The following is a 115343-nucleotide window of genomic DNA, read 5'->3' on the forward strand; positions in this document are numbered from 1 at the left end:
AGATGGATATGATCTGGCATCATATGACCTTCAATAATTTTTACACCTTTCCATTTACACAAATCTTTAATTATTTTTTGAATATCCGCTCTCAATTCATAATAAATTATTTTTCTTCTACACTTTGGTGTAAATACGATATGATACTTGCATACCCATTTTGTGCGTGCTAAACTGTTTGCCATAAAAGCATCGTCCTTTCTTATGTAAAATATTTAGGCTTGAACACCCTTATTTTACAACAAGGACGATGCTTTTTGCTTAAGCTTTAATCTCACCCGCAGAGCGGGCGGTTGTTAAAGGCTGCTTTGCAGCCTTCAGCACTAAAGTAATAATATAAAGAAAGAACCTGTATGCAAATGAACACAGGTTCTTTCTTTTTTTCGGAATCATAATCAGTTTTCAAATCAATTCTCATAAGCCAGTGTCTGGAAGGCGCGGGATACTGCTACCCCTGCTTCCGCTGTTTTGTTCCGACGCAGCAGGCAGAAGGAAGTCTGCCGTTCCGCCGCCAGGAACATCCAGTAACCGATCAGGGCGCCCAATGTGTTCATGAGCAGGTCGTCCACGTCTGTGGTTCTGCCGCAGAACATCTGCAATACCTCAATGGCAAAAGATGTGCCGAAGCCAAAGAGCAGCACATGATTTTCTGTGCGGTACTGCTTCCACAGCAGCGGCACCAGAAAGCCCATGGGTACAAAGAGGAAAAAGTTCAGCAAATACTGCATGGGGCATGCGAAAATATCAATAAACAATTCAAAATTGAAGTACGGCGCAAACACCGGTTTCATAAACAGCAGCTGGAACACGCCTGTCACTGCCACAAGACCTGCCACATAAAAGGCAAAGAGCCATAAACCAATCCGATGGGTCTTGGGAGTATATTTTCCCGCGAATACCGTCTGCCACATCCACAGCACCGGTACCATAAACGAAAAAATCCAGATACTTTCCCAAACCATACGATACATCCAACTGACCACGGGTACTCCCCCTTTCTATTTTTTCAATCTGCATCTAGGATACACCATAAATATTAAGTTTTTTTGTAGAAAACCTTCCAAATTCCTAACAAAACGTATAAAAACATCTTAAATCCTATACAAATTCCTTTGTTTCTCCCATTTTTCCGCCATTGCTGTATTGACAAACGTTCATTCTTCTTGGTAAAATAACTTGTCGGTGATTGAAAAAATCAAGATTCACCCACTTTATGCATCAAATTTGCCATTCAATCCCGTCAAAGGGATTGCTGTAAGCAAAATTTGATGTTTTTTTATTGCCAAATTACAGGTTCACCTGTTTTTGATTGCAAATCATTTTAAATTAATTGAAAGTAAGTAGGAGGTATTTCATTATGGCAGGTACTATTTCCAGAGGTATTAAAGCCCCTATCATCAGACAGGGCGATGATATCGTAAAAATCGTTGCAGATTCCGTTCTGACAGCTGCACAGGAAGACGGCTTCCAGCTGCATGAAAAAGACGTTATCTGTGTTACAGAAGCAGTTGTTGCAAGAGCTGACGGCAACTACGCTTCCACAACAGACATCGCGGAAGACGTAAAAGCAAAACTGGGCGGCGAAACCATCGGTGTGGTATTCCCCATCCTGAGCAGAAACCGTTTCGCAATCTGCCTGCGCGGTATCGCAAAAGGCGCGAAAAAAGTTGTTCTGATGCTGAGCTATCCTTCCGACGAAGTTGGCAACCACCTGTTTGACATGGATCTGCTGGATGACAGCGGCGTAAATCCTTACACAGACGTGCTGACACTGGAAGACTACCGCCGTATTTTCGGTTATATCAAACACCCCTTCACAGGCGTGGACTACGTTGAATACTATGCTGACCTGATCAAAGAAGAAGGCGCAGAAGCTGAAATCGTATTCGCAAACCATCCCGAAGCAATCGTGAAATTCACAAAGAACGTACTGTGCTGCGATATCCACACAAGAGCACGTTCCAAACGTCGTATTCTGGCAGCAGGCGGCGAAAAAGTCCTGACACTGGACGAAATCCTGAACGCTCCCGTAAACGGCAGCGGCTTCAACCCTCAGTATGGTCTGCTGGGCTCCAACAAAGCTACAGAAGATACCGTAAAACTGTTCCCTAAAAACGCACAGGAAGTTGCGGAAAACATCCAGAAAGAAATCATCGCTCGTACTGGCGTAAAAGTAGAAGCGATGATCTACGGCGACGGCGCATTCAAAGATCCCGTTGGCAAAATCTGGGAACTGGCTGACCCCGTTGTTGGCGCTGGCTTCACAGAAGGTCTGAACGGTCTGCCCAACGAAGTAAAACTGAAATATCTGGCAGACAATGACTTTGCTGATCTGTCCGGCGAAGAACTGGCAGACGCGATCCGTCAGCGCATCAAAGAAAAAGACGCTGACCTGAAAGGCAGCATGGTTTCCGAAGGTACCACACCTCGTCGTCTGACAGACCTGATCGGTTCCCTGTGCGACCTGACCAGCGGCAGCGGTGACAAAGGTACACCTATCGTTCTGGTTCAGAACTACTTCAACAACTACGCAAACTAATCAACTGCGCACATACAAAAAGCCTGATTTTGCGAAAAATCAGGCTTTTTTTGCAGGCATACAAGAAAGGAGTTTTTCCATGTCTTATCCCTCCATTACACTGAAAAAAGGCGAAGGCCGTACCCTCAAGTCCGGCGGGCTGTGGGTGTTCGACAACGAAATCGCCGCTGTTTCTCCCGACGTGGTCAACGGGGAAATGGTTTCTGTGCTGGACTTCGACGGCTACCCCATGGGCGTTGGTTTTTACAACCATCATTCCAAAATCACCGTCCGCATGATGAGCCGCCACGCTGATACTGTCATTGACGAGGCATTCCTCCGCCGCCGGGTAGAGGACGCATGGTATTACCGCAAAAAAACCGTTGACACTTCTTCCTGCCGTGTCATTTTCGGGGAAGCGGACTACCTGCCCGGTCTGGTAGTAGATAAATTCTCTGACGTACTGGTGGTACAGTCTTTGGCACTGGGCATCGACCGTCTGAAAGAAACCATCGTCCGCCTGCTGCTGGAAACACTGGCAAAAGACGGCATTCACATCCGCGGCGTCTACGAACGCAGTGACGCGAAAGTGCGTTTGCAGGAAGGCATGGAACGGGAAAAAGGATTCCTTTCCGCACCTTTTGACACCAAAGTGGAAATCGTGGAAAACGGCGTACATTATATGGTTGACGTGGAAGATGGTCAGAAAACAGGCTTCTTCTTAGACCAGAAATACAACCGCCTTGCCATCCAGAAACTGTGTAAAGGCGCAAAGGTGCTGGACTGCTTCACCCACACAGGCTCTTTTGCCCTAAACGCAGGTATCGCCGGTGCCGAAAGCGTACTGGGTGTAGACGCATCCCAGCTGGCAGTGGATCAGGCAACAGAAAACGCCAAACTGAACGGACTGGAAAACACCGTGCGCTTCCAGTGCTGTGACGTATTCTCTCTCCTGCCGGAACTGGAAGAAAAAGGCGAGAAATTCGACGTCATCATTTTGGACCCTCCCGCTTTCACCAAGTCCAGAAGCTCCGTGAAAAATGCCACCAAAGGCTATCGGGAAATCAACCTGCGTGCCATGAAACTGCTGAAAGACGGCGGTTTTCTGGCAACATGCTCCTGCTCTCACTTCATGACATACGAGCTGTTCACCCAGACCATTGGGCAGGCAGCAAAGAATGTCCATAAACGCCTGCGTCAGGTGGAATACCGTACTCAGTCCCCTGACCATCCTATTTTGTGGGCAGCGGATGAGTCTTATTATTTGAAATTCTATATCTTTCAAGTAACTAATCAATATTGATTTATACGTTATCATAAACCCCGATTTTTCGGGGTTTTTTCATTTCACTTTTGCATATCTTTTCATAAATTATCATGGACAAAAATAAAAATAATGGACAAATAATGGACAGATAATGGACAAGAGATATTATGACAAGCTGCCTATATTTCCGCTTCCTTCGCCGCTTCTTTTGCAGCCATTTCTGAACACAATACACCTTTATTTCCTGTATACCTTCACCCATATATAGGTGTCTTTTCTGCTCATTAAGCTACCCCATAGATGCTATTTTTCCACACCATATCCCCTATGTTTTTTATAGGTATCTTCTGCAAATTCTGAACATATAACGGCTCATATCTTGCTATCATTTTCCCCTTTTGTCTGTATACGACTTGACGTATAAGCGCCCTTTTTTATATGTCAAAACATCCTTTTTGGCGTGCCAAAACGCCTTACCCCCATTTGGCACGCCTTTGGCATTTTTTGATAGGCTGAAAATCTTGATAACTCAATGTTTTTACGGAAAATTTGTGTTTTCCAAAAATCCACCTATAAAAAAGTGGGGTTCTAAGTCAAATTTTTTTACTGATTATTTTATATGGCTATATCATAATTTTTCTTTGCCGTGTCCGTGCTATATTCTCTGCACACTTTTTCTTTCATCGAAATGAATTTTGGAAGCAGTATCAGCCCCTAAACACCAAGCATCATTTCTTTTGCCGGATCAGATTTCTTTTTCAAAAGCAGCGGCTTCCTTTTCCATTCTCTTTTCTTTCTTCAGAACAGATTTCTTTTTCCCCGTCAGATTTCTTACCGCAAAACTCCCCCTCTGCTTCCCATGACCTTTTCTTTCTTCCCAACAGATTTCTTTTCCCCGGTCAGATTCCCTTTTGCAAATTGGCGCCTCTCTTTTCCATGACCTTTTCTTTCTTCCCATCAGATTTCTTTTCCCAGGTCAGATTCCCTTTTGCAAATTGGCGGCTCTCTTTTACAGTATGATTTCTTTTCCCCATTCAGATTTCTTTTCCCAGATCAGATTCCTTTTTGCAAATTGGCGGCTCTTTTTTGCAGTATGATTTCTTTTCCCCCGTCAGATTTCTTACCGTAAAACTCCCCCTCCGCATCCCATGACCTTTTCTTTTTCCCGATCAGGTTTCTTTTCCGCAATCGGTTGCGGTTTTGCCCTCTGGGCAATCTTCGCCGCTTCGTCTGACCTGCTGCCGGAAGCGGCACCGGCAGGCAGACAGGCGGCGGCATAGCCCCTTTATGTTTTCCAGACAAACAAAAAGCCCCCTACACTTTCTCAACAAGTTGGGAAAAGCGGAAGTGGCTTCTTTTCATTGATAAAAAATGATGGAAAATAATGTTGTATCGTGTTAATATAGAGCAAGGGTTACCGTTTGGCGGTTCAGTCACTTTCCCACGAGGGGAGGTGATACGATGGTTACATATAATGAATTGTTTCAATTTTGTTTAGTAATCATTGGCGTTATCACCTTATGCCATCTGCATAAGAGATAATAAAAATCGACCGCCTAACCTGCGAAGTTAGACGGTCTAACACCAAATTATTTGGGACTGACCGCCCTTCCAAAAGCGGTAACCCTCTTTCTAAGATTATATTACAGCCTTTGCAAATAAATTGCAAGGGCTTTTTTATTGGCTAGCTTATTCTTGATTCCCCATACAGCCCCGTACAAGCCCATACAAAGCCGTATATCCTACCGCCTATCATTCCCCCTCCCGCTTCCGCTGCTCTCTGGCAGACGGGCTTGAAGCGGCACAGCATACCTTGCCATGGTGCAAGAATAGCCGCCGAAATTGGTACCGGTTTGGGGCGGTCTTGGTGTTGTAACTTCTTGCAACGTCCCCACTTATGGGGATGCAGTCACGTTTCTCCGAACGGCTCCCTGTAAAAGGGGGTAACGTTTAGTTCCACCCCTTGGCATCCAAACCCAACTTAACCGCCTTCCTCGTCCCGCTTCATGGCTTCTTCTATGGCTCTATTGATAAATGCGTTCATGCTTTCTCCCTGCGCTTCTGCATGGGCTCTTATCTCGCCCTTTTTGCCTTTGATAACAATCAAATTGATACGATCATATGCTTTCGCTATATATTTATTTTGCGCTCGTGTTGATGCTTTTCCCATGATTTCCCCCTCCTTATCGAAAAATATGTAAAAAGTGTTATATTTACAATGTAATCATATAACACTTTCGTCATATTACGCAACTATATATATTATACAATATCGTTGCGTAACATTTGTTTATGTTGCCTATTTCCCATCGTTGCATAATTATATATACTATCGGTAACGGTCAAGGATAACTTTCTTATATTGGCAGGAATAAAAAGCCGCCGGAAGCGGCACGGGCAGACGATCAGGCGGCACAGCCCCCACAATGCCCAGGCAAATAAATAGCCACTCTCACTTTCCCCAACAAGTTGGGGAAAAGTGGAAGCGGCTGGAAGCGGGTTTCATGGGTCTTAATAATTTCCATAAACCTATTGACAAGTTGCTAGCAATAGTTTATTATATAGCTAGCAACAAAGGAGGTGTTTTTGTTGCAAGGAAATAGCCGGTCTGATTACTTCAAAAAGCGTCGTGAAACCATTGGACAATTTAGCGTATCTGTTCCTCGAGAAAAGCTGATAGCCCTAGACGAAAAGTTAAAGGCAAAGGGGCAGACTAAAACCGCTTGGCTAAACGAAAAGATAGACGAAGAAATCGGCAAATAAAAAAACAGGGTGTTCTCGCCGTCCAAAGTTTGAACACACCTGTTTTGCAAGTGAAGTTTCCTTCAGTAAATATTATACCATGCTGAAGGGACTTCTTTCAACTACTTAATTTGAAAGGGGTTTTATCGTATGAAAAACAACATGGAATACATCACCAAAAGTATCACTGACATTGATATTGCTGTCGAACAGCTAGATGCACGTGCAGAGCAATTAAAGGATCTGGCTTTTACATTATGGCATAGTATGCAGAGTACCGATTTTGGCTCCCCTGTTTCTCCCCAGCATATCAATACAGCCTTCCTTTTGTATTCACTGTTAGAGGAATTTTCCGAGACTATGTTCGAGCCTGTGACAGAACTGAATAACTTATATACTTTTCTTAATGCAAAGCAGGTAGGAGGTGAAGCGAATGTATAAAGGCATGGCAAACTTTGTCCAGCGGCGGCGGCTGGCTCTTGCGCATCATTTAGAGAGTGCCAAAGAGTACACCATGGAAGGGTTGTTTTATGAGCAGATGGAAACATCTTCTAACATTGGTATGTTATTTAACCTATTAGACGAATTGGATTCCGAAGATATTTGCGTTTTTGGCACGTCTGAAGGCGAGGTGAAATTATGAGCAAACACAGAAATCCTTGTAGGGGTTCTATCACATGTATATGCCCCTATGCGGCATCCTGTCCCGCTTCCTTCCGCTTCCCTGCCGTCACTATGTCGATCATGCAAGACCTTGCAAAGATTGACAATCAAAATTATTTATATTTGATCTGGACTTTTGTTCGTGGCTTAGCTTATCCAAAGCAAAAGCAACAATAAATCTATAAAGGGTGTCCGCTTCTGCGGCACTCTTTTTCTTTGCCCTTATACGCCCCTCTGTGCGCCCGTATGCCCTGCCCTATTGCTTCCCCTTGCCGTTCCTCTTGCCCTTGTCAGCTTACCTCCTGCCGCTTCCTGCTGGCTATCTGTGACCGTATCCAAATTACGCCCACCACCCGCCGCCGTTTGGCTGCCGTTTGCCTGTGTGTCCTCCGCCTTTTCCGTTCTACCTAGCTTTTATGTATACACCATATTGTATTCATATAAGCTAGGAAAGAGCGTTTTTCCTGCCAACGCAGACCACAATATCTAGGGTGTCAATCAATACAGCACCCCCTAAATTTAGGGGGTATCCCTGTCCCTTTTACCACTTGCCCTATATATCCAACGCCATTTCTAAAAAATTTTTTACGTTTACATGCAACAGTTCCGTGTGGGAAACGCCTTCTCAATTTCCAAAACGAAGTATGGGGGGATACTTTTTTTCTTCCAGACAGCCAGCACAGGCAAAGCCCTTGCCCTCCTACACTGCCGGGCTTTGCACCACTGATACATCTTGCCGCCTTGCGTTCTGGTTTCCGCTGATCTACTGCCGTCTCACTTCCCCATTGGACAGCCTTTCCCCCTTGGTCTGGGGTTCTTTTTTTATTGTGCAGTCATACAAAAATTATATGTTTCCCCCGTCAAAACAACGAAAAACAATATTAAAACGACTTATTTTTATATGTTTTTTCGTCACTTTTTTATTACACTGATTTCTCCACAATATCCCCATGTCAGTATTTGCCGCCTTGCGTTGCCTTGTCCCGCTTCCTGCCGCTTCTCTCCGGCTCTCACAGGCTGTCTAAAGCCCTTTCAAGTTCTTATGCTCTATATACTGTGACAACCGTTTTCCCCTCTCTGTCCTGCTCATAGACCGCACAGCATTGTTTACAATCCCCCTTCCCTTCGCAGGCTTACAGCCTAGCACAGCCGCCATCTGGGCATAGTTATAGCCCTGATAGAAATAATAGTTTACTGCCATCCGTTCCCCCTCTGGCAATTCCTCTACACACGCCCGCACATCTGCCCGTAACTGTTCCATATACAGGCGTTCTTCCGCTTCTTCTATGCTGTTATGCTTATCAGGTATCAGCTCGTATAAAGTGCCTTTTTCGTCCTCACTGTCCTTTATCTGCCGATCTAGGGAAGCGGCTTCATTCAGAATTACCCGTCTTGATGTCCGCACACCACAAGCCCCCCGAAAAGCGTTGTGTAAATGATATTTGATATAGGTATTGAACATATAGCCCTTTGTTTCATCATAGGCGCTGACCGCTTCCAGCATGGCAAAATAGCCTTCCTGTATTAAGTCCTCTAGCGTTACGCCTGCCCTTGCACATAAGACTGCCTTTGCCCTACACCACCGATAGGCATATATCCGGATAATGCCAAGCACGTTTTGCCATAGGGTCACTTCTGCCGCCTTGTCCCCCTGCTTTATACGCTTTGCCGCTTCCTCATTCGTCATACATTCCACCACACTTTCTTATATGCCTTTCCAGAGCCGCCCTTATGCCGTCTGGCGTTTCCTCTTGCCCTAAGTGCTGTGCTACATCTCGCCAACTCATATCGAGCAAATAACGACAGATAGCCGCCGTCCTTATCCGTAGGTCTGGTATCCTGTCTATGGCTGCTTTGATTGTCCGTAATTTGTAATTACATATTCTCATATCGTGGTAAAGCCTTTCTACTTCCGCTAAATCCCCCGCCGCTTCGGCTTTGTCCTTCTCGTCTAACAGTTTAATAATATCTCTGCTGATCTTCTGGGCTTCTCTCAATTCTTCCAGTGTCACTTCTCATTCACTCCTAACCACAATACTTAGGGTGTCAGCCACACTTACACCCTCTAAATTTAGTATGTCAGGACATAAGCGGCAAGGAAGCGGCATTGTCAGGATGCTTTTTTTCTCGGTCTGCCCCTCGTATCATTTCCATGTATCTTGATAGCAAGTACATAATGCCGATAAATGCCCATCTGCGGATAATTAGATACACTGATTCTCACCTCTTTGTACCCATTTGGAATCTTGATATATCCATGTCGCTTTGCATCCTCATACTCTACGACCTCCACTTTGGGCTGTTCTAAGTTTCGGCTACCTATCCATATTTGCTTATATGCTTCCAGTCCTTCTTCGTCCTCATCCGCTTCCTTTGTCATATACTCCGCAAGCCTGCTATACCCTTCTTCGCCTGCCTGATCTTCCAGAGGTGTGATATTTACACGACCATTCCCCCATACCGCCTTGATTTCATTCGGTGTCATGTCCTGTATATTGAGTATGACATGGTGGTGTATCTTGTTTTGCTTCCTATGCGTGCAGTATATGTATTTGACTGGCTCCGCTCCCGCCTTTTTCCGCTGCCGTTTCAACCTGCGAAAAAAGTTCCTGATCTCCCTTTGTGCCGTTTCCTCTGTCACTTTGTCCTTATATGTCAGTCCTAGCCACATATCCCCCTCTCTGAAATTGGTATGTATCATATATTTCAACTTTTCCCGCTTCCGCTTTAGGTTTATTTTTTTCTGAAGTTCAGACGTTGGATTCTCCAATGCTCCACGGCTTACCTTTTTCCCTCTTGCTTTCAGACTAAAGTATTCCCTGCAAACATATAAGTCCCCCGCCCATATTCTTTCTACGTATCTTGGCATGGTTTATCCTCTTTTCCTGTTATATGGTCGTTATGTTAATCTTCATATCAAGGTACAAAAGGGGCTTGTACCCCTTTATTTTCCCTTGCTTTTTTCGATTGTTTATGATATGATAACAGTACGTATTTTGGCAGGCGGTTGGTCACCGCCATTCCCCCATCTTTTCGATGGGGTTTTTTTATGCCCTCAATTATTTACAATGCGTTTCATATACGCACCATCCATATACCTTCTAATAGGTCTGATCTTTCCCGCTTCTGGCTGTGCCGCTTTGGAAGCGGTTCCCATTTCAAGAAACGTGTATACATTATCCATATCAACTAAAGTTTTATTGCCCACCTTTACACTGGGTATCTTTCCCTCATTGACAAGCCTTCTAAGCCCTGTCTGGGTTACTGCCGTGTGTTCGTCCGCTTGTTTTAACTCTATGTACGCTTCTTTGATTGTCCGCATCTTTGCCATACCTTAACACCCGCTTCCTGTCAGTCCTCTAACAACAATTCTCTGATACTGCATCCAAAAAAAACCGCGATTTTTGCCGCTGTTTCTATCCCGATCTTTTTTTCACCTAATGCCTTTGCTATTGTTGGTACGCTTATATTTAACTCCTTTGCTAATCCTCTACCATTAAGCCCATTTTTCGCCAATAATTCATACATTTTCATTCTGTCAAAAATAATTTCCATCGGCTTTCTGCCTCTTTTTTCGCTCATATCTTACCCGCCTTTCAGTATTACGACTATTTAATATTTTTTCTCTGCTCTATTAGTAGATATATTATCACTTAAAACAAAATATATCAATATATTTTTAATTTAGTCGCTTTTCTTTACCAAATTCAAAAGATGTGATTTAATGTATATGTGAGTATTGATATTTTTTTTATGAAGGAGGTTATCAGATGGGACTAGGTCAAAATATCAAAACCATCTTAGATGCAAAACAAAGGACTGTTCCTTGGCTCGCCAAAGCCTCTGGCGTTCCCGCTTCAACAATTTATTCCATGATACGCAATAGCAGCAAAAGCACCGATGATACCACCCTATCTAGGTTGTCTACTGCTCTAAGGGTTCCACCTGATGTTCTTACAAGTTCTACTATTGAATACCCGCTTACCTCTGATCACATAGCGGCGTATGATAAGTATTACAAAATGCCCGAATATAAAAGAGCTCTTGAATTTGCCACACCTGATACAGGTAAGGGATTTTATTTGGATGACGTTATTAAAATAGCTGTTTACAATGTGGCATTGAGTATCCCAGATAACGAAATCAAAAAAGCCTTACTTTATGAAGTAGAACACGCTGAAACATTGGGGAACGATGATTTTTCTTTAGCACTACTCCTTAGTTACTACTATCAGTTTAATTCCTTCGGACGCAATGCCTTATTGCAAAGAGCAAAAGAACTTTCCCTTATTCCAGATTGTATTGCAAAGAATGATAATACCGACAAGAACCAAGAGGACAAATAAAGGGGTGTTATATCATGGCAAGCATACGAAAACGTGGCAACTCATACCAAATACGTGCCTCTGCTGGATATGATATAGACGGTAAGCAAATTGTTAAGGTTAAAACCTTTCGCCCGCCTTCTGGATGGAGTGAAAAGCGGATAGAAAAGGAAGTGCAGCGGCTCGCCGTAGAATTTGAAAACGAGATTTCCGCTGGTCACTACGTCAACAAGTCAATCAAATTTGCCGACTTTTCCGCTTTTTGGATGAAAGAACACGCAGAAAAAACCCTGCGCTTGAATACTGTACGCTATTACAAACGCCTTCTGTCCCGTATCAATGCCGCAATCGGGCATATTCGCATAGACCAATTACAACCGCTCCACCTTATGTCGTTTTATAACAACCTTGCAGAGGACGGTATAAAGGACAAACATACCAGTACGCCCATTGATGACATTAACCGCATTCGAAAAGAAGCAGGCTTCACTATGGCAAAGCTGGCTGCCGCTTCCGATCTATCAATCAATACCGTTGCTAATGCCTGCAAAGGGCAAAATCTATATACAGCAAATGCTTTGAAGATATGCAGCGGGCTTAATATGCCTTATGAAATGCTTTATAAAGACACGGATCCGCTTCTAAGGCTGTCTACTGCCACCATTAAAAACTATCATGTATTGATTTCCTCCATCATGTCTACCGCTGTTCAATGGGGTTACGTTGTAGACAATCCATGTAAGCGGGTAAGCCCTCCAAAGGTTACACATAAACCAGGCGTTACCCTTACCAGCGAGGAAACCAATATACTATTCCAGTGCTTAGATAATGAGCCGATCAAGTATAAAGCGGCTATTATTACGCTTGTGTGCAGCGGCTTACGCCGTAGTGAACTATGCGGCTTAAAATGGTCTGACCTTGACTTTGACAGCGGTGTTATTGTCATATCCCGCAAGCTGGCTTATACTTCCGGCATAGGGTTATACGAGGACGAGCCAAAGACAGAAAGCGGTAAACGGGCGTTAAAATTGCCGTCCTTTGCCGTTTCCATTTTAAGAGAATACAGGAAAGCCCAAGCACAAAACCGCCTTTTATGCGGTGACAGATATGAAACCAATGACTATATTTTCGTAGGAGAAGAAGGGCACGTTATGCACCCAGACGCACTTCATAAATGGTTCACGGACTTTCTGAAAAAATACGACTTACCCCCTATCACACTGCATAGTTTGCGCCATACTAACGCAAGTTTGCTTATTGCCAACGGGGTAGACCTTGCCACTGTATCCAAACGCCTTGGACACGCAAGCACAGCCATTACAGCCCAGATATACACCCACGCTATACAGGAAGCAGACGCCCACGCAGCGGAAGCAATAGACAATATTCTTTTACGTAGCAGTCAAACGAAAGCGGCAAAATAAATTCCATAATGGACAAATAATGGACAAAACCCCTATTTGAATAAAAATAAACGAAAGCCCGATACTCAATAAAACATTGATATATCAGGCTTTTGTATATGTTCAACATTTGAAATTGTATGTCTTTATTTGAAATTCTATATCTTCCAAGTAACTAATCAGTTCTAATAACAAAACCCCCTGTTGTTTCCACGACAGGGGGTTTCAGATTTTTTACTTTTTTCAAGAATGCGGAAGGGTTTGGGGAACAAAGAGTTCCCCAACTAGAATCCGTAGTCGGAATTCATTTCCGACGAGGAAAAGCCGAAGTTTCAAGGCTTTTTAGCCGATGGAACTTTGACTTTATACATCTGTCAACTCGTCAAAGGCTTGAATGAAATGAGCCTTTGACGACAGGGGGTCGACTTTTTCGACACCCTGAACCCCCTGTCCTTCCACGACAGGGGGTTTTCTTTATCTGCCCAACACATTTTCTGTTGTATCTTCTCCCGTAAGGGACTTGGAAAATTTATAATGGAAGTTCTGCATGCCTTCCCGCAGATAAAACCGATGGGTATTTTTCCGCAGCTGGTTGCAGGCAACTTCTATCTGCACACAGCCCGCTTCCTTTGCCAAATCACTGGCGTATGTGAGCATTTCGCCGCCGATACCGTTGCTTCTGGCGTTTTTATCTACAGCAAATTCCATGATTTCCGCCACAAGAGCGGCATGGTGGAGCTGTCTTTCCATGCGAAGATGGAGGACGCCTTTCACCTGCGTTTCTTCTTCCCATACCAAAAAGACATGGCGGCTGTCTGCCAGCATTTCCCCATACATCTGGGAAAAAGCGTCCCATGGCAGCTCCTTTTCCTCCATATCACAAATCAGTTCATAAATGCCACGGCAGTCCTCTGCCTTTCCTTTTCTGACCATGAACCCCTCCATTTCTGCCAAAAACCCATAGAAAACCCTACCAAATCATGATAGAATAAAGTAAGGGTTGCCGTTTGGCGGTTCAGTCACTTTCCCACGAGGGGAGGTGATACGATGGTTACCTATAACGAATTGTTTCAATTCTGTTTAGTGATCATTGGTGTTATCACCTTATGTCATTTACATAAGAGATCATAAAAAGCGACCGCCTAACCTGCGAAGTTAGACGGTCTTATCCACATATTCGGGACTGACCGCCTCGCGAAAAACGGCAACCCTCTTTCTAAGATTATATTACAGCCTTTGCAAATAAATTGCAAGGGCTTTTTCATTGCTCTCCTGCCTTTTTCCGTTCTTTCTCCCCTTTGAGCAGTCTGGAGAATTTCCGGGAGCGAATCACTTCAAATAGGATAGTCGGCACAAACAACAACAGAAGAAGCCCTATCCGTTTTCCAAAAGAAACCATACACTGCCCAGACGAAAAATAAAACGAATACACCAGCAACGGCAGCGCCGTCAAAATCCATGACACCGCCTGCCAGCGAGTATAGGACTTTGTCCATGGTCTATCCCGATGAGCTTCTGGAATTTTCTGAAAACCAAAAAGTCCCACAATGCCATACAGCAAATAACCAAAGGCCAGCAGCCGCAGAAAATCCATAAACTCCCCCCCTTTCCTGTTAAAAAAACGCACGAAATCTCTGTTTCCAGTCATTTCGTGCGACTGTTTTCAAAGAACCGAATAGGGGCATCTTCATCAGAAAACAAAGAAATCTGTTTGGTATGTTTTCTTACGAAGACAGCCCATCGCAATTCCTCTTAAGGATTCAAGAAAAACCAATGTTTTCTTAATGAGAATTTGCTTTATTTATCTGTTTCTTCTTTCTTTTCTTCTGTTGTTTCTTCTTCCTCATCGTCTTCCCATTCGGAAGGGTCTACATCACCGAAGGCGGATTTCAGGAAATCTTCGCATTCGTCGATCTGTTCCATCTGGAACTGTACGGAATCCAGCACGGTTTCCACATTCTTTGCGTATTTTTCCATAACGGGATCTACTTCTTCTTCGGTCAGATCTTCTTCAGAAGTCACTTCTTCCGCAGCTGCCGCTGTCACGTCTGCTGCCGCTTCTGCCACAGGTGCTTCTTCTGCGGGAGCTTCGTCTGCAACTGCTGCTTTTTCTACTGCTGCTTCGTCTGCATCCAATTCGTCCAGATCCAGATCGTCCCAGTCTTCTTCTTCATTGCGGCGTTTTGCCTGCAATTTTTCTTTATATGTTCTTGCGTCTTCTTTCAGTTCCTGTGCTTTTTCTGTCATGCGGAATGCGGCGCTTCTTACTTTGGGCTGCATTTCGTCCGCTTTATCTGCAACCTTTGTTGCCACTTCACGGACACGGGGCTGAAGCTGTTCCGCTTTTTCCCCAACAGTTCTTGCTACACTGCCCAATACAGCGCTTGCTTTTTCCAGTGCGCTGCCTACAGCCTTGCCCAGACCGTCTTTTTCCAGACCTGCGCCGTTCTGCAGCACGGTCAGCAGTCTTTCCGCTTCATCCACATTGATGAGCCCTTTTTCCAGCATGCTCAAAATTGCCATACGTTCTTCTTTCATAGGTTTTTCCTCCTTGCCGCTGCTTTTTGCCTCGGTTATGATGGTATAATCTTCGGGGCGCGCATCCTGTTTGCCGAAAGCATAGAGGATGGCTGCCGCAATACGCTTGGAAGCGTTGCCGTCCCCGAAGGGATTTTTTGCCTGTGCCATGGATTCATAAACTTCTGCATCTGTCAGCAGTTCTTTTGCCATAGCGTAAATGGTTTCTTCGTCAGTGCCTGCCAGTTTCAGTGTGCCGGCTTCCACCCCTTCGGGGCGTTCTGTCACGTTACGCAGCACCAGTACGGGTTTGCCCATGGAAGGCACTTCTTCCTGCAAACCGCCGCTGTCTGTCATAACAAAGAAAGAACGGCACATCAGGTTATGCATATCTTTCAGATCCAGAGGGTCTGTCAGGTGGATACGAGGGTTATTCCCAAGGATACGGTGTACCGGCTCCACAACGGCAGGGTTTTTATGGACAGCGTAAACCACTTCCACATCCTCGAAGTCTTCCACAATGCGTTTTACCGCATGGCAGATATTTTCCAAGGGCTGTCCCAGATTTTCCCGGCGGTGTGCGGTCATGGCAATGACACGTTTGCCCTTGAAGTCGATGGTGTTCAGTTCTTCTTCATGGAAGGTATAATTTTCTTCGATGGTATGTGCCAAAGCGTCGATAACTGTATTGCCGGTGATGAAAATGCCGTCAGCGTCGATGTTTTCTTTCAGCAGATGTTCCTTTGCCAGTTTGGTAGGCGCAAAGTGCAGGTCTGTGAGGGCACCTGTCAGGCGGCGGTTCATTTCTTCGGGGAAAGGCTGATACTTATCATAGGTACGCAGACCAGCTTCCACATGACCCACTTTCACCTGATTATAATATGCAGCCAATGCACCTGCGAATGTGGTGGATGTGTCCCCATGGACCAGTACGATGTCAGGTTTTTCTTCCGCCATGACTTCTTCCAGCCCTGTGAGAGCACGGGTGGTGATGCCTGCCAATGTCTGGCGGCTCTGCATGATATTCAGATCGTATTTGGGATGCAGATCGAAAATCTCCAGAACCTGATCCAGCATTTCTCTATGCTGGGCGGTGACGCAGACGATGCTTTCGATGCCTTCCGTCTGTTCCAGCACTTTCACCAGAGGCGCCATTTTGATGGCTTCGGGACGGGTGCCGAATACACTCATTACCTTAATCATATCTTTTTGCATAATATTCTCCTTTTATGTTACCAATGTTACCCAACGAAACAGACAGAGGAACACCGCCAGAAGTGTCAGAAAGGTCTTCCTTATTTCACTTCGTTGGTCAGTTTGCCGATGCCTTCGATTTCACAGGTGACCACATCGCCGGCTTTCAGGAATTTGGGGGGTTCAAAGCCCATGCCTACCCCAGCGGGGGTACCCATGGCAATGATGGTGCCTGCCTGCAACGTCATGCCCTGAGAAAGCTGGCTGATGACTTTTGCCACGCCGTTGATCATCAGGGATGTATTGCTGTCCTGACGCAGTTCTCCATTCACATAGGAACGGATGGACAATGCAGGAGGATTTTCAAACTCATTTTTTGTCACGATCCAAGGACCGATGGGGGTAAAATCATCCAGACTCTTGCCGAAATACCACTGTTTATGGGATGTCTGCAAGTTTCTTGCGCTGACATCATTCAGTACAGAATAGCCGAATACATAGTCAAAAGCATCTGCTTCCGCCACGTTTTTGGCGTCCTTACCAATGATAACAGCCAATTCCGCTTCATAATCCAGACTGTCTACAATATCAAAATGTCCGTCGATGGGTTCTCCATCCCCAACGGCACGGTTCACCCGTTTAGAGAAATAAATGGGCTGGGGGCGTTCGCCGCCGAAAGCCTCATCGTGGAATCTTGCCGCTTCTTCCGCATGGGCATAGTAATTGATGCCCAGACAGATGACGTCCTGTTTGGGGTGCACAATGGGAGAAAGCAGACGCACTTCTTCCATAGGAATGCCGTCCATAAGTTCCGCGTTTTTCTCCAGCTTCTGCATTTTGTCTTCGGTCATGGAAGCGATGAATTCTGTCATATTCACCAGACCGCAGCCCAGATAGTTCACGGGAACCACTTCCTGTCCGTTTTTCTTCAAAATGCCTACTGCTTTGTGTCCACCCTGCATATATGTCAATACCTTCATACCATATGCCTCCTTCTTCTTTCACTCTTTTTTCTTTTGTAAAAACAAATGATTTCTATCCCTAATCATATCACAAAAGGGGCTTTTCGCAAAGTAAAATGTGTCTGTCTGCCCAAAGACGGTACAAAAAACCATGCATACATAATATACATTCACCATACATATTCAACTATGCATCAAAAATTGTATATTATTTGTATACACGCCTTGAAATATCCATAAAACAAAACGATATTTGCATAATTATTTAATAAATACTACCAAAATACATATAATTTTGCATTTTACTCTTGCAATTCCAAAAAATGCTATGTATAATAGGCTCATAAATATTCAAGAGCATACACGATGACACATCGTTCGATTACAAGGAGGAAAAATATCATGAGCAAAGAAAAAATCGTATTGGCATATTCCGGCGGCTTAGACACATCTGTTATCATTCCCTGGCTGAAAGAAAATTATGACGCAGAAGTTATCGCAGTTTGCGGCGACGTTGGTCAGGGCAAAGAAACAGAAGGTCTGGAAGAAAAAGCACTGAAAACAGGCGCAAGCAAACTTTACATCGCTGACCTGACAGAAGAATTCATCACAGACGCGATTTACCCTTGCATCAAAGCAAACGCAGTTTACGAAGGCAAATACCTCTTAGGTACTTCCATGGCTCGTCCCATCATCGCAAAGAAACTGGTTGAAATCGCCAAAAAAGAAGGCGCAACAGCTATCTGCCACGGCGCAACAGGCAAAGGCAATGACCAGGTACGTTTTGAACTGACCATCAAAGCACTGGCACCTGAACTGAAAATCATCGCTCCCTGGCGTCTGGATACATGGGGCATGCAGAGCCGTGACGACGAACTGGCTTATCTGGAAGCACATGGCATTCCTTTCGAAGCAAGCCACGACAACTCTTACAGCCGTGACCGCAACATCTGGCATCTGAGCCACGAAGGTCTGGAACTGGAAGACCCCGCAAACGAACCGAACTACAAACATCTCCTGCAGCTGGGTGTATCCCCTGAAGATGCTCCCGATGTACCCGAATACATCACACTGGACTTTGAAGCAGGTATCCCCGTTGCAGTCAACGGCGAAAAACTGGGTCCCGTGGAAATGCTGAAAAAACTGAACGAAATCGGCGGCAAAAACGGTATCGGTATCGCTGACATCTGCGAAAACCGTGTGGTAGGTATGAAATCCCGTGGCGTATATGAAACACCCGGCGGCACCATCCTTTACTACGCACACCGCGAACTGGAATACCTGTGCACAGACAAGAAAACACAGGCTTTCAACGAAGTGGCAAGCAACAAATTCACAGAACTGGTTTACAGCGGCGAATGGTATACACCTCTGCGCGAAGCGTTAAGCGCTTACTTCGACAAAGTAAACGAAACTGTAACAGGCACCGTAAAACTGAAACTGTACAAAGGCAACATCATCCCTGCCGGCAGCACTTCTCCTTACAGCCTGTACAACGAATCCATGGCAAGCTTCACAACAGGCGAACTGTACAACCACAAAGACGCTGACGGTTTCATCAACCTGTTCGGTCTGCCTCTGAAAGTACGCGCGATGATGATGGCAAACCACGAAAACAAATAATTTACGAAAACAAATGCGGGGGCAGCTCACCTCTCCCCCCATTTGTTCATACATTACAAAAGATAAAAACATGGAAACTGCCCTGAGCGGTTTCCATGAATCAAAAACCAAACGGAAACATGGACGCACTGGTTCATCTACAGTCAAACAAAACTACCTTCACTGCCTATACATGACCCATGAATCAGCAGGCTTCCAGAAAACCATGGTCAACAAAAACCGGCATGGATACTCTATGCCACAGGTTTTTCGGGGCTGTCCCAAGGGAACAGTCCATTTTTTCTTTATCACTAAAAATTGCGGGCTTTCGCCCCATGACATAGAAAGGAAGATTTTTATGCAGAAACTTTGGGGCGGACGCTTCACCAAATCCACAGACAGCTTCACAGACCATTTCCATTCCTCCATCGGCTTTGACAGCCGCATGTATCACGAGGACATCACCGGCAGTATGGCACACGCTGCCATGCTGGGCAAACAGGGCATTATTCCCCAGGAAGACGCAGACCTCATTGTGAAAACACTGGGTGAAATTTTAGAAGACATCGAAGCAGGCAAAGTGACTTTCGACGAAAAGGCGGAAGATATTCACATGAATATGGAAACCATCCTCATCAGCCGCATTGGCGACGTGGGCAAAAAACTCCACACCGGCAGAAGCCGGAACGACCAGGTGGCACTGGATACCCGTATGTATACCAAAAAAGAAATCACCGAAATCAAAGCTCTGGTGAAAAATCTGCTGGTGGAACTGAACACACTGGCAGAAGCCCACACAGAAACCATCCTGCCCGGTTATACCCATCTCCAGCGTGCACAGCCTGTGACACTGGCACATCATCTGCTGGCTTATGTGGAAATGTTCAAACGGGACTATGACCGCCTCTGTGACGCTTACAAACGGACAGACGTACTGCCTCTGGGCAGCGGCGCACTGGCTACCACCACCTATCCTTTAGACCGTTATTTCGTAGCGGAACAGCTGGGCTTCGCAGCCATTTCCGCCAACAGCATGGACGGGGTTTCCGACCGTGATTTCTGCGTGGAACTGGTTTCCGACCTTTCCATGCTCATGATGCACCTGAGCCGTTTCTGTGAAGAAATCATTCTCTGGAGCAGCCACGAATTCCGCTTCATCGAACTGGACGACGCTTACGCTACCGGTTCCAGCATCATGCCCCAGAAAAAGAACCCCGATATGGCAGAACTCATCCGTGGTAAGACCGGTCGTGTATACGGTCACCTCATGGGACTCTTGACCACACTGAAAGGTCTGCCTCTGGCTTACAATAAAGACATGCAGGAAGACAAAGAAGCCCTCTTTGACGCCATCGACACCGTAAAAATGTGCCTGCCTGTATTCACAAACATGATTGCGACCATGACTGTGAAGAAAGACAACATGCTCCAGGCGGCAAAAGGCGGCTTCACCAACGCCACCGACGCCGCAGACTGGCTGGTAAAACAGGGCGTGCCTTTCCGTGACGCTCACAGCATCATCGGCCATCTGGTGCTTTACTGCATCGAACACAACACCAATCTGGACGACCTTTCTCTGGAAGAATATCAGGCAATCTCTCCTGTATTCAACGAAAGCGTATACGACGCCATCAGCGTGAAACAGTGCGTGGAAGCAAGAAACGTCATCGGCGGCCCTTCCAAAGCCATGACCACAAAGGCCATTGCAGATAACAAAGCATATCTGGAAAAATTGTAATCGTAGGATTAAAAAAGCTGGAATCCTAGGATTCCAGCTCAGGGTGTCGAAAAAGTCGACACCCTGTCGTCAAAGGCTCATTTCATTCAAGCCTTTGACGAGTAGACAGAAGTATAAAGCCGAAGTTCCATCAACTAAAAGCCTTGAAACTTCGGCTTTTCCTCGTCGGAAGTGAATTCCGACTGCGGATTGAATTTGGGGAAACCACACCGCAAGAGATGCGGGCAGCCATTTATGGCTGACATTTGCGGAGCAAATGTGTTGACCCTTTGTTTCCCAAACCCTTCCGCGTTCTTGAAAATATGTAAAACATAGTTTTTCTACAGGCTGAAGCTGGAATCCTAGAATTCCAGCTTTCTTTGCTTTCTCATAAAACAGTTTATTTCTCTGCTTCCTCTTTGGTCAAAACCCCCTGTGTCACCACGATTTCCTCGCTGTTTTCCAGCTTTTGTCTGCTTTCTTCGTCCATCTCCTCCAAAGCATCGGAAAGCTGCGGGTCTGTGGTCAGTTCTTCATAGGATACCTTTTTCTGGGTTTCTTCCACCTGTTCTTTCTCGCCGCAGCCAGCCGCGGAGAAAGAAAGAAGCAACAGAATGGGTATGATTTTCATTATAGATTTCATAAGCCCTCCTAACACCACATTATTTATCTTATAGCATTATGAAAGCAGTATTTATTTTGTTTTTTTATTATCCAAAGTAACCAATGGACCACTGCTAATATACCCTTCAGGGGGAGTTACCGTACCCACTGCCTGAACTGTATACTCTGTCTTACTTTTAAGCCCATCAAAAGTATCATCTAAAGTAAATATTTTTACGTTATCATCATAGCCTCTATTAAATCCAACATACTTCCCATCTTTAACATCGTAAATACTCATGCTAATAGCCAATCTAGGGCATGTTATCGTTGATGCAAATGCTGTCGTATATTCTATAGAATCCTTGGTAGATGCTAATCCCATAACCAAAGATAACAGGCCATTGATATTGATTGCCCGATTTGTATTATCATTTGAATACAAATATCCTGATAAAGAAACTACATTTTCGAAATCTTTATTTCCCAATATGTCAACACCTGACTCAGTCATTACCGTATTCATATTTTCTTCAGAAGTTTCAGCAATTTCTTTTAACAATATTGAATGATATAATCGTTTTTCTGAATCTGTTAATGCGTCATACCCTTGTGGATCAAAATGTTGATACAAATCACCCCAAGTAGAATCAACAGAAGGTGTAAATGCATCTACTTCTACTTTATCCGTAGTTTCAGCAGCTTGTGCAATATAATTAGGGAAGACACAAATACTCATACATACTAATGACAACACCATACCAATACCTTTTGACAGCAACTTTTTCATGTTTACTCCTCCTTCTATAAATGTTATAATAGGGTAACTAAAGTTGCCCTATTATAACATTTATAGAAGGTATATGTCAACATATGTCATTTACAAAGATTTGAAACTCTCTCACATAATTACAAAAGAAAATATACAAAACATACCCGCCTTCTCAAAAACTCTTTTCCAGATGGTTAGATATATCGCTAAACCTATTATTATAGAACACTATATGAAAAAATAGACAGACACCGCTGTGACCTTTATCTGCCTACCATCAAAACACAGAGAAGGCTAGAACCCTTTCTATGACAAGGATTCCAGCCATATTTTTTCTATTTCCTTCCAAATGGCGCCCAAAGGAGCACCCCTGTCAGCAAGATGTATACCAGATAAACGCCATAAGTGACGCTGCTGCTCCAAGGAAAACTACCTGTGGGATGTCCCAGTGCATACACCACAAAACACACTGCCAGCACCAAAAGCAAAAGCCCCAGTTTCCGGCTTGTTTTTTTCGTCATCAAAATCCCTCCTATGCTTCAACTTGCAGTTTCCGCCAGGAAAACCACTGAGGAATGCCATCGACCTTATCATAATTTCCGTTCAGATTTTTATAAATGGCAACACAGTCCCAATTCCGTCCCGGATGTTTTTCATAAACGGAAATCTCTTTTGACAAATAGCCCTCATCAAAGGTATATGCTGTTTTTCTATGGTCTGCATCCCGAAAACGCACATAGACCCCATCAGAAACGGAAAATTCCTCCAAATGCATTCCTTCTGTCAAATATTCCGCCAAAAGGGCTGCCCCTTCTTCTTTGGTGAATATGGTTTCTTTCTCCGCCGCCAAAGCCGCCTGCACCTCCGGCAATGCCATCACATCTGCATGGAGGGTATGGTCTTTCTCAGAAAAAGCGATTTCTGGAAATTCCTCTTTGATTTCTGCTGCTGTCATGTCTGAGGGCTGAAACTGCACCACGCTGTAACGGCTGCTCATACGAAAGTCATAGGCAAGGCTCCCCACCAAAACAAATGACAGTATCACCATCAAGCAAATGCCAATCTTCTTCATACCACATTCCCCTTTCTATCGGAACAGACCGCCTACCCAAGAGAACCATGCATGTTTCCCAGTCCGCTTCACATAGGAATCCCCCCATGCTTCATAAGCGGCTGTATTGCGCCATCCATCCCAACGCTGTTCATACACCCAGATGATCTTCTGCATAGGCTGGGTTCCTGCGCCGTCAAAGGTATAGGAAATCCGTTTTTCCTCTCCCTGTTTGATGTCCAGATACACCTCATGATCCACTACATTAAATCCCGCAAGCAAATCGCCTTCTGCCAGAAAATCCGAAAGGAGGGCTTCCTCTTTTTCATTGGGTATACTTCCCCCGTCAGGCTGTGACAGGAGTTCCTGCACCTCCGGCAACCCCATCACATAATCCTCCAACTTTTCATCCTGCTCAGTGACAGCAATTTCCGGCATTTCCGCCAGAATTTCTTCTTTTGTCATGTCCTCTTTGACAAATATGGTCAGGCTCTCTGTTTTCTCCATATAAAACCAGCCTGCCGCCAGTGCCGCAATGACAAGAATTTCAATCCATATCTGCTTTTTCATGAGATTCCCCCTTAACCATGCCTTTCATCTATGCCCTTCTCCCCCGATGTCTTATTTTCAGCATAGCACAGCGGATGTATCTTTGACAAGCACATTTGTCCTTTTTACAGGCATAAAAAAAGAAGGGGAAATCCCTTCTTCTTTACCGAAACAGTTCCACCAGTTCCGCTGGTGTTTCTACCACAGCATCTGCGCCGCAGGCGGCAAATTCTTCCCGACTGCCATAGCCATAAAGGACGCCGATGGCTTCCACGCCCAAAGCGTGTGCCCCTTCGATATCATATTTTCGGTCGCCTACCATGGCAACGTCGCTTTTTTCTGCGTTCATCCGTTCCAGCACATAAGCCACGACTTTGGTCTTATTATCCCGCTGGGATGCAGGGTCATCACCGCCGATGACTTCAAAATAATCTGCCAGACCAAAATGAGTCAGGATGCGCACAGCGGTGCTTTCATGCTTAGATGTAGCAACGGCAAGGCGTTTGCCCATTTTCTTCAGTTCTTCCAGCATTTCTTTGACGCCCGGATAGACTGCGTTTTCAAAAAGCCCTACGGAGAAATATCTCTCACGGAACACAGCTACAGCGTTGTCGATTTCTTCTTCTGTTTTCATGCCGAAAGCGTCACGGAAGCTGTCCCTGAGGGGAGGTCCTACGATGAAGCCCAGTTTCTCCGCTTCCCAAACTTCTCTGCCTGTTTTTTCCTGCATATGCTGTACGGAGCGGATGATGCCCTCCGCGGAATCTGTCAATGTGCCGTCCAAATCGAACAGGACGATGTTCTGCTGCCATTTTTTCATGGTTCCCAATCCTTTCTCTTTTGCTTTCGTACTATTTTACACCCAGCTTCCCACCCTGTAAAGCTTCCCTTTTTCCTCATTTTTGGCTACACTGAAAAAAAGAAAAATTTTTTCAAAAAACTTTCGCAACTTTTTTGGCATCTCGTGCATCTAACAATCAGAAACACAAAATACTTCATCTTTTTCGGAGGAGATCCTATGAAAACCAAACGGGAAAAACAGACAGAAGACCTTCTCCTCAGTCAGTACAGCAGGTACTACCGATTGGCTTACAGCTACGTCCACAACGAGCAGGACGCCCTGGACATCGTGCAGGAAAGCGCCTACAAAGCCATGCGGGACTGCCGCAGCGTCCAGAACGACGCTTACCTCGGCACCTGGCTGTATCGCATCGTCATCAACACCGCTTTGGAATTTCTGCGGAAAAACAAGCGTGAAGATACGGTAGAGGAGGTGACAGAACCGCTGACAGCAGCCGTGGGGGATTACACCAATGAGCTTGCCCAGCTCCACAGCAAATGGGAACTGGAGGAAATGCTGGAACACCTCAATGACAGAGAGAAAAGCGTCATTATACTACGATTTTTTGAGGACTGTAAACTGGAGGACATCGCCCAAATCACAGGCGAAAACCTAAACACCGTCAAGGCACGGCTGTACCGGGCACTGCGAAAACTGCGGCCCGAAGCGGAGCAGAACAGAATTTAGAAAGGAGCGTCGGGGGTTATGAAAAAACAGGACGATCATAGAAGGGAGCCCATGGAAATGTGGAAAGAAGAGTATGACCAGATTCCCGTACCCCAGGAAGCAAGAGATAGAATAGAAGCAGGCATTATGAGAGCGAGATTAGAAAAGAAGAGGAGCGATCGTATGAAAAACATGAAACGTACCGGCGTGACCGCCGCAGCACTTGTACTCACATTCGGCATTGCCGTAAACGCCAGCCCCGTTGTGGCACAGGCCATGGACGGCATCCCCGTTATCGGCAGCATTGCAAGAGTGGTGACCATCCGCAACTACAACGAAAGTACAGACAACGGCATGATGGCTGACATCAGCGTGCCTCAGATCGACGGCAACGTGGCAGCCAACGCGGAAATGGACGCTTACGCAAAAGAACTGATTGCACGTTATGAAAAAGAAGTCGTTGCCCAGCTGGGTCAGGAAGAAGGCCACTATGCACTGGAATCCAGTTATGAAGTGGTTTCCGACAACGACAAATATGTGAGCATCCGCATCAACACTGTGGAAACCATGGCAAGCGGCGCTGAATTCGTTAAAATCTTTACTGTAGACAAAGCTACAGGTCAAACCGTATCTTTGAAAGACTATCTGAACAGCCCTGAAAAACTGGAAGCTGTGAGCCAGAACATCAAAGACCAGATGGCAGCACAGATGGCAGAAGATGAAGGCAAGGTTTACTTCACAGAAGGCGAAGTAGGCGGCTTCACAGGTCTGACAGGGGATGAAAACTTCTATCTGAACGAAGCTGGTGAACTGGTCATCGTATTCGGTGAATACGAAGTAGCACCTGGTTACATGGGTACTGTATCCTTCACCATTCCCGCAGATGTAACAAAATAACCACTTTCGAGGATATCCTTAGGGTGTCGAAGAAATCGACACCCTTTCGTCAAAGCCTCATTCCATTCAAGGCTTTGACGAGCAGACAGAAGATAAAAGCCAGAGTTCCATCAGCGAAACGCCTTGAAACTCTGGCTTTTTCCTCGTCGGAAATAAATTCCGACTGCGGATTCCAGTTGGGAAACCCCACACCGCAAAGAGATGCGGTCAACCATTTATGGCTGACATTTGCAGCGCAAATGTGTTAACCCTTGGTTTTCCAAACCTTTCCGCGTCCTTGGAATTATGATAATTATTCCACTCAAAATCAAAAGGCACGGCATTTCCTTTCTGGAAATGTCGTGCCTTTTTCTTTATTCCCCGCCCAGCAATACCGCCGCCAGAATTTCCGCCAACAGTTCCATGGCGTTATGTACTTCCTCTTTGGTATTGGTCTGAGCTCCCACTTCAATAAGGGTAGACCGGGGCAGCATATGCAGGCTGAAGCGATAAGCATTGAGATAGATTTTCCGGTTAAAGTCAGGAAATCTTGCCGCTGACTGGGTCTGCATCTGCAAACTGAACGCCAGATTATCGGAAACATAAGGATTATCCAGCCCGGGTGTGGGCACTGCCTGCCCGTTCTGGTTCAAACGGCACAGACCGTTGAAAAACATGATTTTCGCCGTCGGTTTCCCATTGACTTCCGTCACCAGATGGGTACCTTCGGGCACACCATCCCGATGCATATCGATGCAGACCTGAATGGAGGGATTTTCCTCCAAAATCTGCCGGATAGGCGGTTCCATACGTTCATAAGCCCCTGTGACCTGTCCTTTGCCATTGACCTGGTCGTACACCCCATCATGGTGGAGGACTTCAATGCCGTACTTTTCTTCCAGCAACTCCTTCAGATATTCCCCTGCCCCCCAGATGCCTTCTTCTTTCCCCTTAGACATGTCACTATCGGCAAAGCCTTCGGAAATATGGGTATGGAAAATGAGCACCTGTGGACCGTCCACGTCTGTATCTATGGTGAAATCCTTCGCCAGCGCGTCATTGACGTTGATGTCCGTAGGCAGCAGCATGGTACGGGAATCGGTGGTGTAATAAGTTTTCTGGAGATAGGAAAAATCCTGCATCCGCTCCACTTCCTCCCGGGGCAGATAGGCCGCTGCCACCTGTTCCTCCTCCTTGAATTTCAGGTCATCAATGCCGAAAAGCCCCGTTTCTTTGGCAGGCTCCTCCTCCACTTCTTCCGTTTCTCCTGTGGTGTCTGCGCCTTCCTCCCCTGTGGGTTCCGCCGCCGATACTTGTCCCGGCAAAATCTCCCGCATGGCAAAAGCCGCGCCGCCCATGGGCCAGAGCACAGGCAGCGCCAGCAAAAACACACAAACGCCCAGCAGATTCCGGCGCAGGAGCCGTTGATCCTTTTCTTTCTTCCCCATGGGCGTAACCTCCTTTCGGTCTGCAAATAGTTTATGCAGACAAAAAAGAGGTTAGAACGAAAAAAGCGGAAATACCTAAAGCAGATTCCCCTTAAGAAAACATTGATTTTCGTTTTCCTTCATTTCTTAAGGGGAACTGCAAAGGCCATCTTCAGAAGAAAACATACCTGATAAAATCCTGTATAAACAAGAAAGCTGAAATCCTCTATATAACAAGGATTTCAGCTTTTTGTTTTCTTATGAAGATGCTCCTAAAGGTACTTCCGCCTTTTTTAAAAACTCATTTCTTTTTTATTGACGATGCTGAGATATTCCCCCATGCAGCAGCCCATAACCACCACATTGCAGGTGAAACATTCCCAGTTTCCGTCTTTGTATTCCACAACCGCCCCGGAGAGGAAGCCATTCACTTTCCGCTTGCTGTCCTCGGCGTTTGTCTTGGGAAAGAGGGAAACAAATTCCTCCAGCGTACCGGAAAAAGCGATTTCCTTGGGCAATGTAGCGCCGCCGGTCATAAGCCAGCTTTCCACCTGACGGGCTGAGAGCATATGCCCCGCTTCCCCACCGGCTGCCAGCCACGCTTTCTGGGCTTCGTCGCTGCCGGAAAGGCAGACCAGAATCTCTTTTCCTTCTTTACGCAGGATGTCCAAAGTGTTCTGCAACATCCATTTCCCTCCTTATCTTTTCTCTATTACTTTGTTGCTTTTACTTTGATCCACAGTTCAGCCAGTTCTTTTTTCAGCACCTGGTTGTCTACGAAAACTTCGTCTTTTTCATAGCCGGCACGAGGCAGGTATGCTTCGTTATCCGCGAACAGACCGCCTTCGCCGCTCAGTTCATCCAGAACTTCCTGGTTGGAAGAAGCGTAGCCAACGTATTCGCTGTTGCCCAGAGATGCTTCATATGTCAGCACATAGTTGATGAATTCGTGTGCCAGTTTGGGGTTTTCTGCGTTTGCAGGGATAACCATCGCATCGCTCCACAGGTTTGTGCCTTCTGTAGGCATCCAGAAGCTCATGTCGGGGTTTTCTTCCAGAATGGTTGTTGCGTCGCCGCTGTAAACAACTGCGATGTCTTTTGTGCCGTTGATCATGCCGTCGATCACTTCATCAGTTACATAAACGGGTTCCATGGTGTTGTTCATATCCAGCAGCCACTGATAAGCTTCCTGAATTTCGTCCTGATTGTCTGTGTTCATGGAGTAGCCCAGTGCTTTAAAGGCCATCATGAAGGAGTCACGTTCGGAGTCATACACATAGATTTTGCCTTTGTAATCTGTGTTGTGCAGGATGCTGTAGCCCTGTTCTTCCACAACAGCAGGGTCTACGTTATTATGGTTGTAAACGATACCTACACTGCCCCAGAAGTAAGGTACAGAGTATGTGTTTTCAGGGTCATAAGGCAGATTTTTTACGCCTTCTGCCAGGTTAGAGATGTTGGGGATCAGGGACAGATCCAGTTCCTGGAGCATGCCTTCGTTGATCAGTCTTTCGATCATGTAATCGGAAGGAACCAGCACGTCATAGGAATCCCCAGCCTGCAGTTTGGTGTACATGGTTTCGTTGGAATCGAAGTATTCCACGATAACCTTTACGCCGAATTCTTTTTCAAAATTGGAAATCAGGTCTTCGCCCATGTATTCGCCCCAGTTGTAGAGCTTCAGGGTATCGGAACCATATTTTGCAACTGCGTCTTCCGCAGATGCACCTTCGCTGCTGCCGCCGCCGCAGCCTGCCAGCAGCATTACGCTTGCAAGAGCCATAGCAATCAATTTTTTCATACCTTTTTTCTCCTTTTCTCTTTAATGATGGGTACTACGTTGACAACGATCAACACAACCGTGATGATGGCAATGACCAAAGTGGACAATGCGTTGATGGAAGGGTTGACACGCTTACTCATGGTATACACCAAAATAGAAATATTGTTCACACCATTGCCGGTGACGAAATAAGAAATGATGAAATCGTCAAAGCTCATGGTGAAAGCAATCAGAGCACCGGAAACGATACCGGGCATGATCTGGGGCACAATGACTTTTGTCAATGCCTGCAAAGGTGTTGCGCCCAAATCCAGTGCCGCATCCGCCAGGTTCGGGTCCAAAGACCGCAGTTTGGGGGATACGGACAAAATCACATAAGGCGTACAGAACATAATGTGCGCCAACAGCAGTGTGGTAAAGCCTTTATTGATGCCCAATGCGCTGAAGAACATCAAAAGACCGATGGCTGTTACGATTTCCGGGTTCATGATGGGCAGGTTATTCACCTGTTCCACCACGTTGCGGAGGGCTTTCCGGGAACGGGAAAGACCGATGGCAGCCAATGTGCCTGCCACTGTGGAAATGATGGTTGCCAGAATGGCAATGACGATGGTATAAACCACCGACTGCATCATGGCGCTGTCAGAAAACATCTTTTCATACCACCGCAGTGAAAAACCGCTGAACTTTGTCAGGGAGCGGGAGTCGTTAAAGGAAAAGACGATGATATACAGTATGGGCAGATAGAAGAATAACGCCGTGATGCCCAAAATAAGTTTGGCGCCGATTCTGTGTCTTTTTTCTTCCACGGCTTATTCCCCCCTTCCGTTTGCTGCCGGGTCTGTGTCTACTTTTCTGGTCAGATACATGGAAATCATGATGATGACTGCCATGATCAGAGAGATGGCACTGCCGAAGTTCCAGTCGCCGCTGGTGAGGAACTGGGTTTCGATGACATTACCGATGAGGACATACTGTCCGCCGCCCAGCAGTTTGGGAATGAAGAAGCTGGACACCGCCGGCAGGAATACCAGTGTGATGCCGCTGAGAACGCCGGGCAGACTCAAAGGCAGTGTCACACGCAGGAAGCACTGCATGCGGTTTGCGCCCAGGTCGCTGGCTGCTTCCAGCAGGCTCTTATCCATTTTCGCCAGAGAGGTATGAATCTGCAAAATCATGAAAGGAATGAAGTTATAGACCATACCAAGTACCACGGCGAATGTGGTATACATCATTTTGAAAGGCCCGATGCCGAACAGTCCCAAAAAGCTGTTCAAAAGACCATCGTCCTGCAAAATGCCCACCCATGCGTAAGTACGCACCAGCATATTGATCCATGTGGGCAGTGTAATCATGAGAATCCAGAACATCTTGCTTTTTTCCGGTCCTGTCGCAATGGCATAAGCAATGGGATAGCCCAGAAGGACGCAGATGATAGTGGTGAATATTGCAATAATCAGGGAGCGCTTCAATACATCCAGGAATACGGCGTCACTGAAGAATCTGCCGAAGTTTTCCAGTGTGAAGCGGAAGGTGGTCACATCGTTGCCCTCTCCTGTGAATGCGTAAAGCAAAATCATCAGCATGGGCACAACGATCATAATGGCAATCCAGACCACGTAAGGATATACCATACTGCGAAACTGTCGCATTTTGCCGCCTCCTTTCCTTACTGCTCTCTGGACATGATATGAATGTCTTCGGGTTCAAAAATCAGACCAACTTCTTCCCCTACTTCATGTTTGTCCGTGGTATCTACCTTATATTCATACCCCTTAGTGGCAAAGGTTACATCGTAAATGCCGGGGGTGATGTTTTCGGGATCGAAGTCATATTTGACATCGGTGATTTCCACAGGCATATCGTCTTCCAGAGAGTATGCGGAAGCGTTTGCCCATGTTTTCAGGTCTGTATCCAAAGCGATGGATTCCTGAATTTCGTCTGCCTTTTTGAAGAAGTTCACAGCGAAGATATATTCTTCGTTTTCTTCACTGGTGACACGGTTTTCATCCTTCACGATCATGTTCACCGTTACGGATGTACCAGCCGCTGTGGAGAAGGTTACGGGGTAAGTGCCGTTTTCCTTTTTGATGTTGTACTTCACTTCTTTGATGGAAATAAGCTCGTCCTCATCGGGGTTCCACGCCTGGGCGTCGGCACGGGCGATGATGGTTGCTTCATCCAGTTCTTCTACGTCGTCCACATCCAGATAGAAGTCGTTGGCAGACATTTTTTCGTTTGCCCCTTCGTTGAATACAGGCTGGTCATTGGATACCTGCATTTTTACGGTGATTTCTGTACCCACTTTGGTTTCCACCATGGTTTCATAGTGTACGCCTTTGAACAGTACGGATTTGACAACGCCTTTCAGCTTGCCCTGTTCTCTGGGTACGATATCCAGGTCTTCGGGACGGATGACAACGTCAACCACTTCATTTTTCTCAAAGCCGTCGTCCACGCAGTCGAATTTTCTGCCTTCAAACATAACTTTGTAATCATCCAGCATGACACCTTCGATGATGTTACTTTCGCCGATGAAGTTTGCAACAAATTCATTGACAGGTTCGTTGTAAATATCTGTGGGGCTGCCGATCTGCTGGATTTCCCCGTCTTTCATAACAACGATCTTGTCGGACATTGTCAGAGCTTCTTCCTGGTCGTGGGTAACGAAAATGAATGTAATGCCTACTTCCTGCTGGATTTTTTTCAGTTCGTGCTGCATTTCCTGACGCAGCTTCAGGTCCAGTGCCCCCAGAGGTTCGTCCAGAAGCAGTACGCTGGGTTCGTTTACCAATGCTCTGGCGATGGCAACACGCTGCTGCTGACCGCCGGACATTTCTGTCACGTTCTTGTCAGCGAAATCTTCCAGATTCACCAGCTTCAGCATACGTTTTACTTTCTGTTCGATGATGTCCTTGGGTTCTTTTTTGATTTTCAGACCAAAAGCGATATTGTTATATACGTTCATGTGGGGGAACAGCGCGTACTTCTGGAATACGGTGTTGATTTCCCGTTTATAAGGAGGGATTTTGCTGATGTCCTCTCCGTCAAAGAGAACTGTTCCCTCGTTTGGTGTCAGGAAACCACCCAGAATACGCAGCAGAGTGGTTTTCCCGCAGCCGCTGGGTCCCAGCAGTGTCACAAACTCATTTTCATAGATGTCCAGATTGACACCTTTCAGTACCAGTTTGCCGTCAAATTCCTTGACGATATTTTTAAACTGAATCAGTTTCTTTTTCATCGGCGGCTACTCCTTTTTCTTGTCACTTTTTCAGAACAGCGGCGGTGTGGAAACCCAGATGACCTTTGCCGTTGTTTTTTTCTCATTTTTCAGATAATGGCGGTTTTTGCCGGAGAGATAGAATGTTTCCCCCTTGTGGATCACATGGCTCTCCTCGCCGCAGACCAGCGTCACGCAGCCCTCCGCCACATAGCCGAATTCCTCACCGCTGTGGGGGTCCATCACAAAGGATTCCCCACCCTGAGGCAATTCCACCATGATCGGTTCCATTTCGTTTTTCTGTGTATTGGGTACGATCCAATGCACCGTATAATTTTCCCGCTCATCCACAAAAAAGTCCTTTTTGTGGAAAACGATCTGCTCCTCCTTGTCCTCCCGGAAAAATTCCGAAAGACTGCTGCCCAAAGCCTCTACGATGTCGTTGAGGGTGGCAATGGAAGGAGAGGTCAGATTTCGCTCCATCTGGGAGAGAAATCCCTTTGTCAGCTCACTGCGGCTGGCCAGTTCTTCCAGCGTCAGACCCTTCTGAATCCTAAGCTGTTTGATCTTGTGGCCGATATCCATAAATAACACCTCGTTGTGTAGAAATACTAAACTTTCTGATTATTTTTACGAAACCTCAATCATTATACATCTTTTGTCATGAAAAGCAAGAGAAAATAAACAAAAAATTTCATTTATTAAACTTTTTGACATTTTGCGGCAAAAAGCCCTTCCAAAAGAAACCAAAATTGTACGGTTCCACGACAGCCGGAAAACCCAGACTTTACGCAGATTTTACAGAAACCAAGTGCAGGCGGAAGTTTTCCAATACCAAACGAAAATATCAGAATTTCTAAACTGCATTTTCCCCAAAAAACTGTCTTTGCACTGTCCCTTCTGGCACGCTGGACAGCCAAAAGAAAAATACTCATGAAAAAAAATCAGCAAATCCACTGTTTTTTTCTGTATTGATGAAAATACAATCTGTTTTTATATGCAAATTCACATGTTTTTTTATACATACAATTTATTTTGCGTGAATTTCGCACAAAAAATTCGCCTTTTCCCATGTACAAAAAGCCATACAATCCATGTCCGCCACCCATTGACAAACAAGCGTCTGATGTGGTTTCATAAGTATCAAATCTATTCCACAGATTGATACAAAAGAGAATGTTTATGATGAATGTAAGACACAAAGGAGGAAACAAGTATGGTGCGTTATGCGAAAAGAATGGAACAACTGACGAATTCCGATATCGGCGATCTGCTGAAACTGATTGCAAGACCCGATATTATTTCCTTCGCAGGCGGTCTGCCCGCAGCAGAACTGTTTCCCGTAGACCAGCTCCGTCAGGCGTGCGACGCTGTCATGGAGGAAATGGGGAAAGTAGCCTGTCAGTATTCTTCTACAGAAGGCTTCCCTGCACTGCGGGAAAAAATCGCTGAGCGAATGAAAGCCAAAAATAATATTGAAACGGATGCGGACCATATTCTGGTGACCAGCGGTTCTCAGCAGGGTCTGGATTTCTCCGCCCGTGTATTTGTAGATAAAGGTGACGTGATCCTGATGGAAAGCCCTTCCTATCTGGGTGCCATCAATGCTTTCAAAGCATGTGAACCTACTTTCATGGAAGTGCCTACAGACGAAGGCGGTATGGTGATGGAAGAACTGGAAAAAATTCTGGCAACCACACCTAACGTAAAGATGATCTATGTCATCCCCGATTTCCAGAACCCCACCGGCAGAACATGGACACTGGAACGCCGTCACAAATTCATGGAAATCATCAATAAATATGAAATCCCCGTTATCGAAGATAACCCTTACGGCGAACTGCGTTTTGAAAACGAAAACATGCCTGCTCTGAAATCTCTGGATACAAAAGGGCTGGTTGTATTCTTAGGTACCTTCTCCAAGATTCTGGTACCTGGCTATCGTCTGGGCTGGGTTTGCGCTTCCGACGAAATCCTGTCTATGTTTAACTTCATCAAACAGGGTGCGGACTTGCAGACACCTACCGTTACCCAGCTGGAAGCCAACAAATATATGGAAATGTTCGACCTGGACAAACATGTTGACACCATCCGCGAACTGTACAAACACAGACGTGACGTGATGATGAAAACCATGGAAGAAACATTCCCCAAAGAAGCAAAATTCACACACCCCGACGGCGGTCTGTTCACATGGGTAGAACTGCCCGAATACATCGACACCCGTAAAATGGCACTGCAGTGTCTGGAAAAGAAAGTTGCCTACGTTCCCGGCGGCTCCTTCTTCCCCAACGGCGGTCATGAAAACTGCTTCCGTATGAACTATTCCTGCATGCCTGACGACAAGATCGTAGAAGGCGTCAAAGCCATCGCAGAAGTCATCAAGGCAAACTTGAAATAATCTATCTTATTAAAGGATACACTAAGTCCTCCGCTGTGCCGCATACAGCGAAGGACTTTTCGTGTATAGCCTCGGCTGCTGCCCCTTCCCCTTTGGGCAGCGGCTATTTTTTTGCATCTGCGTTGTTTCTGACCGCCTCCCGTGTTAAAATACAGAAAACAACACACCCATTTTGAAGGAGGCTTTGCCATGAAACCCTCAGAACGCATACAACAATATCGAAAACCCCTGCTGATCGGCATGGTCCTGTTCAGCTGTATCGTAGGCGGCTGCCTGTTTCCCATCGTCAACTGCAACCCGGAAAACCCCGTGGAAACAAGTCTGGTCATGAAAACCATCATCCTGCTGTCTGTTTTCATATTTTATACAGAACTGGGCATGCTCCAAGCAGCCCTGTTTCCCAACGGCTCCATAGGCTTTGCGGCAGCCCTGAATCTGGGAATGACAGTCCTTGGGCTCATTTTCCGCTATCTGCTGGAATACGAGGAGGTTTCCAACACCTATAACTTCACGGCTGCCAATGTGGCACTGCATTTGTTTGCCCTGACCATTTTGCCCCTGATGACCTACATTTCCCGAAAACAAAAATCCTGATTGCAATTTCCAAAAGCTTTCTGCCTTCTGAGGCAGAGGGCTTTTTTTGTAAAAAAGGCAAAAGCTGTTATTTTTTTCGCAATCTTTTTTCTTTCTGCCCAATGCCTATTGGTAGAAAATTCCCTTTTTCCCAGAACTGTATAAAAAACCATACAATGTGACAAAAACCATTTCACACAAAACCTGCTGCACAGGCGAAAACGTGAAGAAATTCGTCTTTTTCCCAATTCTTTTGAGCAAAAATTAATAGCTTTCTTTTGAAAGTTCCCATTGACTTTGTGTATTATTTGTGTTTTAATAAAGAAAAGGGGTTATTTTTTAGTAATTTGTCTGATATGCCCTCCCTTTTCGGCAGCATGTCAGACAGCGACTTGAAACTATTATTTATCAATTTCTATTACATAAGGAGGAATTTTACATGGTACAGTATGCAAACAGAATGGATCTCTTAAAAGGTTCCGAAATCAGAGAATTGCTGGCGCTGACATCCAAACCCGACATCATTTCCTTTGCCGGTGGTATGCCCGCTCCTGAACTGTTCCCTTGTGAAGGCGTTAAACAGGCTTGTATCAAAGTTATGGACGAAGTTGGTCAGGTTGCTCTGCAGTATACATCCACAGAAGGTCTGCCTTCTCTGCGTGAAAAACTGGTTGCTAGAATGAAAGCAAAAAATAACATCGATACAGACATCGATCACGTGCTGATCACCAGCGGCTCTCAGCAGGGTCTGGATTTCTCCGCTCGTATCTTCCTGAACCCCGGCGACGTTGTTCTGCTGGAAAGCCCTTCCTACCTGGGTGCTGTAAACGCATTCAAAGCTTGTGAACCTAAATTCATCGAAGTTCCTACAGACGATGACGGTATGATCACAGAAGAACTGGAAAAAATCCTGGCTACAACAGAAAACGTAAAAATGATCTACGTTATCCCCGACTTCCAGAACCCTACAGGTAAAACATGGTCTCTGGAAAGACGTCATAAATTCATGGATATCATCAACAAATATGAAATCCCTGTAATCGAAGACAACCCTTACGGCGAACTGCGTTTCGAAGGCGAAAACATGCCTTCCCTGAAATCCCTGGATACCAAAGAACTGGTTGTATTCCTGGGCACATGCTCCAAGATCCTGGCTCCTGGTCTGCGTATCGGCTGGATCTGCGCATCCAAAGAAAACCTGGTTAAATACAACTTCATCAAACAGGGTGCTGACCTGCAGTCCTCCACAATCGACCAGCTGATCGCTGACAGATTCCTGGATATGTACGATCTGGACGAACACGTTGAAAAGATCAAAGACGTATATCGTAAGAGACGTGACGTAATGCTGAAAACAATGGAAGAAACATTCCCTAAAGAAGTGAAATTCACACATCCCGAAGGCGGTCTGTTCACATGGTGCGTACTGCCCGAATACATGGATGCAAAAGTACTGGCTCAGCAGTGCCTTGAAAAGAAAGTTGCTTACGTTCCCGGCGGCAGCTTCTTCCCTAACGGCGGCAAAGAAAACCACTTCCGTCTGAACTACTCCTGCATGCCTGAAGACAAGATCAAAGAAGGTATCACAAGAATTGCAGAAGTTCTGAAAGCGAACCTGAAATAAGTCTTCCCGGATCGAAGATTCATTCTAAAACAAGACAAAAGAGCGGATATCGCGAAAGCGGTATCCGCTTTTTTTTGTTTTTGGATAACGAAATGAGGGGACAAAAAAGCCGAAATCCTTATCATGCCAAAGGATTTTGGCTTTCTTATGATATTGAGATTTTATTTGATATATTACAGCCAGCTTTTGCACTTTCCCTTAAGAAATAAAACCAATGTTTTCTTAAGAGCAAGTTTCTTTTTTAATCCTACTTTTTTTGTATTGTTTTTTGCGAAAATGTGCTATAATAACGGACAAATATCTTTGTGCCGAAAACCCTTTGGCACTGATCTGAAAGGAGTGTATTTCCATGAAAGTGGCTTTGATACAAATGCAGGTAGCATCTTCCCCTGCTGAAAATTTACAGACAGCCCGCACCCATCTGAAAGACGCGGCAGCTGGCGGCGCGGACATTGCCGTACTGCCGGAAATGTTCTGTTGTCCTTACGAAACCCCCAATTTTCCCCGCTTTGCCCAGAAGGAAGGCGACGAAATCTGGCAGGCATTATCGGAAATGGCAAAGGAAAACAGCCTGTATCTGGTGGCTGGCTCTGTGCCCGAGGACGATGACGGCAAGACTTACAACACATCTTATGTATTCGACCCGGAAGGCAAATGCATCGCCAAACACCGGAAAGTCCATCTTTTTGACATCGACGTCAAAGGCGGCCAGCGTTTCATGGAATCGGAAACACTCACCGCCGGCGACAGCCTTACCACATTCGACACCCCATGGGGAAAAATGGGGCTGTGCATCTGCTACGACATTCGTTTTCCCGAATGGATGCGGCTTATGGCGCTGGAAGGAGCGAAAGCTGTTTTCATCCCTGCCGCTTTCAATATGACCACTGGTCCTGCCCACTGGGAACTGTCTTTCCGGGCACGGGCGCTGGATAACCAGATTTATCTCTTTGGCTGCGCTCCTGCAAGGGACATGGATGCATCCTATCATTCCTGGGGGCACTCCATTGCCACAAACCCTTGGGGCGAAGTCATGGCACAATTAGACGAAACAGAAGGCATTCTCTTTGCCCATGCGGATTTTCAACGGGAAGATGCCATTCGCGACCAATTGCCCCTGCTCCGCCACCGCCGTGTGGACTTGTACGAGCTGCGGGAAATCAAGAAATGAGGTGTAATATGAAGAAAGAAACCATTTACCTGGCAGGCGGCTGCTTCTGGGGAACAGAAAAATATATGGAAATGGTGCCCGGCGTGCTCTCTACCCGTGTGGGCTACGCTTTGGGCAAAAAAGACGGCGTGGAACAGAAAGTATGGGACAGCGTCACTTACGAGGAAGTCTGCAACCACAGCGGACATGCTGAAACGGTAGAAGTTGTCTTTGACGCTGACGAAACCACACTGAAAAAAATTTTGCAGGAATATTTCTACACCATCGACCCCACTTCTCTGGGCAGACAGGGGGCAGACTTCGGCATCCAGTACCGCACCGGCATTTACAGCCTGACAGAAGAACAGCAGAAAGTGGCAGCAGAAGCTCTTGAACAGCTCCAGACCAAATACGACCGCCCTGTGGTGGTGGAAAACCTGCCTTTGCTGCAATTTATTCCCGCAGAGGAATACCATCAGAAATATCTCACCAAAAATCCCGGCGGCTACTGCCATATCAATTTTGCCAAAATCGAAAAGGAAAAGGCTCGCTGCATCAATCCCGAGGACTACAAAGTTATGACAAAGGAAGAAATGCGGGAAAACCTGACGGAAATGCAGTACAACGTGACCCAGCAGAACGCCACAGAGCCCCCTTTCCAGAACGAATTCTGGGATAAGGAAACACCGGGGCTGTATGTGGACATCACTTCCGGGGAGCCCATGTTCTCCTCCAAGGATAAATTCATTTCCGCCTGCGGCTGGCCTGCTTTCGCCAAGCCCATTGACCCCAATGCCATCAATGAATATAATGACCTTTCTCTGAACCGTATTCGTACAGAAGTCCGCAGCCGGGTAGGCAATGCCCATCTGGGACATGTCTTCGACGATGGTCCCGCAGAACTGGGCGGCATGCGTTACTGCATCAACAGTGCAGCCCTGCGCTTCATCCCCAAAGAGGACATGGAAAAGGAAGGCTACGGCGCTTTCCTGCCTTATGTGGAGGAAGAAAAACAGTAAAATCCCTCTTTTTCCCTTTTTTCCGGCGAAAAGACGGAAACAAGGTTGTGTTTTTCCCAAAAACAGGCTACAATAAAGGACAGGTGAAATAACGCAATTTTGCATAAAGGAGAGATTCTAGTGGATTTGAACACCGTAAAATCAATTTACCGCAGCACAGCGGACTATGCCAATAAAGAAGTGACACTGGGCGGCTGGATCCGTACCATGCGTGTATCCAAAAATTTCGGCTTCATCGAACTGAACGACGGTTCTTTCTTCAAAAACATTCAGATCGTTTTTGAAGCAGATACGCTGTCCAACTATGCCGAAATCACAAAACTGGGTGTTGGCGCTGCCATCATCGTCAAAGGTCTGCTGGTGGAAACACCCGAAGCAAAACAGCCCTTTGAAGTAAAGGCACAGGAAATTGCCATCGAAGGCACTTCCACTCCTGACTACCCTCTGCAGAAAAAACGTCACAGCGTAGAATTCCTGCGCCAGATCGCTTATCTGCGTCCCAGAACAAACATGTTCTCCGCAACATTCCGTGTGAGAAGCTTGATTGCTTATGCAATCCATCAGTTCTTCCAGGACAAAGGCTTTGTATACGCACATACTCCCATCATCACCGGCAGCGACTGCGAAGGCGCTGGGGAAATGTTCCGCGTTACCACACTGGACCTGAACAACCTGCCTAAGAAAGAAGACGGCACTGTAGACTTCTCCAAAGACTTCTTCGGCAAAGAAACAAACCTGACTGTAAGTGGTCAGCTTTCCGCTGAAACATTTGCCATGGCATTCCGCAATGTTTACACATTCGGCCCCACATTCCGTGCGGAAAACTCCAACACCGCGCGTCATGCTGCGGAATTCTGGATGATCGAGCCCGAAATGGCTTTCGCTGATCTGGAAGACAACATGGAAGTGGCAGAAGAAATGCTGAAATATATCATTCAGTATGTACTGGACAACGCACCCGAAGAAATGGAATTCTTCAACAGCTTCGTGGACAAAGGTCTGCTGGACAGACTGCATAACATCCTGAACAACGACTTTGGCCGTGTGACATACACAGAAGCCGTTGATCTGCTGATCAAATCCGGCAAGAAATTCGAATACCCCGTTTCCTGGGGCATCGACCTGCAGACAGAACACGAACGCTATCTGACAGAAGAAATCTTCAAAAAACCTGTATTCGTTACAGACTATCCTAAGGACATCAAAGCGTTCTACATGCGCATGAACGATGACAACAAGACCGTTGCCGCTATGGACCTCTTGGTTCCCGGCGTTGGCGAAATCATCGGCGGCAGCCAGAGAGAAGAACGTCTGGAACTCTTAGAAAAACGTATGGACGAACTGGGTCTGAAGAAAGAAGACTACTGGTGGTATCTGGATCTGCGCAAATACGGCGGCACCAGACACTCCGGCTATGGTCTGGGCTTCGAACGTGCGGTAATGTACCTGACAGGTATGAGCAATATCCGTGACGTACTGCCTTACCCCAGAACTGTGAAAAACGCAGAATTCTAATTCTTATAAAGAAAAAATAACAAACAGCTGGAATCCTTACCAAAGGGTTCCAGCTGTTTTCTTTTATCAAAGCTGTTTTCTTTCAGAACAACGGTACCAGCTGTTTCCCATGCCAAAATACATACCCTTTTTTCAAAAAATCCCCCTCTATCTCCCATTTTCACAGCATATTTTCCCATTTCACACACTCATATACACCGCATATAAATGTATATATTCTATTTTCATGCATAATTCAGCAATTTTATATGCTGCATATAGATGCACCCCCTTCCTTTCTTGCACTTTTCACAAAACAATTTCTTTGCAAACACCATAAAACCCTGATACTTATTGGGATATTACCCAAAATTTGCCACCTATTTTCGTTCTGTACCACCAATTCCCCGAACTTGTATAAATATGCGTATTTTTATTGACTTTCCCGTATAAACATTTATAATAATACCATAACATTCAGCAAATCAAAGGAAATGAGGTATGTTTATGCCATACAAAGTATACATCGACGGGCAGGCAGGCACCACCGGCTTACAGCTCCAGGAAAAGCTGTCCCACCACGACGGCGTGGAACTGCTGCTCATCGCGGAAGAAAAAAGAAAAGACGAAGCCGAACGGAAACGGCTTATGAATCTGGCGGATGTGGTTTTCCTTTGCCTGCCTGACGCGGCAGCAAAAGAAGCCGTGAAGCTGGTGGAAAATCCCAATACCTGCATCATTGATGCCAGCACCGCTCACAGAACGGCGGAAGGTTGGACTTACGGCTTTCCGGAACTTTCTCCGGCACACAGAGAAGCCATCATCCACTCCAAACGCATTGCAAACCCCGGCTGTCACGCCACAGGGTTCATTGCGGCGGCATATCCACTGGTGCATCTGGGCATCGTTGCTCCCGATTATCCCTTCACCGCTCACAGCCTGACGGGCTACAGCGGCGGCGGCAAATCCATGATTGCCGAATACGAAGCAGAGGAACGCTCCTACCAGTTCGACAGCCCCAGACAGTACGGTCTTTCTCAGATGCATAAACATCTGCCGGAAATGCAGCATGTCACCGGCATCACACAGCCCCCTGTGTTCATGCCCATTGTCTGCGACTTCTACAGCGGCATGGCAACCTGCATTCCCCTGCACACCAACCTGTTCCAGAAGAAAGTCACCAAGGCGGAACTGGTGGCAATGCTCCAGGACTATTACAAGGGACATCCCCTCATTTCCGTGGAAGATACGGACGTTGGTTTCTTAGCAGCCAACGAAATCAGAAACACCAACAAACTGAAACTTTACATTGAGGGCAATGACGAGAGAATGACCCTCATCAGCGTATTTGACAACTTAGGCAAAGGCGCTTCCGGCGCGGCAGTACAGAACATGAATCTGGTGCTGGGTCTGCCGGAAACCACCGGTTTGATTTGATAGAGCCTTACAAAAGAAAGGATGAAATACTTATGAAGAAGATCACAGGCGGCGTTACTGCCCCCAAAGGTTTTACGGCCGCAGGCATCCATTGCGGCATCCGCAACAATCAGACAAAAAAAGATCTGGCACTGCTTTACAGCGAAGTTCCCTGCAACGCAGCAGCTGTTTATACACAGAATAAAGTTTATGGCGCACCCATCACCGTCACAAAAGCAAACATTGCCGACGGTATGGCGCAGGCTATGATCTGCAACAGCGGCAACGCCAACACCTGCAACGCTGACGGTGTGGAAAAAGCAGAAATGATGTGCGAAATGACCGCAAAGGCTTTGGGCATTTCCCCCAAAGACATCATCGTCGCTTCCACAGGCGTCATTGGTATGACACTGAACATTGAACCCATTGCGTCCGGCATCCCCAAACTGGCACCCATCCTGTCCAAGGAAGGTCACGCGGACGCGGTGGAAGCCATTATGACCACAGACACCAAACCCAAGGAAGAAGCTTACGAAATCGAAATCGGCGGCAAAACCGTTTCCATCGGCGCCATGGCAAAAGGCAGCGGCATGATCCACCCCAACATGGCAACCATGCTGGGCTTCTTGACCACAGACTGTGCCATCACTACACCTATGCTGCAGAAAGCACTGAAACTGGCAGTGGATGACACATTCAACATGGTCAGCGTAGACGGCGACACTTCCACCAACGACATGGTTTCCATCATGGCAAACGGTCTGGCAGAAAATCCCGTCATCGACAGCGAAGGTGCTGACTTCGACGCTTTCCTTTTGGTTGTAAAAGAAATCTGCACTTCCATGGCGAAGAAAATCGCTGGCGACGGCGAAGGCGCCACAAAACTGGTAGAATGCAGCGTACACCACGCACCTGACACCAAACTGGCAAAAGCCATTTCCAAATCCATCATCACTTCCAGCCTTACAAAGGCTGCCATGTTCGGCGCTGACGCCAACTGGGGACGTATCCTTTGTGCCATCGGCTACACCGAAGGTGATTTTGCCGTAGACACCATTTCCGTTACCATTTCTTCTCCCAAGGGCGAAATTCTGGTTTGCGAAAAAGGCGCAGGCGTTCCTTTTGATGAAGACAAAGCAAAAGAAATCCTCCTGCAGGAAGAAATCCACATTGACGTGGATATGCAGCAGGGGGACGGCGAAGCCACCGCTTGGGGCTGCGACCTGACTTATGACTACGTGAAAATCAACGGCGACTACCGCACATGATGGGAGGGCAGACAACATGAAAGACATCAATACCATGAAGGCAACAGTCCTGACGGCTGCCCTGCCTTACATTCAGAAATATTACGGCAAAACCGTTGTCATCAAATACGGCGGCAACGCCATGATTCATCCCGATTTGAAAAAAGCCGTTATGAGCGACATCATCCTTCTTTCTCTGGTTGGGATTCATGTGGTGCTCATCCATGGCGGCGGCCCGGAAATCAGCGGCATGCTGAAAAAACTGGACATTGAATCCCGCTTCGTCAACGGTCTGCGCTACACCGACAAAGAAACAGCAGAAGTGGTACAGATGGTACTGGCTGGGAAAACAAACAAAGATCTGGTTGGTCTGATCGGTCAGCTGGGGGGCAAAGCCGTTGGCCTCTGCGGCATTGACGGCTGCATGATTCAGGCGAAAAAACTGGAAGGTGATTACGGCTATGTAGGCGACATCACCAAAATCGACACCACCCCCATTGTAAACGCCATCGACAGCGGTTACATCCCCGTCGTTGCCACCGTTGGCACCGACTGCAAAGGCAATATTTACAACATCAACGCCGATACAGCAGCAGCTGAGATTGCCGGCGCACTCCACGCAGAAAACATCATCACACTGACAGACATCCGCGGACTGATGGAAGATGTCAACGACGAAGACTCCCTCATCCCTGTGGTGCATGTGGATGAAGTGGCAAATCTGGTGGAAAAAGGCATCATCAGCGGCGGCATGATCCCCAAAGTACAGAGCTGTGAAAACGCAGTGCGTGCAGGGGTGAAAAAAGCCGTTATGATTGACGGCAGAATCGAACATTCCATACTGGTGGAAATGTTCTCTGACGAAGGTATTGGCACCATGTTTTTACCATAAAAAGAAGGAGGGAAACACATGGATTTTCAGACAGCAAAACAATATGACGATGAATACATCATCCATTCCTATGGCAGATTCCCCGTGCTCCTGACAAAAGGCAAAGGCGCCACCGTACAGGACGACACAGGCAAAACATACATCGACTTCACCAGCGGCATCGGCGTAAACGCTTTGGGCTTTTGCGACGATAACTGGGTACAGGCAGTAAGCGCACAGCTTCAGTCTTTGCAGCACACCTCCAACCTGTATTACACAGAACCCTGCATTCAGGCAGCGAAACTCCTCTGTGAAAAAAGCGGCATGAAAAAAGTATTTTTCGGCAACAGCGGCGCGGAAGCCAATGAAGGCGTTATCAAAGCCGCTAGAAAATACAGCTTTTTGAAATACGGCGCAAGCAGAAACAAAATCATTGCTCTGCAGAACTCTTTCCATGGCAGAACCATGGCAGCCCTTTCCGCCACAGGACAGGACGCTTACCACAATTTCTTCTTCCCCTTCGTGGACGGCTTCGTATTTGCCAAAGCAAATGACTTTGCCGACATTCTTTCCAAAATGACTGACGATGTTTGCGCGGTCATACTGGAAACGGTACAGGGCGAAGGCGGTGTGGTTCCTCTGGACAAAGAATATGTTCAGGCAGTAGCCAAAGCCTGCAAGGAAAAAGACATCCTGCTCATTGTGGACGAAGTACAGACAGGCATGGGCAGAACAGGCTCCCTGTTCAGCTATCAGCAGTTCGGCATCCAGCCTGACTTGGTATCCTGTGCAAAGGGTCTGGGCGGCGGCCTTCCCATCGGCGCGGTACTGTTCGGTGAAAAAACAGAAACCGTATTCGTTCCCGGCGACCACGGCTCTACTTTCGGCGGCAACCCCGTTGTTTGTGCTGGTGCAGTACATATCCTGAACACCATGGACGAAGCCTTTTTGCAGGATGTACAGAAAAAAGGCGCATATCTGAAAGAAAAAATCGAAAAAATGCCTCACGTTGAAAACGTGGCAGGTCTGGGCATGATGCTGGGCATCCAGTTGGATGTGGAAGCAAAACCCGTTATCAACGCTTTGCTGGAAGCAGGACTTTTGGTACTTTCCGCAAAGACCAAAATCCGTCTGCTGCCTCCTTTGACCATCACACAGGAGGAACTGGACAAAGGGCTTACCATTTTGGAACAGACACTGGCTTCACTTTGATTGAGAAAGGAAGATAATATATGAAACATTTTCTGAAACTTTTAGACCTGACAACAGAAGAAATCCTGGAACTGCTGGACCTGGCAGACCAGTTGAAATTACAGAAAAAACAGGGCATTGAACACCCTATCCTGAAAGGCAAAACACTGGGCATGATTTTTGAAAAATCCTCCACCAGAACCCGTGTATCCTTTGAAACAGGCATGTATCAGCTGGGCGGTCACGCGCTGTTCATCAGCTCCAAAGACGCACAGATTGGTCGTGGCGAACCCACAGAAGACACTGCAAGAGTTCTGTCCCGGTATCTGGACGGCATCATGATCCGTACTTTTGAACAGGAAGAAGTGGAAACACTGGCAAAATACGGCTCCATCCCCATCATCAACGGTCTGACAGACTTCTGCCATCCCTGTCAGGTTATGGCTGACCTGCAGACCATCCGGGAACACAAAGGCAAACTGGAAGGTCTGAAAATGTGCTACATCGGCGACGGCAACAACATGGCAAACTCCCTTATCGTAGGCGGTTTGAAAGTTGGCATGTCCGTAAGCATTGCCTGCCCCAAAGATTACCAGCCTCATAAAGACGTTCTGGACTTTGCGGCACAGTACGGCGATAAATTCCAGATGACAGAAAGCCCTCTGGAAGCTGCCAAAAACGCTGACGTTGTACTGACAGACGTGTGGGCTTCCATGGGTCAGGAAAGCGAACAGAAGATCCGAGAAGCTGCTTTCGCAGGCTTCCAGGTAAACGACGAACTGATGGCAGTAACAAACGAAGGCTGTATGGTACAGCATTGCCTGCCTGCACACAGAGGGGAAGAAATCACAGCAGAAGTATTCGAAGCACACGCTGACGAAATCTTCGACGAAGCAGAAAACCGTCTGCACGCACAGAAAGCGATTCTGGTAAAACTGATGGCAGACTGATAAACCACACCCTGTCGTCAAAGGCTCATTTCATTCAAGCCTTTGACGAGTAGACAGAAGTATAAAGCCGAAGTTCCATCAGCTAAAAGCCTTGAAACTTCGGCTTTTCCCCTTGGGATTCCATTCGGGGAACCCCACACCGCAAGAGATGCGGACAGCCATTTATGGCTGGCATTTGCGAAGCAAATGTGTTGACCCCTTCGTTCCCCAAGCCCTTCAGCGTTTTTGAAAAAAGTATAAAACTTCGTTTTTCGACATACCAAAACCACCGAAAACAATATGTTTCCGGTGGTTTTTCTATTTTCTTTCGGCGCAGTTTGCAGAACAAAATCACCCCATCAATGCATCCAAATCTTGCATAAAATGGGACTTTTGCAGCAGGGTTTTTTGTGTGTTGTATGCCCGAAATACCGGCATTTGCGCCTATTTCCCTATCGTTTGCAGGGTTTTTTATTTTTTTTGGAAAAATTAGAAAAAATCCGTTGACAAACGCCAAAATTCTGTTATAATGATATCAAACAGTAAATGATAATAATTATCAATTAAGAAATATTTTTAGTGTGTAAGGAGGAAACTATTATGATGAATCTGAAAGGTACAAAAACTGAAGCCAACCTGATGGCAGCATTCGCTGGTGAATCCCAGGCAAGAAACAAATACACATATTACGCAAGCAAAGCAAAAAAAGAAGGCTATGAACAGATTGCAGCTCTGTTCCTGGAAACAGCCAACAACGAAAAAGAACACGCAAAAATCTGGTTCAAACTGCTCCATGACGGCGCTGTGCCTTCCACAGCTGAAAACCTGCTGGACGCTGCACAGGGCGAAAACTACGAATGGACAGACATGTACGCTACATTCGCAAAAGAAGCAAGAGAAGAAGGCTTTGACCGCATTGCTTACCTGTTTGAAGCAGTCGGTCAGATCGAAAAACATCACGAAGAACGTTACCGCAAACTGCTGGAAAACGTTGAAGGCGGTCTGGTATTCTCCAGAGATGGCGACATGATCTGGCAGTGCGCTAACTGCGGCCACATCCACGTTGGCAAACAGGCACCTCAGGTTTGCCCCGTTTGCGAACACCCTCAGGCTTACTTCCAGATCGAAGCAAGAAACTACTAATTCTAAAAACCTTGTTACTCTCTTATCCCAATTTTTCATAGAACACTAAAAAAACGACGGTATTTATACCGTCGTTTTTTTCTGTACTTTGTTATGGAGCATCCACGCACAGGTCAAAGCGCAGAGGGCAAGCACGCCGCCGCCCAGCCCCAACAGGCGCATATCCAGTTTTTCCACGATGGCGCTGCCGCAGACAGAGCCGAAAGCAATGCCGAAGTTAAAGGAAAAAGAATTGGTGGACGCCGCCAATGTGATGGCGCCGGGATATTCCGCCGTGGCAATGTTCAGCACATTGACCTGTATGGGGGAATTTTGCAGATACATCAAAAGACCAATGGCAAAAATCACTGCCATACCTGCCACAGGGTTTCCCAATGCCACAGGCAGGAGAAACATGCACACCGCCAGAGCAACGTACGTGAACCGCAATTTATAAATGCCATTTTTCAATGCCATACGGCCGGAAATGAGGTTACTGAAAAGCACCATGACCCCGAACAGCAGCAGCACAAAACTGATATACTGGGCAGGAATCCCCACATAATCCTCAAATACGGGGGTCAGGTACGTATATAACACATAAGAAGCAGAAGCGCCAAAGAATACCGTCAGGATACTCAGCAGGATACGGCTGTCTTTCAGCAGGACAAACTGCTGCATGATGCCGGAAGGCACTTTTTCATGTTTTCTGGGCAGAGAAACGAACATGAGCGCCAGCACCAAAATGCTGCACAGGGTGATGCCCACAAAAGCTGCCCGCCAGCTCAGTACGTGGCTAATGGTGGTGCCAATGGGCACGCCGAAAATAGATGCCAGAGAAAATCCCGCGAATACCCAGGAAACTACCGTTGCCCGATGTTCCAGAGAGGAAATATCCGGCACAAATGTCATGGAAACGGAAATGAGGGTGCCGGAAACGATAGACAGCAATATTCTCGCCGCCGCCAGCAAAGGATAACTGGGGGCAATGGCACAGAGGAAATTCCCCACAACGAATACCACCGTCAGGGAAATGATGAGGGCAAACCGATGGAACCGCCCTGCCAGAGCCGCCGTGAAAGGCGTTCCCACAGCGTAAACAAAGGCAAACATGGAAACCAGAGAACCGGCAGTGGTGAGAGATACGGACAGCCCTTCGGAAATATCCGGCAATATCCCCACAATGATAAATTCGCTGGTACCCAGTGCGAAACTCAGTAAAATCAAAGCAATGACAGGCATGGTGAATACCTTTTCTTTTTTTGGCATAATGCTTCTTCCTTTCTTCTTTCCAAATCCTGTATGATTATAGTCATCTGCCCTTCTGCCGTCAAGGAGGAAAATCCCGTGTTTTTTCTTGGAAAACGCCGTTATTTTTATGGAATCTGCCTATCCCTTGGCAAAAATATGGCTTTTCCCTTGCAAAAGGTCTTGGCTTTTCGTACAATCTACCCGTACACACTTTTTTATGGAAAGGACTGTTTTTATGCAGCAAATCATATTGGCATCCAATTCTCCCCGGAGAAAAGAACTGCTGTCCATGCTTTCTGTGCCCTTCACCGTACAGGAAAGCCATGTGGACGAACGTGCATTGGAGGAAGCAGACAGAAAAGCCGGCATCCGCCGCACACCTGCGGAACAGGCATCATTCATGGCAGAAGCCAAAGGCACAGACGTAAGCCGCACCGCTCCCGCAAATTCCATCATCATTGCCGCCGACACCATGGTGGCAGAGGGGGACACCATCCTCCACAAACCCAAGGACAAAGCCGACGCCAAAGCCATCCTGACCCATCTTTCCGGCAAAAGCCACATGGTTTACACAGGCTTATGCGTCATTTACAAAGACGCGGAGGGCAAAGAAACGGTACACGCCCAGACCATCGGCACAAAAGTGGTGTTCCGCTCTTTGACGGAGGAAGAAATGGACGCATACATTGCCACAGGGGAACCCATGGACAAAGCCGGCGCTTACGGCATACAGGGCAAAGGTTCCCTGCTGGTGGAACGGATGGAAGGCGACTACTTCAACGTAGTTGGTCTGCCTTTGACTGCCCTTTACGAAGAACTGCGCGCCCAAGGCATTTCTCTCATGGAAAACTGGAAATAAAAAACAGGGATTTTCCTTGATTTCTTAAGGGGAATTGCGACAGCTGTCTTCATAAGAAAACATAACAAATTAAATTCGAACAAACAAAGAAAGCCAAAATCCTTTGTTATGATAAGGATTTTGGCTTTCTTTGTTTTCTTATGAAGATGCCCCTAAATTCCGGCGTTTTTATGTCCCGATAAACCATCCCCAAAAGGAGGTTTTTCTGGAATTTTTTCCAAAAAAGGCGTTCTTTTTCAATAGGTTTTGGAAAAATCTTATCAATTTCTTTATATTGCATGCAAATAGTTGACAGCGCAACGAATTTAGAAGTATACTGTATTTGTTGCAGACGCAACTAATTTTGACTTATCCACAGAACATGCTGAGGCGGCAGCCATTTCTGTTTGATGTTATCCACATTTCCACCGCCACTACCCACAGGAGGTACTCATGGAGAAAAAAAATCTGCGTTATTCCATCAACGCGTCAGCCATCAGCCGGTATGCCAACCGGAATTTCGACCTTTGTCTGCGGCATCTTCCCATCAGCAGCGGACAGCAGTTTTTCCTGCTGCGCATCTACGAAAATCCCGGCATTCCCCTGAACGGTCTGGCACAGATGGGCTTTTTTGACAAAGGCACTGTCAGCCGCGGTGTGCAGAAACTGGAAGAAGCCGGCTACATCACCGTTATCACTGACGAGAACGACAGACGATGCCGGAAATTATTCGTTACCCCAGCCGCTGCACCCATCATCGAAACGCTGCTGAATGCCAGAGAAGAATGGAACTGTGCGCTGACGGAAGGCATGACAGACGAAGAATGTCTACTCATCAATAAACTCATGAAACAAATGGTACAAAATGCCCAAACCTACATTGCCAAAAAGGAGGAGGAAGTCACATGCAACAAAGAACACTGACAATGGACGGAGAAAACCCTTTGGGTGTACGCCCCATTAAAGGACTGTTATTCTCTTTTTCCATCCCTGCCATCATTTCCTGTCTGGTCAACTCCGTGTATAACATCGTAGACCAGATTTTCATCGGTCAGGGTGTGGGCTATCTGGGGAACGCCGCTACCACCATTGCTTTCCCTCTGATGACCATCATCATGGCTTTTGCCACCCTCATCGGCTCCGGCGGCAGCGCTTACGCCGCTTTGCGACTGGGCGAAGGCAGAAAACGGGAAGCCCTTCTGACACTGAATAACCTGCTGGTCATTGCCATCGGTCTGGGTATCCTGCTGGCGGCAACTGGTCTGATTTTCCTGAAACCCATTCTGACACTCTTCGGCGCAACGGAAACCACCATGCCTTACGCCATCGACTATACATCCATCGTCCTTATGGGCGTACCTTTCAGTGTCATCAGTATTGCCCTGTCCAACATGGCACGTACAGACGGACACCCCCGTATGTCCATGTACGGCATCCTCATCGGCGCTGCCCTGAACACGGTACTTGACCCCATTTATATTTTCGTACTGGATTGGGGCGTGAAAGGCGCTGCCATCGCTACCATTACTGCACAGTTCGTTTCTATGGTGGTGCTGTGTTACTACTTCCTGAGAAAAGGAAATATGCGCTTTACCCGCAGATACATGAAACCCGTAGGTCGTGTCTGGTATAAAATCTTCTCTCTGGGCATTTCCTCCGGTATCACTTCTTTGGTTGCCTGCATCATGCAGGTGGTCATGAACAACTCTCTGGTTTACTACGGCAACCAGACAGAAATCACCGGTGACGTTGCCCTCAGCGCCATGGGTATTGTCATGAAGATTGCCATGATTCTGGCGTCTGTATGTATCGGCTTTGGTATCGGTGCCCAGCCTATTCTGGGCTTTAACCTGGGTGCGAAAAAATACGCCCGTGTACGTCACACCTATCTCCTTGCCGTATCCATTGCCACAGGCTCCATCCTCATCGGCTGGGCTGTATGCCAGCTGGCGCCGCATCTGGTGCTGAGCCTGTTCGGGAAAGAAAATCAGACATTTACAGACTTTGCTGTACGCTGTCTGCGGATTTATCTGGGCGGTATTTTCTGTGCCGGCTTCCAGATCGTTTCCACCAACTACTTCCAGGCAACCGGTCAGCCTTTGAAAGCTTCTCTGCTTTCCATGCTCCGTCAGCTCATCCTGCTGATTCCCCTGCTGCTGATCCTGCCTTTGTTCTTCGGTCTGAATGGTCTGCTTTATGCAGGTCCCTGCGCAGACATCGGCTCTGCCGTTATTGTGGCACTGTTCATCCTGCCGGAAATGCGGAAACTGAATCGCAGAATCGCAGAAAGCCAAGGTCCTGCACTGGCTGCTTAAAGAAAACAAAAAAGCTGAAATCCTTGTCATTATAAAGGATTTCAGCCTTTTATTTTTACCATGATTTTATGAAAAATCCCCCTTTGAAAAGAGAAAAAGGAAAAGCAATGTTTTCCTAAGGGGAACTTGCTTTTCCTTTCTCTTTTTTTGCTTTCTCACGAAAGCTTGTGTAAGGGTATTTTATCAAAAAATTTCGTGGAATGCTTTTTTCTGCTGTACGGCTTCTGTGACTTCCGCCATCTTGCTTGTGTCGCCGATGAGGATGACACCGCACAGGGCATTGTTACGGAAATAGTATTTTTCCAGTGTGAGTTTCTTATCGTCACGGATTTCCAGTGTTTTGTATGTGACGTCTTCTTTTGTACCAACGTCACCAATGGAATATACGGAAGTGTTCAGGGCGTTCAGTGTCATGCCCTGTGTCTGAGGCACATAAGGCAGGCTGTCGCCAGCTGCGTTTGCACCGGCAATGCGACCCATTTCCATTGCTACAGGCCAGATTGCGATGTTTGCGCCGTCGAATTCCGCACAGTCACCACCAGCAAATACATTGCTGTCGCTGGTCTGCATTTTGTCGCTGACGATAACAGCACGATTTGTCAGGATGCCTGCTTCTTCTGCCAGTTCTTTGTTGGCACGTACGCCTGTGGACATGATAACGATATCCGCGGGAATCTTTGTGCCATCTGCCAGCATAACGCCTTCTACTTTGCCGTCGCCGACGATTTCTGCAATCTTCGCGCCCACAACGATGTTCACGCCGTTTTTCGCTGCGATCTTCTTCAGCATATCAGCGCCTACTGCATCCATTTTGCCCAGCAGCAGTTCAGGAGCGCCTTCCAGTACAGTCACTTCCAGTTTTTCTTTACGCAGTTCCCATGCGCTTTCCAGACCCAACACGCCGCCGCCGATAACGACTGCATGTTTTGCCTGCAGTGCCATATGGTTGATCTTTTCTACGTCAGCAATGGTGCGGACAGGTGTCACGCCTTCCAGATCTGCACCCTTGATGGGAGGGATGAAGCTGTAGGAGCCCAGTGCGTATACGCATTTGTCATAAGGCAGGACAGTGCCGTCGGACAGGTGGATTTCTCTTCTGCCCAGATCCATAGCTTCTGCTTTCACGCCCAGACGCAGGTCGATGCAGTGATCTTCATACCATGCAGCTTCTTTGCTTGCAATGGCGCCGCCGCTGATGGCACCGAACATATTCTTTGTGAGCATAGGTCTGTCATAAGGCAGTTCGTTTTCTTCAGAAATCATGATGATGCTTGCAGTCTGGTTTCTTTCCCGGATAGCTTTTGCCGCATTGAGTGCTGCTGTGCCGCCGCCCAGTACAACAAATTTTTCCATGGTATCCATGCGGTGTGTTACTTCATCCAGATCAACAGGCACGAAGTTTTCTTTGCCTACGCCGCAGACAGGGCAGGTTTCCATGGATGCGTCGAAGATTTCGCCGCAAACCAGACATCTTACCAGACCGCTTCTTGCGCTGGCTTTCTTTTCGTCTTTCTTCAGCAGAGTATCTGCGAAACGATAACCATATTCATAAGCGTCCATCAGTTCGTTTTCAGAGGGTTTCAGACGTACTTTGAAACCGTCTACCACTTTCAGACGAATCTGTTTCAGTCTTTCGATGATGTGAGGCACACCTTCACCGCTCCAGCCGTAGCTGCCGAAGGCACTTGCCAATTTCCCGCCGTGGATAGGAGGGAACATGAGTGTTGTCAGATCCCAGATGGGTTTCAGGGCTTCACCCAGAATGGTAGGTGTACCGAAGAGGATACCATCAGCTGTGCCGATTTCGCCCAGCACTTCTGCCTGATCGGCTGTTACCATATCGTACAGTTTTACGTCGATGATTTCGTCGTTATCCTGAATGCCTTTTGCAATCTGTTCTGCCAGCTGACCTGTGTAGCCATAAGCGCTTACATAAGGGATGACAACTTTTTTACGGTCACTTACAGGCACTTTGCACCATTCTTCATAAATATCCATCAGTTCAGACAGATGGCTGTCCAGAACGGGACCGTGACCGGGGCAGATCATGTCGATATCCATCTGACGTACGGCTGCCAGTGCGTTTGTCATATAGGGCTGTTTGAAGGGGCCCAGAATGTTGTCAAAGTAATATTTTGTTGCGCGCATATAACCTTCTGTATCGGTTACTGTGCTGCGCAGGATGCCTTCGTGTGCATAGTGAGAACCGAAGGAGTCACATGTCACCAGTGTTTTGTCCTCTACGATGTAGGTGTACATGGTATCGGGCCAATGCAGGTTGGGGAACACATGGAACTGCAATGTTTTATTACCAATCTTCAGTTCGTCGCCGTCTTTGATGGCAATGCTGTAGAAATCACCATTGATGATGTGTTTCAGGAAGCCGATGGCAACAGGTGTTGCAACCACTTTGGCTCTGGGGCAGATGTCCAGAATCCGTTTGATGCTGCCCACATGGTCGGGTTCTGTATGGTTTACCACGATATAGTCAATGGTGGAAACGTCTGTGATCTGAGAAAGTGTTTCCAGATAATCGTCGAAGAATTTTTCTTTTGCTGTTTCAAACAGGACAGTCTTGTCACCTGTTTTGAGCAGATAAGAGTTATAGGTAGTACCAAATTCTGTCATCATGATGATGTCGAATACACGCAGGTCCTTGTCCAGAACGCCGGTCCAGTAAAAATCAGGTTTGAGTTGCATTGCTTTCATGGGTGTTTCCGCCTCCTTGATGATTTATGTCTTTTTTTTCACAAATATTCTGAAAAGAAAACCGGGCGGGCACACGCCCGTACCCAGTTTTCCCTGTTACATTTTCTTCTATTTATTTTGATATGCTTAGATTTCTGCTTTCCACAGACCGTGCAGGTTGCAGTATTCGTAAGCAGCTACTGCCTGTTCGCCTTCTGCCAGTGCAAAGACTGCTTCGGGAGCGCCTGTGTGATCCAGATATTTGATCTGGCCGCCCTGGCTGGTTTCCAGATAGATCCATGCGATGTGGTGTTCTTCCAGCATGGGATGTGTTACTTCGCCAACTTTTACAGTTACTTTGCTGCCTTCTACCTGAACTACAGGAACGTGTTTTTCGCCTGCGCCATCAGATGTGTTGGCTTTCAGTTCTGTCATTTTTTCGCCGCAGCATACTACGGGAACGCCTTTGTCTTCTACCATAGTGATGATGTTTTTACAGTGTTTGCAGATAAAAAATCTAGGTGCCTTCATGTTACATACCTCCTTGTGTTATAAAATACCCTTTACATATCTAAATTATCCTCATTTCTGAGGTTTTTTCCTTTGACTTTTCTATGGGCTTATGATACCATAAAATCAGCAAAATATATGTTGCAAATGCAACAGAAAAGAGGTTTTTTATGAATTTATTGGAAAATCCTCTCTTTACCGGCATCCTCCCGGAAGAACTGGATCAAATGAAAACCTGTTTTGAAATGGAAAACCGCACATTTCGGGAAAAAGAGGAGATTCCCATGGAAGGCAAAGTGGGCATCCTCCTTTCGGGCAGCGTTTCCCTGAACCGCCTTGGGGCTGACGGCAATCTGGACATGCTGGAATACCTCACAGATGGGGGCATCTTCGGCTCTTTTTTCTCCCTGTTTGACGGGGGTGAGATCATTGCCATCTGCGAAAAAGCCTGCTCCATCGTATTCATCGACACCTGCCACATCACCAAACGATGCAGCCGCGCCTGTCATCATCACAGTCAGGTGGTGGAAAACCTCCTGTCCCTTATGACAGAAAAAGTGCAGCAGCTCAGCGAAAAAGTGGAGATTCTTTCCCATCGTTCCATCCGGGAAAAACTCCTGTGTTATTTCCGCCTGCAAAGCATGAAAACGGGAAAAGACGAAATCCTCATTCCCTTTTCTTTCAGTGCCCTTGCCAATTATCTTTGCGTTGACCGCAGCGCCATGACAAGAGAACTGCGAAAAATGAAAGCGGATGGTCTGGTGGACGTCAACGGCAGACAAGTCCATCTTTATCCTATGTAAAAAGAATTTCTTTATCAGAAAACAAAAATAGCTGGAATCCTTTTGGGGAGCTCCTTCATAAGAAAACAAAGAAAGCCAAAATCCTTATGATGACAAAGGATTTCGGCTTTCTTATTTTATTAAGATTTTATTTGTTACGTTTTCTTCTGAAGGCAGCCGACGCAATTCCCCTTAAGAAAGCAAGGAAAAAACAATGTTTTCTTAAGGGGAATTTGCTTTGGGATACCAGCTATTTTATTTGTATCAGAATGATTTTTTGCAAAAGACAACCAAAGCAGCCCCCGGCAAAAAGAATTCTTCAGGGAGCCAGCTCCGAGTCCTCTTTTTGTGTTTCCATATCCTTTGTTTCTCCTGTCAGATAAAAACATCTCCCCTTCGGGAGATTGGTCACTGCATCCGATGAAGGTATTTTTCTTTCGTTGCCATACCGCCCCGAATATGGCGTTCTGCCTTATTGACCTCCAGCACCCGCCGCACAGACTTTGCCAGCTCCGGGTCGATCTTCTCCACCCGGTCTGTGATGTCTTTATGTACGGTGGATTTGCTGATGCCAAATTTCTTTGCTGTCTCCCGCACGGTGGCATTGGTGTGGATCATAAACTGAGCCACTGCCACCGCCCGTTCTTCAATATAGCTTTTCAAACAAAAGCACTCCCCTGAGATATTCTTGATTATCTATATGCAGAGAGCACACAGGATATGAATCCAGGCTGCTTCCTTAGAAGTTATGACATTTTCCCATATGTTTTTTTCCAGTAAAACAGCCTTTTCTCTGATTTTTCCCAGAAAAAAATATACTTTTCCCACCAAAAACAATGATTTTTAATAGTAATGTTTTTTATGTTTTGTCATTTTTCCATAGTAAAGCCTTGTTTTTCATGGCTGTAAGTGATATATTTATTCTTATAAATCAATTTTTATGAGATTTTCATGAGAAATCATAAATTTTATCATAATTATTTTTATGATTTATTCGTTTTATCTATATAAAATGAACAAAAATGGTTTACCACTGCCGTATGCAAACGGCATGGAAATATGAGAAAGGGGTAGATACTATGAAAAAACAATGGAAAATCATTGGGGCTCTGGGACTCTCCCTCTCCCTTTTGATGAGCAGCACCGCTTTGGCTGCCCACCCGAAAGGATATTGGCCCTATCTGTCTGCGTTCAACAACGCAAAGACAGCCAACAATCAGGCACAGATGATCACAACCGGCAATAAACTGCTGCAGTATTATCAGAACCTGCCGCTGGACAGCGACGTCGCTTCCATCCGTTACAACGTCAACTACGCAAATTACCCGATTTATGAAAAACAGGGCAATTACACCAAAGCAAAAGAAGCTTTGCAGCAGGTAGCCACCAACGGGGCTTATCTGGGCTTTCATGACGCGGTGACCATGGCAAACGAACGTATGCGGAAAATTTCTCCCAATGCACAGGTTTACGCACTGACAAACACTTCCGCGCCTTACTATGGTGCGAAACATGAACCCAAAAACGGCACATTATACGGCCGTGTATGGACAGAACAGAATGACAGCGCTGCCCAGAACGAAGCCATCGTTTCTTTCTATATTGAAATGGGACAGAACGCAGCGGACTATGAACGTTTCATCGAGCCTTATGAAGGCGGCGACCATGTAATCCACATCGCTTGGAACTTCCCCGGCGAAGGCAGCACCGTAAGTGCCATCAACAGCGGCTCTTATGACAGCAACATCCAGCAGACACTTCAGTATCTGGCAACCATCGATGCCCCCGTTCTGCTGCGTATCGGCGGTGAAATGAACATCTGGACAACTGCTACCACAGGAGATGCTTTCAAAGCAGCTTATACCCGCATTGCAAAACAGGCAAGAACCATCTGCCCTAACGTGGCACTGGTATTCTCCACCAACTACACCTCTCCTTTTGGCGGCAGCATGGAACCTTACTTCCCCGATGCTTCTCTGGTAGACTGGGTTGGTACTTCCCTGTACAACAACAAATATCAGTTTGCTTCCAGCCCCACCAAAGGCGTGGACAACAACGAAATGTACTTCGGTATCGGTGATTATGCAGACCCTGTGAAAAACCTGAGCCATACAGCAGATTTGGCGAAGAAATACAACAAACCCATCATCATCACCGAAGGGGGCAGCGGTTATCTGTCCGGCTATGCGGATACAGCAACCTTCGCAGCAGACCGTATCCGCGAAGCATACACTTCACTGAACATGGTTTACCCTCAGGTAAAAGCCATCATCCACTTTGACCGCAGCGGCAGCGGCTATGATTATTCTCTGCAGAACAATGCTACCGTACAGGCAGCTTACAACAGTGCACTGAAATCCAATCCCACACTGATGTCCAGCCCCAGCCAGACAGTGACACAGTCCTTCAAGCCTCTGTCTCAGGTAACAGGCGCAAATGGTGTTGTAACACTGCGTGCATACTGTGATGTCATCGGTCAGACTGTCACCGTAACCTATTCCGTAGACGGCAAATGGGTCGGCACACAGAAAACCGTGCCTTACAACTGCCAGCTGGATACTTCCACACTGACAGCAGGCAACCATACTTTGAAAGTGGTATGCAACGCACCCAACGGCTACAGCCAGACACTGAATTATCAGCTGACAAAAGCAGCCAACGGCAGCGTATCTTTCAAACAGGCATAAATTTTCCGGCACATCAAAAGCCGAATACCCTTCGGGGCATCTTCATAAGATAAGAAAACAAAGAAAGCTGAAATCCTGCAAAGGATTCCAGCTTTCTTCTTTTTTGAAAGAAAAAAAGCACGGCACCTTTCGGTGCCGTGCCTGCTGATTATTTATCTCCTGCTGATGAGTTCCTCATCAGCCTTCAATGGCGATTCTGCCGTCATGTTCAACCTGAGGTGCTTCTTTTCTAGGCAGTGTCAGTGTCAAAACGCCGTCTTCATATTTTGCCTGTACATCGTCAGGTGTCATATGGTCACCTACATAGAAGGTACGGCGCATGGAGCCTGCGTAACGTTCCTGACGCAGATAAATGCCATCTTCTTCTTTCTTTTCTTCTTTTTTCGTAGCGGAAATGGTCAGGTAACCTTTATTCAGGTTAATCTGTACGTCTTCTTTTTTGAAGCCGGGCAAATTCATAACCACTTCATATTTGTCTTCTGTTCTTCTTACATCTGTCAGCATGACATCTTTTGCGTGTTTGCCGTACAAAGGATTCATTTTTGCGAAAAATTCTCTGTCGAAAGAGGTATCGGGCCAGTTTTCGTTGTCAAACAGGTTATCTCCAAAAAAGTTATGCATCATCATCATAAGTCATATCTCCCTTCATAAATGACATTTACATGTTTGAATCAGCACGGTCGGAGAATTCCGAAGGTGTTGTTTTTCTCTTTTCGGACGCGGGCACAGGTGCCTTTTTTCTTTTAGTACCTTTCCTTTGTTCGACTGTATCTTAGCACCATTTGTTAGCATTGTCAAGAGGTGAGTGCTAATTTTTTTAAAAAAATTTTTGGCATGGGAAAAAGCTTGAAAAATCAAGCTTTTCGTTCCTTTCCCAATGCCATGAGGATATGAAGCAGTCTGCCATTGACGGAATCATCCTGCAAAATCACTTTATCGTCGGCAGCATGAAAGAGCGCATCGGCACATTCGCCGCAGATATCCGCCCCCAGCACTCGGCAACGGTGGAACAATTCCAGAATCACGTTCTGAAGCTGAGAAAAAGTCAGCGTACCCTGCTGCCAATTGGTATGTACCTGAGAAGGTGAAAGGATATCCTTATCAATGGACAGATAGACAGGCAAATCCTTGGGGAAACAGCTTTCCCAACGGTCGCCTTCTGCAATCTGGCTTTCCTCATAAGCCACCATACGGCTGCGGTAAGGCTCCGGCACAGCTGCCACCAGTTCCTTATCAGCTCCCAGCAGCACCACTTTTTGTACATAAGGATTTCCATCCAGCACCCCATTGACCCAACAGCCGCAGGACAGCAATTCCTGAAACAGAGGCGGCTGCATGTCCGGGTGATGGTCTGCCACAGCCAGCACAAAAGGCTCCCGCAGTTTTTCCGTCCACAGCTTCGTCATATAATGGTAATTGCCGGAGTCTATGAAATGGATGGCTTCCGCAGAATACGGGGCAATCTTCCGGCGTAAGGCTTGTTCCCCTTCTTCGTCACAGTAGCAGTTGGTGCCCTGTATATCCCGGCAGTCAATCCAATGCACATGAACCCCCCGGTAAAAACGCTCCTTCTCATAAATGCCTGTAAAATCCATAATGGTCACATCGGATTTCATCAAATCCCTTCTTTCTTTCCAAAAGGAAAAAGGAACCGTACCCCCAGGGGCATCTTCATAAGAAAACAAAGAAAGCCAAAATCCTTATGATGACAAAGGATTTTGGCTTTTTTTATAAAGATTTTCGTTGTTATGTTTTCTCACGAAGATAGCCATCGCAATTCCCCTTAAGAAATCAAGGAAGCGAAAATCAATGTTTTCTTAAGGGGAATTTGCTTTATCTCTCCCCTTTTTTCAGCCGTTCCAAAATCTCCTCATCGGCAGGGCAAAAATCAAATTTCCCGATTTCCGCCGGCGTAATCCACTGCAAGTCCACATGTTCCAGTTTCTTTGGAACACCTGCGGCAATTCTGGCGTGGAACAGTGTCAGATGCACCGTCAGGTCAGGGTATTCGTGGGTCACTTCCATGAACACATCCCCTACGGAAAGGGTGATGTCCAGTTCTTCCCGACATTCCCGGATGAGGGCATCTTCCTTTGTTTCTCCCGGCTCCACTTTGCCGCCTACAAATTCCCACAGCAGTCCTCTTGCCTTATGGGCAGGACGCTGGCAAATCAAAAAACGGTCACCATCCCAAATGAGCGCCGCTACCACTTCTGTCATAACTTTTTCCTCCGTTCTCTGTAAATCTGCTTCTATTGTACGGCAAAATCCGCCGCAAATCCAGAAAAAGCACGAAATCCTTAGGGGCATCTTCATAAGAAAACAAAGAAAGCCGAAATCCTTGTCCGATTAGAAGATTTCAGCTTTCTGATTTTACTGCGATTTGATGGGATATGTTTTCAAGAAGACCCTTTCAGCCTGCGTGCTTTTCTCATTTATGATGTGGTGTAAAGTAATATGTTTTTTCTTCCGCTGCCCAGTGACCTTCTACGCCGAAAACGTCGTTAAGAAGCCCACTTTGGAACAATTCCTCCGGCTGCTGCACCGCCAAAAGCCGTCCTTTTTCCATAACAGCAATGCGGTGGCTATAAGTGAGAGCATGGGCAAGGTCATGAAGCACCATGACGATGGTTTTGCTCTCGCGGTTCAGTCTGCGGATGAGCTCCAATATCTCAAACTGCTTGCCGATATCCAGATACGTGGTAGGCTCGTCCAAGAAAATCAAATCCGTATCCTGGGCAATGACCATAGCCAGATAGGCTTTCTGCCGCTCGCCGCCGGACAGGGAACGCAAGTCACGATGGCGCATATCTGCCACCCCTGCCAGTTCCATGGCTTCCGCCACTTTTTCTTTATCCTCTTTGCCGGGTCGTCTGGACAATCCCAGATAAGGGAATCTGCCGTGGAGCACCAGCTGTTCCACGGGAATCCCCGGAATACTGCGGCTCTGGGGCAGGAGCGCCGCCTGTTTTGCCATCTCTTTCTGGGAAAAATCATCTAATTTTCTGCCAAAGAGCATGATTTCTCCTGCCATCAAAGGCAGTTGTCTGGCGGCAGCCTTCAGCAACGTGGATTTGCCGCAGCCGTTGGGTCCTACCAGTGTGAGGATTTCCCCTCTTTTCACGTTCAAGGAGATATCCTCCAATATTTTTTTGCTGCCGTAGCCTGTGGCAATGTTGGAAAATGTCAGTACTGATTCAGTCATAGATTTTCCCCCTTCCGCCTTTCAGAAGCAGGAACAGGAAGAAAGGTCCGCCCAGCAGTGCCAGTATGATGCCCACAGGCAATTCAAAGGGCGCAAATACCCATTTGCCCAAAGCGTCGCAGACCAGCGCAAAGACCGCGCCCAACAGTGCCGCGCAGGGAATGACCAGACGGTTATCACCGCCAGCAAATCTACGGCAAATATGGGGCACAATGAGCCCAATGAAGCCCAAAAGCCCTGCGAAACTCACGGCAGAGCCTGCCAGCAGGGACGCGATAACGATGAACAAAAACCGTACCACTGCGACACACATACCAAGGCTGGCAGCGATTTCTTCCCCCAAAGAAAGGACATTCAGGTCATAGCTGAACACCAACGCCAGCACCAGACCAATGACAATAAGCACCACCGCCGGTTTCAATGCCGTCATGGTGACGCCGGCAAAACTGCCCACCATGAAGCCCGTTGCCCCAATGACATCATCGGGAAACAGGATGGTGAGAACGTCAATGCCCGCGGACAAAATACTGCTGACAGCCACACCGGCCAGCACCAAAGTGATACGGGACGCCCCCGTTTTTGCTGCCAAAGCGTAAATGAACAGACTGGTGGCAAGCGCACCCACAAAGGCTGCCAAAGGCACTGCTGCCCACGCCGTCGGTGCCAAAGACGCCGCCAAAAGGGCGCAGAACCCCGCACCGGAATTAACGCCGATGATGTTAGGGCTGGCAAGGGAGTTATTGAGCACCGCCTGAATGATGGCGCCGCTGACAGCAAGGGCTGCCCCTGCGAAAATGGCCGCCAATGTTCGCGGCAGACGCACATACAGGAAGATGCGGTATGTGGTATCTGTTTTGTCCCCCGCTTGCAGGGCGTGATACAGTTCCCCCAGGGACAGACTGCTGGAACCGGTAAAAAGGCTGAGGCAAACTGCCCCAGCCAGACAACACAGCAATAATATCAGGAGAAAAGCTCCCTTATGCCATGATCGCATCAATATCCTCTGCTAAATCTGGATAGAGCAGTTTTGCCATATAAGCATAACTTTCTGCCCAGCGCGCGTTTGGTTTATAGTGGAACAGGTCTTTGGGCAGTACATAGCATCTGTCCTGCTGTACCGCTGTGAGGCCTTCCCATGCGGGGTTGGACATGATGCCGCTTTCCAGTGCCGCAAGGGCAGCATCTTCCGCACCCATGGTGGTGATGAATATAAAATCAGGGTCTTCTGTAATGATTTCCTCAATGCTCAAATCTTCCAGCAGGGATTCATGGCGAGCCACGATATTATCTACACCCAAGTCCTCCATGATATATCCTGTCTGGTTGTCAGCGCCTTTGGCTTTTGCCCCTGTGGAGAAGGCACGAATCAAAAGACCTGTGGGACCTTCTTCCCCTGCGGTCAGTTCTTTGATTTTTGTGATTTTCTGTTCCACCAAAGCGCCATTCTGTTCGTACAGGTCACTGCGGCCTGTCATCTGGCAGAACAATTCCAGCATGGACAGATAATCCTCGAAGGTATCCACGCGGAAATATGCGTGGGGGATGCCTGCTTCTGTCAAAGCCTGCTGCATGTCCACCTGTGTGGCAATGTCCGCGGACAGAATTACAAAATCAGGATTTACCGCCAGAATGGATTCCAGAGAAGGACTTTTCACGCTGCCAATCATAGCAACATCGTCCCCCAGTTCCATGTTCCGCTCCTCGATGGCATCTTCTGTAACACCAGCCAGTGTGCCCCCAGCCAGTGTCCATGTTTCCGCAAAGGAGCCATAGAGGGAAACCACTGTATCCCAGCTTTCAATCTGCACTTCTGTATCCAGTGCATCAGTGAATGTAACACCCTGCACAGCTGTTTCCGCCGCTTCGGATTCCATGGTGGTATCATCTTTGCCGCAGCCTGCCAATGTGCCCCCCAACAGTGTCAGGGAAAGGGCTGCCGCCAATATTCTGCGAAGTGTGAATTTCATGTTATGCTCTCTCCTTTACAGGCGCTGCCAGAATTTCTTCCTTACGGTTCAGCAGGTCGTCACTGAACAATGCTGCTTCCATTTTATCCACGCCGATACGGTCAATGGCTGCGCCCAGACGTTCCTTCTGGTAAGCGTTTTCTTTGAACCACAGCATGGTTTTTTCCAGCAGAGGGAAGATTTCTTCTTTTTCCACAAAACGGCTCAAAGCGGTGCCCATGCGGGTCTTTTTGCCCCATGTGCCGCCTACGAAGATTTTATAAACTTCTTTGTCATGTTTTGCCACTGCGCCAAAAGGACATTTCCCTGTGCTGCATACGCCGCAGGCAGAGCACAGATTGGGGTCGATGTGCATTTTGCCGTCAACGACTTTTGCCGCTTTCATGGGACAGTTTACTTCCACCATACATTTTTTGCAGCCTCTGCATTTTTCCACATCGTACTGAGGAACCCGGTGACCTTCCACGCCGAAGTCGTTGAGGCTGGGTTTCATACAGCTGTTGGGACAGCCGCCTACTGCGATTTTGAATTTATGAGGCAGTTTCACTTCTCTCCAGTCGATATAATATTTGTCATGGATTTCCTGCGCCAGTCCCTGTGTATCAAAGTTGCCGTATACGCAAGTGGTGCCTTTGCATGCCGCTACAGGACGGATTTTCGCACCTGTGCCGCCGAAGAGCAGACCTTCTTCTGCCAGAAAAGCTTTGGCGGGTTCGATGTCATCAAAATGGATGCCGGGCAGTTCCACTGCCAGACGGCTGGTCATAGTGATTTTGCCGTTGCCGAATTTTTCCGCACATTCCGCAATTTTCATCATTTCTTTTGCGGTGAATACGCCGTTGCCGGGCAGTACACGGCCAGAAAACATCTCTGTGCCTCTGTTAATCAAAAAGCCCTGTCCTTTTACGTTCTTGATATCATCCTGACTTAATTTTGCCATAAACATTTTCCTTCTTTCTTCTGCACATAATCCCTCTTTTTGCAGACAACTGCATAGTTATCCCTATTGTACCATCGAGCCTATGTGTTGTATACTAGGAAAATAAAAAGAAACTCATAGGGAAAAACCTATCATCACGTAAAAAATGAAAAGAGGAATCCACATGACACTGCGACATCTGGAAATTTTTCTTGCCGTAGCCGAAACAGGAAACATGCGCAAAGCCGCCGAACAGCTTTACATCTCCCAGCCCACCGTCAGCGGCGCCATACGGGAAATGGAGGAGGAGTATGATGTGCTGCTTTTTGAACGGCTGAACCAGCGACTTTTCATCACCCCCGAAGGCAGACAGCTGACCATTTACGCCAGAGAACTGCTTTCCCTGTTTCACGAAATGGAATACACCCTCCGTCACAGCAGTGACCACGCCATTCTCCGCATTGGCGCTACTCTCACTGTCGGTACCTGCGTCCTGCCGGAGATTCTGCGGCAATTGGAGGAGGAAAAACATATCCCCACTTCCGTACAGGTGGAAAACACCCGCACCATTGTCCAAAGACTGGCGGAAGGGGCATTGGACATCGGCTTTGTGGAAGGGGAAGTCCACCATCCCGATTTGGTAGTACTGCCCGTCATGGCGGATAGTCTGACTGCCGTTTGCGCCCACGCCGCACCGCCCATGACCCTTGCCGAACTCTGCCAGACCTATCCCCTCCTCATGCGGGAAAAAGGCAGCGGTACAAGAGAAATGACTGACCGTATTTTGGCAGAAAAAGGCATTTCCTGCGACATTCGCTGGGAATGCAGCAACACCCAGACACTGCTCCAGGCAGCGGAATCCGGTCTGGGCGTCACCATCATCAGCCGCCTTTTGGCTGCCGACGCCCTTGCCGCAGGCAGGCTTTTTGAAATTCCCCTGACAGACTGCAAACTGAGCCGCACCCTCCGGCTGGTGTGGCACAAGAATAAATTCCAAGGGGACAGCTTTCTTGCCTTTTGCCATCTGTGCCGGCAATATGCCGCCGCCTGTCATCAGGAAATTGTGAAAGGATAGAAAGGAGATTTGCCATGAAACAGTATGAATATGTATCTGTCCACATTGGAAAATTGTTCGGTACGGCTTCTAAGGAGTATCGGGAAATCATCAACAATTACGCCGCAAAGGGCTGGCGTTATGTGGGCTTTATTCCCACCAATATGAATGATTATGGCAAACTGAAAGACATCGACTTGATTTTCGAAAAAGACTGTTAAACACAAACCCCTCCTATTCCCCAAAGGAACAGGAGGGTTGAGGGTGTCGAAAAAGTCGACACCCTGTCGTCAAAGGCTCATTTCATTCAAGCCTTTGACGAGTAGACAGAAGTATAAAGCCAAAGTTCCATCGGCTAAAAAGCCTTGAAACTTCGGTTTTTCCTCGTCGGAAGTCAATTCCGACTGCGGATTCTAGTTGGGGAACTCTTTGTTCCCCAAGCCCTTCCGCGTTCTTGAAAAAAGTAAAAAACTAGTTTTTTGACAGTCTAAACCCTCCCATTCCGAAAAGGAACAGGAGGGTTATTTTTTATTTTCCGATTTTTTCCCGCAGGTCACGGGGCAGGCTTTCCAGCACTTTTGCAAAATCCATATCTTCCAGCTGACCGCCTTCCTTTGCCACCACTGCGGCGGATACATAATTTGCCGCTGTAATGGCTTCCTGCCAGGACAAGCCAAACCGACGGGCGGAAATTACCGCGCCCGCGTGGGAATCCCCTGCGCCGATGGTATCCACCACAGAAGTTTTCACAGGAGGAGCGAAGAAAATCTCCTTGCCGTCATAAGCCAGAGCGCCTTTTTCCCCCAATGTGATGACCACAGGACTTCCCGTTCTGCGGAAGATTTCTTTTGCCGCTTCTTCCACGGTGTCTTTTCCCGTAAATGCCATGCTTTCCCCTTCATTCAGGTGCAGAATCACCCCAAGGGACAGGAGTTTTTCCATACGGTCTGTGGGAATCCGCATGATACGGGGGCCGGGAGCGAAGTATACTGTATATTCCGGGTGTTTTTCCAGATAGTGGATGATTTCCCAGCCGGTGTATTCTTCGATTTCCAGACCGCAGATATAAACGCTGTCGATGGAATCTGTGTCGATGTTTTCCAGATAGCTTTCATGGAAGGTGTATTCAATGCCGTGGTCGACGATAAAACTCCGTTCGCCGTCCCCTTCATCCTCCACAAGGCAGTAACAGCAGCCATTTTCTTCCTCCGGTTTCCGTACATAAATGGGCACGCCCCGTTTTTTCAGCTGTTCATAGACAAAATCCCCATACATGCCGCCGCCCACAGCAGTACAAAGGCTGTAAGGCGCACCGAAATGCCGCAGGATATCGCTGACCAGATAAGCGCAGCCCCCCAGAGAACGGCTCTGTCTGCTGACGTGGACATCCTCGCCGCATTTGGGCAGATGTTCCACCCGGACAATGACGTCCACCACGGCGGAGCCGATGACTAATGTTTGATTCATGGATAAACCCTCCTTGATATGTAAAAAACAGTCGTTTTTCTTTTTCATTTCTCTATGATACCACAAAATTTTCCAGGAAACAGTATTTTTCCCCTGTTTTCCGCTCTCGCTTTATGCTACACTGGAATTAGGAAAAAACGGGAAACAATGAAGGAGGAATGGTTTTATGGAAGAAACAAAAGAACTGACACTTCCCGAACAGGCCCGGGATCAGGCGAAGAATTATTTCCGTCAGGGACTGAACTGCACAGAATGTGTCATGCAGTCTTTCTTAGACATCCACGGCTCTGACCTGCCGCCGGAAGTCATTGCCCTTGCCACAGTTTTTGGCGGCGGTATGGGACACACCAAAAACACCTGCGGCGCCATTACTGGCGGGGTTATGGCGCTTTCCGCTGTCATAGGCAGAAAGCATCCCTTGGCAAAAGAATCCATGGCGGAACGCATTGCCGAACTGAACGAAATCTATGACTTTTCCGGCAGAATGGTCCACGAAATGGAAGAAAAATTCGGTACACTCATCTGTAAAGAGCTGTCTGACCCTCACGGGGATTTCGAAGGGAAGGCACGGAAAAAAAGCTGTATGCAGATGATTGGGGACTGTGCGGAAATCGCCATGAAATACATCATGGAAGCAGAAGGAAAAACCGTATAAACCATCGGGGAAATGTTCTTGGGGCATTTCCCTTTTTTCATTTGCAGGGCGGAAATTTTGGAATCCCGCGGGATTTTATGATATAATGATATGGTGTCCTTTTATGGGGATGTTTCCCGGGCACAATGTACACCAGAAAAAGAATCGGAGGAAAAACGCACATGAAAAAAATCATTTTGGGCAGTCTTCTTGCCCTTTCGATAGCTGTGCCTGCACTGGCACATCCACCCATCACCGTATATGTAGACCAGCAGGAAGTGGTCTTTGCCGACCAAGCCCCTGTCATTGTGGACGACCGGACACTGGTGCCCATGCGAAAAATCTTTGAAGCCATGGACGCCGATGTCACATGGGATGAACCTTCCCAGACCATCACTTCCACCAGCGGCAGTGACGTTGTCACCATGACCATTGGTCAAAAACAGGTCTACAAAAATGGCAAAGTAGTCTATACCATGGACGTGCCTGCCCAGATCATGCAGAACCGCACCATGGTGCCCATCCGTGCCGTAGCCGTTGCTTTTGACGCCAATGTGGCATGGGACGGCATCAATTACGTCATTGACATCACCACAGACGGTACCACCAGCGGCAATTATTCCAAGCAGATTCATGCCGACGACGGCACCCTGCTGGCAACGGTGAGCCTGACTTACAGCCCTCTCACCTCCAACAGCACCGCCGCTGATAAAATCAACAAAAACATCTATGACCAGATGTCCCAGAAGGCTTCTGTCATGACCGTACAGATGGAAACAGCCGCAACAGCCGCTTATACAAAGAATCCTGATTCCTTCCAGCCCTATTACTACATGGGCACCTATCAGGCAAAGGGTGAAGGCAGCGACTTTGCTTCTGTGGTGCTGGAAGAACGCACATTCATGGGCGGCATGGAAACAAAAACCCTTTCCGCTAACACTTACAACATGAAAAACGGCAGTGACGCCGCTTTGACAGACATCGTCACCGACAGCGAAAAAGAATTGGAAACCCTTATGGAAAAAGGGTTCTCTGCCCTCATTGACCAGAATCCTGATGCTTTCTACAGCGACGCCAAAGACCGCCTTAGCAAAAATCTGGATGAAGTGGGTTTCTATCTGGACAACAACGCCGTGGTATTTTATCTGAACAGCGGCATCATCGCGCCAGAGAGCGCAGGCGTTATCGCTTTTTCTGTTCCCCGATAACAGACAGCTTCATCAGAAAACAACGAAAGCCGAAATCCTTATCATGCCAAAGGATTTCGGCTTTCTTATTATTTGTTCTGTTTTCTTCTGAAGACGGCTGTCGCAATTTCCCTCCCCGTCCTTTTTTCTGAAACCACGCATAAAATAGAGAAAGAACCCCCCATTTGTATTTGTAAAAAAATCCCATTCTGTGCCGAAAATATTGACAGTAAAATAGTTTTATACTAAAATTATCTCAGGTTTTTTGAACAGGAAAACAGAAAGGGGTCAGGCAATGTCTACCACACAAAACAAAAAAATCGCCGAAGAACTCATTGCGCTGAATACAAACATTTTTTTGTGGAACCGGGAGCATATTGAAAAGTCTTTCAATATCAACGGGAAAACAAAAGAAGGAGAACTGACGGTACGGCAGTTTCATGTGCTGACATTCATCAAAAACGGGGGTATGCATACCGTATTGGAAATTTCCAATTGGTTCAACATCAGCAAAAGCAGTATGTCCATCATGATCTCCAAACTGGAGAAAAACGGATATCTGCGCAAAGAGCAGGCATCTGACACAGATGACGGCAGAAAGATGTATTTCTATCTGACGGAGAAGGGCATGACAGCTGTGACAGAAGCGGAAGAACGTGTACTGGAAACCGTTGCCGGCTGTTTTTCTTCTTTGGATGAAGAAAAGCAGGAAAAAGTTTATACACATTTGCAGGAATTAAACCGAATCTTAAAAGCAGGAGGACTTGGGGAATGAAGAAAACAGCGAGTCTCTTGGCGCTGGCCTGTGTCATTGCCATGACAGGGTGCACGCCGAAGGAAGAAGTAACCGAAGAAAAAACCGCCCGTACCGTACAGACAGCGGCAGTAACCACCGGCGATATTTCCAGTGATTTTTCCTATTCCGGGAAGGTTGCCGCATCCAGAGAAGTGTCTGTAGTACCTACCATTGCCGGCAAAGTCACCGGTTTTGGCTACGAAGTAGGCAATTCCGTAGGGGCTGGGGCTGTGCTTTTCACCGTGGACAGCACAGACTTACAGAATAACCTGCGCAGTGTGGAAGCCAATTATGACGCCACCAAACTGCAGGTGGACAACGCAAAAACCACATTGGAAAGCAACCAGATCCTTTATGAAGAAGGCATCATTTCCAAAAGCGATTATGACAAACTGAAACTGGCTTATGACACTGCGGAAGCAAACCTGACTTCCATCCAGATCCAGAAGGAAAATCTGGAAAAGAACATTGCGGACTGCTCCGTTACTGCGCCCATCAGTGGCGTCATCTCTGCCCGCAACGTGGAAATCGGCAGTTTTGCCAGCCAGAGCCAGCCTGCATACACCATTCTGGATGTTTCTTCCGTGAAAGTGGAAGTAGGCGTTTCTGAACAGATGGTCAATGAAATCGCCATTGGGGACACCGTCAACGTACTGCTGACTGCTGTTTCTCCCGATCCTTTGCAGGGCAAGGTATCCACCATCAGCCCTTCCGCCAGTCAGGCAGGTACATACACCGTAAAAATCACACTGGACAACAGCCGCGGTCTTTTGAAACCCGGCATGCTGGCTGAAGTGCGCTTCATCACCGATTCTTCCAGCGACACCATGATACTGCCCAGAGATGCAGTCATCACAAAAGACGGTGAAGTATATGTTTATGTAGTAGAAAACAACATCGCCAAGAAAGTCCCTGTGGAAACAGGCATTGAAAGCGGTGAAAACATCGAAATCATCAGCGGTCTGACCACCGATATGCAGGTAGTTGTCAAAGGTCAGACTTATATCACCGATGGTGAGGAAGTCAATGTTTCCAACCCTGAGGAAGACGTCCTGCGGGTGCCCGTGGAAGGGGCACAGGTGCAGAGTGAGGGGGAATAAGCCATGTTTTCCAGACTTGCTATCCGCCGGCGCGTTACCACAATGATGGTCACCATGATGGTTTTTCTGGCAGGTATCGTATCCTACATGAATCTGGATATGGACCTGATGCCGGAAATTGATATCCCCATCGTGGTTGTCAGCACCACTTATGTGGGCGCAGGGCCCGAAGAAATCGAAAATCTGGTAACGAAGCCGTTGGAGGAATCCCTCAGCACCGTTTCCAATGTAGAAAACATCACCTCCGTTTCGTCGGCGAACATGTCCATGGTCATGGTACAGTTTGTAGACGGCACGGATATCGACATCGCTTCCATGGACCTGCGTGACATCATCGACCGCACAAAGTCCACACTGCCTGACGATGCCAATGAACCCAACATCATCAAAATGGATATGAACGCCATCCCCATTTACATGGGGGCAACGGCGGAAAATATGGATCTGACAGCCCTCAACGAAATGCTGGAGGATAACGTGGTGAACCGCCTGGAACGTATCGAAGGGGTAGCCTCCGTTGACCTGACCGGCGGTGTGGAACGTGAGGTCCGCATCACCGTTGACCCGGATAAACTGGCTGGCTACGGCCTGACCACATCCCAGCTTTCTCAGGTACTTTCCGCGGAAAACATGAACCTGCCCTCCGGTTCCCTTTCTCAGGGCTCCACCAATGTACAGGTACGTACCATGGGGGAATTTGAGGATATCGAGGACATCAAGAGCCTGCCTGTGACAACCCCCGGCGGCGCTCTCATCCACCTCAGCGACGTTGCCCATGTGGAAGAAACAGAAGTTGACCGCAGCTCCCTGAGTATCATCGACGGCAATTACGGCATCATGATTTCTGTTAACAAACAGTCCACTGCCAATCTGGTAGAGGTCAGCGACAAGCTGAACGCAGAAATGGCGAAGATCAACGCCGATTATCCCGAAATGAAACTGGTGATGCTGACTGATACAGCGGAATATATCCAGCTTTCCATTTCCAACGTAACAGAAACAGCGCTCCTCAGTGCCATCATCGCATTCTTCGTACTGCTGGTATTCCTGAAGAGCCCTGTCACATCGGGTATCATTGCCATGTCCATTCCTACATCCATCATGGCATCCTTTGCCCTCATGTATCTGTCGGGCATGAGTTTGAACGTTATTTCCATGGGCGGTCTTGCCATAGGTATCGGGATGCTGGTAGATAACTCCGTCGTTGTACTGGACAGCATTTATCAATATTACGAGCGGGGCTATGACCCCAAAGAAGCGGCGGAAACCGGTGCGAAAGAAGTTACCATGGCGGTAACGGCATCTACCCTGACAACTGTTGCGGTATTTTTGCCCATCGCCTTCGTTTCCGGCTCCGTAGGTCAGCTCATGAAGAGCTTGTCCTTCACCATTTGTTATTCCCTGATCTCCTCTCTGGTGGTTTCCATCACCTTTGTGCCTATGGCATGCGCCCTGTTCCTGCGCAAGGAGCATCACAAGAAAGAAAAGAAATCCAAATTCCGTCTGTCTTACGCATGGGATGCTTTCTTTGACCGCCTTACCAACGGTTATGAAAAACTCATCAAGGCAGCCCTCCACCACCCCGTCCGCACCATTGCTGTGGTGCTCATCACATTCATTGCCAGCCTGTTCACCATTCCCATTACAGGCATGGACTTCATGGATGAAACCGACGAAGGTGTGGCAAACATCACCGTAGAACTGCCCAACGGCACAGACCTTGACAATACAGAAGAAGTGGTATGGGAAGTGCTCTACCGCCTGCAGGAAGTTCCTGAAGCAGAGCTGGTATATGCTTCTGTCGGCGGCGGCATGCTCTCCTCCGGCACATCTTCCGCTTCCGTTACCATGAACTTGGTGGACAAAGCGGAACGTACCCGCTCCACCTCTGAAGTCTGCAAAGACGTACAGAATATGTTGTCAGATATTCCCGGCGCGGAAATCACTGCTTCTGCCTCCAGCTCTGCCATGGGCAGCTTTGGCGGCGCAGATATTTCCTTCAATGTATACGGCTATGATTCCCAGACATTGATGGCAGTGGAAGACGATCTGGTGGAACTTTTGAGCAGCACACCGGGTCTGACGGATGTGGAAGGCTCCACCGGCGAAACCGTACCGGAAGCCAAAGTGGTCATCGACCGCAGCAAGGCTTCCCTTTACGGCATCACCACCGCTTCCATCGCGTCTTCTCTGAACACAGCCATTTCCGGCTCCACCGCTACCCAGTACAAAGTAGACGGTACAGAAATTGACGTTGTCATCCGTTATGACACAGATAAACTGAATTTCCTGACAGATCTGAATAATCTGACTGTCACATCCGCATATGGCGGCGAAATTCCTCTTTCCAGCATCGCAACGGTGGAAATGGGCGAAAGCGCAACTGCCATCAACCGTGAAAATCAGAAAAACTATATCACCATCAGTGCTTCTGCTGACGGCATGAGCGGCGGCGAAGCCCAGAAGCTGGTAGATCAGATTTTGGCAGGCTATACTTTCCCGGACGGCTGCACTTACGGCTATTCCGGCACACTGGAAATGATGAACGATGCCTTCAGCTCTCTGTTGACAGCCCTTGTGGTTGCGGTACTGCTGGTTTATATGATCATGGCATCCCAGTTTGAAAGCATCCGCTACCCTATGATCATCATGGTTTCCATGCCTCTGGCATTTACCGGTGCCATCTTGGGTCTGTTCATCACCGGCAACACCATCACCATGACATCTATGATGGGCTTTATCATGCTGGCAGGTATGGTTGTAAACAATGGTATCGTCCTCATCGACTATACCAATCAGCTTATGGACAGAGGCATGCGGTGCTATGACGCCCTCACCACAGCAGGTCCCCGTCGTCTGCGCCCTATCCTCATGACCACACTGACCACCATCCTTGGTATGCTCCCTCTGGTATTCTCCCAGCAGGAAGGCAGTGAAATGATGCGTACTATGGCTATCAGCGTTATTTTTGGTCTGACACTGTCCTCTCTGGTGACACTGGTATTCATCCCTGTGCTCTACGCATGGATGAATAGCCGCAGAGAACGCCGTTTGGAGAAAAAGGCGGCAAAACGGGCTGCGAAAGAAGCGAAAAATACAGAAAGCCTACAAGGGTAATATTAAAGTAATATTAAGAATTTGTGACAACCGCCGCTCAGGTCTTGCCTGGCGGCGGTTTTTGTGGTTATATTGTTTGGAGAAAAGGAGGTTTCCAATTATGGAAAAGATTGGACTGGTTTTGGAAGGCGGCGCTTCCCGTGGGGTATTTACCGCTGGGGTGCTGGATTACTGGATGGAACAGGGCATCACCTTTCCTTATGTGGTAGGGGTTTCCGCAGGCGCATGCAACGCAGCGGATCTGGTATCGAAACAGATTGGGCGTACCCGAAACACCATGATTCACAAAGACAAAAAATATGAATATATGGGGCTGCGGACATTTCTGAAAACCCGTCAGCTCATGGATATGGATTTGATTTTCCGTACATTCCCGGAAGAATACTTCCCCTTTGACTACGATACTTATTTTGCGTCAGAAACAGAGGTGGAATACGGCTGCACAGACTGCCATACAGGCAGACCGGTATTTTTATCCGAAAAACAGGACAAAGGGCGGCTCATGGACATCCTGCGGGCATCCTGCGCCATGCCGGGGGCAGTGCGTCCCGTTCTGGTGGACGGCAAGCCTTATGTGGATGGGGGACTTTCTGACTCCATTCCCGTGAAACGTGCTTTTGAAATGGGCTGTGACAAAGTGGTTGTCATTCAGACCAGAGGGAGAAACTTCCGCATGAAGCCTTCCCGTTCCACAAAACTCATTGCAAGGGCATACAAAAAATATCCTGCCGTCGGCGAAGACCTGCGCCGCCGTCCCGTGCGCTACAACAAAAATCTGGCATATATCCGTCGGATGGAACAGGCAGGCAAGGTGCTGGCCATTCGCCCCTGCATGCCGGAAGTAGGACGCATGGAGAAAGATTATAAGAAACTGATGACGTTCTATCGTCATGGTTATATACTTGCACAGGAGCAATTTGCTCAATTACAAGCATTTATGGGAGGAAAGAGATGAAATTACACCAACTGACGAACCGTATCTGGTATACGGAACATGACAGCACCACAGACAGGCCCACATTGGGCTATATCATGGGGGACAGACGCTCTGTGATGCTGGATGCCGGAAACAGCGGCGCACATGGGGAACTGTTTCTGGAGGCTGTCCGCAGAGCCGGGCTGCCCAGACCAGAATTGGTCTGCATTTCCCATTCTCATTGGGATCACACCTTTGGTATGGCATCTTTGGGGCTGCCTGCCATCGCTTCAGAAAAGACCAACGCCCTGCTGCTGCAGATGGCATGCTGGGGATGGTCAGAAAGAGAAATGGCAAAACGGCTGGAAACAGGAGAGGAATCCGCCTTTTGCGATACCCATATTCGACTGGAATACCCTGATCTGAGCCGCATTCAGGTGCGGGGCGCAGATATTATGTTTCAGGACAGACTGACACTGGAATTGGGGAATTGTCCCCTGGAATTATGGGAAGGGGTTTCCCCCCATGCCGATGACTGCACATTGATGCTGGCTGACGGCGTATTATTTCTGGGAGATGCTTATTGTTCCGTACCCGTTGGCGATGATTGGGTCTATGATAAAGACCTGCTGGAAAAACATATCCACATGGTGGAGGAAACAGACTTCCGTCTTTGCCTGAAAGGTCACCATGCACCCCAGACAAAAGAGGAATTGCTGGCAGAATTGAAAGCGGAATTGGAAAAAATCAAATAATAGAAGTAAAACTCCCTTCGTGGAAACGAAGGGGGTTTGTTTTTGAAAAATCATAATTTATGCCAGTTTAAGGGCGGGTTGACTCTGAAACGAAACAAGCCACTTAATCCAAAGAATCTATCAATTCCTGTACTTCATTAAAAAATCTTGATAGGTGGAAGCCATCGGCAACGGCATGGTGGATGTTCATGGTCAGCGGCATGATGAGTTTGCCGTCCTTTTGCTCATATTTGCCCCAAGTGACCACAGGCGCAAGGAATTTCCCCTCATCAAACACATGCACATCAAAATGGGCATATTTTACCCATGGCAGGCAGGATACATCAAAGAAATTTGCTGGCTGATTTGCTAAAATGGCGCGCTGATTTTTGTATCGCTCTCTATCAGCTTCTATTCTGCCGTAAAATTCCAAAAGGTCCTCTGCATACTCCGTGACCATTTTGGTGAAATTTTCGTCATCTGTATGAAAATCCGTATAAGAAGGGGATACAAAGTCCCATTTGATGAGATTGCCGTCTGCATCCCAACTGTATTTGAATTCATCATGGGCGTTGATAACTTTGGATACAACCCACACCATCAAAGGATAAAAATCCAGATGGTGCTTTTTGGAATATGCTTTTAAATTGGTCACATCCATATCCACCGTCAAACTCATGACGATTCGCATTTTATCGATATAAAATTGAAACAGATCACCTCTGCTCCATTCATTTAAGTTCATCCGTGTATAATTCATAATCGTTCTCCCAATTGTCATTAATTGCTTTATTCAAGCGAATTATACCATAAACTTATGAATAATTCCAGAAACGAGCCATCCCCGGCAGCGGTGGCACCCCAAGCCCCGCAAGCCCGTCGGTCGCAGCCCTGAAACAAAAAAACACCATGCTTTCAGGGGCTGCTTCATAAGAAAACAAAAATAGTCCAAATTTTAAAAAGCAACGGATGTTTTCTTCTGAAGCCAGCCGTCGCAGTTCCCCTTAAGAAACGAAAAGCAAAAATGATGTTTTCTTAAGGGGAACCTGCTTGGCATGATGTTCTTTGAATTGCGGAGAGGGTCAAGCACTTTGCTCCGCAAAGCCGCCTTCGGCGTCCCCATTTCTTTTTGGGGTGCATGGATTTGAAAGCTACCCTTCGCCCCCAATTTTCCAGCTTCAGCATGGTACATCTTCACACAACAAAAAAACACCACACACTTTCGTGTATGGTGCTTTTTGTTAAATTGCGGAGACAGGATTTGAACCTGCGACCTCCGGGTTATGAGCCCGACGAGCTACCGGACTGCTCTACTCCGCGGCAGTATAAAATGGGCGGAGAAGGATTCGAACCTTCGAAGCTATCGCAACAGATTTACAGTCTGCCCCCTTTGGCCACTCGGGAATCCACCCATGTAGTGTAGTTATTTTTCGTTTATAAAATACCGACCTGACATTGCCTGCAATGTCACGAGGGATTTTATGAAAAATAACGGAACGGTTTTTCTTTCGCCAGAAAGAAAAAACATACCTTGATTTACTTTTTTCTCACCTATTCCCGTTTCCAGAAATAAGAAAAAAGCCGATGATCGGACTCGAACCGATAACCTGCTGATTACAAGTCAGCTGCTCTGCCAATTGAGCCACATCGGCATGTGTTTTGCACTCGAACCGAATGCAAGAATAATATTATCATAACCTTTTCCATTCGTCAAGCACTTTTTTAAAAAAACCGGCAGAAATTTTTTCCTGCCGGCAAAGTTCTTTATCAACCGTATTTTACTGTCAGATTTACATAGGAAATATGTTCCCGCATAGCGGAATATGCTGTCTGATAATCGCCGTTTTTGATGGCTTCCAGAATTTTCCCATGCAGTTCGATGGTCACGTCAATCACTCTTGGATTCTGTGTCAAAGACTCCCGCATAGCAAGGCGGATGCCTTTTTCAAAAGATTCCTTCGCCGCGATCATGGTACTGATCAGCAGTTTATTATGTGTTGCCGCAGAAACCTGCATATGGAACATAGAGTCATAGTCTACAAACAGGTTCACATCATTGCGGTAAGCAATCATTTTCTCATAGCAATGGGTCAGCTGTGCAATATCCTCTGCTGTGGCACGTTTTGCCGCGTAGCTTGCTGTTTCCCCTTCCAGCATATATCTAAATTCCAACAAATCATTCAGGTCGGAATTTTCCACCGTGATGCTAAAAGGCGCAATGTTGACGATATTATCGATTTCATTGACGAATGTACCTGCCTTTGAGCGGCGGATAAAGCCGAAAACTGCCAGTGCTGTATAGGCTTCCCGCAAAGTGCTTCTGCCCACCCCCAGCATCTCGCTGACAATGTTTTCATTTGGCATCATATAGCCCGCAGGGAGCTTTCCTTCTATAATCAATTCTTTTAATCTTTGGAACAGTGTCTGTGAAATATTGTGTTTTCCCAGGTCTTTTTTCAGGTATTCCGCCTGTTCCATCAAATAATCACGCCCCATGCCGCTTCCTCCTTACATTTTCTGTATTTTTATTCATTTTCTCTTTTGTACGTTCCATATTATTTTAGCACCGCTGTCAACTTCCCGCAAGTCTTTCCGCGGACTTTCCCGAAACTTTATACCATTTTCACAAGGGAAACTGCATTTTTAATTAATCTATTTCCTTGGGAAACACATATTCATCCTGAATCTGTTCCAAAGGGATATTTTTGTCCAAAAGGAAGCAGGCTGTTTCCTCATGAATTTCCTTCAGGCGTTCATAATCCTTTGGGCGCACCACCTGATACCGTTCTTCTTCGGGCAGTGTGAGCATCTCATAGACACTGCGCACCACAAAATGATTTTCGTTCTCCGCATTGCGGAACTGGGTCCAAATGGGCACAAAAGAAACTTCCTTCACTTCCGCCGGATTGTCTGCCACCTGTTCCACAGTCAGATGGAGCACAATGGAAGCGTTTCTAGGGGGTGTTGTCTGGGAGGAAATAAAATTCCCCAGAGAATAAATGATGAAGCCGTCATGGACGCCATCGCCATGGTCCACCTGACGGTATTCCATCCGCTGGAGCACATGGGGATGGCTTGCCAGCACAATATCCGCGCCGGCTGCAAACATACTGTCTGCCCATTCCACGAAAATATCATTGGGCACTGTTTCATACTCATTGCCCATATGAGGCAGCACCACCACAACGTCCGCCAATTCCTGGGCTTTTGTGATGTCCGCCATGAGGGTATCGTCAATGTGGTTCACCAGATAATCTTCCGGCACAGGAATGCCATTGGTGCCGTAGGTAGCCGATACAAAGGCAAAATTGATGCCATTGACTTCTTTGGTATAGATGGTGTCCCTTGCCTCCTGAGAAGCGTAGGTGCCCACATGGTCGATATCATAGGCATCCAGCTGGGCAATGGTGCGTTTCAAGCCCGCTTCTCCCGTATCCATGCTATGGTTATTGGCAGTGGTCAGCAGATTGAATCCCGCGTCTTTCACCGCATCCAGAAAGCTGTCCGGCGTATTAAAGCAAGGGAAAGAAGCGTATTCTTTGTCCGGTCCCCCGAAAGTCAATTCCAGATTGCCGATAACGAAGTCATAGCCCTCGAAATACCGCTTCACATCCTGAAAATTATGCATGAAGTCATAAGTTCCCGTTGCCGGGTCATAGGCTTCCTCGTACTGGTAATCATGAACCATGATGTCCCCCACCACAGCCATGGTGACTTCCTTCACCACAGGCTCCGCAGTGCCTGCCTCTGCCGTATATTCCGCCTTTGCCCCGCCGCAGCCGCAGAGCAGGAACGCCGCTGCCAGCAGCATCCACCGTTTTTTCATGACAAAACCCCCTTTACTTCGACAATTTGTATTACAGCCAGTATACTATATTTTTCGCTTTCTCACAGTATTTTTCCCACAAAAAAAGGAGCAGACAGGCTCCCTTTTTTTCTCCCCATCAATCTTTCATTTGTTCCTTGATGGTAGGCGTAATTTTGCCTTTTTTCACCTGATGTCTGGAGAAAAAATACGCCGCCAGACACAAGACCACAGGAATGAGCAAAAACAGGAACGCGCCCAAATCGTGCATATATGCCCCCACAAAAACAGAGATGATCAGCAGCACCGCAGGCAGGATAAGACCTGTCCATTTTGCATTTTTTCTGGTGGCAATGACCCCTTCCATAAACACCACCAACACAAAAAGCGTAAATGTGCAGCCCAGATCATATAAAAAATCTAACATGCTTTTTCTCCTCCTGTTTCATTGGGTTTATAGCTATCATACCACCGCATTTAATTATTTTCAACAAAAAATCTGATTTTCTTTTCATTTCTTTGTTTATTTCTTACATTTTCTTCCAGTTGTCAGGCAAACAAAAAAACTGCCGCCTTTTTATGAAAAAAGCAGCAGTTTTGTGAATTATTTTCACAACCTGTGATATTTAGAATTTTCCGCCGCCACCGCCAAAGTTATGACCGCCGCTGGAAAAGGTAGAGGAGCCGCCTCCCCAAGAATTGTTATTGTTGTCCTCATTTTTGATGATACGTTTTCTGGTGGTGTGAGTGGTCACAAAGGAATCCTGGTTCACACGGAAATTTACACCATTTTCCTTCAGATAGGCTCTGCCGTCGGTGAAGGGTTTCACGTTATTATGCCCTTTGCGCATGAACACCACAGAAACCCCAGCCATAATGAGGGCAAAAATCAGAGAAATGCCCACATAAAGGACGATATTCCGGCTTTCCTGTTCTTTTTGGTATTCAGACTGATAGGCTTCGGGGTTTGCCAGATATTTCTGATATTCCCCGCAGTAATATTCCACATCTGTCAGGAATGTGGACATGGCGTCGTAATACGCCCCTTCGGAAAGGATGGGCTGCACTTCATTCCAGATTTTATCGATGTAATAATCGGTGAAAATACGGATACCTTCACCAGATGTGACCATCTGGGCATCTCTGTCTCCCATGTCGATGATGAACACAATACCGTCTTTTTCCGCGCCATAACCAAAATCCCCATCCAAAAAGAACTGTGCCGCGTACTCTCTGGCTTCCAGACCTTGGGTATCTGTGGTGGTCAAAAACAGCACATCCATCCCATAGGTTTCCCCAATAGCTTCTGCCCGGGAAGTCAGGTCTGCCGCTTCCTCTTGGGTATACAATCCCGCTTCATCGAACACATGGCCTTCCATACGACCAAAAGCTGTCAGGCTGCCCGTGAAACAAAGAATCAGGGTCAACAAACATACCAAACCTGTTTTTCTCATGCCATGACACCTCCAATCAGCCATACCAGCAGAAAGGCAACCACAAATACAATGACGAAGATCAGCAGGAACCAGGTGACGCTGCGACCTGTATCACAGGGCAGTTCCCCGACGATTTTCCCTGTCTGTCCGTTCATGGCAAAGAGATATTTCTTGCCTTTAAAATTGCTTACCAGCATCCACACAGGCAGCAGCAAATATGCCTGATGGTCGGATTTATAGTTTGTGTTGCACTGTACGCTATGTACCACATCATACCGTCTGCCTTCTTCCGAAGCGCGATTTTCGATGCCTCTGGAAACACGATCTTTCATACGTTCAAAGAGGTCTTTTGGCTCATAAGTGTATTTTTCCGCCAGATAGCCGCTGAGGTACCGCATATCAAAGGGTTCCACTTTTGTAAAATCAAAGGGTTCCAGCGCATCCATGAGGGCATCCTCCATATTTTCCGAAGCATCCAGAGGGATATTTTCAAAATCCATGGTCCCTGCCCGATGGATATGGAACAGATCTGTTTTGGTATAATCATAATCCCCATCGCTCCAGATCAGGTGATTTTCCCCAGTTGCGTGGTAATCAAAGTCCGCTTTGCAGTCAAAAAGCCAATAAGGCACATAAACCCCTGTGATTTTCTCCAGACGCTGCTGGGAGGTAAAACCCTTGGGCAGGAGTTTTTTGCCCTTACACAGCTTCAGAAAGGCTTCCTGTGCCTGTTTTTTATCCGTTGCAAAGGGGATCATAGCGGAAGGATGATATTTTCCGCTGAACTGCTGGGGGTTTACGGTAGGATTGCCGCAGAACACGCAGAAAGTAGCCGCTGTTACGTCATCGGTCACGATTTCCGCGCCGCAGTTGGGGCAGCTGTATGCCCGGAGATGTTCCTGATCCTTGCCTTCTGCCACATTTTCCTCACAGGCAAAATCCACGGTTTCCGTCTTGCCACTGTCACCGGAACTGACGGTATAGCCGCTGTTTTCGGTTTTTGCGCCTCGCTGTTCCAATTCCTCTTTGGTATATGATGAATCACAATAATCACAAACCCATTTTCCCTGTCCGCCGTCATAGCGCAGATACGCGCCGCAGCCGGGGCAAAGATAGGTGATGCCTTCTGCCATGATGATTCCCTCCTTTTTTTCATTTGGGTATAAGAGATTTTTTCGACTTTTCTGCCGTTTTTCCTTTTTGGGAAACAAAACAGGGCGGAAATCTGTCTTTCCACCCCGTATCTATTTTTTTGATTCTCTTTTATGCTTCTGTATCTTCAGAAACGGTGATTTCTTCGTTTTCCGCAGCCGCTTCTGCCTCTTTTTCTGCCAGTTCTGCCAATTCTTCTTCCTCGGATTCGATATCGTCCTCAGTGATTTTGGCAATGCCTACCACGCTGACGCCTTCATCCAGATTCATGAGTTTCACGCCCTGTGAAACTCTGCCGATGGTGGAAATATCCGCTCCCCGCAGTCGGATGATAACACCTTCGGAAGTGATGAGCATGACTTCTTCATTTTCTTCCAGCATCAAAACGCCGGTGAGGAGTCCTGTTTTTTCTGTGAGCTGATGGATTTTCACACCCATGCCGCCGCGGTACTGGACTTTAAATTCTTCCGGCACCGTCCGTTTGCCGAAGCCTTTTTCCGTTACGTTGAGGACTTTGGCTGTAGGGCTCATTTTCACAGCGGAAACCAGATAATCCCCTTCTCTCAGGGAGATGGCTTTCACGCCGGTAGCTGTTCTGCCCATGGGACGCACATCTTTTTCGCTGAAACGAATACCCATGCCATTTCTGGTTGCCGCCAGAATTTCATCTTCCCCTTCGGTGGTCATAACGGAAATCAAGCTATCGTCTTCACGCAGGTTGATGGCAATCAAGCCGCCTTTGCGGATATTGCTGTAGCTTGCCATATCTGTTTTCTTGATCAGCCCCTGTTTTGTGAGCATCACCAGATAACGGTCTTCTCTAAATTCCTTCACGGGAATGACCGCTGTGACAGACTCATCCGGCGCGATTTCCAGCAGGTTGACGATAGCCATACCCCTTGCGGTTCTGCCTGCTTCCGGCACTTCGTAGCCTTTCAGACGGTACACTCTGCCATGGTCTGTGAAGAACAGGATGGTGTCGTGAGTGGAGCACAGGAACAGGTCTTTCACGAAGTCCTCATCCCTTGTCTGCATGCCAACGATACCACGTCCGCCACGGTTCTGGCTCTTATAAGTCATGAGCGGTGTCCGTTTTACATAGTTCAGGTTAGACAGCGTAAATACGCATGTTTCCTCGTCAATCAGGTCTTCCACGTCGATTTCGCCGGGGTTTGCCACCAGCTGGGTACGACGGGGGTCTGCGTATTTATTTTTGATATCCTGCATTTCATCGCGGATCACGCCAAGGAGTTTGGCTTCGTCTGCCAGCAGGGATTTATAATAAGCGATTTTTTCCTGCAAATCTTTATATTCCGCGTCGATTTTTTCGTGTTCCAAGCCTTGCAGTCTGCGCAGCTGCATTTCCAGAATGGCCTGTGCCTGAATTTCAGACAGACCAAAGCGTTCCATCAAACGTTCCTTTGCATCATCGTAGCTGGTACGGATGATGCGGATGACTTCGTCGATATTGGAAATGGCAATCCGCAGACCTTCCAGAATATGGGCGCGTTTTTCCGCCTTATCCAGATTGAATTTTGTCCGGCGAGTCACCACTTCTTCCTGATGTTTCAGGTATTCCGCCAGCATCTGCTGGAGATTCAGCACCGCAGGTTTGCCGTTTACCAGAGCAATCATGATGGCGCCGAAGCTTTCCTGCAGCTGGGTATATTTATAAAGCTGATTCAAGATAACGTTCGCGTTTACGTCTTTTTTCAGTTCGATGATGATCTGAATATCATCACCGGCGGAAGCGTCGTACAGGTCGCTGATGCCATCCACACGTTTTTCTTTTACCAGTTCGGCAATCTTTTCAATCAAACGGAGTTTATTGACCATGTAAGGGATTTCCGTTACGACGATTTTTTCTCTGCCGTTGCCCATGGGCTGGATTTCCGCTGTGGAGCGCACAAGGATTTTCCCTCTGCCTGTACGGTATGCAGCACGGATACCACTTTTGCCCAGAATGGTGGCGCCGGTGGGGAAGTCAGGACCTTTGATATATTCCATCAGTTCTTCCACATCGGTTTCTTTGCCATTGATTTTATTATCTATCATGACAGTCAGACCGTCGATGACTTCTCCCAGGTTATGAGGAGGAATATTGGTTGCCATACCAACGGCGATACCGGAGGAACCGTTCACCAGCAGGTTTGGAATCCTTGCAGGCAGAACCACAGGTTCTTTTTCTGTTTCGTCGTAGTTTGGCGCAAAATCTACGGTATCTTTTTCGATGTCCGCCAGCATGGCTGCTGCCACCTTGGACATACGGGCTTCGGTGTAACGGGCTGCCGCTGCGCCGTAGCCGTCAATGGAGCCAAAGTTCCCGTGACCGTCTACCAGCATATAACGCATGGAGAAATTCTGTGCCATACGCACCATTGCCTGATAGATGGAGCTGTCGCCGTGGGGGTGGTATTTACCCATGGTATCACCAGTGATACGGGCGGACTTTTTATAGGGTTTATTGGGCTCCAGATTCATTTCGTTCATGGAGTAGAGAATTCTTCTCTGTACAGGCTTCAGACCGTCACGGACATCGGGCAGTGCTCTGGCTACGATAACGCTCATGGCGTAGTCGATGTAGCACTTTTTCATTTCCTCATTGATGTCTATGGAAACGACCTTATCCATCTCGTTGTTTACTTCACTCATGGTTTCACCTCAATCCCTTTCATCAGAAGTCCATTTCCGCATACTGCGCGTTTTCCTCGATAAATTCCCGTCTGGGTTCCACACTGTCCCCCATGAGCATGCTGAAGATTTCATCTGCCAAAAGGGCGTCGCTGATGTCAACTTTTTTCAAAATACGGTGTTCCACGGCCATGGTGGTGTCTCGGAGCTGGTCATAGTCCATTTCACCCAGACCTTTATACCGCTGTACGTCTTTGATGTTATCTCTGCCGATTTCTTTATACAGTTCTTCCAGCTGGGCATCGTCATAGACGTAATAATGCTTTTTATTCTTCTCTACCCGATACAGAGGGGGCTGTGCGATATATACCTTGCCTTCCTCGATAAGCTGGGGCATATAGCGATAGAAGAATGTCAGAAGCAGTGTACGGATATGGGCGCCGTCCACGTCGGCATCGGTCATGATAACGATTTTATGATAACGGAGTTTTTCAATGTCAAAATCCTCAGAAATGCCGGTACCGAAAGCGGTAATCATATTGCGGATTTCCTCACTGTTGAGGATTCTGTCCAGTCTTGCTTTTTCCACGTTCAAAATTTTACCCCGCAGAGGCAGGATGGCCTGTGTTTTGGGGTCACGGGCCTTGATAGCAGAACCGCCCGCGGAATTCCCTTCGACAATATAGATTTCGCATTCGTAAGGGTCGCGGCTGGTGCAGTCTGTGAGCTTGCCGGGCATACGGGTATTTTCCAGACCGGTTTTGCGGCGGACAAGTTCTCTTGCCTTTCTGGCAGCGTCACGGGCTCTGGAAGCCATCAAACCTTTTTCGATGATGATTTTACCCACTGCCGGGTTTTCTTCCAGGAAATAGGTCAAATATTCGCTCAAAACAGCTTCTACGGCACCTTTTGCCTCGCTGGTGCCCAGTTTTGCCTTTGTCTGGCCTTCAAACTGCGGGTCACCCACTTTGATGCTGACAACGGCGGTCATGCCTTCCCGCACGTCATCACCGGAAAGTTTTTTGTCGGAATCCTTGATGATGCCGATTTTTTTGCCGTAGTCGTTGATGGTCTTGGTCAGACCGGATTTGAAGCCCACCAGATGGGTACCGCCATCGGGGGTGTTGATGTTATTTACGAACGTAAAGATATTTTCTGTGTAGCCGTCGTTATGCTGGAAAGCCACTTCCACCAGCACGCCGTCCTTTTCGCCGCTGGCGTAGAAAATATTGTCATAAAGAGGCTGACGGCTTTTGTTGATATACGCAACAAATTCCTTGATGCCCCCTTCGTAGTGGAAGGAGCGTTCCTGTTCCTTGCCTTCCCGCAGGTCGATAAGGTTGATTTTCAGACCTTTTGTGAGGAAAGCAGTTTCTCTCAGTCGCTGTTTCAGAACATCATAGGTAAACACCGTTTCTTCAAAAATTTCCGGGTCGGGCAGGAAATGAACGAAGGTACCGTGTTTGTCTGTGGTGCCGATTTCATGAACAGGGCAAAGGACATTGCCTCTTTCGTATTTCTGTTCATAGATTTTGCCGTCGGTATAGACGTTGACATAGAGCCATGTGGACAGGGCGTTTACAACGGACGCACCTACACCGTGGAGACCGCCGGATACTTTGTATCCGCCGCCGCCGAATTTACCGCCTGCATGCAGTATGGTGAATACAACCTCCAAAGCGGAAATACCTTTCTGGTGGTGGATGCCTACAGGGATACCACGGCCGTTATCCAATACGGAAATGGAGTTGTCGGGGTGGATGGTAACAGTGATTTCTGTACAGAAGCCTGCCAGGGCTTCGTCCACGGCATTATCCACGATTTCGTATACCAGATGGTGGAGCCCCTTTTCACTGGTGGAGCCGATATACATGCCCGGGCGTTTGCGCACCGCTTCCAGACCTTCTAAGACCTGGATTTGGCTTTCATTATATTCTGCTGACATATTTTCCTCTCCTCACATAATCTTGGCAATTTCCCAGATTTTCAGGAAAAATTGCCCCAAAAAAATCGGATGTTCCTGCATCCGGTAAATCATAGTGGTATTATATCATAAAAATATTGATTTTTCAAGGAAAACAGCCATTTTTATGTATTATTTCCAATGGCTTCTAACCTTAATTATGGATTTTGGGTAAAAAAACAGAAATTCCTTCTGACGCGGACAAACTGTCTTTTCTAACAAAAGAATTTTTGCGGAAAATTTTCCCAGATGTTTTATCACAAATCGAAACATAAAAAATCCCTCTGCCACATGACAGAGAGATCATTTCTTGCCGATTTTTCCGTTTTTCACATAAAACAGGTTTTCCCTGCTCAAATAACTGCGGACAGCATCCTCGATGCCGGTGCAGGTCAAAAATGCCTGCAAGCCTTCAATGCTTTCCATGAGGTATTTCTGCCGCTTGCCGTCCAGTTCCGACAGAACGTCATCCAACAGCAGTACGGGACTTTCTCCCGTTTCCTCCCGAATCAATTCGATTTCCGCAAGTCTGGCAGAAAGGGCCGTTGTCCGCTGCTGCCCCTGAGAGCCGAACTGCTTCACATCTTTTCCGTTGACCAGAAAAAGGATGTCGTCTTTGTGGGGACCTGCGTTGGTAGAGCCGGTGTAAATATCCCGGTCCAAACTCCGCTCCAGCTTCTCCCGCAGACTGCCCCCCTCGCAATTTGGCTTATATTCCGTTTTAAGGCAGTCTTTGCCTCCCGTCAATATTTCATGCCTCTGGGCGGCTATTTCGTCCAGACGGGCTAAAAATTTGGCTCTCACAGCCATGATCCGCTCGCCGCGCTCAATAAGCTGTTCATCCCAGACGAAAAGGGTATCTGCCAAAGCAGGCTTCACTTTGATTTCTTTCAGCAGATTGTTCCGCTGTTTCAGCACGCGATAATACTGCTGAAGGTCATAAAAATACACATTGCTGATCTGGCTCAGCTCCATATCCAAAAACCGCCTGCGTTCCGCCGGACCGTCTTTGATGAGGGACAAATCCTCCGGCGAGAATATGACAGCGTAAAGGGTGCCAAACAATTCCCCCATTTTTTTCACAGGAATGCCGTTGACGGCAATGCCTTTTTTCTCGTCCCGCTTCAGATGCACGTCGATGCGGTCACCCCTGTTTTTCCGCATGACTTCCAGACGGATATGACTTTCTTCCTTCCCAAAGGCAATGAGCTGCTGCTCACTTCTGCCACGGAGAGAACGCCCCAGGGCACAAAAATAAAGGGATTCCAGAAAATTGGTTTTCCCCTGAGCGTTATCGCCGTAAAACAGATTCATGCCTGCCGTAGGCGCAATATGGAGGGGTTCCAGATTGCGGAACCCCTGTAAAGATACTTCTTTAATATACATAAATATGCACCTTTTTATTATAATTATAAATTATGCATAATACCCATGCATAGAGGTTTTGCATTTATGCAACGCGATTGCCTGCCCCATCTTCTGCTATAAAGCCTCTGCCATCATCATAAGGCAAAAAGGGAATCAGAAAAGGATGGTCTGTAATCTCATAGACCTCGCCTGTTTTCACTTTTCGCAGGACTGCTACATTCTCGTCCATGACATACACAAACTGACACCGACCTTCCGGCCCCGGCACATCAAAGACATAATACTTATCCTGAATGCCATAGGCAAAGCGTTCCCAGGAACGGGAAAGCCAGTAACGGTCACCGTTGTACTGCATCTTCACGAAATCCCCATTTCGCCGCTGCTGGAATACTGCCAGATAGGGAAAATCCCATTCTTCCTCCCAGTCACGGTCTTCTTTCTTGTCTCTGCGCAGATAAACAGCAAAGCGGTAGATTTCCCCCTGTTCTTCTGCGTCCTGCACCAGTTCCAGCTGGATTTCCTCCGGCTTTACTTCGTGAAAGGCGGCAATGCTTTCCTGTATTTGCGTCCGGTCATTGCCCAGCAGTTTGGGCTTTCCCAGAAAATATACCAGCCCTGCTGCCAAAAGGAGCACTGCCAGAATCACATATTTTCTCATGGAGCTTCGCCCCCTTTACCACAAAGGATTGCCTTCCGCATCCAGGTATTCCGTATATATATTGTCCCAGTAAGGCAGGAAAGTCAGAAACGCCGGGCGTTCTTCTCCCACTGGATAGGCATTCCCCGCTTCGTCCGTGAGGTAAGCCACATCTTCCCCGGTCACATAAAAGAAATGATAGCGCACTTCTTCCAGAGAAAAGAGATATTCGTCAACCTGGATATCCGGCGGGTCTGGCATAGCGTAGACATGGCTATGACGAGAAAGATTATCCCCTTCATACCATAGAAAATTCCCGTCTGCATCCTGCCGGAACATAACCAACTGGGGATAGTCCTCATTTTCTGCGCTCTCATAAAAGACGCAGCGGTAAACGGTTCCATCCACTTCTCCATCCTCCACGTGTTTCAGATGGATTTCCGCCTTCCGTCCTCTCCCCACGCGGTCAATGGTTTCGCAGATTTCCGCATCGGTGTTTCCCAAAAGAGGGCGATTCTGCCATTTTGTCCAGAAAGTACAGCCAATGACAGCGATGACGAGAAATACCGCGCACAAAATCAAAGGTTTCAGATTGTTTTTTTCCATAGGAACTGCCCCTTTCCTAGAAAAATCAGTCTTCTGCCACAACCTCTACTTTCCCAATGCCTTCGACTTCCACCACATCACCGGGGCGGATTTTTTTACCCCGTTCTGTTGCCATGACCCCATTGACATAGACAACGCCGTCTGCCAGAAATACTTTCACATCAGAGCCCTGATCGATGAGCCCTGCCAGCTTCAGCACCTGCTGGAGTTTGATATACTCTGTATGAATATAGACTTTATCCATGATTTCCACTCCTTTCCGCAAAAAATCATTCTTTCATAAAAACTGCACAGCAGTCAATGCCGCTGCCGCCAGAAGAATCACCACCACAAGGAGCCAGGAACGGCGATTTCCAGCTTGCATCTGTTCCTGTGTCACCTCATGGGTTTTCAGATATTCTTTTCTCGACAGATAGGATGCGATGATCATCACCGCAAAACTTCCCCAAACCAGGAAAGGTCCACCTGCCCCCATCAAATGTTCCGCATTGTTGTTGGATTTGCCCCACAAAAACATCACCAATGCGGCAATCTGCAATATCCGCAATACAATGTACATAAACGAAGCCCCTTTCCGTTTATCTGCAATCCGTTCCGAAAATTACAAAATCCACATGATGATTACAGCGATGACAATCACAGCCATCAGGATGATAGAGCGTTTATTTTCCGCCATGGTCTGTTCTTTTGTCACCGCGCCGCTGTTCTGGCGCACTTTCGCACCCAGATAAGCCGCAACGATCATCACCGCAAAACTTCCCCAAACCAGAATGGGCGCACCATTGCCAACAAGATTCCGTGCGTTATCATTGGCGCTGCCTCACAAAAATACTACCAGTGCCAATATCTGCACAGCACGCATGATCATATACATGTATAAACTCCTTTCAGTCTATGATCATTACTTCTCTTTATTTGATTTTCATCACATACGCAAAGGCAGGATCAGATACTGATAAGCCTTGCCTTCCAGCGGCACGATGGTACAAGGGCTGAGAGATCCGGTGAAACGGATTGCCACTTTTTCATCGTCGATAGCACGCAGTGCTTCAATCAAATAACGAGGATTGAAAGCAATCTGCATTTCATCGCCGTCTGTTTCGTTAGGCACTTCTTCATAAGCGGTGCCCATATCACTTCTTGCAGTGATGACCAATACATTGGGTTTCAGTTCCAGACGCACGGGTGTTTTGCGGTTATCTCTGGAAACCAAAGACGCGCGTTCCAGTGCCTGAATCAATTCATTTGTATCAATGATGATCTTTGTTTTGAAATCTTCTGTAAAGTTATTTTCATAGCTGACATATTCCCCTTCCAGCAGACGGGAAACCATGGTTGCCATGCCCAGATCGAAGAGCACGTGTTTATCTGTAAAATACAGATGCACCTTATCTTCGTCTTCCTGAGAAAGGATTTTTGTCAGTTCTGTCAAAGTTTTGCCGGGAACCACAACGCTCTTTTCTGTAAAGTCATGTTCCAGCGGGCTTTTGCGGAAAGAAATGCGGTAGCCGTCGATGGAAACCACCTGGAGTGCGTTTTCTTTCATTTCGAACAGTTCCCCAGTGAGGATCTGTTTGGTAGATTCCTGAGAAATGGAGAAAATGGTCTGACGGATCAAATTCCGCAGTTCATTCTGTCCCAAAGTATAAGCTTCTTCCTGTACCACATCAGGCAGTGCGGGGAAATCGTCGCCGCTCTGCCCCATGATGGTAAAACGGGAAGTACCGCCAGTGATGGTGATGCTGTTTTTCTCGTCTGTTTCCAGTGTCACCGTATCGCCGTTCAAACGACGGATAATCTCATGAAAGATTTTTGCTTCAATGGCGATTTCGCCTTTTTCCAGCACATCTGCATCAATGGGTGCAGTCTGGATACCCAGTTCCAGATTATTGGCTGTCATGGTGAAGCCTCTCTGGTCTGCTGTCAGCAGAATACATTCCAAAATGGGAAGTGTCGTTCTGGAGGAAACAGCCTTGTTCACGATATTGATGAAGTTCAGCAAGGTTTCTTTGCCGCACATGAGTTTCATTTATACACATCTCCTTTTTGTTCACAGTGCATGGATAGAATAATAGAATTTGGTTCGTAGCAGTAGCAGTAGAGGGTGTGGAAACTGTGGAAAACCCCATTTTTCCTTGAAATCATGGGAAAAACCACCGAGGGACAACCATGTGGAAAAGCCAAGGACAACTCCCCTGCTTATAAACACTTTCCACAGCGGTCTATTTTCCCCTCCATTTATCCACAGCCTGTCCCAAGGAATTTCACAGCCCCATGGGGACAGACTTATCCACAGGTTGCGACTGCCTTTTTTACCGTTCTTTGATCTCTTTTTCCAGTTCCATGATGGTATTTTTCAGTGCTTCGTCATTTTCCATCTGCTTTTCGATTTTGGAAATGCCATGGATGACGGTGGTATGATCTCTGCCGCCGAAGCTTTCGCCGATTTTCGGCAGGGAAATGTCTAATAATTTCCGGCACAGGTACATGGATACCTGTCTGGGAAAGGCGATGTTTTTGGGCTTTTTGTTGCCCTGAATGTCCTCTACGCTGATGTTGTAGCGTCTTGCCACAATCTCCTGAATGAGCTGTGGTGTCAGAGGCGCCTGGGCGTTTTCGCTGTAAACATCCCGCAGGGTTTTTTCTGTGAGCGCCAGTGTGATTTCCTGATTTGTCAGGGTTGCGTAAGCCACGATGCGGGTCAGCGCCCCTTCCAGTTCACGGATGTTGGATACGATATTTTTCGCGATGTAGGCCATGACTTCGTCGGGCACATGGAGGTTGTCACGATCTGCTTTTTTCCGCAGGATGGCAATTCTTGTTTCATAGTCAGGGGGCTGAATATCTGCGATGAGGCCCCATTCGAAACGGCTGCGCAGACGGTCTTCCAGTGTTTTGATTTCCTTGGGCGGACGGTCGGAAGAAATGATGATTTGTTTGTTGGATTCATACAGCGCATTAAATGTATGGAAAAATTCTTCCTGTGTCCCTTCTTTTTTGGAAATAAACTGAATATCGTCGATGAGCAGCACGTCAATGTTCCGGTATTTGTTGCGGAATTCCTCGTTTTTGTTGTTCTGGATGGACAGGATCAGCTCGTTGGTGAAGGTTTCGCTGGTTACGTAAAGCACCTTCGCCGCCGGATTCTTATCCAATATAAAATGGGCAATGGAATGCATCAGGTGGGTTTTGCCCAGACCGGAGTTTCCGTACAAAAATAAAGGGTTATAGGCTTTTGCGGGAGATTCCGCAACGGCAAGGGATGCCGCGTGAGCCATACGGTTGCTGTTGCCCACCACGAAAGAGCTGAATACATATTTGGGATTCAGATTCCGCGCCACATCGCCGCTTTCTTCTTTTTTCACTTCTGCTGTGGTATGGACGGGAGTTTTTTCCCCTTCGGTCAGGATGACGATGTCGTAATTGATGCCCGTCACGTTCTTCAGAGCGCTGCGAATGAGGGTCAGATGACGTTTTTCCAGAATTTCCTTGCATACGTTGTCACTGACCTGCAGCAGAAAACGGCTGCCGTCGATGCCCACAGGCACAATGGGCAGAATCCATGTTTCAAAACCGATGGATGAGGAAATTTCCTGTTCGATGAGCTTCAAAGCCGCGTTCCAAGATTGGTTGATGTCCATAACAATCCTCCTATTACATTTCTTTTTCAAAAATCCGATGCAAAATGCTGTGGATAACCCATTGGTTTGCCCACAGTCCCCTGTTTTTTCCCTGTGTATGGACAACACATTTCGCTTTTTATACACAGCGGTGTGGAAAAACAGTCCTGATGTTTTGCACAATCCCGAAAAAATGGAAATTTCGGTCTTTTGCTGCAAACCATATTTTTTTCATCCGCAGAAAATCCACAGCTCACAAAAGTTATACACAGGGTTATCAACAGCTTGTGGATAACTTTCCGAAACAAGGCGTGGAAATTGTGGAATAGCTGAAAAAAAGGACAAAAATCCTGCCGCTGTCGTCAAAGGGAGCCCCTTTTTTTCAAGTTCCGCCAATGCAGGACGGTTTTTTTCGGCAAATTTTCAGACAAAAAAACAGCTCTCTGTTTCCCTTTTGGTATTCGGTACGTCAAGACAGCTGCCTGCCGCGGAGGCACATCTCATTTTGATTCTGTCTTTCAGTATAACAAAAGTTATCCACAACCGCAATGAAAAAATGGACTGAATTGTGGAAAAGTCAGATTTTCACCAAAAAAACAAATGGCACAACTTGTGATTTTTTTGTCAAAAAAACGGAAAATCACACAAAAACAGCAGTCCGTTTTTTGATAGTCCATATTTTTTCTGTATTTTTTATAAAATCAGAACACAGAGAAAAAATCGGGTTAATTACAATATATAGAACAAAAAGTCCCAAAGAGTTCCAAATGTACTTTTTTTTGGTATGGATTTTCGTACAATTTTTTGTGGAAAATGGAAAAAAAGCCGTAAATTCCCTTTGTAGCGGATATTTTTTTCTTGACGGGGACTTGCTTTTTCACTATAATAGTAGCAGTGCTCGTAAAAAGGGCGTTAAAACCCTGCAAGGACAAAGGAGGTGCATGTGCAATGAAAATGACATTTCAGCCCAAGAAAAGACAGAGAAGCAGAGAACACGGCTTCAGAAAAAGAATGAGAACTGCAAACGGCAGAAAAGTGCTGGCTGCAAGAAGAAGAAAAGGCAGAAAAGTACTGTCCGCATAATTTTCGATGATACCAAGAGTAAATTAAGGCCGCAGAATGTGGCCTTTTGTTCGTCATTGGAAAAAATTTTTTTAGGCAAATCGGGAAGGGAGCTGGATGACCATGCTTTTTACACAATCCCTGAAAAAGAATTTTCAGTTTCGCTATGTATATCATAAGGGCAGATCTTTTGCCAATCGCCGTCTGGTGATGTATATCATCAAAAACGGTACGGCGGAAAACCGTCTGGGCATTTCCGTCAGCAAAAAAGTCGGCAAGAGTGTTGTCCGCTCCCATGTGACCCGCCTGATCCGGGAAAGCTACCGCAGTATGGAAGCAGAGCTCAAGCGTGGCTATGACATCGTGGTCATTGCCCGTGTATCCTGCAATGAGGCTTCTTATTGGGAAGTGCGGGATTCTCTGCGTCATTTGATGAAAAAACATAATTTCTTCTGCCCGGAGGAAGCGGAAAAAAAGTGAGATGATATGTTCGTATGGTAAAAAAAGTATTTTTGTTTCTCATTCGTTTGTATCAGCTGGGGATCTCCCCTTATATCGGGCCCCATTGCCGTTTTACCCCCACCTGTTCCAGATACGCCTATGAAGCCATCCAGAAGTATGGTGCCTTAAAGGGCGGCTATCTTGCGGTGCGGCGGTTATTGAAGTGCCATCCTTTTCATGAAGGCGGCTATGATCCGGTGCCTTGATTTTTTTGTTTGATTGCGCTGATGAAAAGTGCAGAAAAATTCTCATGTTTGGTGTTGTAAGGAGGCAAAAAAGTGAATGAATTGATGTTGTTGTCCACCATGCGTATGGTGCGAGAACCGGGTATTTTCGAACCCATTGCCATCGTTCTTGGCAAAATCTATAACATGCTCTTTAACGGCATTTACGGCAGTGTCAGTGCAGGCGCGCTGGGGATTGCCATCATCGTTTTTACATTAATCGTGAAACTTATCTTGTTCCCTCTGATGATGAAGCAGCAGAAGTCTTCCTTTAAGATGCAGCAGCTTCAGCCGGAGATGAACAAAATCAGAGATAAATACAAAGGCAAGACCGACACCATGTCTCAGCAGAGAATGGCGCTGGAATTGCAGGACTTCCAGAAGAAAAACGGCGTACACCTCATGGGCGGCTGCCTGCCTATGCTGATCCAGCTTCCTATCCTGTACGCACTGTACTACATCTTCCAGAACGCTTATGTTTACGTTGATGTCATCGGCAACAACTACACAGACATCGCCAACGCCATTATCCAGATTCCTGCGGCGCTGCGTATGGAAGCTTTCACACCTTTTGCACAGAACCTGGTAGATACTTATAAAAGTCTGGGCACCATTGACCTGAGCAATGTCAATGACGTTGTTATGCTGGTAGCAAATATCAAAGCAGACGACTGGAACACCATTTTGGCTACACTGGGTGACAGCGGCAATGCACTGCTGCCTCTGCTGGATACCAAAAACAATATCGAAACATTCCTGACCATTCCGCTGGTAAGTAAGTGTGGTCTGAGTTTCCCTAGCATTATTGTGCCCATTGTGGCAGGCGTGACCACATTCCTGCAGTCTAAAGTCATGACATCCCTGATGAACACCACCGCAAGCGCGGAAAACGATCAGGCAGCAGCCATGACACAGAGCATGAACAAAATGATGCTGTATTTCATGCCCATCATGATGGCATTCTTCTGTCTGCAGGTTCCTGCAGGTCTGGGCGTATACTGGACAATCAGTAACATCTTCGGTATTCTGCAGCAGATCTTCCTGCAGAAATTCTACAAAAAGAAACTGGCTGAGGGGGCGTTGTAAGAAATGGACGAAATCAGAAAATCCGGTAAGACCATCGACGAAGCCGTTGCAGCTGCACTGGCAGAACTGCAGGCGGAAAAAGACGAGGTTACCATTACCGTTATTGAAGAAGGCTCCAAAGGCTTTCTGGGCATGTTCGGCGGCAAAGATGCCGTTGTACTGGTAAAGAAAAACTTCAATCCCGAAAAAGCGGCAGAAAACTTCCTGCGCGAAGTATTCCTGTCCATGGGACTGATCATCAAAATCGAAACAAAAATGCAGGATAAACACCTGCTGGTTGACCTGACTGGTGACGATATGGGGATTCTCATCGGTAAAAGAGGTCAGACACTGGACGCTCTGCAGTACCTGGTAAATCTGGTTGTCAACAAAAACAGTGCGTCTTACATCAGCGTGATGCTGGATACAGAAAACTACCGCCAGAGAAGAAAAGAAACACTGGAAACACTGGCGTTCAACCTGGCGAAAAAGGTAAAACACACCAGAAAAAATGTGGTGCTGGAACCTATGAACCCTTATGAAAGAAGAATCATTCATTCCACATTGCAGAATGACCGCTATGTGACAACATTCAGTGAAGGGAAAGAACCTTTCCGTAATGTGGTCATTGCCCTGAAAGGCAAAAACGGTCAGCCCAAAGATTCCAGAAAAATGGAACGGGGCGAAAGACACGAAAGAGCGGAAAGAATGGAAAAAGCAGAAGCATAAACTTACAAAAGAAGGCGACCAAAGGGGATACCCTGCGGACGCCTTTTTCTACAGATATGAGAAAAGAAAGGGGATTTATCTATGCTGCAGCAGGCAAATTTTCTGGACGACATCATTGCTGCCATCTCCACACCACTGGGCAGCGGCGGCATCGGCATCGTCCGCATGAGCGGGAATGGCTGCATCGCTTTGGCGGACACCATTTTCCAGGGCAAAAAGAAACTGACGGAAAAACCCAGCCACACCCTTTCCTATGGGAAGATTACCGACGGTCCCGACGGGGAAGTCATTGACGAAGTGCTGGTTTCTGTCATGAAAGCCCCCCATACCTACACAAAAGAGGACATCGTGGAAGTGAACTGTCACGGTGGTTTTTTGGTGACCCAGCGTGTCTTGCAGGCACTGCTCAACGCTGGCGCCAGACTGGCAGAACCGGGGGAATTTACAAAACGCGGCTTCCTCAACGGTCGTATCGACCTGACCCAGGCGGAAGCCATCATTGACCTGATTCAGTCCAAAACAGAATTGTCCCGTCAGGCGGCTGTGAATCAGCTGGAAGGCAGACTGAAAACAGAAGTCCGTCAGATGCGTCAGGAAATCATTGACATGATTGCTTCCATCGAAGCTGTCATTGACTATCCAGATTACGACATCGAAGAAGAAACTTACGATTCCATGGAGAAGGGCGCAAAGAAACTCCTTGCCCGCATGGAAAAACTGCTGGCAGGGGCAGACAGAGGGAAAATCCTTCGGGAAGGCTTGCAGACTGTTATCGTGGGCAAGCCAAACGTAGGCAAATCCTCTCTGCTGAACTGGTTCTTGGAAGAAGACCGCGCCATTGTTACAGACATTCCCGGTACCACTCGTGATACCGTGGAGGAATATATCAACATCGACGGCATCCCCGTCAAAATCGTAGACACCGCAGGTATCCGTGAAACAGGGGACGTAGTGGAAAAAATGGGCGTGGAAAAATCCAAAGCCTATGCGGAACAGGCAGACCTGATTCTCATGATGCTGGATGCCTCCCGTCCGCTGGAAGCAGAGGATAGAGAAATTTTGTCCTTCATCGATGGAAAACACAGCATCGTTATGCTGAATAAATCCGATTTGGAACAGAAACTTTCTCTGGAAGAACTGGAACAGTTCGTGCCAAAGGAACAGATTCTGTTCGTTTCCGTCAAAGAAAACACTGGTTTTGATGCCCTCATTGACGCCATCAAGACATTGTTCTTCAGCGGTCAGACCGCAACAGCAGATGATGTGCTGCTGGGCAATACCCGTCATAAAAATGCGCTCTATCAGGCAAAAGAAGCCATGGAACGCTGCCTTGTGACCATTGGCACCCGTATGCCCGAGGATTTCATTTCCATGGACTTGCAGGACGCCAGCCGGGCATTAGGGGAAATCACCGGCGACGTAGCCGATGAGGAAATCATCGACCGCATCTTCACCAAATTCTGTTTGGGAAAATAAAGGAAAGAAGGTAGAAACATATGAACCCATCTGGACAGGATAACGTACTGGGTACGGCAAATGTCAAAACATTATTAAGACAGTTAGCCATTCCTGCTATCACCGCGCAGGTGGTCAATGTGCTTTATAATGTGGTTGACCGTATGTATATCGGGCATATTCCTGACATTGGGGCATTGGCATTAACAGGAGTAGGGGTCTGCATGCCCATTATCATGCTCATCACAGCCTTTGCGGCGCTGGTGAGTATGGGCAGCGCCCCCCGTGCTTCCGTCCTCATGGGGAGAGGCGATAACGAAGAAGCACATTATACATTGGGCAACAGCTTTATCATGCTCATCATCATCGCATTGATACTGACGGTATTTTTCCGCAGATTTGCAGAGCCTCTTCTCATGGCATTCGGCGCCAGTGAAAACACCATCGGCTATGCCATGGACTATATGCGCATTTATACGCTGGGTACCATTTTCGTACAGTTTGCCTTGGGTCTGAATGCTTTCATCACCGCACAGGGCTTTGCCAAAATCAGTATGGCCACCGTTGTCATTGGTGCCATCATCAATATCGTACTTGACCCCATTTTCATTTTCGGTTTCCATATGGGGGTCAAAGGTGCGGCGCTGGCTACCATCATTTCTCAGGCGGTTTCCGCTATCTGGGTACTGCGCTTTTTGACAGGGAAGAAAACCATACTGAAACTGCAGAAAAAGTATTTCCGCCTGCGCGGCTCCGTAGTGGGACCTTGTCTGCTGCTGGGCATGTCCCCATTCATCATGCAGGCAACGGAAAGCGCCATCAGCGTTTGCTTCAATTCCTCTCTGTATCGTTATGGCAGCGACATTGCCGTAGGTGCTATGAGTATTTTGACCAGCATCATGCAGTTTTCCATGCTGCCCCTCCAGGGCTTTACCCAGGGGGCACAGCCTATTACAGGGTATAATTTCGGCGCCGGCAACGCGGACCGTGTGCGTCAGACTTTCCGCCTGCTGCTGCGGTATTGTTTGACTTATTCTCTGATACTGTGGGCAATCTGTATGGCGGTTCCTCGTTTGATTCCGTCTATGTTTACCAATAACGAGGAATTACTGAGTTATACCGCTTGGGCACTGCGGCATTATATGGCACTCTCTGGCATTTTCGGCATCCAGATTGCTTGCCAGCAGACTTTCATTGCCATTGGCAACGCCAAAACATCCCTGTTCTTGGCAGTTTACAGAAAGATTATCCTGCTCATTCCTTTGATTTATATCCTGCCTGCCATTTTGGAGCAGAAAGACAGAGCCGTTTTTCTGGCGGAACCCGTGGCAGACTTCATCGCTGTGACCACCACAGCCATTATGTTCGCTTACCAGTTTAAGAACGCCATGAAAAAACTGGAGGCTGGCAAAAAGCCCGCAGAGGCGTAAAATATGTTTTTTTTTGGAGAAACCCTCGAAAATCCTTGCATTCCGGGGGTTTTTCTCATAAAATGGTACAATGGAAATTCATGTGGAAGTAAATAAACTCCAAATAGAGGTGAAAATAGATCATGTACGAAGCAGAAACCATAGATATTGCCGTTGTGGGCGGCGGTCATGCAGGCTGTGAAGCCGCATTGGCAACAGCCAGACTGGGTATGGAAACGGTGATGTTTGCCATCAGTCTGGACAGCATTGCCATGATGCCCTGCAACCCCTCCATCGGCGGCAGCTCCAAAGGCCATCTTGTCCGCGAAATCGACGCATTGGGCGGCGAAATGGGCAAGAATATCGATAAGACCTATATCCAGACCAAAATGCTCAATACAGGCAAAGGTCCCGCTGTGTACTCTCTGCGGGCACAGGCGGACAAAACAAGATACCATGAGGAAATGAAACATACCTTGGAGAAAACCCCTCATCTGCGCATCAAGCAGGCGGAAATCTCCGAAATCCTCATGGAAGACAATAAGGTGGTAGGCGTTGTCACTGCCAGCGGTGCCATTTACCGCTGTAAAGCGGCTGTGCTCTGCATGGGCACTTATATGAAAAGCCGCTGCCTGACAGGGGACTGCATCACCGAAAGCGGACCCAATAACCTGATGCCTGCTACAAAACTGAGCCAGAATTTGCTGGATATGGGCATCCGTCTGTTCCGTTTCAAAACAGGCACACCTGCCCGTATGAACCGGAACTCTCTGGACTTCAGCAAAATGCAGCCCCAGTACGGCGACCCTGATATCGTGCCTTTCTCCTTTGAAAACACACCGGAAGGCATCGCCAGAGAACAGGATTTGTGCTGGCTCACTTACACCAACGAAAAGACCCATCAGGTCATCCGGGACAATCTCCATCGTTCTCCCTTGTTTGGCGGCTTGATTGAAGGCACAGGTCCTCGTTATTGCCCGTCCATCGAGGATAAAGTGGTGCGTTTTGCCGATAAGGAACGCCACCAGCTCTTCGTAGAGCCGGAAGGGGAAAACACCGAAGAAATGTATATTCAGGGTATGTCTTCCTCTTTGCCGGAGGATGTGCAGATTGCCATGTACCGTACCATTCCCGGTCTGGAAAACTGCGAAATCACCCGTTTTGCATATGCCATTGAGTATGACTGTATCGACGCTACCCAGCTGAAGCTTTCTCTGGAATTTAAGGACTATCACGGTCTCTTTTCCGCTGGTCAGTTCAATGGCTCCTCCGGCTACGAAGAAGCGGCTGCACAGGGGCTTATGGGCGGTATCAACGCCGTTCGTTATATCCAGCAGAAAGAACCCATCATCTTGCAGCGTTCCGACGGTTATATCGGCGTCCTCATTGACGACCTCATCAGCAAAGGCAGCAAAGAGCCTTACCGTATGATGACATCCCGTGCGGAATTCCGTCTGCTTCTCCGTCAGGATAACGCAGACCAGCGTCTGACTCCCATCGGTCATGAAATCGGTTTGATTTCCGATGAACGTTATGAAGCATTGCTGGAAAAAGAACGCCAGACAGAAGCGGAAATCGAAAGGGTGAAAGCCCTGACCATCACCCCTGCCAAAGAAACACTGGAACTGTTGGAACAGTACGGCAGTACCCCCATCAAGTCCGGTTTCAAACTGGCAGACCTTATCAAACGTCCCGAACTGGATTATGAAAAACTGGCGCCCTTGGATAAGGAACGCCCCGAATTGCCTGCCCCTGTACGGGAACAGGTGAATATCCAGATCAAATACGAAGGCTATATCAGCCAGCAGCTCAAACAGGTGGAACAGTTCAAGAAACTGGAAAACCGTCTGCTGCCGGAAGATTTGGACTACGAAACCATTCAGGGGCTTCGACTGGAAGCCCGTCAAAAACTCAATGCCATTCGTCCCCGTTCCATGGGTCACGCTTCCCGTATCACAGGCGTTTCCCCGGCGGACATTTCCGTTCTGCTCATTTATATGGAACAGCACAAACGTAATGGCTGAGAAATGAAGGAGGGGAAGAAATATGTTCTTTCTTTCATGGAACGGCAAACCCATGCCGAAACCACAGGGCAGGAAACTGTTTCTGCCCGTCAATCATAAAGCCTTTCGGCTGGAGGATGCGGTGCTTTCCGCAAGGAAATCCCCGTTTTTCTCTCTGGTCAGCCCAAAAGGCACACTCCTTGCCTTTCTCCATGCCCTGAAACAGGAGGGCACAGAGGAAGCGAGAGGGTATTTGTCCAGCGCCATCAGCGGTGCGGACTTGGAAGAAATCAAAGGGGTTTTTGCCCATGCGGAAAAATATCGCTTTTTCGTGAAGGAAACAGGGGAGCGTATGCGTACCCTGTCCCTTGCGGCGGCGGGAGAAAAGGAAGTCATTTCCGTCGGCATGGTGGCAGAGCCTGACGACTTTGGCAAATGGAAAATCTATTGTATCGAAAAGGAGTAGCTTATGGAACATAAGGTATTGTTACAGGAAAGCTGTGAAAAAATGGGCGTGACCCTGACAGAAGAAATGGCATCACAGTTTATGACATATCTGTCCCTGCTGCTGGAATGGAATGAGAAAATGAACCTCACCGCCATTACAGACAAAAAAGACGTGGTGCAGAAACACTTTGTGGATTGCCTGAGCATCCTGCCCCATTTGTCATTGACCGGACAGGAAAAGATCATCGACGTAGGTACAGGGGCAGGTTTCCCCGGTATCCCCGTGAAAATTGCCTGTCCTCAGGTAGAAATGACCCTGCTGGACTCTTTGCAGAAACGCATTGGCTTTCTGGAAGAAGTGGGCAGTCAGCTCCATCTTTCCGGTGTAATTTATGTTCATAGCCGGGCGGAAGATGGCGGTCAGAACCCTGATTATCGGGAACAGTTCGACCTGTGCGTGTCCAGAGCCGTGGCAAATCTGGCAGTCCTTGCGGAATTCTGCCTGCCTTTCGTGAAAGTAGGCGGCAGACTGGCGGCACTGAAAGGTCCTGATGCCCTCAGAGAAATCGACGAAGCCCAAGGCGCCCTGAAAAAACTGGGGGGCAAAGTGGCAGAAGTCATGGATGTGGAAATCCCTTTCACAGACCTACAGCATAAACTGGTCATCATCGAAAAGACCGCGCCTACACCCAAGGCATACCCCAGAAAAGCAGGAAAAATCAATAAAAACCCACTGAAATAAGAAAATGCAATCAAAAAATTAAAATGATGTTGACAGGGTGTCGACTTTTTCGGCACCCTGTGAAAAAAGCAGGCTTTCTGTCGAGAGTCTGCTTTTTTTGTTGTACGGTTTTTGAGGATGGGTAATCCTTCTGTGCTAAAATGTGGAAAAAGGGAGTTTGCTGCTGTCTGGAACAGAAAAAAAACCCCTTTTTACAGACTTTGGCAGAACAGAAGGAGTGTTTGTATGGAAGTATTGAAATTTCCCGAAATGCGGTTGAAAAAAGATGCGGTGGTATACCAGATTCCCATAGAAAAAATCCGTTCCAATCCCTATCAGCCCCGACGCTATTTCCAGCGGGCAGCACTGGAGGAGCTTTCCGCCTCCATCCGGGAGTATGGCATTTTGCAGCCCTTAACGGTGCGGAAAATGAGCGGCGGTTCTTATGAATTGGTAGCGGGGGAGCGCAGGCTTCGGGCTGCGGAACTGGCTGGGCTGGAAACGGTGCCGTGTCTGCTGGTGCAGGTCAATGAGTATGACAGCGCCATGCTGGCGTTATTGGAGAATATCCAGCGGCAGAATCTGTCTTTTCTGGAGGAAGCGGAAGGCTATCGGAATTTGATGGAGGACTATGGTTTGACACAGGAAGAATTGGCTTCTAAGCTCTCCAAAAGCCAGTCTTTCATTGCCAATAAACTGCGGATACTGAAACTGGAAGACCCCTTGAAGCGGCTTTTAGTAGAAAATAACTTCACGGAACGTCACGCCCGTGCACTGCTGAAACTGCCAGATGAAGAAACCAGAACGGTGGTGCTGGAGCAGATGATCCGGGAGGAATTGAACGTCCGCAAGACAGAAGAATTGGTGGCAGATACCTTGGAGAAAATGCGTGCCAAAGCCATGGCGGAGAAACAGGAACAGAAAGAAAAACGCTGTGTCACGGATTTCCGCCTGTTTACCAATACCATCAAACAGTCTGTGGAGGTCATCCGCCGGGCAGGAGTGGATGTGGTTTATGAGGATGAGGAACAGGAAGATGGGTGCCAGATCACCATTCGGATTCGGAAGAAAGAGTGATAGGGAAAAGCGCTAAGCTGCTGTTTTTGGCACAGCGCACGGTGTAAGCGGTGCCCCCTGTTTCTTTTTCCAGATAGTAAATGATTCCATGGCTTTGGCTGACCATATAGCGGTTGCGGGCATAAAAACAGCCGGGGTAGTAGGTTTCAGATAGATAAGTCAGGCTGTTTGCCTTTGCCGCTATTTCTTTCCACATGGACGGCAGGTAGTGATAGGGAAAAACAATTTCCAGTTGGATTTCGGGATAGGTATTTTGATGTGCCAAGAGGGTTTTTGCCGCCAAAAAGTCAAATCCTTTTGCGCCTCCGCAGAGAAAACGGCGATACCCTTTTTCTATGCAGTCAGCAATGATTTTGTGCAGTTCTTTTTCCAGAAGGGGGATTTTTTTGGGATATAGTTCTCTGTGCCCAGAAAAACAGCATGTTTTTGTTTTCAATGAAATCACCTCATATTTATAGTAACTATTTATATAGTGATAATCAATAATTAAAATAGAATAGATTACGATATAAATGGATATAGATTTTTAGAGAAGATATAGATAGCATAGTCCTAGAGGTGAAGCATATGGAAGAAAAGTCCATTTTGATACAGCGGAAATACGGCGCCGTCCGTCTGCGTTTGGCAGAGATCATGGACAGCCGTGGTATGACCCGCAACCAACTGAGCCGTTTGACAGGCACCCGCTATGAAGTCATCCACAAGTGGTATGGCGGCAAGGTGGAAAAACTGGATCTGGATGTTTTGGCACGGATTTGCTATGTGCTGGATTGTGAAGTTTCTGACCTGTTGGTTTATGAAGAAGCGGAAGAATAATAAACGTAAGCCGGTATATTTTCATGGAAGAACACCGGCTTTTTTATTTATTTTCTTCAGAAAATATGAAGTTTTTTATTTACATAATATAAAGAATATGATTTGGATTACAGAAGGGTGTGTCTTTGACATGCGGACACATTCTAATGAACAATCACCACATTACTTGATTTCTGGGGCAGTTTTCAGAGGAAAATAATGCCAATAAAAACAGGAAAGCCGGAATCCTTTTTATGCAAGGAATCCGGCTATATTTGTTTTCTTATGATACAGCCCCCAAAAATCAGATGGGACTGTCAAAAGTCTGATGGAGTTTCATATAGGAAGCGGAAGCCGTAGCTGCCAGAATGTTGTCACGTTCCAGCCAAGCTTCTGCTGTCATGCTGTGGATGGTTCTGCCCAGATGGGACATCTGCACTTTGTAATGGATGACGTCGTTGGGCATAACGGGCTTCAAGAATGTGGTATGGATGGTCACTGTGGAAACCATATGCTGTTTTGCGAAATAATGGGACAGCAGACCAAAGGACACATCAAAGTTTGTTGCCATAATGCCGCCGTGGAGCCCTTTTTCCGGGTTCAGCTGCCAATCCTCTACGGTAAAGGCAAACTCTGCAGACTTTTCTTCGAAATTGCATGCCACCAGTCTGGGTTTGAGCAGTTTTAAAACGCTGTCTTTCAGCAACGGAAATTCCGGGTCAGAAAGCTGACTGAGCCATGCTTCCATATTCTCCTGTGAGGAGGTTTCTTCGCTTAAGTAGATCATAGGTCGATTCCTTTCTTTTGTTTAGATTTCTGTTTTGACTTTATGGTGGAGAATCTTGAATGTGGCTGTTGCAGTGGCAGCCAGTTCTCCTGTGCTTTTCAGATATACTTTTCCTTCCAGTGTCACAAGACTGCGGCCGAAGGACTTGATTTTGCTGTGGAACACCATGGTATCGCCCATACGGATGGGGCGAACAAACGTGGAGGACAGGCTGACGGTGGTCAGCACATTGGGGTATGCGTAGTAATGGCAGAGCATCCCCAAAGAGGTGTCAAAACCAGTGATGATGATGCCGCCGTGGACCATGCTCTGGGGGTTCAGTTCCCATTCCAGCGCTTCATATTCCATCACGGCTTCTCCTGCCTGAAAATCGCAGGATACGAATTTGGGTTCCAGTTTGGCAATGGCGCCTTCCCGCAGACGGGAAGAATTGGGGGTCACTGCCTGATGGTACCATTCTTCCATTTGGGTCTGTGACAGACCGGGCAGTTCATTGAAGTTCAAATCAAAAACATCCTTTCCATTCCTTTTTTCCTTTGTTGGTCTGAAGGCTCACATGGCTTTGCGCTCCAGATCTTCTTCACTCAAAAAATCTTTCAGGATCTGGCCAAATGCCTTGCTGTTTTCCATGTGGGGCAGGGCAGCCGTATCCTCAAAGAGCATAAATTCCCCTTTTTCCTGTAAATTTTCGGCTTCTTCCAGATAAACGGCACTGTTGCGTACATTCCGCTCTCCCCAAATCAGCAGGAAGGGCAGAGAAAGAGAAGCAAAAGCCTGTTTGGTATCGGCGGCGGCAAAGCGGGTCACATAACCGGCATAGCTAGCCTGTGCGCCTTTGCCGTAGCGTGCGTTTTGTTTCAGGTTTTTCACGAAGTCCACCGGCATACGTTCTTTCTGGTAAAAGAGTTCTTCCGCCAGAAGCCGCAGGGCTTTTTTGGATGTGCCGTCCAGAAATGCCTGAGTGCCGATGACAGGCGACAGCAGTTTTTTCAGCTGCTGGGTATCATTGGGTGTGGCAAATCCTCTGCCGATGCCTTCGGGAGAGATGAGCACCATCTTTTCCAGATCTTCCGGGTAAAGCATGGACAGCACCAGAGCGATGTCTGCGCCGCCGTTGGCAGCAGCAAGAGCAACGGGCTTTCCGATGACATCCGAAAGGAAGCTGTGAAGGGCTTTGGCGTACTGATAAGCTGTCCAGGGCTTGGTGGGCTTGTCGGACTGACCGTAGCCCGGCAAATCTACGGTGTATACCCGAAAATCTTTTGCCAGCTTTTCGATCTGGGGGCGCCATTCCCGTCTGGATGCCCCGGGATGGAGGCTGTGGAGCAGTACCACAGGACGACCATAACCAAAACGTTCATATGCCATAGAAACCCCGTCGGGGGTGGTGTAGCTTTCAAAAGGTGTTTTATCTCCCTTGCGGGATGCCCGATGCAGACTGATGCGCTGATAAAGGATAAGTCCGGCGGCAGTGATGCCGGCAGAGGCAAAGAGAGGGAGAGAAAGTTTCCGAATGGCTTTTTGAATCATCGTGTTACCTCCTTTTTTTCTTTTCAGCAAATTAAAAAAATCCCATTACTATTATTATGAACCGAAATCGTGCATTTGAAAAGAGGTAGTTTCATAAGAAAGATGGAAGTTTCATAAGATAGTATGAAGATTTTTGTTTCTGGAGGGGAAGGGCGGATGGAAGGGTTTCTGGTGCTGGCAGGACAGCTGTTTCTCATTGTGTGTATCCAGTCGGTGCTGGAAGTGGCAGCGGCAGACCGTTTCCAGAACCATCTGCAAAAAGTCATTTCTCTGGCGGCATACCTGGCGGCGCTGGTGTTGGTGCTGCGGTTCATGGACGGGTATTTGCTGGATATGCTCCAAAGACTGGCAAGAGGGCTGTAAAGATGGGTTCATGCCCAAATCATAGAAAAATAAAAAAGCTGGAATCCTCGGATTGAACTGCACCCCATTTGTTAGACAGTATGATATACTGAATAACAAGTGGGGTGATTTTTATGCCAAAAGGAGTACCAAATAAACGATATACACCAGAATTCAAGCAACTGGTGGTAGAAACGATGCGGGAAGAAGGTCTAAGTCTCGGTGAAACCATGGCAACCTTTTACTATCATTTGAAGCGAATGGAAAATTTAGACAAATATCAAGAGGTAAAAGAAGAAATCAAGACAATCTACCACGAAAACAAAGGTCGATACGGCTATCGTCGTATTACGGCAGAACTGCACAATCGTGGATTTCATTTAAATCATAAGACGATTCAGCGGCTTATGAAGCAGCTGGGTCTAATTTGCCGTGTCAGAGCTAAGAAATATCGTTCTTACAAGGGGGAAGTTGGCAAAATTGCGCCAAATTTGCTGCAGCGGGATTTCTATGCGGAAAAACCAAATCAGAAATGGGGTAACAGATGTTACAGAATTCAGTCTGTTCGGGCAAAAACTGTATCTGTCCGCCCTTCTGGATTTACACAGCAGTTATCTGATCAGTTATACCATTTCAGAACGTCCTGTTTTAAGGATGGTAACCAGTATGTTGGATAAAGCTTTTGAAACCATACCGAATGGAACGGGTCTGATTCTCCATTCCGACCAAGGATGGCAATATCAAAACAAGTATTATCGCCAGATACTCAAACAAAAAGGCATCCGCCAGAGTATGAGCCGAAAGGGTAACTGTCTGGACAATGCTGTCATGGAAAATTTCTTTGGATTGCTCAAGAGCGAACTTCTCTATCTTCAACAGTTTCAATCTATGGAACATTTCAAGCAGGAACTGGTGGAATATTTAGATTATTATAATAACCATCGAATCAAAGCAAAGTTAGAGGGCTTGCCACCTGCAATTTACAGACAACAAGCCCTTCTGGCTTCTTAAACAATTTTAATTTGAAAATATTGTCTAACTTTTTGGGTTCAGTTCAATTAAGGATTTCAGCTTTCTTTGTTATTTATCAAGGGCGCAGTGATACAGGATTCTGTTGTCTGCGTCATAAATGGATACGGAAACATCCTGTGTATGCATCAAAAATGCGTTGGATGTATCATCCATATGTTCCTTCGATTCATTTATCATATAATACCCGTTTTCGATTTCAGGGATCAAAGGCATGCCTTCTTCATCAGTCAGCGGTGTACCCAGGTAATCGCTGTCGTAAACACCATAAACGAGATTTTGTGTATCCTCGTCCAGGGGCAGGGGTCTCCATACGCCTTTTTCCTGGATTTTTTCCAGAAAAGCGTCATCTGAGAACTGCAGTGTGGTACAAGAAGTGCCCTGACCGCGGAATGCACCGTGATCCTTGTAAGTAACGGAAAATTCCTGGGCGGGAATTTCCGCATCCATCTGTTCTGCGGCAACCTGTGCTGCGCTGGCGGAATGACAGCCTGCCAGTGTGACTGTTGCCAGAATTGCAAAAAGAGGCAGATGGAGTTTCATAATATCTCCTCCGTTTCAAAATATTCAATGCGATGCATATCATATCATACTTTGTGGCGGAAAGCCAGTATATTTCTTTAGAATAACGGGAAATGCGGTGTTTTTTCGAAAAAACATTCTCTTTGTTCCGTGAAACTGCATCTTTTTTCATACAGAAAAAAAGACGCTTCCCCTTGGAAAGGAGAGGCGTCTTTTCATCAGGTATCCAGCACCAGATAATACAATGTGCGGTTGTCAGCGTCATAAACCGCTAAATCGAAGTTGAAGGAGCCGCGCTTCATAATGTTTGGCTTCTCTGCGGCTTGTGAGTTCCGGTCTTTCAGCAGGTAATACCCCTTTTCGATGGGCGGCACAAAGGGTTCCTGTGTTTCGGGGTCATCAAGATAATTGCCGTACAGGAGCTGATTGACAGCTTCATCCGGTGGAAAAGCCTGCCATGTGCCTGCTGCTTCGATTTCTTCCAGCAAAGCATCGTCGGAAAACTGGATGATGGTGCAGGTGGTGCCGTCCCCGTGGAATCCGTGGTCGTCATAGGTGGAAACCAATTCCCCTGCGGAAAGGTCTATGCCGGTGCCGAAAGCGGCTTTTCGCACAGCCGCGCTTTCCTCCGTATTTACAGGGGTCTGGAAGGTGAATAGAGCCAAAAAGAGCACAGTGATAGCACGGAAAAACAGCATAAAAATCCCTCCATTTCTGCAAGCTTTTAGGTATCCAGTTTGTAGTAGTATAACGTCCGGTTGTCTGCGTCATATACGCTGAGGGTGAAGTTATAAGAAGAACGCTCCAGCAGGTCTGGATTTTCCTTTGCCTGACTGTGGCGGTCTTCCAGCAGATAATACCCCTTTTCCATGGGCGGAATCAGCGGTTCTTCTGGGGAATCCTTCCCTGTGACGCAGGGATAAATGGCGTATTCGTCTGTGTAGACACCGTAAAGGAGCGTTTTTACCGTTTCATCCGGCGGAAAAGGCTTCCAGAGATTGGGCTGCTGCTGGATGCGCTGGAGAAAGGCATCATCCTCAAAGGTGATGACCGTGCAGGATTTGCCGTCCCCTTGAAAACCGCTGTGGGTATCAAAAGACGACACCACTTCGCCGCCGGAAAGGCTGGTATGCAGATCTCTGCCAATGACCGAAGTGGGCTGTAAGCTGTAGCTGAGGATGAGAATGCTGGCTGCACAGGCAAAGAGCACCCCGTCCCGCAATGTATACCGCATAGGTTCACTTCCCTTCAGAAATTTCTGTTGGTTTCAAGTTTTCCATTTTTTCTTTCAGCTCTGCCACTTCTTTCTCCAACGCGTCCATGCGTTTTTTTCTGGGAAAAGATATGGCTCACCAAAGCTGTGGATGCCAATGCCAGCAGAGGAGGCAGGATCAGAAGCATACCGCTCGTCAGCGGAATCATGAGAGCCAGTGCGAAAAATACCCCTGTACTCAGAAGAAACAGGAAAAAGCGAGAAGGAAAATCCATCATATCACCTCGTTTGATGTCTATATCGTTTGATGTCTTTTTTTCATCATAGCACAGAAGGCAGGGGATGTCTTTGCATTGGGCAAAAACATTTCTTACAATTCTCTTACTGCCCAGGACATCAGCTGCATTCTCGTAAATCCATATGATATTGTACAAGGGAGGTTTTTCCGGTATGGGAGGCTCACAATCATTTTTGCATTTCCCTTTCTGCAAATTTTTTATTTTAATTTATCATATATTTCCCCTTGGTTCAAATCCGCGGCAAAAGGGCACTTTTCTTGATTTTCTGCGGTTTTTGTGGTATATTATAAAATAACATGCCTATGGGCAGAAATAGCCCGTTTGTGCGTAGATAGTCATTTAAACACCCATCGGAGGAATGTAATATGGATATGAAACTGGAAATCGCAAAAAGCCTGTCCGCAGCCTGCGGCGTGGCAGCGGAAGAAATCGCGGCAGCCATCGAAGTGCCTGCCAATACAGACATGGGGGATTTTGCATACCCTTGCTTTAAACTGGCAAAGGTACTGCGGAAAGCGCCTCCCCTCATAGCCCAGGAAATCGGTGAAAAACTGGAAAAACCCGATTTTATCGCTGATGTCAAAATCGTTGGCGCATATATCAACTTCTTTATGGACAAGCATTTCTATACCAAAAAGGTACTGGAAACTGTCCTGACAGAAAAAGAAAACTATGGCAAAAGCGACATGGGCGCAGGTAAGACCATCGTTATCGACTACTCCTCTCCCAACATCGCAAAGCCTTTCCATGTAGGTCATCTGCGTTCTACCGTTATCGGTAACGCGCTGTACCAGATTCACAGCCAGCTGGGTTACAAATGCGTAGGCGTTAACCATCTGGGCGACTGGGGCACACAGTTCGGTAAACTCATTGTTGCTTACAAAAAATGGGGCAGCAAAGAAGCCGTGGAAGAAAAAGGCATTCAGGAACTGATGCGCATTTATGTAAAATTCCATGATGAAGCGGAAAAAGCGCCTGAACTGGATGACGAAGCACGTCTGTGGTTTGTAAAAATGCAGGACGGCGACGACGAAGCCCTGACACTGTGGAAATGGTTCTACGATATCAGTATCAAAGAATTTGAACGTGTTTACGATATGCTGGGCGTAAAATTCGACGCATACACCGGCGAAAGCTTCTATAACGACAAAATGGCAGCCGTTGTGGATGAACTGAAAGAAAAAGGTCTGCTGGAAGAAAGCGAAGGGGCAATGATTGTCAATCTGGAAGACAAGAACATGCCTCCTTGCCTGATTATCCGTAAAGACGGCGGCACACTGTACGCAACTCGTGACATCACAGCTGCTCTGTACCGCAAGAAAACATATAACTTCGATAAATGTATCTACCTGACCGCTCTGGACCAGAACCTGCACTTTGCACAGTGGTTCGAAGTAATCCATAAAATGGGCTATGACTGGTACAAAGACCTGATTCATGTACCTTTCGGTCTGGTAAGTCTGGACAGCGGCAAACTTTCCACTCGTCACGGCAACGTGGTATTAATGGAAGACCTGCTTCATCAGGCAATTGCCGAAACAAAGAAAATCATCGAAGAAAAGAATCCTTCTCTGCCTGACAAAGAAGAAGTTGCGAAAAAAGTTGGTATCGGCGCCGTTATTTTCAACGACCTGTACAACACCCGTATCAAAGACGTTGTGTTCTCTTGGGAACGTATGCTGAACTTCGACGGCGAAACAGGTCCTTACGTACAGTATACCCATGCACGTGCATGCAGCATCCTGAAAAAAGCACCTGATTTCACAGCGGAAAACATCGATTTCAGCAAACTGGATGACGAAGCATCCCTGAATGTCTGCAAACTGCTGGAAGCATTCCCTTCCAAGATTGTGGACGCAGCGGCGAAACTGGAACCTTATGTGCTCACAAGACATCTGGTTGCCATTTCTCAGGCGTTCAATAAGTTCTACCATGACAACCCCATCCTCAACAGCGAAGCAGAAGTGCGTCAGGCACGTCTGGCAGTTGTTGTGGCAGTGAAAACTGTTCTGGCAGCAGGTCTTGCACTGCTGGGCATTGACGCTCCAGAACAGATGTAAGAAAAAAGGGGGCTGGGCGTTCTATGAAAAAGGTGAAACTGTTTTATAACCCGTTTTCCGGCAACAAAACTTTCAAATTTGACTTGGATGTCTGTATTGGCGTTTTCCAGTCCGCAGGCTATGAGGTGCATCCCTTCCGCACCATGCAGCCCGGGGACATCGAAACCCATGTGGCACAGATGGATAAAGATTATGATATTGTGGTGGCTTCCGGCGGCGACGGCACTGTGAATATCGTCCTCAACGCCCTGATGCACAACAATTTGAAGATTCCTCTGGGCATCATCCCTTCCGGCACAGCCAATGACTTTGCTACTTTTTTGGGACTGAAAACAGGGGATTCCGAAGGGGCATGCCGTGTCATGACGGAAACCTCTCCCCGTAACGTGGATATCGGTCTGGTCAATGGGGAAACTTATTTCATCAATGTCTGCGCAGGGGGGCTTTTGACCAATGTTTCCCAGACAGTAGACAAAGATGTGAAAAACGCTTTGGGAAATCTGTCTTATTATCTGAAAGGTATGGAACAGATTCCAAATTTCCACAAAATTCCCTTCCGCATCACTACATCTGATGAGGTGCTGGAAGAAGATTTGTATCTGTATATGATTATGAATAGCGCCGGCACAGGTAGCTTCACCAAGCTGTCACCGGAAGCATCCATTTCAGACGGCAAATTTGAATTCATTGGCATTCGGGCAAAATCCATACTGGAAATCCCTTCTGTGTTCCTGAAGATGCTCACAGGGGAACACATCAAAGATGAAAAGTCCATTCTGTATCGTCGGGACCATTATTTCAAGATCGAATGTCTGGACCCGGATTTTCAGATTATGGAATCCACAGTGGATGGAGAAATGGGACCCAAGATGCCCTTCACATTGGAGGTACTGCCCAAGGCTTATCCCATTTATGGCAATTTTGAGAAAAAGAAACATGTTTCACGTGAAACACCATTGGCAAAGCTCAACGCTGTGGTGAAAAACGGCAAATAATAGCATGTCGTCAAAACCTCATTTCATGCAAGGTTTTGACGAGTAAGACAAGAAGTGCAAGCCAGAAATTCTTTCGGGAGTTTCTGGCTTTTTTATGTTTCACGTGAAACACCATAGGGTTTGTTTGACACCCATAGGTTTGCTTGACACCCATAGGTTTGTTTGATACCCATGTTTCACGTGAAACATAAATTTACCGTCAAAATTGCCGAAAAGAGTACCTTTTATGGAAGAAATGTTTTTTTGCAACCTGCCATTTTTCTTTTCACCATAAAAAAATTGTGCTATAATACCCCATAGAAGATCGACAGAAAGGCGGGAAAACCACAATGGGAAAAGTCAGAGTTATTGCAATCACCAATCAGAAAGGCGGTGTGGGAAAGACCACCACTGCCATCAATCTGTCTGCCTGCCTTGCTGCTGCGGGCAAAAAAGTGCTGACCATCGACGCGGATCAGCAGGGCAACACCACCAGCGGTTTGGGGCTGGACAAAAACGGTGTGCCCTTGACCATTTATGATGTGTTTCTGGAACAGGCTACCATTGCCGAAGTGAAACAGCCCACATGCGTAGAGGGCTTGGAAGTGCTTCCGGCAAATATCAGCCTGACCGGAGCGGAAATCGAACTCATCGGCAAAGACGACAGAGAGTATATTTTAAAGGAAGCTTTGGACAAAGTGAAAGATGATTATGATTTTGTCATCATCGACTGTCCGCCTTCTTTGAACCTCATCACCATCAACGCATTGACAGCGGCGGATACGGTGCTGGTTCCCATCCAGTGTGAATATTTCGCCCTGGAAGGTCTGGAACAGCTCCTCCACGCGGTAAATCTGGTGCGGAAACGTCTGAACCGTCATTTGGAAATCGAAGGCATTGTCTTCACCATGTATGATGCCCGCACAAATCTTTCTTTGCAGGTGGTGGAAGAAGTCAAACGGAGTCTGGGCGAAAATGTTTATCGCAGCATCATTCCCCGTAATGTCCGTTTGGGCGAAGCCCCCAGCCATGGTCTGCCCATTCATCTCTACGACCCTAAATCCAAAGGGGCAGAAAGCTATGGCCTGCTGGCAGAAGAAGTCATGGAAAAGGAGTGGGACTAAATGGCGACGAAAAAGGGACTGGGTGCCAAGGGACTTGGCATTGAAGCCTTGATCCATAATAAAATGGAAGATTTCGAAAGCGACGGCGGCGGTGTGCTGGAACTGGATTTGAATAAAATCGAGCCCAACCGCAAACAGCCCCGAAAGCATTTCGATGAAACAGCTTTGGAAGAACTGGCAACTTCTTTGAAAAACTACGGCATGATTCAGCCTGTGGTGGTAAAGAAAAATAAAGAGGGCTATTATGAACTCATTGCCGGCGAACGTCGTTGGCGCGCGGCAAAAATCGCAGGTCTGACCAAAATCCCTGCCATTATTAAGAAATGGGAAGAAGGGGAAGCCTTTGAGGCGGCTCTGGTGGAAAACCTCCAGCGTGAAGACCTGAATCCCATGGAAGAAGCCCAGAGTTACCAGCGTTTGCAGGAAGAATTTGGTCTGAGTCAGGAACAGATTGCCAATAAAGTGGGCAAGAGCCGTCCTGCCGTTGCCAATGCTCTGCGTCTGCTGCAATTGGACGAACGTGTCCGCAATTTTGTGGTGGAAAATAAGCTCACCGCCGGACATGCCCGTGCGCTGCTGCCTCTCACCGATGGGGAAGCCCAGTTTGAACTGGCGGAACACATCATTGAGGAAGGCTTGAACGTTCGTGCCGTGGAAGCCATGGTAAAAACGATGCTGGAAACAGCGGAAACACCTGCGGCGGAAGAAGAAGCGCCCAAAAAGACACAAAGCCCTGTCCTGCGTCAGATTGAGGACGAATTGAAGGGAATTTTTGCCACAAAGGTAAAAGTCACCCAGAAGAAAAATAAGGGCAAAATAGAAATTGAGTATTATTCCGACGAAGACTTGGATCGT

General features: G+C 47.1%; 115 protein-coding genes, 3 tRNA genes and 2 pseudogenes (1 of these 120 running past the window's edge). 55 read left to right on the plus strand and 65 right to left on the minus strand.

Translation table 11 applies throughout. The features are described 5' to 3' along the window. Both tnpA and BUB35_RS00975 read right to left on the minus strand, forming a co-directional pair. Positions 1–185: IS200/IS605 family transposase (gene tnpA, locus BUB35_RS00970; protein ID WP_143158915.1), on the minus strand; the 185-nt coding region annotated here is incomplete at its 3' end. Positions 186–407: 222 nt separating this feature from the next. Beyond that, entirely contained in the window at positions 408–983 is a 576-nt protein-coding gene (locus BUB35_RS00975) for a VanZ family protein (RefSeq protein ID WP_072848088.1), read from the minus strand. Between the two features lie 374 nt (positions 984–1357). On the opposite strand from BUB35_RS00975, the gene BUB35_RS00980 reads away from it, so the two are divergent. Next, positions 1358–2539, plus strand: coding sequence for a coenzyme F420-0:L-glutamate ligase (locus BUB35_RS00980; protein ID WP_072848090.1), 1182 nt, complete (start codon positions 1358–1360; stop codon positions 2537–2539). 79 nt (positions 2540–2618) lie between these two features. Beyond that, entirely contained in the window at positions 2619–3821 is a 1203-nt protein-coding gene (locus BUB35_RS00985; RefSeq protein ID WP_072848092.1) for a class I SAM-dependent rRNA methyltransferase, read from the plus strand. A gap of 1017 nt (positions 3822–4838) precedes the next feature. Here BUB35_RS00985 and BUB35_RS01000 read toward each other — a convergent pair. Further along, positions 4839–5087, minus strand: a complete 249-nt coding sequence (locus BUB35_RS01000) for a hypothetical protein (protein WP_072848112.1) — start codon at positions 5085–5087, stop codon at positions 4839–4841. A 679-nt stretch (positions 5088–5766) separates the two neighbouring features. After that, positions 5767–5955: a hypothetical protein gene (locus tag BUB35_RS01005; RefSeq protein WP_022365031.1), complete on the minus strand. Its 189-nt coding sequence runs from the start codon at positions 5953–5955 to the stop codon at positions 5767–5769. Positions 5956–6371: 416 nt separating this feature from the next. Here BUB35_RS01005 and BUB35_RS18960 point away from each other — a divergent pair, with 416 nt between their 5' ends. The 3 genes from BUB35_RS18960 to BUB35_RS01020 all read left to right on the plus strand — a co-directional run bounded on the left by BUB35_RS18960 (position 6372) and on the right by BUB35_RS01020 (position 7170). Beyond that, a complete protein-coding gene (locus tag BUB35_RS18960; protein WP_159432843.1) occupies positions 6372–6548 on the plus strand; it encodes a hypothetical protein in 177 nt (58 codons plus the stop codon). 129 nt (positions 6549–6677) lie between these two features. Further along, positions 6678–6968 carry a hypothetical protein gene (locus tag BUB35_RS01015; RefSeq protein ID WP_072848116.1) on the plus strand — a complete coding sequence of 97 codons (291 nt, stop codon included), beginning with the start codon at positions 6678–6680 and terminating at the stop codon, positions 6966–6968. After that, the gene (locus BUB35_RS01020; RefSeq protein ID WP_072848119.1) at positions 6961–7170 is read left to right on the plus strand and encodes a hypothetical protein; all 210 of its coding nucleotides are present in this window, start codon (positions 6961–6963) and stop codon (positions 7168–7170) included. The genes BUB35_RS01015 and BUB35_RS01020 overlap by 8 nt, the downstream gene beginning before the upstream one ends. A 1041-nt stretch (positions 7171–8211) precedes the next feature. Here BUB35_RS01020 and BUB35_RS01025 read toward each other — a convergent pair. The 5 genes from BUB35_RS01025 to BUB35_RS01045 all read right to left on the minus strand — a co-directional run bounded on the left by BUB35_RS01025 (position 8212) and on the right by BUB35_RS01045 (position 10772). Then, complete coding sequence (locus tag BUB35_RS01025) at positions 8212–8877, minus strand: RNA polymerase sigma factor (RefSeq protein WP_072848121.1); 666 nt, start codon at positions 8875–8877, stop codon at positions 8212–8214. Further along, positions 8867–9202 carry a hypothetical protein gene (locus tag BUB35_RS01030; RefSeq protein WP_072848124.1) on the minus strand — a complete coding sequence of 112 codons (336 nt, stop codon included), beginning with the start codon at positions 9200–9202 and terminating at the stop codon, positions 8867–8869. Before BUB35_RS01030 ends, BUB35_RS01025 begins: the two co-directional genes overlap by 11 nt. Positions 9203–9300: 98 nt before the next feature. Beyond that, positions 9301–10059: a rolling circle replication-associated protein gene (locus tag BUB35_RS01035; protein WP_072848126.1), complete on the minus strand. Its 759-nt coding sequence runs from the start codon at positions 10057–10059 to the stop codon at positions 9301–9303. A gap of 186 nt (positions 10060–10245) precedes the next feature. Continuing rightward, the gene (locus BUB35_RS01040) at positions 10246–10521 is read right to left on the minus strand and encodes a MerR family transcriptional regulator (RefSeq protein ID WP_072848128.1); all 276 of its coding nucleotides are present in this window, start codon (positions 10519–10521) and stop codon (positions 10246–10248) included. Between the two features lie 20 nt (positions 10522–10541). Further along, entirely contained in the window at positions 10542–10772 is a 231-nt protein-coding gene (locus BUB35_RS01045) for a helix-turn-helix domain-containing protein (RefSeq protein WP_072848130.1), read from the minus strand. Between the two features lie 188 nt (positions 10773–10960). Here BUB35_RS01045 and BUB35_RS01050 point away from each other — a divergent pair, with 188 nt between their 5' ends. Both BUB35_RS01050 and BUB35_RS01055 read left to right on the plus strand, forming a co-directional pair. After that, on the plus strand, positions 10961–11536 hold the full coding sequence (locus tag BUB35_RS01050; RefSeq protein WP_072848132.1) for a helix-turn-helix domain-containing protein: 576 nt from the start codon (positions 10961–10963) through the stop codon (positions 11534–11536). Between the two features lie 14 nt (positions 11537–11550). Further along, positions 11551–12939 (plus strand): site-specific integrase, encoded by a 1389-nt coding sequence (locus tag BUB35_RS01055; RefSeq protein WP_072848134.1) that lies wholly within the window; start codon positions 11551–11553, stop codon positions 12937–12939. A gap of 453 nt (positions 12940–13392) precedes the next feature. Here the strand turns inward: BUB35_RS01055 and BUB35_RS01060 are convergent, their stop codons facing one another. From BUB35_RS01060 to BUB35_RS01075, 4 genes are all read right to left on the minus strand, one after another. Next, positions 13393–13851 carry a GNAT family N-acetyltransferase gene (locus tag BUB35_RS01060; RefSeq protein ID WP_072848136.1) on the minus strand — a complete coding sequence of 153 codons (459 nt, stop codon included), beginning with the start codon at positions 13849–13851 and terminating at the stop codon, positions 13393–13395. Between the two features lie 328 nt (positions 13852–14179). After that, entirely contained in the window at positions 14180–14512 is a 333-nt protein-coding gene (locus tag BUB35_RS01065) for a hypothetical protein (RefSeq protein WP_072848138.1), read from the minus strand. Between the two features lie 203 nt (positions 14513–14715). Further along, entirely contained in the window at positions 14716–16650 is a 1935-nt protein-coding gene (gene wecB / locus BUB35_RS20235) for a non-hydrolyzing UDP-N-acetylglucosamine 2-epimerase (protein WP_330391027.1), read from the minus strand. An 80-nt stretch (positions 16651–16730) separates the two neighbouring features. Beyond that, complete coding sequence (locus tag BUB35_RS01075; protein ID WP_072848140.1) at positions 16731–17609, minus strand: fumarylacetoacetate hydrolase family protein; 879 nt, start codon at positions 17607–17609, stop codon at positions 16731–16733. A gap of 384 nt (positions 17610–17993) precedes the next feature. Here BUB35_RS01075 and BUB35_RS01080 point away from each other — a divergent pair, with 384 nt between their 5' ends. Then, complete coding sequence (locus BUB35_RS01080; RefSeq protein ID WP_072848142.1) at positions 17994–19214, plus strand: argininosuccinate synthase; 1221 nt, start codon at positions 17994–17996, stop codon at positions 19212–19214. 337 nt (positions 19215–19551) lie between these two features. Then, the gene (gene argH, locus BUB35_RS01085; RefSeq protein ID WP_072848144.1) at positions 19552–20931 is read left to right on the plus strand and encodes an argininosuccinate lyase; all 1380 of its coding nucleotides are present in this window, start codon (positions 19552–19554) and stop codon (positions 20929–20931) included. Between the two features lie 379 nt (positions 20932–21310). On the opposite strand, the gene BUB35_RS01090 is transcribed toward argH, so the two are convergent. The 6 genes from BUB35_RS01090 to BUB35_RS01115 all read right to left on the minus strand — a co-directional run bounded on the left by BUB35_RS01090 (position 21311) and on the right by BUB35_RS01115 (position 24705). Beyond that, positions 21311–21553: a hypothetical protein gene (locus tag BUB35_RS01090; RefSeq protein ID WP_072848147.1), complete on the minus strand. Its 243-nt coding sequence runs from the start codon at positions 21551–21553 to the stop codon at positions 21311–21313. A 51-nt stretch (positions 21554–21604) separates the two neighbouring features. Further along, positions 21605–22303 (minus strand): hypothetical protein, encoded by a 699-nt coding sequence (locus BUB35_RS01095; protein ID WP_072848149.1) that lies wholly within the window; start codon positions 22301–22303, stop codon positions 21605–21607. A gap of 317 nt (positions 22304–22620) precedes the next feature. Beyond that, positions 22621–22806: a hypothetical protein gene (locus tag BUB35_RS01100; protein ID WP_072848151.1), complete on the minus strand. Its 186-nt coding sequence runs from the start codon at positions 22804–22806 to the stop codon at positions 22621–22623. Between the two features lie 11 nt (positions 22807–22817). Next, positions 22818–23357, minus strand: a complete 540-nt coding sequence (locus tag BUB35_RS01105) for a hypothetical protein (RefSeq protein ID WP_072848153.1) — start codon at positions 23355–23357, stop codon at positions 22818–22820. 15 nt (positions 23358–23372) lie between these two features. After that, positions 23373–23906, minus strand: coding sequence for a hypothetical protein (locus BUB35_RS01110; RefSeq protein WP_072848156.1), 534 nt, complete (start codon positions 23904–23906; stop codon positions 23373–23375). Between the two features lie 142 nt (positions 23907–24048). Further along, entirely contained in the window at positions 24049–24705 is a 657-nt protein-coding gene (locus BUB35_RS01115) for an HAD-IA family hydrolase (RefSeq protein WP_072848158.1), read from the minus strand. 198 nt (positions 24706–24903) lie between these two features. Between BUB35_RS01115 and BUB35_RS01120 the strand changes: the two genes are divergently transcribed. Both BUB35_RS01120 and rsiV read left to right on the plus strand, forming a co-directional pair. Beyond that, a complete protein-coding gene (locus BUB35_RS01120) occupies positions 24904–25413 on the plus strand; it encodes an RNA polymerase sigma factor (RefSeq protein ID WP_072848161.1) in 510 nt (169 codons plus the stop codon). Positions 25414–25431: 18 nt separating this feature from the next. Further along, positions 25432–26289, plus strand: coding sequence for an anti-sigma-V factor RsiV (rsiV, locus tag BUB35_RS01125; protein WP_072848164.1), 858 nt, complete (start codon positions 25432–25434; stop codon positions 26287–26289). A gap of 353 nt (positions 26290–26642) precedes the next feature. On the opposite strand, the gene BUB35_RS01130 is transcribed toward rsiV, so the two are convergent. The 7 genes and pseudogenes from BUB35_RS01130 to BUB35_RS01160 form a co-directional block, all read right to left on the minus strand. Further along, positions 26643–27716 carry a stage II sporulation protein P gene (locus BUB35_RS01130; protein ID WP_072848166.1) on the minus strand — a complete coding sequence of 358 codons (1074 nt, stop codon included), beginning with the start codon at positions 27714–27716 and terminating at the stop codon, positions 26643–26645. A 272-nt stretch (positions 27717–27988) separates the two neighbouring features. Then, positions 27989–28381: a hypothetical protein gene (locus tag BUB35_RS01135; protein WP_072848168.1), complete on the minus strand. Its 393-nt coding sequence runs from the start codon at positions 28379–28381 to the stop codon at positions 27989–27991. A 26-nt stretch (positions 28382–28407) separates the two neighbouring features. Beyond that, a complete protein-coding gene (locus BUB35_RS01140) occupies positions 28408–29496 on the minus strand; it encodes an ABC transporter substrate-binding protein (RefSeq protein WP_072848170.1) in 1089 nt (362 codons plus the stop codon). Further along, on the minus strand, positions 29493–30287 hold the full coding sequence (locus BUB35_RS01145; RefSeq protein WP_072848172.1) for an ABC transporter permease: 795 nt from the start codon (positions 30285–30287) through the stop codon (positions 29493–29495). Before BUB35_RS01145 ends, BUB35_RS01140 begins: the two co-directional genes overlap by 4 nt. Before the next feature lie 3 nt (positions 30288–30290). Continuing rightward, a complete protein-coding gene (locus tag BUB35_RS01150) occupies positions 30291–31130 on the minus strand; it encodes an ABC transporter permease (RefSeq protein WP_072848174.1) in 840 nt (279 codons plus the stop codon). A 581-nt stretch (positions 31131–31711) separates the two neighbouring features. Next, positions 31712–32719, minus strand: a pseudogene (locus BUB35_RS20050) (ABC transporter ATP-binding protein); the annotation flags it as partial. A 30-nt stretch (positions 32720–32749) separates the two neighbouring features. Beyond that, the gene (locus BUB35_RS01160) at positions 32750–33283 is read right to left on the minus strand and encodes a helix-turn-helix domain-containing protein (protein WP_022255906.1); all 534 of its coding nucleotides are present in this window, start codon (positions 33281–33283) and stop codon (positions 32750–32752) included. Positions 33284–33914: 631 nt separating this feature from the next. Here BUB35_RS01160 and BUB35_RS01165 point away from each other — a divergent pair. The 12 genes from BUB35_RS01165 (at position 33915) to rbr (ending at position 47756) form a co-directional block, all read left to right on the plus strand. Next, on the plus strand, positions 33915–35099 hold the full coding sequence (locus BUB35_RS01165; protein ID WP_072848178.1) for an aminotransferase-like domain-containing protein: 1185 nt from the start codon (positions 33915–33917) through the stop codon (positions 35097–35099). Between the two features lie 189 nt (positions 35100–35288). Beyond that, a complete protein-coding gene (locus tag BUB35_RS01170; protein ID WP_072848180.1) occupies positions 35289–35693 on the plus strand; it encodes a hypothetical protein in 405 nt (134 codons plus the stop codon). Between the two features lie 418 nt (positions 35694–36111). After that, on the plus strand, positions 36112–37296 hold the full coding sequence (locus BUB35_RS01180) for an aminotransferase-like domain-containing protein (protein WP_072848184.1): 1185 nt from the start codon (positions 36112–36114) through the stop codon (positions 37294–37296). Positions 37297–37645: 349 nt separating this feature from the next. After that, complete coding sequence (locus BUB35_RS01185; protein WP_072848186.1) at positions 37646–38467, plus strand: carbon-nitrogen hydrolase family protein; 822 nt, start codon at positions 37646–37648, stop codon at positions 38465–38467. 8 nt (positions 38468–38475) lie between these two features. Further along, positions 38476–39465: a peptide-methionine (R)-S-oxide reductase MsrB gene (msrB, locus tag BUB35_RS01190; RefSeq protein WP_072848188.1), complete on the plus strand. Its 990-nt coding sequence runs from the start codon at positions 38476–38478 to the stop codon at positions 39463–39465. A gap of 120 nt (positions 39466–39585) precedes the next feature. After that, a complete protein-coding gene (gene asnS, locus BUB35_RS01195) occupies positions 39586–40980 on the plus strand; it encodes an asparagine--tRNA ligase (protein ID WP_072848190.1) in 1395 nt (464 codons plus the stop codon). A 486-nt stretch (positions 40981–41466) separates the two neighbouring features. Continuing rightward, entirely contained in the window at positions 41467–42396 is a 930-nt protein-coding gene (argC, locus tag BUB35_RS01205; protein WP_200777558.1) for an N-acetyl-gamma-glutamyl-phosphate reductase, read from the plus strand. A gap of 32 nt (positions 42397–42428) precedes the next feature. Beyond that, positions 42429–43643: a bifunctional glutamate N-acetyltransferase/amino-acid acetyltransferase ArgJ gene (argJ, locus tag BUB35_RS01210; RefSeq protein WP_072848196.1), complete on the plus strand. Its 1215-nt coding sequence runs from the start codon at positions 42429–42431 to the stop codon at positions 43641–43643. Between the two features lie 16 nt (positions 43644–43659). Further along, positions 43660–44514 carry an acetylglutamate kinase gene (gene argB, locus BUB35_RS01215; protein WP_072848198.1) on the plus strand — a complete coding sequence of 285 codons (855 nt, stop codon included), beginning with the start codon at positions 43660–43662 and terminating at the stop codon, positions 44512–44514. An 18-nt stretch (positions 44515–44532) separates the two neighbouring features. Continuing rightward, a complete protein-coding gene (locus BUB35_RS01220) occupies positions 44533–45705 on the plus strand; it encodes an aspartate aminotransferase family protein (RefSeq protein ID WP_072848200.1) in 1173 nt (390 codons plus the stop codon). Positions 45706–45725: 20 nt separating this feature from the next. Then, a complete protein-coding gene (gene argF, locus BUB35_RS01225) occupies positions 45726–46634 on the plus strand; it encodes an ornithine carbamoyltransferase (RefSeq protein WP_072848202.1) in 909 nt (302 codons plus the stop codon). Positions 46635–47213: 579 nt separating this feature from the next. Beyond that, positions 47214–47756, plus strand: coding sequence for a rubrerythrin (rbr, locus tag BUB35_RS01230; RefSeq protein ID WP_072848203.1), 543 nt, complete (start codon positions 47214–47216; stop codon positions 47754–47756). A 63-nt stretch (positions 47757–47819) separates the two neighbouring features. On the opposite strand, the gene BUB35_RS01235 is transcribed toward rbr, so the two are convergent. Next, positions 47820–49004 (minus strand): MFS transporter, encoded by a 1185-nt coding sequence (locus tag BUB35_RS01235; protein ID WP_072848220.1) that lies wholly within the window; start codon positions 49002–49004, stop codon positions 47820–47822. Positions 49005–49221: 217 nt separating this feature from the next. Here BUB35_RS01235 and BUB35_RS01240 point away from each other — a divergent pair, with 217 nt between their 5' ends. The 3 genes from BUB35_RS01240 (at position 49222) to BUB35_RS01250 (ending at position 52139) form a co-directional block, all read left to right on the plus strand. Further along, the gene (locus tag BUB35_RS01240; protein ID WP_072848525.1) at positions 49222–49845 is read left to right on the plus strand and encodes a Maf family protein; all 624 of its coding nucleotides are present in this window, start codon (positions 49222–49224) and stop codon (positions 49843–49845) included. Positions 49846–50277: 432 nt separating this feature from the next. After that, positions 50278–50748: a MarR family winged helix-turn-helix transcriptional regulator gene (locus BUB35_RS01245; RefSeq protein ID WP_072848222.1), complete on the plus strand. Its 471-nt coding sequence runs from the start codon at positions 50278–50280 to the stop codon at positions 50746–50748. Then, positions 50730–52139: an MATE family efflux transporter gene (locus tag BUB35_RS01250; protein ID WP_072848224.1), complete on the plus strand. Its 1410-nt coding sequence runs from the start codon at positions 50730–50732 to the stop codon at positions 52137–52139. Before BUB35_RS01245 ends, BUB35_RS01250 begins: the two co-directional genes overlap by 19 nt. Positions 52140–52322: 183 nt before the next feature. Here the strand turns inward: BUB35_RS01250 and BUB35_RS01255 are convergent, their stop codons facing one another. Beyond that, entirely contained in the window at positions 52323–54848 is a 2526-nt protein-coding gene (locus BUB35_RS01255; protein ID WP_072848226.1) for an FAD-dependent oxidoreductase, read from the minus strand. 126 nt (positions 54849–54974) lie between these two features. After that, positions 54975–55358, minus strand: a complete 384-nt coding sequence (locus BUB35_RS01260; protein WP_022364961.1) for a desulfoferrodoxin family protein — start codon at positions 55356–55358, stop codon at positions 54975–54977. A gap of 149 nt (positions 55359–55507) precedes the next feature. Here BUB35_RS01260 and BUB35_RS01265 point away from each other — a divergent pair, with 149 nt between their 5' ends. Then, the gene (locus BUB35_RS01265; protein ID WP_072848229.1) at positions 55508–56140 is read left to right on the plus strand and encodes a Crp/Fnr family transcriptional regulator; all 633 of its coding nucleotides are present in this window, start codon (positions 55508–55510) and stop codon (positions 56138–56140) included. 387 nt (positions 56141–56527) lie between these two features. Here the strand turns inward: BUB35_RS01265 and spoIIID are convergent, their stop codons facing one another. Beyond that, positions 56528–56782: a sporulation transcriptional regulator SpoIIID gene (spoIIID, locus tag BUB35_RS01275; protein ID WP_022255925.1), complete on the minus strand. Its 255-nt coding sequence runs from the start codon at positions 56780–56782 to the stop codon at positions 56528–56530. Between the two features lie 416 nt (positions 56783–57198). Here spoIIID and BUB35_RS01280 point away from each other — a divergent pair, with 416 nt between their 5' ends. Then, positions 57199–58806 (plus strand): Ig-like domain-containing protein, encoded by a 1608-nt coding sequence (locus tag BUB35_RS01280; protein ID WP_072848234.1) that lies wholly within the window; start codon positions 57199–57201, stop codon positions 58804–58806. 177 nt (positions 58807–58983) lie between these two features. On the opposite strand, the gene BUB35_RS01285 is transcribed toward BUB35_RS01280, so the two are convergent. The 7 genes from BUB35_RS01285 to BUB35_RS01315 all read right to left on the minus strand — a co-directional run bounded on the left by BUB35_RS01285 (position 58984) and on the right by BUB35_RS01315 (position 64918). Next, positions 58984–59433, minus strand: coding sequence for an Hsp20/alpha crystallin family protein (locus tag BUB35_RS01285; RefSeq protein WP_072848527.1), 450 nt, complete (start codon positions 59431–59433; stop codon positions 58984–58986). Between the two features lie 227 nt (positions 59434–59660). Further along, positions 59661–60422, minus strand: coding sequence for an arginase family protein (locus tag BUB35_RS01290; protein WP_143158916.1), 762 nt, complete (start codon positions 60420–60422; stop codon positions 59661–59663). 217 nt (positions 60423–60639) lie between these two features. Next, positions 60640–61026, minus strand: coding sequence for a (deoxy)nucleoside triphosphate pyrophosphohydrolase (locus BUB35_RS01295; protein WP_072848236.1), 387 nt, complete (start codon positions 61024–61026; stop codon positions 60640–60642). Positions 61027–61237: 211 nt separating this feature from the next. Next, the gene (locus BUB35_RS01300) at positions 61238–62011 is read right to left on the minus strand and encodes an ABC transporter ATP-binding protein (RefSeq protein ID WP_072848238.1); all 774 of its coding nucleotides are present in this window, start codon (positions 62009–62011) and stop codon (positions 61238–61240) included. Further along, complete coding sequence (locus BUB35_RS01305) at positions 62004–63005, minus strand: FecCD family ABC transporter permease (protein ID WP_072848240.1); 1002 nt, start codon at positions 63003–63005, stop codon at positions 62004–62006. Before BUB35_RS01305 ends, BUB35_RS01300 begins: the two co-directional genes overlap by 8 nt. After that, positions 62989–63978, minus strand: a complete 990-nt coding sequence (locus tag BUB35_RS01310) for an ABC transporter substrate-binding protein (protein WP_072848242.1) — start codon at positions 63976–63978, stop codon at positions 62989–62991. Before BUB35_RS01310 ends, BUB35_RS01305 begins: the two co-directional genes overlap by 17 nt. Position 63979: 1 nt before the next feature. Beyond that, positions 63980–64918, minus strand: a complete 939-nt coding sequence (locus BUB35_RS01315) for a (4Fe-4S)-binding protein (protein WP_072848244.1) — start codon at positions 64916–64918, stop codon at positions 63980–63982. 163 nt (positions 64919–65081) lie between these two features. On the opposite strand from BUB35_RS01315, the gene BUB35_RS01320 reads away from it, so the two are divergent. Both BUB35_RS01320 and BUB35_RS01325 read left to right on the plus strand, forming a co-directional pair. Then, positions 65082–65972 (plus strand): LysR family transcriptional regulator, encoded by an 891-nt coding sequence (locus BUB35_RS01320; protein ID WP_072848246.1) that lies wholly within the window; start codon positions 65082–65084, stop codon positions 65970–65972. Positions 65973–65986: 14 nt separating this feature from the next. Continuing rightward, positions 65987–66172: a DUF4177 domain-containing protein gene (locus BUB35_RS01325; protein ID WP_072848250.1), complete on the plus strand. Its 186-nt coding sequence runs from the start codon at positions 65987–65989 to the stop codon at positions 66170–66172. A 307-nt stretch (positions 66173–66479) separates the two neighbouring features. On the opposite strand, the gene BUB35_RS01330 is transcribed toward BUB35_RS01325, so the two are convergent. After that, positions 66480–67418, minus strand: a complete 939-nt coding sequence (locus BUB35_RS01330; RefSeq protein ID WP_072848254.1) for a carbohydrate kinase family protein — start codon at positions 67416–67418, stop codon at positions 66480–66482. Between the two features lie 166 nt (positions 67419–67584). On the opposite strand from BUB35_RS01330, the gene BUB35_RS01335 reads away from it, so the two are divergent. From BUB35_RS01335 to BUB35_RS01365, 7 genes are all read left to right on the plus strand, one after another. Beyond that, positions 67585–68073, plus strand: coding sequence for a C-GCAxxG-C-C family protein (locus BUB35_RS01335; RefSeq protein ID WP_072848257.1), 489 nt, complete (start codon positions 67585–67587; stop codon positions 68071–68073). 161 nt (positions 68074–68234) lie between these two features. Further along, on the plus strand, positions 68235–69260 hold the full coding sequence (locus tag BUB35_RS01340; RefSeq protein WP_072848261.1) for a stalk domain-containing protein: 1026 nt from the start codon (positions 68235–68237) through the stop codon (positions 69258–69260). Positions 69261–69534: 274 nt separating this feature from the next. After that, on the plus strand, positions 69535–70014 hold the full coding sequence (locus tag BUB35_RS01345) for a MarR family winged helix-turn-helix transcriptional regulator (RefSeq protein ID WP_072848264.1): 480 nt from the start codon (positions 69535–69537) through the stop codon (positions 70012–70014). Continuing rightward, positions 70011–71135, plus strand: coding sequence for an efflux RND transporter periplasmic adaptor subunit (locus BUB35_RS01350; protein ID WP_072848268.1), 1125 nt, complete (start codon positions 70011–70013; stop codon positions 71133–71135). Before BUB35_RS01345 ends, BUB35_RS01350 begins: the two co-directional genes overlap by 4 nt. 3 nt (positions 71136–71138) lie before the next feature. Further along, positions 71139–74252, plus strand: coding sequence for an efflux RND transporter permease subunit (locus BUB35_RS01355; protein WP_072848272.1), 3114 nt, complete (start codon positions 71139–71141; stop codon positions 74250–74252). Between the two features lie 100 nt (positions 74253–74352). Further along, complete coding sequence (locus BUB35_RS01360; protein ID WP_072848276.1) at positions 74353–75207, plus strand: patatin-like phospholipase family protein; 855 nt, start codon at positions 74353–74355, stop codon at positions 75205–75207. Continuing rightward, positions 75204–75923 (plus strand): MBL fold metallo-hydrolase, encoded by a 720-nt coding sequence (locus BUB35_RS01365; RefSeq protein WP_072848294.1) that lies wholly within the window; start codon positions 75204–75206, stop codon positions 75921–75923. The genes BUB35_RS01360 and BUB35_RS01365 overlap by 4 nt, the downstream gene beginning before the upstream one ends. Positions 75924–76026: 103 nt before the next feature. Here the strand turns inward: BUB35_RS01365 and BUB35_RS01370 are convergent, their stop codons facing one another. From BUB35_RS01370 to dnaA, 19 genes are all read right to left on the minus strand, one after another. Then, positions 76027–76662, minus strand: a complete 636-nt coding sequence (locus BUB35_RS01370; protein ID WP_072848296.1) for a CatA-like O-acetyltransferase — start codon at positions 76660–76662, stop codon at positions 76027–76029. A 486-nt stretch (positions 76663–77148) separates the two neighbouring features. Further along, positions 77149–77222, minus strand: a tRNA-Met gene (locus BUB35_RS01375). Between the two features lie 11 nt (positions 77223–77233). Beyond that, positions 77234–77314 (minus strand) — tRNA-Tyr (locus BUB35_RS01380). A 167-nt stretch (positions 77315–77481) separates the two neighbouring features. After that, a tRNA-Thr gene (locus BUB35_RS01385) sits at positions 77482–77554 on the minus strand. A gap of 115 nt (positions 77555–77669) precedes the next feature. Continuing rightward, positions 77670–78398, minus strand: coding sequence for a FadR/GntR family transcriptional regulator (locus BUB35_RS01390; RefSeq protein WP_072848299.1), 729 nt, complete (start codon positions 78396–78398; stop codon positions 77670–77672). Between the two features lie 151 nt (positions 78399–78549). Continuing rightward, positions 78550–79728 (minus strand): CapA family protein, encoded by a 1179-nt coding sequence (locus BUB35_RS01395; protein ID WP_072848301.1) that lies wholly within the window; start codon positions 79726–79728, stop codon positions 78550–78552. 118 nt (positions 79729–79846) lie between these two features. Then, the gene (locus BUB35_RS01400) at positions 79847–80134 is read right to left on the minus strand and encodes a hypothetical protein (RefSeq protein WP_072848304.1); all 288 of its coding nucleotides are present in this window, start codon (positions 80132–80134) and stop codon (positions 79847–79849) included. 199 nt (positions 80135–80333) lie between these two features. Beyond that, positions 80334–81161: a TPM domain-containing protein gene (locus BUB35_RS01405; protein ID WP_072848306.1), complete on the minus strand. Its 828-nt coding sequence runs from the start codon at positions 81159–81161 to the stop codon at positions 80334–80336. After that, positions 81158–82276 (minus strand): TFIIB-type zinc ribbon-containing protein, encoded by a 1119-nt coding sequence (locus BUB35_RS01410; protein ID WP_072848308.1) that lies wholly within the window; start codon positions 82274–82276, stop codon positions 81158–81160. Before BUB35_RS01410 ends, BUB35_RS01405 begins: the two co-directional genes overlap by 4 nt. Before the next feature lie 130 nt (positions 82277–82406). Beyond that, the gene (gyrA, locus tag BUB35_RS01415; RefSeq protein WP_072848310.1) at positions 82407–84947 is read right to left on the minus strand and encodes a DNA gyrase subunit A; all 2541 of its coding nucleotides are present in this window, start codon (positions 84945–84947) and stop codon (positions 82407–82409) included. A 22-nt stretch (positions 84948–84969) separates the two neighbouring features. Continuing rightward, entirely contained in the window at positions 84970–86871 is a 1902-nt protein-coding gene (gene gyrB, locus BUB35_RS01420; protein WP_072848312.1) for a DNA topoisomerase (ATP-hydrolyzing) subunit B, read from the minus strand. Positions 86872–87192: 321 nt separating this feature from the next. After that, positions 87193–88275, minus strand: a complete 1083-nt coding sequence (gene recF / locus BUB35_RS01425; RefSeq protein ID WP_072848314.1) for a DNA replication/repair protein RecF — start codon at positions 88273–88275, stop codon at positions 87193–87195. A gap of 64 nt (positions 88276–88339) precedes the next feature. After that, on the minus strand, positions 88340–88915 hold the full coding sequence (locus BUB35_RS01430; RefSeq protein WP_072848316.1) for a hypothetical protein: 576 nt from the start codon (positions 88913–88915) through the stop codon (positions 88340–88342). 15 nt (positions 88916–88930) lie between these two features. Continuing rightward, the gene (locus BUB35_RS01435; RefSeq protein WP_072848318.1) at positions 88931–89500 is read right to left on the minus strand and encodes a hypothetical protein; all 570 of its coding nucleotides are present in this window, start codon (positions 89498–89500) and stop codon (positions 88931–88933) included. A 25-nt stretch (positions 89501–89525) separates the two neighbouring features. Next, a complete protein-coding gene (locus BUB35_RS01440; RefSeq protein WP_072848320.1) occupies positions 89526–89744 on the minus strand; it encodes an RNA-binding S4 domain-containing protein in 219 nt (72 codons plus the stop codon). Positions 89745–89777: 33 nt separating this feature from the next. After that, positions 89778–90059, minus strand: a complete 282-nt coding sequence (locus BUB35_RS01445; RefSeq protein ID WP_072848322.1) for a hypothetical protein — start codon at positions 90057–90059, stop codon at positions 89778–89780. A 42-nt stretch (positions 90060–90101) separates the two neighbouring features. Beyond that, positions 90102–90248 (minus strand): hypothetical protein, encoded by a 147-nt coding sequence (locus tag BUB35_RS18965; RefSeq protein ID WP_159432844.1) that lies wholly within the window; start codon positions 90246–90248, stop codon positions 90102–90104. 177 nt (positions 90249–90425) lie between these two features. After that, positions 90426–91529, minus strand: a complete 1104-nt coding sequence (gene dnaN / locus BUB35_RS01450; protein WP_072848324.1) for a DNA polymerase III subunit beta — start codon at positions 91527–91529, stop codon at positions 90426–90428. Positions 91530–91812: 283 nt separating this feature from the next. Then, complete coding sequence (dnaA, locus tag BUB35_RS01455) at positions 91813–93141, minus strand: chromosomal replication initiator protein DnaA (RefSeq protein ID WP_022253699.1); 1329 nt, start codon at positions 93139–93141, stop codon at positions 91813–91815. A 927-nt stretch (positions 93142–94068) separates the two neighbouring features. Between dnaA and rpmH the strand changes: the two genes are divergently transcribed. The 11 genes from rpmH to noc all read left to right on the plus strand — a co-directional run bounded on the left by rpmH (position 94069) and on the right by noc (position 103813). Next, positions 94069–94203, plus strand: coding sequence for a 50S ribosomal protein L34 (gene rpmH / locus BUB35_RS01460; protein ID WP_022253700.1), 135 nt, complete (start codon positions 94069–94071; stop codon positions 94201–94203). 102 nt (positions 94204–94305) lie between these two features. Continuing rightward, complete coding sequence (gene rnpA / locus BUB35_RS01465) at positions 94306–94662, plus strand: ribonuclease P protein component (RefSeq protein ID WP_072848531.1); 357 nt, start codon at positions 94306–94308, stop codon at positions 94660–94662. Between the two features lie 14 nt (positions 94663–94676). Further along, positions 94677–94889, plus strand: a complete 213-nt coding sequence (gene yidD / locus BUB35_RS01470) for a membrane protein insertion efficiency factor YidD (RefSeq protein WP_072848327.1) — start codon at positions 94677–94679, stop codon at positions 94887–94889. 72 nt (positions 94890–94961) lie between these two features. Further along, positions 94962–95993: a YidC/Oxa1 family membrane protein insertase gene (locus BUB35_RS01475; protein ID WP_072848329.1), complete on the plus strand. Its 1032-nt coding sequence runs from the start codon at positions 94962–94964 to the stop codon at positions 95991–95993. Positions 95994–95996: 3 nt separating this feature from the next. Continuing rightward, a complete protein-coding gene (gene jag / locus BUB35_RS01480) occupies positions 95997–96701 on the plus strand; it encodes an RNA-binding cell elongation regulator Jag/EloR (protein ID WP_072848331.1) in 705 nt (234 codons plus the stop codon). Positions 96702–96782: 81 nt separating this feature from the next. Beyond that, positions 96783–98177 carry a tRNA uridine-5-carboxymethylaminomethyl(34) synthesis GTPase MnmE gene (gene mnmE, locus BUB35_RS01485; RefSeq protein WP_072848333.1) on the plus strand — a complete coding sequence of 465 codons (1395 nt, stop codon included), beginning with the start codon at positions 96783–96785 and terminating at the stop codon, positions 98175–98177. Positions 98178–98197: 20 nt separating this feature from the next. After that, positions 98198–99586 (plus strand): MATE family efflux transporter, encoded by a 1389-nt coding sequence (locus BUB35_RS01490; protein WP_072848336.1) that lies wholly within the window; start codon positions 98198–98200, stop codon positions 99584–99586. A gap of 122 nt (positions 99587–99708) precedes the next feature. Further along, entirely contained in the window at positions 99709–101589 is a 1881-nt protein-coding gene (mnmG, locus tag BUB35_RS01495; RefSeq protein WP_072848338.1) for a tRNA uridine-5-carboxymethylaminomethyl(34) synthesis enzyme MnmG, read from the plus strand. Between the two features lie 22 nt (positions 101590–101611). Further along, complete coding sequence (locus BUB35_RS01500) at positions 101612–102034, plus strand: hypothetical protein (RefSeq protein ID WP_054328699.1); 423 nt, start codon at positions 101612–101614, stop codon at positions 102032–102034. Between the two features lie 3 nt (positions 102035–102037). Then, entirely contained in the window at positions 102038–102757 is a 720-nt protein-coding gene (rsmG, locus tag BUB35_RS01505) for a 16S rRNA (guanine(527)-N(7))-methyltransferase RsmG (protein WP_072848340.1), read from the plus strand. A gap of 225 nt (positions 102758–102982) precedes the next feature. Next, positions 102983–103813 carry a nucleoid occlusion protein gene (noc, locus tag BUB35_RS01510; RefSeq protein WP_242949171.1) on the plus strand — a complete coding sequence of 277 codons (831 nt, stop codon included), beginning with the start codon at positions 102983–102985 and terminating at the stop codon, positions 103811–103813. Here the strand turns inward: noc and BUB35_RS01515 are convergent. Next, the gene (locus tag BUB35_RS01515; protein WP_159432845.1) at positions 103785–104249 is read right to left on the minus strand and encodes an SLOG family protein; all 465 of its coding nucleotides are present in this window, start codon (positions 104247–104249) and stop codon (positions 103785–103787) included. The genes noc and BUB35_RS01515 overlap by 29 nt on opposite strands. A gap of 131 nt (positions 104250–104380) precedes the next feature. On the opposite strand from BUB35_RS01515, the gene BUB35_RS01520 reads away from it, so the two are divergent. Further along, complete coding sequence (locus BUB35_RS01520) at positions 104381–104629, plus strand: helix-turn-helix domain-containing protein (RefSeq protein WP_072848344.1); 249 nt, start codon at positions 104381–104383, stop codon at positions 104627–104629. 283 nt (positions 104630–104912) lie between these two features. On the opposite strand, the gene BUB35_RS01525 is transcribed toward BUB35_RS01520, so the two are convergent. The 3 genes from BUB35_RS01525 to BUB35_RS01535 are packed head-to-tail and all read right to left on the minus strand — an operon-like array spanning position 104913 to position 106925. Continuing rightward, positions 104913–105395, minus strand: coding sequence for a PaaI family thioesterase (locus BUB35_RS01525; protein ID WP_072848346.1), 483 nt, complete (start codon positions 105393–105395; stop codon positions 104913–104915). A 21-nt stretch (positions 105396–105416) separates the two neighbouring features. Continuing rightward, positions 105417–105899 carry a PaaI family thioesterase gene (locus BUB35_RS01530; protein ID WP_072848348.1) on the minus strand — a complete coding sequence of 161 codons (483 nt, stop codon included), beginning with the start codon at positions 105897–105899 and terminating at the stop codon, positions 105417–105419. A gap of 48 nt (positions 105900–105947) precedes the next feature. Continuing rightward, positions 105948–106925 (minus strand): alpha/beta fold hydrolase, encoded by a 978-nt coding sequence (locus BUB35_RS01535; protein ID WP_072848350.1) that lies wholly within the window; start codon positions 106923–106925, stop codon positions 105948–105950. A 156-nt stretch (positions 106926–107081) separates the two neighbouring features. On the opposite strand from BUB35_RS01535, the gene BUB35_RS01540 reads away from it, so the two are divergent. Then, positions 107082–107288: a hypothetical protein gene (locus BUB35_RS01540; RefSeq protein WP_072848353.1), complete on the plus strand. Its 207-nt coding sequence runs from the start codon at positions 107082–107084 to the stop codon at positions 107286–107288. Positions 107289–107500: 212 nt separating this feature from the next. Further along, a pseudogene (locus BUB35_RS19420) lies at positions 107501–108278 on the plus strand (IS3 family transposase); the annotation flags it as partial. Between the two features lie 69 nt (positions 108279–108347). On the opposite strand, the gene BUB35_RS01550 reads toward BUB35_RS19420, so the two are convergent. The 4 genes from BUB35_RS01550 to BUB35_RS19360 all read right to left on the minus strand — a co-directional run bounded on the left by BUB35_RS01550 (position 108348) and on the right by BUB35_RS19360 (position 110306). Continuing rightward, the gene (locus BUB35_RS01550; RefSeq protein ID WP_072848355.1) at positions 108348–108839 is read right to left on the minus strand and encodes a hypothetical protein; all 492 of its coding nucleotides are present in this window, start codon (positions 108837–108839) and stop codon (positions 108348–108350) included. 197 nt (positions 108840–109036) lie between these two features. After that, complete coding sequence (locus BUB35_RS01555) at positions 109037–109516, minus strand: hypothetical protein (protein ID WP_072848357.1); 480 nt, start codon at positions 109514–109516, stop codon at positions 109037–109039. A 26-nt stretch (positions 109517–109542) separates the two neighbouring features. Beyond that, positions 109543–110052 carry a hypothetical protein gene (locus tag BUB35_RS01560; protein WP_072848360.1) on the minus strand — a complete coding sequence of 170 codons (510 nt, stop codon included), beginning with the start codon at positions 110050–110052 and terminating at the stop codon, positions 109543–109545. Between the two features lie 14 nt (positions 110053–110066). Then, positions 110067–110306: a hypothetical protein gene (locus BUB35_RS19360; RefSeq protein WP_143158917.1), complete on the minus strand. Its 240-nt coding sequence runs from the start codon at positions 110304–110306 to the stop codon at positions 110067–110069. Positions 110307–110695: 389 nt separating this feature from the next. Here BUB35_RS19360 and argS point away from each other — a divergent pair, with 389 nt between their 5' ends. From argS to BUB35_RS01585, 4 genes are all read left to right on the plus strand, one after another. Then, positions 110696–112390, plus strand: a complete 1695-nt coding sequence (gene argS, locus BUB35_RS01570; protein ID WP_072848365.1) for an arginine--tRNA ligase — start codon at positions 110696–110698, stop codon at positions 112388–112390. A 23-nt stretch (positions 112391–112413) separates the two neighbouring features. Further along, positions 112414–113385 (plus strand): YegS/Rv2252/BmrU family lipid kinase, encoded by a 972-nt coding sequence (locus tag BUB35_RS01575; RefSeq protein ID WP_072848368.1) that lies wholly within the window; start codon positions 112414–112416, stop codon positions 113383–113385. A gap of 329 nt (positions 113386–113714) precedes the next feature. Continuing rightward, entirely contained in the window at positions 113715–114488 is a 774-nt protein-coding gene (locus tag BUB35_RS01580; protein WP_054328689.1) for a ParA family protein, read from the plus strand. Continuing rightward, on the plus strand, positions 114489–115343 hold the 5' portion of the coding sequence (locus tag BUB35_RS01585; RefSeq protein ID WP_072848370.1) for a ParB/RepB/Spo0J family partition protein. Its footprint extends 39 nt past the window's final position; only the first 855 of its 894 coding nucleotides appear in the window; the start codon lies at positions 114489–114491; the stop codon falls past the right edge of the window. It abuts the gene before it with no gap.

Origin of the sequence: Anaerotignum lactatifermentans DSM 14214, from assembly GCF_900142265.1 — a bacterium.
GTDB classification, from domain to species: domain Bacteria; phylum Bacillota; class Clostridia; order Lachnospirales; family Anaerotignaceae; genus Anaerotignum; species Anaerotignum lactatifermentans.

What these genes read in the sequence shown, in the direction of transcription:
- BUB35_RS00980 (WP_072848090.1), top strand. Translation starts at nt 1,358, where the DNA reads ATGGCAGGTACTATTTCCAGAGGTATTAAAGCCCCTATCATCAGACAG.
- BUB35_RS00985 (WP_072848092.1), top strand. Translation starts at nt 2,619, where the DNA reads ATGTCTTATCCCTCCATTACACTGAAAAAAGGCGAAGGCCGTACCCTC.
- BUB35_RS01005 (WP_022365031.1), bottom strand. Translation starts at nt 5,955, where the DNA reads ATGGGAAAAGCATCAACACGAGCGCAAAATAAATATATAGCGAAAGCA.
- BUB35_RS01015 (WP_072848116.1), top strand. Translation starts at nt 6,678, where the DNA reads ATGAAAAACAACATGGAATACATCACCAAAAGTATCACTGACATTGAT.
- BUB35_RS01020 (WP_072848119.1), top strand. Translation starts at nt 6,961, where the DNA reads ATGTATAAAGGCATGGCAAACTTTGTCCAGCGGCGGCGGCTGGCTCTT.
- BUB35_RS01025 (WP_072848121.1), bottom strand. Translation starts at nt 8,877, where the DNA reads ATGACGAATGAGGAAGCGGCAAAGCGTATAAAGCAGGGGGACAAGGCG.
- BUB35_RS01035 (WP_072848126.1), bottom strand. Translation starts at nt 10,059, where the DNA reads ATGCCAAGATACGTAGAAAGAATATGGGCGGGGGACTTATATGTTTGC.
- BUB35_RS01040 (WP_072848128.1), bottom strand. Translation starts at nt 10,521, where the DNA reads ATGGCAAAGATGCGGACAATCAAAGAAGCGTACATAGAGTTAAAACAA.
- BUB35_RS01045 (WP_072848130.1), bottom strand. Translation starts at nt 10,772, where the DNA reads ATGAGCGAAAAAAGAGGCAGAAAGCCGATGGAAATTATTTTTGACAGA.
- BUB35_RS01050 (WP_072848132.1), top strand. Translation starts at nt 10,961, where the DNA reads ATGGGACTAGGTCAAAATATCAAAACCATCTTAGATGCAAAACAAAGG.
- BUB35_RS01055 (WP_072848134.1), top strand. Translation starts at nt 11,551, where the DNA reads ATGGCAAGCATACGAAAACGTGGCAACTCATACCAAATACGTGCCTCT.
- BUB35_RS01060 (WP_072848136.1), bottom strand. Translation starts at nt 13,851, where the DNA reads ATGGTCAGAAAAGGAAAGGCAGAGGACTGCCGTGGCATTTATGAACTG.
- BUB35_RS01065 (WP_072848138.1), bottom strand. Translation starts at nt 14,512, where the DNA reads ATGGATTTTCTGCGGCTGCTGGCCTTTGGTTATTTGCTGTATGGCATT.
- wecB (WP_330391027.1), bottom strand. Translation starts at nt 16,650, where the DNA reads ATGCAAAAAGATATGATTAAGGTAATGAGTGTATTCGGCACCCGTCCC.
- BUB35_RS01075 (WP_072848140.1), bottom strand. Translation starts at nt 17,609, where the DNA reads ATGAAGGTATTGACATATATGCAGGGTGGACACAAAGCAGTAGGCATT.
- BUB35_RS01080 (WP_072848142.1), top strand. Translation starts at nt 17,994, where the DNA reads ATGAGCAAAGAAAAAATCGTATTGGCATATTCCGGCGGCTTAGACACA.
- argH (WP_072848144.1), top strand. Translation starts at nt 19,552, where the DNA reads ATGCAGAAACTTTGGGGCGGACGCTTCACCAAATCCACAGACAGCTTC.
- BUB35_RS01090 (WP_072848147.1), bottom strand. Translation starts at nt 21,553, where the DNA reads ATGAAATCTATAATGAAAATCATACCCATTCTGTTGCTTCTTTCTTTC.
- BUB35_RS01095 (WP_072848149.1), bottom strand. Translation starts at nt 22,303, where the DNA reads ATGAAAAAGTTGCTGTCAAAAGGTATTGGTATGGTGTTGTCATTAGTA.
- BUB35_RS01100 (WP_072848151.1), bottom strand. Translation starts at nt 22,806, where the DNA reads ATGACGAAAAAAACAAGCCGGAAACTGGGGCTTTTGCTTTTGGTGCTG.
- BUB35_RS01105 (WP_072848153.1), bottom strand. Translation starts at nt 23,357, where the DNA reads ATGAAGAAGATTGGCATTTGCTTGATGGTGATACTGTCATTTGTTTTG.
- BUB35_RS01110 (WP_072848156.1), bottom strand. Translation starts at nt 23,906, where the DNA reads ATGAAAAAGCAGATATGGATTGAAATTCTTGTCATTGCGGCACTGGCG.
- BUB35_RS01115 (WP_072848158.1), bottom strand. Translation starts at nt 24,705, where the DNA reads ATGAAAAAATGGCAGCAGAACATCGTCCTGTTCGATTTGGACGGCACA.
- BUB35_RS01120 (WP_072848161.1), top strand. Translation starts at nt 24,904, where the DNA reads ATGAAAACCAAACGGGAAAAACAGACAGAAGACCTTCTCCTCAGTCAG.
- rsiV (WP_072848164.1), top strand. Translation starts at nt 25,432, where the DNA reads ATGAAAAAACAGGACGATCATAGAAGGGAGCCCATGGAAATGTGGAAA.
- BUB35_RS01130 (WP_072848166.1), bottom strand. Translation starts at nt 27,716, where the DNA reads ATGGGGAAGAAAGAAAAGGATCAACGGCTCCTGCGCCGGAATCTGCTG.
- BUB35_RS01135 (WP_072848168.1), bottom strand. Translation starts at nt 28,381, where the DNA reads ATGTTGCAGAACACTTTGGACATCCTGCGTAAAGAAGGAAAAGAGATT.
- BUB35_RS01140 (WP_072848170.1), bottom strand. Translation starts at nt 29,496, where the DNA reads ATGAAAAAATTGATTGCTATGGCTCTTGCAAGCGTAATGCTGCTGGCA.
- BUB35_RS01150 (WP_072848174.1), bottom strand. Translation starts at nt 31,130, where the DNA reads ATGCGACAGTTTCGCAGTATGGTATATCCTTACGTGGTCTGGATTGCC.
- BUB35_RS01160 (WP_022255906.1), bottom strand. Translation starts at nt 33,283, where the DNA reads ATGGATATCGGCCACAAGATCAAACAGCTTAGGATTCAGAAGGGTCTG.
- BUB35_RS01165 (WP_072848178.1), top strand. Translation starts at nt 33,915, where the DNA reads ATGGTGCGTTATGCGAAAAGAATGGAACAACTGACGAATTCCGATATC.
- BUB35_RS01170 (WP_072848180.1), top strand. Translation starts at nt 35,289, where the DNA reads ATGAAACCCTCAGAACGCATACAACAATATCGAAAACCCCTGCTGATC.
- BUB35_RS01180 (WP_072848184.1), top strand. Translation starts at nt 36,112, where the DNA reads ATGGTACAGTATGCAAACAGAATGGATCTCTTAAAAGGTTCCGAAATC.
- BUB35_RS01185 (WP_072848186.1), top strand. Translation starts at nt 37,646, where the DNA reads ATGAAAGTGGCTTTGATACAAATGCAGGTAGCATCTTCCCCTGCTGAA.
- msrB (WP_072848188.1), top strand. Translation starts at nt 38,476, where the DNA reads ATGAAGAAAGAAACCATTTACCTGGCAGGCGGCTGCTTCTGGGGAACA.
- argC (WP_200777558.1), top strand. Translation starts at nt 41,467, where the DNA reads ATGCCATACAAAGTATACATCGACGGGCAGGCAGGCACCACCGGCTTA.
- argJ (WP_072848196.1), top strand. Translation starts at nt 42,429, where the DNA reads ATGAAGAAGATCACAGGCGGCGTTACTGCCCCCAAAGGTTTTACGGCC.
- argB (WP_072848198.1), top strand. Translation starts at nt 43,660, where the DNA reads ATGAAAGACATCAATACCATGAAGGCAACAGTCCTGACGGCTGCCCTG.
- BUB35_RS01220 (WP_072848200.1), top strand. Translation starts at nt 44,533, where the DNA reads ATGGATTTTCAGACAGCAAAACAATATGACGATGAATACATCATCCAT.
- argF (WP_072848202.1), top strand. Translation starts at nt 45,726, where the DNA reads ATGAAACATTTTCTGAAACTTTTAGACCTGACAACAGAAGAAATCCTG.
- rbr (WP_072848203.1), top strand. Translation starts at nt 47,214, where the DNA reads ATGATGAATCTGAAAGGTACAAAAACTGAAGCCAACCTGATGGCAGCA.
- BUB35_RS01235 (WP_072848220.1), bottom strand. Translation starts at nt 49,004, where the DNA reads ATGCCAAAAAAAGAAAAGGTATTCACCATGCCTGTCATTGCTTTGATT.
- BUB35_RS01240 (WP_072848525.1), top strand. Translation starts at nt 49,222, where the DNA reads ATGCAGCAAATCATATTGGCATCCAATTCTCCCCGGAGAAAAGAACTG.
- BUB35_RS01245 (WP_072848222.1), top strand. Translation starts at nt 50,278, where the DNA reads ATGGAGAAAAAAAATCTGCGTTATTCCATCAACGCGTCAGCCATCAGC.
- BUB35_RS01250 (WP_072848224.1), top strand. Translation starts at nt 50,730, where the DNA reads ATGCAACAAAGAACACTGACAATGGACGGAGAAAACCCTTTGGGTGTA.
- BUB35_RS01255 (WP_072848226.1), bottom strand. Translation starts at nt 54,848, where the DNA reads ATGAAAGCAATGCAACTCAAACCTGATTTTTACTGGACCGGCGTTCTG.
- BUB35_RS01260 (WP_022364961.1), bottom strand. Translation starts at nt 55,358, where the DNA reads ATGAAGGCACCTAGATTTTTTATCTGCAAACACTGTAAAAACATCATC.
- BUB35_RS01265 (WP_072848229.1), top strand. Translation starts at nt 55,508, where the DNA reads ATGAATTTATTGGAAAATCCTCTCTTTACCGGCATCCTCCCGGAAGAA.
- BUB35_RS01280 (WP_072848234.1), top strand. Translation starts at nt 57,199, where the DNA reads ATGAAAAAACAATGGAAAATCATTGGGGCTCTGGGACTCTCCCTCTCC.
- BUB35_RS01285 (WP_072848527.1), bottom strand. Translation starts at nt 59,433, where the DNA reads ATGATGATGCATAACTTTTTTGGAGATAACCTGTTTGACAACGAAAAC.
- BUB35_RS01290 (WP_143158916.1), bottom strand. Translation starts at nt 60,422, where the DNA reads ATGAAATCCGATGTGACCATTATGGATTTTACAGGCATTTATGAGAAG.
- BUB35_RS01295 (WP_072848236.1), bottom strand. Translation starts at nt 61,026, where the DNA reads ATGACAGAAGTGGTAGCGGCGCTCATTTGGGATGGTGACCGTTTTTTG.
- BUB35_RS01300 (WP_072848238.1), bottom strand. Translation starts at nt 62,011, where the DNA reads ATGACTGAATCAGTACTGACATTTTCCAACATTGCCACAGGCTACGGC.
- BUB35_RS01305 (WP_072848240.1), bottom strand. Translation starts at nt 63,005, where the DNA reads ATGCGATCATGGCATAAGGGAGCTTTTCTCCTGATATTATTGCTGTGT.
- BUB35_RS01310 (WP_072848242.1), bottom strand. Translation starts at nt 63,978, where the DNA reads ATGAAATTCACACTTCGCAGAATATTGGCGGCAGCCCTTTCCCTGACA.
- BUB35_RS01315 (WP_072848244.1), bottom strand. Translation starts at nt 64,918, where the DNA reads ATGGCAAAATTAAGTCAGGATGATATCAAGAACGTAAAAGGACAGGGC.
- BUB35_RS01320 (WP_072848246.1), top strand. Translation starts at nt 65,082, where the DNA reads ATGACACTGCGACATCTGGAAATTTTTCTTGCCGTAGCCGAAACAGGA.
- BUB35_RS01325 (WP_072848250.1), top strand. Translation starts at nt 65,987, where the DNA reads ATGAAACAGTATGAATATGTATCTGTCCACATTGGAAAATTGTTCGGT.
- BUB35_RS01330 (WP_072848254.1), bottom strand. Translation starts at nt 67,418, where the DNA reads ATGAATCAAACATTAGTCATCGGCTCCGCCGTGGTGGACGTCATTGTC.
- BUB35_RS01335 (WP_072848257.1), top strand. Translation starts at nt 67,585, where the DNA reads ATGGAAGAAACAAAAGAACTGACACTTCCCGAACAGGCCCGGGATCAG.
- BUB35_RS01340 (WP_072848261.1), top strand. Translation starts at nt 68,235, where the DNA reads ATGAAAAAAATCATTTTGGGCAGTCTTCTTGCCCTTTCGATAGCTGTG.
- BUB35_RS01345 (WP_072848264.1), top strand. Translation starts at nt 69,535, where the DNA reads ATGTCTACCACACAAAACAAAAAAATCGCCGAAGAACTCATTGCGCTG.
- BUB35_RS01350 (WP_072848268.1), top strand. Translation starts at nt 70,011, where the DNA reads ATGAAGAAAACAGCGAGTCTCTTGGCGCTGGCCTGTGTCATTGCCATG.
- BUB35_RS01355 (WP_072848272.1), top strand. Translation starts at nt 71,139, where the DNA reads ATGTTTTCCAGACTTGCTATCCGCCGGCGCGTTACCACAATGATGGTC.
- BUB35_RS01360 (WP_072848276.1), top strand. Translation starts at nt 74,353, where the DNA reads ATGGAAAAGATTGGACTGGTTTTGGAAGGCGGCGCTTCCCGTGGGGTA.
- BUB35_RS01365 (WP_072848294.1), top strand. Translation starts at nt 75,204, where the DNA reads ATGAAATTACACCAACTGACGAACCGTATCTGGTATACGGAACATGAC.
- BUB35_RS01370 (WP_072848296.1), bottom strand. Translation starts at nt 76,662, where the DNA reads ATGAATTATACACGGATGAACTTAAATGAATGGAGCAGAGGTGATCTG.
- BUB35_RS01390 (WP_072848299.1), bottom strand. Translation starts at nt 78,398, where the DNA reads ATGGGGCGTGATTATTTGATGGAACAGGCGGAATACCTGAAAAAAGAC.
- BUB35_RS01395 (WP_072848301.1), bottom strand. Translation starts at nt 79,728, where the DNA reads ATGAAAAAACGGTGGATGCTGCTGGCAGCGGCGTTCCTGCTCTGCGGC.
- BUB35_RS01400 (WP_072848304.1), bottom strand. Translation starts at nt 80,134, where the DNA reads ATGTTAGATTTTTTATATGATCTGGGCTGCACATTTACGCTTTTTGTG.
- BUB35_RS01405 (WP_072848306.1), bottom strand. Translation starts at nt 81,161, where the DNA reads ATGAGAAAAACAGGTTTGGTATGTTTGTTGACCCTGATTCTTTGTTTC.
- BUB35_RS01410 (WP_072848308.1), bottom strand. Translation starts at nt 82,276, where the DNA reads ATGGCAGAAGGCATCACCTATCTTTGCCCCGGCTGCGGCGCGTATCTG.
- gyrA (WP_072848310.1), bottom strand. Translation starts at nt 84,947, where the DNA reads ATGAGTGAAGTAAACAACGAGATGGATAAGGTCGTTTCCATAGACATC.
- gyrB (WP_072848312.1), bottom strand. Translation starts at nt 86,871, where the DNA reads ATGTCAGCAGAATATAATGAAAGCCAAATCCAGGTCTTAGAAGGTCTG.
- recF (WP_072848314.1), bottom strand. Translation starts at nt 88,275, where the DNA reads ATGTATATTAAAGAAGTATCTTTACAGGGGTTCCGCAATCTGGAACCC.
- BUB35_RS01430 (WP_072848316.1), bottom strand. Translation starts at nt 88,915, where the DNA reads ATGAGAAAATATGTGATTCTGGCAGTGCTCCTTTTGGCAGCAGGGCTG.
- BUB35_RS01435 (WP_072848318.1), bottom strand. Translation starts at nt 89,500, where the DNA reads ATGGAAAAAAACAATCTGAAACCTTTGATTTTGTGCGCGGTATTTCTC.
- BUB35_RS01440 (WP_072848320.1), bottom strand. Translation starts at nt 89,744, where the DNA reads ATGGATAAAGTCTATATTCATACAGAGTATATCAAACTCCAGCAGGTG.
- BUB35_RS01445 (WP_072848322.1), bottom strand. Translation starts at nt 90,059, where the DNA reads ATGTACATTGTATTGCGGATATTGCAGATTGCCGCATTGGTGATGTTT.
- dnaN (WP_072848324.1), bottom strand. Translation starts at nt 91,529, where the DNA reads ATGAAACTCATGTGCGGCAAAGAAACCTTGCTGAACTTCATCAATATC.
- dnaA (WP_022253699.1), bottom strand. Translation starts at nt 93,141, where the DNA reads ATGGACATCAACCAATCTTGGAACGCGGCTTTGAAGCTCATCGAACAG.
- rpmH (WP_022253700.1), top strand. Translation starts at nt 94,069, where the DNA reads ATGAAAATGACATTTCAGCCCAAGAAAAGACAGAGAAGCAGAGAACAC.
- rnpA (WP_072848531.1), top strand. Translation starts at nt 94,306, where the DNA reads ATGCTTTTTACACAATCCCTGAAAAAGAATTTTCAGTTTCGCTATGTA.
- yidD (WP_072848327.1), top strand. Translation starts at nt 94,677, where the DNA reads ATGGTAAAAAAAGTATTTTTGTTTCTCATTCGTTTGTATCAGCTGGGG.
- jag (WP_072848331.1), top strand. Translation starts at nt 95,997, where the DNA reads ATGGACGAAATCAGAAAATCCGGTAAGACCATCGACGAAGCCGTTGCA.
- mnmE (WP_072848333.1), top strand. Translation starts at nt 96,783, where the DNA reads ATGCTGCAGCAGGCAAATTTTCTGGACGACATCATTGCTGCCATCTCC.
- BUB35_RS01490 (WP_072848336.1), top strand. Translation starts at nt 98,198, where the DNA reads ATGAACCCATCTGGACAGGATAACGTACTGGGTACGGCAAATGTCAAA.
- mnmG (WP_072848338.1), top strand. Translation starts at nt 99,709, where the DNA reads ATGTACGAAGCAGAAACCATAGATATTGCCGTTGTGGGCGGCGGTCAT.
- BUB35_RS01500 (WP_054328699.1), top strand. Translation starts at nt 101,612, where the DNA reads ATGTTCTTTCTTTCATGGAACGGCAAACCCATGCCGAAACCACAGGGC.
- rsmG (WP_072848340.1), top strand. Translation starts at nt 102,038, where the DNA reads ATGGAACATAAGGTATTGTTACAGGAAAGCTGTGAAAAAATGGGCGTG.
- noc (WP_242949171.1), top strand. Translation starts at nt 102,983, where the DNA reads ATGGAAGTATTGAAATTTCCCGAAATGCGGTTGAAAAAAGATGCGGTG.
- BUB35_RS01520 (WP_072848344.1), top strand. Translation starts at nt 104,381, where the DNA reads ATGGAAGAAAAGTCCATTTTGATACAGCGGAAATACGGCGCCGTCCGT.
- BUB35_RS01525 (WP_072848346.1), bottom strand. Translation starts at nt 105,395, where the DNA reads ATGATCTACTTAAGCGAAGAAACCTCCTCACAGGAGAATATGGAAGCA.
- BUB35_RS01535 (WP_072848350.1), bottom strand. Translation starts at nt 106,925, where the DNA reads ATGATTCAAAAAGCCATTCGGAAACTTTCTCTCCCTCTCTTTGCCTCT.
- BUB35_RS01540 (WP_072848353.1), top strand. Translation starts at nt 107,082, where the DNA reads ATGGAAGGGTTTCTGGTGCTGGCAGGACAGCTGTTTCTCATTGTGTGT.
- BUB35_RS01550 (WP_072848355.1), bottom strand. Translation starts at nt 108,839, where the DNA reads ATGAAACTCCATCTGCCTCTTTTTGCAATTCTGGCAACAGTCACACTG.
- BUB35_RS01555 (WP_072848357.1), bottom strand. Translation starts at nt 109,516, where the DNA reads ATGCTGTTTTTCCGTGCTATCACTGTGCTCTTTTTGGCTCTATTCACC.
- BUB35_RS01560 (WP_072848360.1), bottom strand. Translation starts at nt 110,052, where the DNA reads ATGCGGTATACATTGCGGGACGGGGTGCTCTTTGCCTGTGCAGCCAGC.
- BUB35_RS19360 (WP_143158917.1), bottom strand. Translation starts at nt 110,306, where the DNA reads ATGGATTTTCCTTCTCGCTTTTTCCTGTTTCTTCTGAGTACAGGGGTA.
- argS (WP_072848365.1), top strand. Translation starts at nt 110,696, where the DNA reads ATGGATATGAAACTGGAAATCGCAAAAAGCCTGTCCGCAGCCTGCGGC.
- BUB35_RS01575 (WP_072848368.1), top strand. Translation starts at nt 112,414, where the DNA reads ATGAAAAAGGTGAAACTGTTTTATAACCCGTTTTCCGGCAACAAAACT.
- BUB35_RS01580 (WP_054328689.1), top strand. Translation starts at nt 113,715, where the DNA reads ATGGGAAAAGTCAGAGTTATTGCAATCACCAATCAGAAAGGCGGTGTG.